This is a genomic window from Aeromicrobium alkaliterrae, assembly GCF_039529015.1.
GTDB classification, from domain to species: domain Bacteria; phylum Actinomycetota; class Actinomycetes; order Propionibacteriales; family Nocardioidaceae; genus Aeromicrobium; species Aeromicrobium alkaliterrae.
On the sequence record NZ_BAAAME010000004.1, the window covers coordinates 951,810 to 1,037,791 of the forward strand.

Genomic DNA, 85,982 nt, shown 5'->3' on the forward strand with positions numbered 1-85,982 from the left:
GGGCGCCCCAGGCCCCGCACGCGGCGTCGACGAGCTCGCGCGCACCGCCGACGTCGGCCGTGACGACCGGCGTGCCGCAGGCCAGCGCCTCGAGGACCGCCAGTCCGAAGGTCTCGCTGGGGCAGACCGACAGCGCGACGTCGGCGTCGGCCAGGCGCGCCGCGAGCTCGTCGCGTCCGGCGACGTGGCCGTGGAACACGACCGGCGCGGTCCCGGCCAGGACCTGCAGCTCGTCCAGGTGGGGCCCGGTGCCGTAGACGTCGAGGCGCAGGTCGACGCCCCGTCGGTGCAGCTCGACGGCCGTCGCGACGGCCAGGTGCGGCGACTTCTCGCGGGAGAGCCGGCCGGCCAGGACGAGACGCAGCGGTCCACCGGAGCGACGGCTGCGGGCCGGACGGAAGCGCTCGAGGTCGACCCCCAGGGGCACCGTGCGCACGGGACAGTCGACCGCAGCCGCCGCCGACGCCAGCTCGGCCCGGGCGAACTCCGACGTCACGACGACCCCGTCGAACGAGCGCACCAGCACCCGGTTCAGCAGCGCGATCGAGACCTTGGCACTGGTGTCGCGGCGGGTGCGCATCGCCATCATGTCGCTCATCCGCTCGTGCGAGAACAGCACCGCACCCACCTCACGGCGACGCGCCCAGCGCGCGACGGGCAGCAGCGTCGTCTTGTCGTGCACCTCGACCGACGTCGGCGCGAACGACTCCAGCACGTCCAGCACGCGCCACGGCTCGACGATGAGCCGGTAGTGGTCGCCGACCCGCGGCGCCCGGACCTGCACGACGTCGCCGTGCTCGGTCGACCACCGGTCGTCCCGTGGCCCGGGCAGGATCAGCAGCCGCTCGACCCCGCGATCGACGTAGCCCGACCCGATCGCCTCGACCGCCGTCTTCATGCCGCCCGACGTGGGGCCGACGAAGTTCGCGAGCTGCACGATGCGCACGTCCGACCACGTTTCCGTGCCGCGGTGAACCGACGGCGACCCACCAGTGGCCCGGCCCCGACGCTCAGGCGTCGGGCTGCACGCCCCGCACCCGGGAGCCGAGGACGCCCGCAGTCAGGCAGGCCACCGCGACGCACGCCATGAACGGCGCGAAGATCGCGTCGACGCCCCACTGCGTGGCAGCGGCTCCGGCGATGATCGTCGGCACGGCCAGGGCACTGTACGCCAGGACGTAGAACGCCGACATGACCTCGCCCCGGTGCGCTGGCGGCACGACCTGGCCGAGGTGGCGCAGGGAGCTGCCGAAGGCCAGGCCGAAGAAGAAGCCCAGCACGACGGAGACGGCGGCGAGCAGCCAGCCGTTGCCGACGTGCACCGCGAGCACGCAGCCACCGAGGCTCGCCGCGGTGCCGACGTCGCCGACCACGGCCGACCGACGGGCGTCCCACCCGCCCGAGAGCTGCTGGCTGACCGCGGCGGCGAGCGCCATGCCCCCGACCACGATCCCGCCGAAGACCAGGTTGTCGGTGTCGGCTGCCACCGTGGCGATCGTCGGGAAGAGCGAGAGGAAGACACCGAGCACCGACCACGAGGCCATCACCCCGAGCGCGGCGAACGCGAAGTCCCCGGAGATCTGCGCAGGGACCCGGGGCCGCGCGATGGCGAGCGGCACCGACCGGTCGACCGCATGGGTCTCCGGCATCAGCAGCACGGCGACGAACCCCACGGCGGCCAGCGCCGCGAGCACGGCGTACGGCACGACGAGCGGCGCCGGCCCGTACTCGGCGTCCGTCGCAGTCGCCAGGATCGTCAGGAAGATGCCGACGTTGAAGGCGATGCCGGTGCGCCGGCCCGTGGCCGCGCCGTCGCCCGGTCGCAGGTCGAGCAGCGCGGCGGTGGCGACCACGACGATCGCGCCGACCGACATGCCGTGCAGCACCCGCGCCACGATCAGGACCGGCACCGACCCCGCGACGGTGAACAGCAGCAGGCCCGCGACGAGACCGACCGACGCGACCAGCAGGATCGGGCGCCGCCCGTAGCGGTCAGAGATCGCGCCGGACACCAGCACGCTCAGGAGCGCGGCGAGCGCGTACGCGGCGAAGACGACGGTCGTCGTGATGGGCTCGAATCCCCACGTCTCGGCGTAGATCCCGTACAGCGGCGACGGCGCCGCCGAGATGCCGAGGGAGACCATCAGCAGACCGATCAGGGCCGGATAGGTCCAGCGCGACGACGCCTCGACCACCGTGACTCCTCGCCCGACTCCCACCGACCGGCTCAGCGTACGGCTCGCGCCGACGGCGGCCCCGGCGGCACCTGGTTCATGACATGCCCGTCAGGTTCGGTCGTAGGATCGGGCCATGTCCCAGCGACGCCTCCTGGTCCTGCCGACCCTCCTGATGGCCGCCCTGCTGGTCGGTTGCGGTTCGGACGACTCCGGCGGTGGCGGCTCCAGCTCGAACGAGCGCGGCAGCACCCGCACCGCCACTCCTGACGTCGAGGAGGACGAGGAGGACCGCGTCGGCACCGACGACTACACCTTCGTCCTGCCGGACGGCTGGGCCGAGACCTCCACGAGCGGCACCGCCGCCGACGTCGCCTTCGTCTCGGGCGAGGCGGTCGACGGCTTCCGGACCAACGTCAACATCATCCAGGACACCGGCCCGGAGATGTCGGTCCGCGAGTTCGAGACGCAGGCGATCGAGCGGCTCGAGTCGGAGGGCTTCACCGGCGTCGCGGCGGACGACCCGTACGAGGTCGACGGCGTCGAGTCGCCGGTCGTGCGCGCCGACGTCGTCAGCCAGGGCGTGACCTACCAGACGCGTCAGTACTACGCGCAGTACGACGGCTCGTACTACATCATCACGTTCTCGTTCGCGCCGAGCGCCTCGGAGTACGAGACCAAGGACGTCAGCCAGGACGTCATCGACACCTGGCGCTGGGAGTCCTGAGCCGCACCTGGTCGCCGTGACGCGCGTGCGGCCCGCCTAGGCTTCGCCGCATGACGTCGCGACGCCTGCTGCCCGTCCTCCTCGCGCTCGCCGCGGCCCTGCTGGTCGGCTGCGGCTCCGACGACGGCGGCGAGGAGCGGCCGGTCCCCAGCCAGAACCGCGGGTCCGACGAGCGCCCCGTCCCCGAGGGCGACCGCGTCGGCACCGACGACTTCACCTTCGCGCTGCCGGCCGGATGGGTCGAGACGAGCAGCCAGGTCCCGGAGGCCGAGCTCGCGTTCAGCGCCACGGAGCCGTCGGGCGACATCGCGAACAACATCAACGTCATGAAGAGCCGCGGCTCGGGTCTCGACGCCGAGGAAGCCACCGAGGCCGCCGTGGCCGAGCTCGAGGCGTCCTCGAGCTTCGAGGACGTCGAGGCGCTCGACCCGTACGACGTCGACGGCACCGAGGCCGGATCGATCACCTCGATCGCGACCGTCCAGGGCAAGACGTACGCCGCACGGCAGTACTTCCTCGAGCGCGGCGGCAACCGCTACGGCATCACGTTCTCCTTCGGCCTCGAGACCTCCGAGGCCGACATGGCCAAGGTCGCCGAACAGGTGCTCGACTCCTGGACCTGGGAGTGACGCTGGGCAGGCGGGCACCGCGCGCCTAGGCTCGGCGACATGGCCGAGCTGCACGAGCTGGACGCCCACGACCAGGCCGCGCTGCTGCGGACGCGGGAGGTGTCGGCCCGCGAGCTGGTCGACCACCACGCGGAGCGCATCGCGCGGCACGACGCGGACCTGCGGGCGTTCATGACCCGCACGGTCGAGTCGGCCCAGGCCGAGGCGGACCGCATCGACGTCGCGGGCACCGCGGGTGAGGGCTTCACGGGAGTCCCGACCGCGATCAAGGACCTGACCTCCACCGCGGGCGTGCGCACCACGATGGGCTCGGCGCTCATGGCCGACGCGGTGCCGGAGGTCGACGCCCACGTCGTGCGGCTCGTGCGCGACGCCGGGCTCGTCAGCCTCGGCAAGACCAACACCCCGGAGTTCGGCCTCTCCTCGTACACCGACAACGACGTGCTGGGTGCGACCTCGACGCCGTGGCGGCTCGGCCTCAACGCCGGCGGTTCCAGCGGCGGTGCCGCGGCTGCGGTCGCGGCCGGCCTCGTCCCGTGGGCCCTCGGCAGCGACGGCGGCGGGTCGATCCGCATCCCCGCCAGCTGCTGCGGCATCGTCGGCGTCAAGCCGACCCGGGGTCGGGTGAGTCCCGGGCCGCTCGGCAGCGACTGGAACGGGCTCGCGAGCGACGGGCCGCTCGCGCGCACCGTCCGCGACGCCGCAGCCCTGCTCGACGTGCTCGCCGTCCCCCAGGTCGGCGACTCGCGGTTCGTGGGCGACGTCGGGGGTTTCGCGGAGGCGGCTGGCCGCGATCCCGGTCGACTGCGGATCGCCGCGTGGGTCGACCCGTACCTGCCGGGCATCGACACCGAGCCCGAGGTCGCCGCGGTGTGGGAGGCCGGGGTGCGCCGGCTGGAGTCGCTCGGGCACGAGGTCGAGCGCATCGACAACCCGTTCCCGCCCGAGCTGGAGCCGCAGTTCAACATCGTCTGGAGCAGTGGCATGGCGGCGGCTCCCATCCCCGAGCAGGCCGTGCCGGTGCTGCGGCAGAACACGCGCTACTGGTTCGAGCGCGGCGGGCGCCATCGTGCCGCCGAGCTGGCCACGGCGATGCAGTTCCTGGAGGTCACGACCCGACAGGTCCTCACCCGGCTCGCGGGCTACGACGCCTTCCTGACACCCACGCTCGCGCGACGTCCGCAGCCGCACGCGTGGTTCACCGAGGCCGACCCGGTCGAGTCGCACCACCGCGAGCTGCTGTTCACGCCGTTCACGGCGGTCTACAACATGGCGGGCATCCCGGCCGTCAGCGTCCCGTTCGGCCAGGCCGACGGACTCCCCGTCGGCCTGATGCTCGGCGGGCACCAGGGCCACGACCGCACGCTGCTCTCGCTCGCGGCTCAGCTCGAGGCGGCCGAGGCCTGGCCCACCGCCCCCATCGACCCCAGGCCGTAGGCCCACTCCTCCAGATTTGCGCACTTGTTCGGCAGTGAGAGGCCTCCTGGGCCGAACAAGCGCGCAAATCTGGAGGGGTCAGCTGCGGGCGGTCATGATGATCGGGTCGCCGTCGGTGATGGCGATCGTGTGCTCGACGTGCGCCCCGCGCGAGCCGTCGGCGCTGCGGATCGTCCAGCCGTCGGGGTCCATCACGATCTCGTCGGTCGTGTGCAGGAACCACGGCTCGATCGCGATGACCAGGCCCGGCTTGAGCGGCACGCCGCGCCCCGGGCGACCGTCGTTGGCGATGTGGAGGTCGCCGTGCATCGTGCGGCCCACGCTGTGGCCGCCGAACTGCAGGTTGACCTTCAGCCCGTTGGCGCAGGCGACGTCGCCGATCGCGCGGCTGATGTCGCCGACCTTGTTGCCCGACCGGGCGACCGCGATGGCCGCGTCGAGCGCCTGCTGCGTGACCTCGATCAGGCGCAGGTCCTCCTCGCGCGGCTCGCCCACGACGACGCTGACCGCCGAGTCGCACACCCAGCCGTCGACGCTGACCGCGAAGTCGAAGCTCGCCAGGTCGCCGTCGCGCAGCACGTAGTCGTGCGGCAGGCCGTGGAGCACGGCGTCGTTGACCGACGTGCACAGCACCTTGCCGAACGGGCCGCGTCCGAACGAGGGCGCGTAGTCGATGTAGCAGGACTCGGCGCCGCGGTCCTTGATCATGCGGTGCGCGAGGGCGTCGAGGTCGAGCAGGTTGACGCCGACGTCCGCAGCCTCCTGGAGCGCGGTCAGCACCTCGCCGACGAAGCGACCCGCCGGCCGCATCTCGTCGACCTGGGTCGGGGTCAGGAGCTCGATCGCCATAGTGCGCCCAGCCTACGTCCGCAGACCCCGGGCCGGATCGGGTGGCGTCGGGTTGGATGGTGCCGTGACGTCGTTCGACTACTCCAACCTGAGCGGACGCCCGCCGGGGCTGTTCCTGCGCACGGCCGGTCTGGTGTCCCGCGGCGTGCGCGACGTGCAGGCCCAGGTCGCCCCGTACGCCGCCTGGTGGGAGCAGCAGAACCGCGCGGCCCTGACGACGGACGGTCCGCTGTGGGTCGTCCTGGGCGACTCGATGTCCCAGGGCATCGGGGCGTCGGCGCCGGATCGCGGCTGGGTGGGTGCCCTGCGCTCCCGACTGCCCCACCGGGTCGTCAACCTGTCGGTCTCCGGCGGGCTGATCCGCGACGTCGTCGATCGCCAGCTGCCCGCGCTGCGGTCACTGGAGGCCGTCCCTGACCTGGTGACCGTGATGATCGGGAGCAACGACCTGTTCAACCGTCGGCAGAGCCGCCTGCTCGAGGAGCACGCGGCCGAGCTCGTGCGTGTGCTGCCCGACGGTGCCGTCGTCGCCTCGCTGCCGCAGCCGCGTCGCGCCGCGCGCGCCTTCAACCTCGCGGTCGTCGACGCCGGGCGGTTCCGACTCGCCGAGTTCCGCGACCCGCGCCTGAGGTCGTGGTCCGGGCGCCTGGCCGCCGATCGGTTCCACCCCAACGACGCCGGCTACGCGGCGATGGCCGAGATCATGGCCGAGGCGGTCCAGGCCTGAGCCCTAGCGGCCGTTGGTCTCGCGAGCCTCGATGTTCAGCACGGTGGCACCGAACGCCAGGGCCACGAGCGACACGGCCCCGAGCAGGCCGGTGCCGACGATCGTGCCGTCCGGCGCCGACGTGACCGCGGAGGCCAGGCAGGCGCCGCCGATCAGCGAGGTGACCATGGCGACGATCGGGCGGGGCGACTTCGGGTCGCCGGTGCTCCACAGCTGGTACGCGATGCCGGCGATCAGGACGGCGGCGACGATCAGCAGGATGCGCAGCGGCCACACCGCTCCGCTCGGCCACTCGACCTCGAAGAGCCGGTCGGCCACGTAGACCGCTGCCACGACGACCAGCGCCGCCGTGATGATCCGAGTCCGCACGCCAGTTCCCATGCGCCGAACCCTAGCCGGGGCCGCGGGATCTTCACGTTTCCGCCACATCCACGGCGCACCCCTCCTACGATTTCCCCATGCGTCTGCTGTGTGCCGTGATCGCCGGCCTCCTGTTCCTGACCGGCTGCTCCGGTGACACGTCCGAGGCCGACCCGAAGCCGTCGAGCTCGGCGACGGACGAGCCCGTGGAGGCCACGCTCCTCTCGGCCGACGAGCTCGCCTCCGCACTCCTGACGACCGACGACCTGCCGCGCGGCTTCGAGGTCGACGACAGCGAGAGCGAGGACGGTGACGAGAGCACCGACGAGATCATCGAGGCTTCCTCCGACTCGTGCTCCGACCTCTGGGAGGAGACCGAGTCCCCGTTCGACGAGGGCGACTACCCCGAGGCCGAGGCCGCGTTCACCAACGGCGAGCTCGGACCGTTCGTCTACCAGTACCTGATCGCCGTGGACGAGGAGACCGTGGCCGACGAGTTCGCCGGCCTCCAGCTCGCGGTGGAGAGCTGCACCGACTTCGTCACGCGCGACGCCGACGGCTTCGAGACCACCTTCACGCTGACGCCGATCGAGGCGCCGGACCTCGGCGACAAGAACTTCGCCTTCCAGATGGCGCTCGTCTTCAGCGACGGCGACTTCGAGGTCGAGGGGACCATGACGGCCGTCATGACCTCGATCGGCGGCCACGTCATGATGCTGATGTCGGTGCAGTTCGACCTCGGAGAGACGATGGACGACGACGAGTTCACCGCGATCGCCGAGTCGGCCGTCGAGAAGCTGGCGGGGGCCGTCGAGGCCACCGGCGACGCTGCCTGAACCCGGCCCGGGGACCGGTCCCCACCGCACGATCGGAGGCTCGAACCTAGGCTCGAGCCATGCGCCTGCTGTGTGGAGCGATCGCCGCCGTCCTCGTCCTGCTGTCCGCCTGCTCGGAGGGTGGAGACCCTCCTCCCGAGTCCCGCAGCGAGGAGCGCGACCCCGACCGGACGCTCTCGGTGTCGGAGATCAAGGACGCGATGCTGCGACCGGCCAACCTGTCGGACGGTTTCGAGGGCGCGTTCACGAAGGGGGTCGAGACCTCGCCGGCCGGCACGTTCATCGTGGCGGCCTCCGACGCGTGCGAGGAGCTGTGGGGGCCCACCCAGGCCGAGCAGTACGGCGATCTCGAGAACGTCGAGGCACTGTTCTTCAAGTCCGACCTCGGACCGTTCCTCCACCAGCACGTGATCGCAGCGGACGAGGCCACGGTGACCGCGGAGCTCGACCGCATGGCGACGGCGATCGAGGCCTGCCCGTCGTACACGACCGAGGAGCCCGACGGCCACCGCACCGCCGTCGAGCTCCACCAGACCGTCTTCCCGGAGGTGGGCGACCGCTCGGTCACGATCGAGCGCGGGATCACCCGTTCCGACGGGACGAACCACCTCTACGGCGGCTCGACGACGGTGTTCGTCGCCATCGGTCCGCACCTGATGATCCTGACGGCGACCCACTACGTCGACCAGGAGCAGTTCGCGACCGGTGAGCTCGAGGAGATCGTGGAGACCGCCATCGACCTGCTCGAGGACGCCCGCGCCTGACCGCACCGAGATGTGGTGGCGGATCCGTCGAGTTCGCTGGTCGAAACGGCGGATTCGCCAGCACATCTGGGTGCGGCGGTCAGGACTCCAGGCTGGTGCGGAAGCGCTGCATGCCGCTGATCCAGCGGTCGCGATCGGCCGCCTTCTGCTGCTGCATGCGGTCGACCTCAGGGTGCGGCAGCGCGAGGAACCGGCCGGCCTCGTGCGCCTCGAGGGCCACCTCGGCGACCTCCCGGGCGTCGATCGGCTCACCCGCCGACACGACCGAGCGCATGCCGAGGCGGGCGTCGGGCTGCTCGCTCGTCTCCCCCTCCTCCAGCATCGCGGTCCGCACGCCCATGGGGCACACGGCCGTGACCTGCACGCCCTGGTCGCCGTACGTGGCGGCGAGCCACTCGGCGAACCCGAGGGCAGCGTGCTTGGTGGCCGAGTAGGTCGGTGACCCGAGCTGGGTCAGCAGGCCCGCCGCCGACGCGACGCTGACGAACGCGCCGCCCGGCCCTCCGGACGAGGACGCGTCGAGCCAGCCGGGCACCAGCGCCCTGGCCGCGGCGACGTGCGCGAGCACGTTGACCTGCCACGACAGCGCCCAGTCCTGGTCGGTCGCCTCCAGGCCGAAGCCGCGGAAGACCCCGGCGTTCGCGACGAACAGGTCGACCGGTCCGGGCGCGACCGCCAGCAGCTCGGCCACCCCCGCGTCGGTGCTGGAGTCGCCGGCCCAGAGGCGCACCCGGTCACCGAACTCGGCCCGCAGGCCCTCGGCGGTCGCGGCGAGCCGGTCGGCGTCGAGGTCGCCCAGCACGACGTGGGCACCGCGCTCGAGCAGCACCCGGGCGAAGGCCGCCCCGATGCCGCCCGCAGCGCCCGTGACGACGGCGTTCGCGCCGGCGACCTCGACCCTCTGGCCCGCCATGCGTCAGTGCTTCCCGAGCTCGGCCTTGGCCAGCGAGTTCTTGTGGACCTCGTCCGGACCGTCCGCGAGGCGCAGCGTGCGGATGCCGGCCCACATCTCGGCGAGCGGCGTGTCCTGGCTGACGCCCGCCGCGCCGTGCGCCTGGACGGCCTTGTCGATGATCCAGTTCACGGTGTCCGGCGTCGCGATCTTGATCGCCTGGATCTCGGTGTGAGCACCGCGGTTGCCGACCGTGTCCATGAGCCACGCGGTCTTGAGCACCAGCAGCCGGAGCTGCTCGATGCGCACGCGCGACTCCGCGATCCAGTCGCGGACGACGCCCTGGTTCGCCAGCGGCTTGCCGAAGGCGGTCCGCTCCTTGACCCGGACGCACATCAGCTCGAGCGCGCGCTCCGCGACGCCGATCGCCCGCATGCAGTGGTGGATGCGGCCGGGTCCGAGCCGCGCCTGCGCGACGGCGAAGCCCTGGCCCTCCTCGCCGATGAGGTTCGACGCGGGCACGCGGACGTCGCGGAAGACGACCTCCGCGTGGCCGCCGTGGTCGCGGTCCTGGTAGCCGTACACGTGCATGCCGCGGACGACGTCGACGCCGGGGGTGTCGCGGTCGACCAGGATCATCGACTGCTGGCGGTGGCGGTCGGCCTCGGGATCGGTCTTGCCCATCACGATGAAGACCTGGCAGTTCGGGTTCATCGCACCGGTGATGTAGAACTTGCGGCCGTTGATCACGTAGTCGCCGCCGTCGCGCACGATCGAGGTCTCGACGTTGGTGGCGTCCGAGGACGCGACGTCGGGCTCGGTCATCGCGAACGCCGAGCGGATCTCCCCCGCGAGCAGCGGTCCGAGGTACTTCTCCTTCTGCTCGGGCGTGCCGAACATGTGGAGGACCTCCATGTTGCCCGTGTCGGGCGCGGCGCAGTTGAACGCCTGGGGACCGAGCTGGATGCTGCGACCCGTCAGCTCCGCGATCGGCGCGTACTGCAGGTTCGTCAGGCCGGCGCCGTTGTACTCGGCGTGCTCACCGGGCAGGAAGAAGTTCCAGAGACCGGCGGCCTTGCCCTTCTGGCGGACGTCGGCGATCGAGGCGGGGATGTCCCACATGTCGTCGCGCGAGGCCTGCGCCAGCTCGGCGTGCAGCGCCGGCTCGGCCGGGTAGACGTGCTCGTCCATGAAGGCCGAGGCCTGGGCCAGCAGCGCGGTGGTCTTCTCGTCGTAGCCGAAGTGCATCTCAGGCTCCCGCGAAGACGTAGACGACCTCGGCGACGACGGCCGGCTTCTCGGCGCCCTCGCGCTCGACGACGAACGCGATCGTGGCCTGCGTGCCGATCGGGATGTCGGCGATCTCCTTGAGCGTCGCCGTCGCGCGCAGGCGGGAGTCGACCGGGACCGGGTTGGGGAAGCGCACCTTATTGGCGCCGTAGTTGACGCCGAACGCGAGGTTGTGGACCTCGTAGATCTGCTCCGAGAAGACCGGCAGCAGGCTCAGCGTCAGGTAGCCGTGGGCGATCGTGGTGCCGAAGGGGCCCTTGGCCGCAGCCTCCGGGTCGACGTGGATCCACTGGTGGTCGCCCGTGGCGTCGGCGAAGGTGTTGATCTGCTCCTGGGTGACGGTGACCCAGTCGCTCGTGCCGAGCTCGGTGCCGACGGCAGCCTTGAACTCGTCCAGGTTGGAGAAGACACGGGGCATAGGGGTTCCTCCCAGGGAGACGGTGGAGATTCGGTTCGATGAAGCCAGCGAGGTAAGCGCTTGCTTAGTTCGCACCCTAGTGGCCCGCGCCACTCCTGGCCACCCCCGCGGGGCCAACCTCAGGCCAAGGCCAGCGTGAGCGGAGCGACCGAGCCGAGGGCGATCGCCACCGCCAGGCCGACCGTGTCGGCCCGCGACCACGTCGCCGGCTCGGCCCACGAGCGGCGGGTCGCGGTAGCGAAACCACGGGCATCCATCGCGACCGACATCCGACTCCCCCCGCGGAGCGCGTCCGCCAGCATCGCGAACGTCATCGAGCCGACGTACCGCACGACGGTCAGCGGGTTGCGGCCCGGACCCAGTCCGCGAGCGCGCCGGGCCCTCGCCAGCTGCTGCCACGTGCCCGCGAGACCCGTGACCCGCTGCAGCGACGCGACGAACGCCGCGACGAAGCGGTCGGGGACCGGCAGGCGCTGGGCCACGTGGTCACCCAGGCGGGACGGGTCGACGAAGCCGACGACGACGGCGCCAGGCCACGCGAGCACCAGGATGCGCAGCGCCGCGACCGGCGCATGGTCGCCGTTGCCGAGTCGCCAGGCCGAGAACCCGATCAGGCCCGCGGACACACCGCACAGCGCCAGGCAGGCGAGCGGGTAGCGCCAGCTCGGCAGGAACAGGACGCCCGCGACGGCGTAGGCACTCGCAGCGACGACGGCGCTCGTCAGGTCGCGCACGGCGAACGAGCCCGCGAGCGAGGCGAAGCCGAACGACAGCAGCACCAGCGGGTTGAGCCGCTGCACCCAGCCCCTCATGCGTCCCTGCTCCGCTCGACCTGGCCGGCCGCGAGCGTCACGACGTCGTCCGCCTGCCCCACCAGGAGCGAGTCGTGCGTCGCCGTCACGGCCACGACTCCGGCGGCCGCAGCGGCCACGGCGATCCCGGCGACCGCGGCCCACGTCCGGCGGTCCTGGCCGACGGTCGGCTCGTCGAGCAGCAGCAGACCCGGGCGGTGGGCGACGGCGGTCAGAACCGACAAGCGCCGCTGCTCGCCGCCGGAGAGGCGGTAGGGGTGGGCACCGGCGAGCGGCGTGAGTCCGACGACGTCCAGCCAGGCCTCGACGTCCGCGACGGCACCGAGCCGCGCCGCGGTCAGGGCGACCTCCTCGGCCACCGTCGCCGCCAGGAAACCGTGCTCCGGCACTTGCGGCGACCAGCCCACGTGGGGCGCGAGCTCGCCGGAGCGGCGGCGACCGAACGGCGGATCGACGCCGTCGACCGAGCCGTCGTCGACCGGGACCAGGCCACCGAGCGCCGCCAACAGCGTCGACTTCCCGGCACCGCTCGGGCCGGTGAGCGCCGTCAGGCGCCCGGGCTCGACCGTCGCCCCGACCCCGGCGAGGGCTGTCGTGGTCGTGGCACCCCGCAGGGTCCGGGTGCGCAGCCGCACCGTCAGGTCGACCGCCGACAGGGCCAGCAGCGCCCGCCGTGGCCGCAGCAGCTCCGCGTCGACGCCGAGCGGCTCCGGCGACGGGAGCCCCGGCATCCACACGCCGAGGTCGCCGAGGCGGTCGCGGTGCTCCCGCACGAACCTCTCGGGGGTCGTGTCGGCCACGACCGCGCCGTCGGGTCCGAGCACCACGACCCGGTCGACCAGGTCGAGCCAGGGCTCGAGGTGGTGCTCGACGACCACGAGGGTCGAGCGCCCGGCGCCGACCGTGCGCGCCACGGCCTCGCGCACCGCGCGGGCGTGCAGCGGGTCCAGCATCGACGTCGGCTCGTCGAGCAGCACGACGTCGGGCTCGAGCGCCAGCACTCCGGCGAGGGCGAGCCGCTGGAGCTCACCGCCCGACAGCGCGGCGGTCGGGTGGTCGCGTCCCTGGGTGAGCCCCACGGCGGCGAGCGCCGCGTCGACCCGTCGCCACGTCGCGTCCCGGTCGAGCCCGATGTTCTCAGGGCCGAACGCCACGTCGCGACCGATCCGCTCGGCGACCACGGCGTCACCCGGCTGCTGCGGCACGAGACCGACCCGACCCTCGACCCGCACCGATCCGGTGAGGTCGCCGGCGAGCGTGCCGCCGAGGGCACCGACGAGCGCGTGCAGCAGCGTCGACTTCCCGGCACCGCTCGGGCCGGCGAGCAGCACGCGCTCGCCGGGCTCGAGGTGCAGGTCGAGGTCCTGGACCACCGCAGCACGGCGGCCCAGCGGACGCCAGGTCAGGCCCTCGACCCGGACCTCGCCCGGGCGGGTCACACCGCGGTGCGGTTGACCAGGTCGCGCCCCGGACCGAAGGAGTCGAGCACCCCCGCCCGGGCCAGCGCCTGGGTCAGGAACCAGCCACCCGCGCCGGCGATCACGGCGCCGGAGAGGGCGAAGAAGCCGAGGTGGGCGAGCCGGTCACCCGTGTCGAACACGCCCTCGTAGTACGCGAACCACTCGTAGACCGACTCGACCGCGCCGGCGACCGCGCCCATCAGGACCGCGACCGGCAGGCCGAAGCGGCGGTACAGCAGCACTGCGACGACGAGCTCGGCGCCGAGTCCCTGCCAGAAGCCCGAGACGAGCACGCTCATGCCCCACTCGGTGCCACCGGGCACGAGACCCGAGACCGCCGCGGCGGCGATCTCGGTCGCGAGCGCGGCACCGGGCTTGCGGATGATCAGCCCACCCAGCACGCCCGCGAGCAGCCAGGGGCCACTCAGCAGGCCGACGCTCGGCAGGTACGAGAACGCGGCCAGGGCGCTGAGGCCCGCGTACGCCTTCCCCCAGGCCCAGAACGTGACGCCGATCGCGACGGCCAGCGTCGCGATCGTGACGAGGTCGATCGTGCGGTAGCGCACGAGTCGGGTCAGTGCGGTGTCCTCCCGGACGGATGCAGAACTCACTGCGGACTCCCTTCGCCGGTGCTAACCGGGGCAGGTTCGGAGGGTCTGCGGCTGCGCCAGGTGTCTGGCCCGCACTCTCAGCGCCCCTGCCCGTAGGCCCGGCGCTCCCCTGTCTGGTGGCACCACCCTAGCCCGCCACGCGAGTCCCCCGAGGCGCACCACCACCACCGGTGGTTGAGGTGCGATGGCGCTCTGGCGCCTGAGCCTCGAAACCGTGGTCACCACGACCCGAACCGTCACCAGGGTTTCGAGGCTCGCGCCGCAGGCGGCACTCGCACCTCAACCGCCGGGGATGGCGGGGGCGCGGAGCACCGAGCTGGTCGGGACATGACAAGGCCCCGGGGGGTTTCGCTGACGCTCACGCCGCTACGCCGTGTGTCCCGGGGCTCTCTGTCTGCGCCTGAGTCTACGTTCACGGACTGACAACGCCAAGCGTGAAGAGAGGAACGTGTCTCGAGATCCCTGGAGCCTCCACCAGCTGCTGTCCCACGCTCGTATGGCTCCGTACCTCGCCCTCTCGACCGACAGCTGGGACCGAGCGGTCGAGCTCTACGACTGGAACACCTCCGTCAGTGCTGCCTTCTTCGAGTCACTTCACTACCTCGAGGTCGGGCTCCGCAATGCTCTCGATCAAGCAGCCACCGAGCACCTCACCCCTGACTGGCTCGAACGCGGACCAGGGCTTCTCTCACGACGGTCGCGCCACGTCGTCAGCCTCGCCAGGGGCCGGGCCGGTGGCCTCGGCGCATCGCACGGCAAGGTCATCGCCGAGCTGCCGTTCGGGTTCTGGTGGTCGCTTCTGGCCGACGAGTACAACCGTCGCCTGTGGGCTCCGGCCCTGCGCCACGCTTTCGCGGGTCCGGTGCGCCGGCGGACACTCCACGCCGAGCTCGACGAGCTCAGACGGCTACGCAACCGCATCGCCCATCACGAACCGGTGCATGAGCGTGACCTGGCTCGGGACGACGCCCGACTGCTGGACGTCGCTGAGCGGATCAGCCCAGAGCTCGGGCATCACATCACTCGGACCTCGCGTACGTCCCACCTGATTCGGACGCGCCCAGGCGCCCGCTGACACGACGACCTCAGGCGTCGGGGGCGCGCAGCACCGAGAACGTGCAGGAGATCGCGCCCTCGGGCACGTCCGCCTCGACCTCCACCTCGACGGTCCGGCCGCTGCCGACCCCGTCGACCTCCGCGACGCCCCGGGCCATCTCGGTCGCCGTGTCGTCGATCCAGCTCACGGACACGACGTAGCGGACCTCCTGGCCGGTCGAGTTCTTGAGCGTCGCCCGAACGCTCTGCGGACCGGCGTCGGCCTCGCAGTCCTCGAACGTCGCGTCGGTCACGGCGCCCTGGGCGCCCGGGAGGTCCGGCACGGCCGGCAGGGTGGTCGTGGCGCCATCGGGCTGGGCCACGACGTCCGGGGTCGCCGACCCCCCGTCGCTCTCCTGGGTGCAGCCGGCCTGGGTCACGGCCGACGCCACGGCGAACGTGACGAGCAGGACGGACTGACGGAGCACGGGGCGGACCTTTCCAGTCGACGAGGGCGATCCTCTTCACGGTAGCGACGCGACCCAGCCACCCCGCCTCGTCGCGGTCTCGTCCGACGCGACCGTGACGGGATCGACGTCATCTGCTCGACCCCGGTAGCCGCCCGTGAGCCAGAATGGCGGACATGAGCGTGCGCACCCCCGATCCCAATCCCGGCTGGCTCTCGGAGATCGCCCTGGACGAGACGCGATCCCGGGTCCCGATCCTCTACGTCGAGGCGGTCCCGGTGCGGGTCGACGCCCTCGGCTCGGTCGAGCACGTCGGCCTGCTGCTCGGCGGGTCGGTCACGACGGGCGTCATGACCCGCACGATCGTCTCGGGCCGCGTGATGCACGGCGAGTCGGTCCGGGACGCGCTGCTGCGCAACCTCGAGAAGGACCTGGGCCCGACCGCCTTCCCGCAGCTGCCGACGAGCGTCGCGCCGTTCACCGTCGCCGAGTACTTCCCGCTCCCGGGCGTGACCCCGCTGCACGACCCGCGCCAGCACGCGGTCTCGCTGGTCTACGTCGTGCCGGTCACGGGCGAGTGCAACCCGCGCCAGGACGCGCTGGAGCTCTCCTGGCTCACGCCCGAGGAGGTCCTGAGCCCCGCGGTGCTCGGCGACCTCGAGGGCGGGCGCGGTGCGCTCGTCAAGCAGGCGCTCGCGCACCTCGGCGCCCTCGGCTGAGGATCACCGCGTGACCGGGCTCCTCGTCCGCGAGGCGACCGCCGACGACCTGAGCGACATCCTGGCGCTGATGGTGCAGGACGCCCGCAACCCCACGACGCCGACGTCCGCCACGGCCAGCCCCCGTCAGCGTGACGCGCTCGACGAGCTGGTCGCGGACCCGTCGCACCTGGTCGTCGTCGGCGAGGTCGAGGGCGAGATCGTCGCCACTGCCCACGTCACGTGGCTGCGGATGCTGTCCGCCGACGGCGGCCTGTACTGCCAGGTCGAGAACGTGCGCACCGACGAGGCCCACCGCGGCCGCGGGCTGGGCGGCGAGCTCATGGCCTGGATCGAGTCGGCCGCGCGGGAGCGGGGCGTCGCCCGCATCCAGCTGACGACCCACCACACGCGGGTCGACGCGCACCGGTTCTACGAGCGGCTCGGGTTCACGGCGAGCCACGTCGGGATGAAGAAGTACCTGGATCACGCCGACCCCGGCCCCCCGTGACCGCGGCCACAGGCACAGACTGATCGGGTGACCACGAGCGCGACGACGCGGACGCCCAGTCCGTGGTTCATGCTCGTCGTCAGCATGGTCGCCCAGGTCGCGGGCACCGTCGCGAACAACGCCGCGCCGTTCCTGATCCCGTACCTGCACCTCGAGCAGGGCCTGAGCCTGACCCACGCGGGCCTGATCGCGGCCGCACCGCTGGCCGGCACGACGGTCTCGCTCGTCGCCTGGGGTGCCCTCGTCGACCGGCTCGGCGAGCGCCTCTCCCTGACGGTCGGCCTGGTCGGGATCACGGCCGGCGCCGTCGCCGCCGGACTCGTCGAGGGCTACGGCGCGCTCGCGGTCTGCTTCTTCTTCCTCGGCCTGTTCGCCGGGTCCAGCAACTCCGCGAGCGGACGGCTCGTGGTCGGCTGGTTCCCCGCGGAGCGCCGGGGCACCGCGATGGGCATCCGCCAGACCGGCCTGCCGATCGGCGTGGGCATCACCGCCCTGCTGGTGCCGACGCTCGCCACGGCGCAGGGCATCGGCACGACGATGCTGGTCATCGCCGCCCTGTGCGCCGCGACCACGGTGTTCACGGTGGTCTTCGTCGTCGACCCGCCCCGGCCGGACCGCGCGACCGCCCGCACGACGGGGCAGCTCGCGAGCCCGTACCGCGGCGACCGGCGCCTGGTCCGCATCCACCTGGCCTCGGCCCTGCTCGTGGTGCCCCAGTTCACGGTGTGGACGTTCATGCTCGTCTGGCTCATCGACACCAAGGACCTCGGCGCTGCCGCCGCCGGAGGCCTGGTCGCCGCGTCCCAGCTCGTCGGAGCGGCGGCGCGCATCGGCGTGGGCTGGTGGTCCGACCGGGTCGGCAGCCGCCTGCGTCCGCTGCGCCAGGTCGCGGTCGTGGCGGCGCTGACGATGCTGCTGCTCGGCGCGGTCGAGTCGACCTGGGTCGCGATCGTCGTGATCGTCGTCGCGACCGGCGTGACGGTCGCCGACAACGGCCTGGCCTTCACCGCCGTCGCCGAGATCGGCGGGCCGTACTGGGCCGGGAAGGCGATGGGCTGGCAGAACACCGGGCAGTACCTGATCGCGATGGTCGTGCCGCCCGTCGTCGGCGCGGCGGTCACGCAGCACGGGTACGCGTGGACGTTCGCCGCGGTCGGCGTCCTTCCGCTGCTGGCGATCCCCCTGGTGCCGCGCGAGCGCGTCGGCGACCCCGCCTGAGTCAGTCCTGACCGTGGTTCCACGGATCAACCACCTCGCGTGGACGGACGTGCCAGGGTGATGTGCGCGTGGCATCGCTCACGTCCCCTCGGGGTATGGCCTGCCTTAGTGCGCGGGGAACCTACTCACGAGTTAATGTCAGCGCAACTGTCAGTGTGGAGATAGGGGCCGTCATGCAGGTCATCGCCATCATCGTCTCGTTCGGTCTGACGGCCGTCGCCGTGCCGATGGTCACGCTCACGACCATGCGGATGCTCCGCGTGATCCGAGCGGGTCAACCGGCCATCGGACGCACCGATCGCCCGCTCCAGCGCGCCGTCGTGGTGCTCAAGGAGACCGCGCTCCACACCCGGATGCTCCAGTGGACCTGGGTCGGCATCCTGCACTGGTTCGCCTTCGCCGCGTTCATCCTGCTGAGCACCGCGGTCGCGCAGGCGTTCTTCCAGCTGTTCGACCCGGAGTTCGTCTGGCCGCTCATCGGCCACTTCTTCCTGTACGAGTGGGCCTCGGAGTTCATCGGCCTGTTCGGTGCGCTCGCGATCATCCCGCTGTTCGTCTACCGCCTGCGCAACCTGCCCTCCAAGAAGGGCCGCGAGAGCCGCTTCTTCGGCTCCACGATGTGGCAGGCCTTCTTCGTCGAGGCGATGGTGCTCCTGGAGAGCGCCGCGATCCTGTTCGTCCGCGGCGCCGAGTACAACCTGCTGAAGGCCCACGGCGGCGAGCACGCCGAGCACTACGCGAACGGCTTCCACTTCCCGATCGCACAGTTCTTCGGCAACCTCTACCCGACCGGCGCCGACTCGATCGGCACGCTCGAGAACATCATCTTCGGCATCGCGATGTTCAAGATCGGCTCGGCGATGATCTGGCTCATCGTCATCGCCCGCAACATCACGATGGGTGTCGCCTGGCACCGCTTCACCGCCTGGTTCAACATCTTCTTCAAGCGTGAGTCCGACGGCAGCACCGCCCTCGGCGGCCTGGTCCCGCTGTACGTCAACGGCGAGCCGTTGGACCTGGAGAAGATGGAGGACCTCGACGAGGACGACTTCAACAAGCTCGGCGTCGGCAAGGTCGAGGACTTCAGCTGGAAGGGCCTGCTCGACTTCACGACCTGCACCGAGTGCGGTCGCTGCCAGAGCCAGTGCCCCGCCTGGAACACCGAGAAGCCGCTCTCGCCCAAGCTGCTCATGATGGGCCTGCGCGAGCACGCCTACGCCAAGATCCCGCTGCTCGACATCCCCGAGGACCAGCGCACCGAGGCCCAGGTGGCTGAGCTCGAGCGTCCGCTGATCGGCGACGAGTCGATGTTCGGCGTCATCGACCCCGACGTCCTGTGGTCGTGCACCAACTGCGGCGCGTGCGTCCAGCAGTGCCCCGTCGACATCGAGCACGTCGACCACATCGACAACATGCGCCGCTACCAGGTGCTCGTGGAGTCGAACTTCCCGGCCGAGCTGAACAACATCTTCAAGGGCCTGGAGCGCAAGGGCAATCCGTGGAACATGAACCCGCGCGACCGCCTCAAGTGGACCGACGGTCTCGACTTCGAGGTCAAGCAGGTCGGCGTCGACATCGAGGACCTCGACGAGGTCGAGTGGCTGTTCTGGGTCGGCTGCGCCGGCGCCTACGAGGACCGCGCGAAGAAGACCACGCAGGCCGTGGCCGAGCTCCTGGACATGGCGGGCGTGTCGTTCGCGGTCCTGGGCGACGGCGAGACCTGCACGGGTGACTCCGCGCGCCGCTCGGGCAACGAGATCGTGTTCCAGCAGCTGGCGATGCAGAACGTCGAGACCTTCAAGGAGATGAAGGTCAAGAAGGTCGTCTCGACCTGCGCCCACTGCTTCAACACGCTGAAGAACGAGTACGCCGAGTTCGGCATCGAGCTCGAGGTCGTGCACCACACCCAGCTGCTCAACCGCCTCGTGCGCGAGAAGAAGCTGACCCCGGTCGCCGCGGCCGACGGCAACGTCGGCGGCAAGACCATCACGTACCACGACCCGTGCTTCCTGGGTCGTCACAACCAGGTCTACGAGGCGCCCCGCGAGCTGCTGAACGTCATCCCCGGCGCCACGTTCGCCGAGATGCCGCGCAACCAGGAGCGGTCCTTCTGCTGCGGCGCCGGCGGCGCGCGCATGTGGATGGAGGAGACCATCGGCTCGCGGATCAACGTGAACCGCACCGAGGAGGCCGTCGCCACGGGCGCCGACCAGATCGCGACCGGCTGCCCCTTCTGCCGGGTCATGCTGTCCGACGGCCTGACGCTCAAGCAGTCCGAGGGCGAGGCCCGCGAGGAGGTCGAGATCCTCGACGTCGCGCAGATGCTGCTGGCCTCGGTCAAGCGTGCACCGGAGCCGGAGGAGGAGGCCGAGGTCGTCGCCGAGGCCGAGGCGGCCACCGCCGCTGCCGCCACGGACACCGACACGGACACGGACACGGCTGAGGAGGCCACGGAGGCCGCGGCCGAGGTCGTCGAGGACGAGAAGCTCGACGAGCCGGCCGACGAGACGCCCGAGACCGACCAGGAGGTCGGCGCCAAGCACGACGTGCCGGTCGACGAGACGGGTGGCGGTCACGCCGACGAGTCGCCGCTGCCGGAGGAGCCGCGCAACGCCGACTCCCGCGCCGAGGACGACTCCGAGGGCGGCGAGACGCTCGCGCAGCCCGAGGGCGAGCCGGGTGACCGTGCCGGCGACAGCGGCGTGGTCGAGGACGAGGCCGACGCCGCGGAGGCCGAGGACGACTCGGCCGACGCCGTCGAGCCCGAGGTCGTCGAGGCTGCTGCCTCCGAGAAGGAGGAGGGTGCCTGGGCCAACGTCGGCGCGGTCAACACCGACCTGCTGCCGGGCGCGTCCGCGGCCAGCAGCGACGACGCGAAGCCCGCCGACGACGTCGAGGAGCCGGAGGTCAAGCCCGAGCCGGGCGACACCACCGACCCCGAGACCGAGGCCGAGCCCTCCGCCCAGCCCGACACCGACGAGCCGGCCGAGGGCGATCCCGCCCCCGCCGCCGACGAGCCGGTCGAGGAGGACGCCCGCGAGGAGGAGGCCGAGACCCTTCCCGAGGCGAAGGCCGAGGCTGACGAGGCGGAGGCCGACGACCGCGAGGCGTCCGAGAAGGAGAAGGCTGCGTGGGCGAACGTCGGCGCGGTCAACACCGACCTGCTGCCCGACGCTCCTGCAGCCGAGGCCAAGCCCGCCGACGACGTCGAGGAGCCGGAGGCCAAGCCCGAGCCGGGCGACACCACCGACCCCGAGACCGAGGCCGAGCCGTCCGCCCAGCCCGACACCGACGAGCCGGCCGAGGGCGACCCCGCCCCCGCCGCCGACGAGCCGGTCGAGGAGGACGCCCGCGAGGAGGAGGCCGAGACCCTTCCCGAGGCGAAGGCCGTCTCACCGGACGCCCCCGAGGGCATCGTCGCGGTCGAGGACGGCTCCGACCCCGAGGTCGAGTCCGACGACACCGCACCGCTGAGCGACGCCAACCCCAGTGGGGCCGACCTCTCGGCGGCAGCCACCGAGGCTGCGTCGGACGTCGACACCCAGCAGCCCGCCACCGACGGCGACCAGGTCGCCGAGTGGAAGGACGAGGGCGGCGCGCCCCCGGCCGACGGCGGCACCGAGAAGTCGGGCTAGCCACTCGCCCCAACACGCCGAACGGCGGTCACCCCACCCGGGGTGGCCGCCGTTCGCATCTGCAGGGGGTTTCGCCCTTCGAGGCTCGTTCCTCGCACCTCAGGACCCGGGGGGCGGAGGCTACCCGCCCCTTGAGGTGCGACGAGGAACGAGGAGCCTCGAAAGGGGTACCTCAACCACCGGGGGGGCGGAGGCTACCCGCCCCTTGAGGTGCGACGAGGAACGAGGAGCCTCGAAAGGGGCACCTCAACCACCGGTCGCGGTCCAGGCGCGGAGCTTGGCGGGGTTGGCCTGGATCCACACGTCCTGCACGACCTCGCGCACCACGTGGAGCGTGATGACGAACGGGTCGTCGCCGTCCTCGCGCAGCACGATCGCCGCCCGACCGTCGACGAGCTCGATGCTCGGCAGCACCTCGCGGCCCTGCCGCTCGGCCTTCTGCACGATGCCGAGCAGGAACCGGGCCACGCGCTCCGCCCCGCGCACCGGGCGCCGCGCCATCCCGGCCCGTCCGCCGCCGTCGGTCACGAGGGTCACGCTCGGGTCGAGCACGGCGACCAGGTCGTCGAGGCGTCCGGACCCGGCGGCCACGAGGAACGCCGTGACCACGCGCTCGTGCTCGGCTGGCTCCGCGTCGCGCACCTTCCGCTCGCGCAGGTCGCGGCGTGCGTCAGACGCGAGCTTGCGGCACGCCTGCGGCGAGCGACCGACGACCTCGGCGATCTCGACGAAGCTCAGCCCGAACAGGTCGTGCAGCACGAACGCCACCCGCTCGGCCGGCGTCAGCGCCTCGAGCACCACCATCAGCGCGGTCGTCACCTGGTCGCCCACGCTCGCCTGCTCGGCGGGATCGCTCGCCCGGGCCGACCCGGTCGCGACCACCCCGTCACCGGGACGCGGCTCGGGCAGCCACTCCCCCACGTACTGCTCGCGGCGAGCCCGGGCCGATCCGAGCACGTCGAGGCAGATCCGCCCGACGACGGTCGTGAACCAGGCGTCGACGTTGCGCACGGCGTCGCGCTCGGCGCGCTCCATCCGGAACCACCGGACGAAGGCCTCCTGCACGGCGTCCTCGGCGTCGGCCGTCGTGCCGAGCAGCCGGAACGCCGTGGCGACGAGGCGGCCGCGGTCGGCGTCCTCGGCCTCAGGCATCCGGGCGCCCCTGCGTGCTGAGCCACTCCTGGAAGGTCGTCGTGCCGTGGTCGGCACCGGGACCGGAGACGAGCGTGCCGTCGCGCATCGCGCGACCCAGCCGTCCGGGAAGGGGCACCGCGACGACGGGGCGCCGGTCGCCCGTGGCGCGCGCCCAGGCCCGGGAGAGGGAGCCCATCCAGTCCACTGCAGGCCCGCCCAGGTCGGCGACCCGGCCACCAGGTCCCGCCTCCACCAGCTCGACGATGCGCTCGGCAACGTCGCGAGCGGCCACGGTCTCGCTGCGCATCCGCGGCACCACGACGATCGGACCGACCGTGGTCCCCCCGTGCACCTGGGAGGCGAACTCGTGGAACTGCGTGGCCCGCAGCACGGTCCACGGGACCTGGCCCGCCGCGATCAGCTCCTCCTGGAGCACCTTGCCGGCGTAGTACCCGTGCGGCGCCTGGTCGATGCCGACGATCGAGAGCGCGAGGTGGTGCGTCACGCCCGCCTCGAGCTCTGCCTCGAGCAGGTGCCGGGTGACCGGGCCGAAGAAGTCGCGGGACTCGCCCGCGTCGAGGGTGAAGACGGACGTCACGTCGACCACGACCTCGACTCCCGCCAGCGCGGTGGCCAGCCCCTCGCCGGTCGTCAGGTCGGTGCCGGTCGACCGACTGAGGACGACGACCTCGTGCCCGGCCTCACGGGCGACCTCGACGACGTGGGAGCCGACGACTCCGGTGCCACCTGCGACGGCGATCTTCATGGGCTGATCCTCTCCGAAAGGGTGAGCCGGTGTCTCCGGCTCACCCTTTCGACGAGACAGCCCCCGCGAGTGTGAGGACGTCACCCCGCCCCTTGAGGTGCGAGCGAGGAACGAGCGAGCCTCGAAAGGGGTACCGCCACGCAGCGCTCTCAGGCGTCGCGGCGGCGCAGCGACCAGGCGGCCACCGCCGCGACGGCGGCGACCTCGGCCGCGAAGACCGCGAATCCGGTCCACGGCTCCATGAGGTTCGGGTTGAACGAGACGGCCGCCGCCATGCCCCCGCCGCTGTTGCTCGGCATGACCTTGTCGAGCCAGTCGCCGAACGCGCCCGGGACCAGCAGGACCATCGGGCCGACGACGAACAGCGTGCCCAGCAGGATCGACACGGCCGCTGCGGTGTGGCGCACGAGGAAGCCGACGGCGACGGCGAGCACGCCGAGACCGGCGAGGTAGAGGCCGCTGCCGTACATCGCCCGCAGCACGTCGCCCTCGAGCGGGAGGCCGATGCCCTGCGCGTCGAGGAACGGGTTGGCACCGGCGTAGCCGAGCAGCGCGGACGCGGTGCCGACGACGAACAGCAACGACGCGACGAGGATCGACTTCGCGAGCATGACCCGACCGCGCGACGGCACGGCGGCGAACGAGCTGCGGATCATGCCCGAGCCGTACTCCGAGGTGACGACCAGCGAGCCCAGGACGACGGCAGCGGCGGGCGCCAGCATCATCCCCCAGGTGATGAACGCGCGCGGGTCCTCGTCGGCCTCGGGGCTCGCGAGCCACTCGGCGTTCAGGCCGACGAGCAGCGTCGTGAGTCCGGCGCCCAGCAGCACGACGGCGAACAGCGTCCACCAGGTCGAGCGGACGGTCGTGAGCTTGATCCACTCCGCCCGCAGCGCCGGGGCGAGGCCGGGGCGAGACGCGGGCGCGGAGGTGGTCGGGTCGGGTGCGGGGGCGATGGCGGTCATGCCGCGACTCCTTCGGTGGCGTGGTACTCGACGGCGTCGGCCGTGAGGGTCATGAAGGCGTCCTCGAGCGAGGACCGCACGAGCGTCAGCTCGTGCAGGGTGAAGCCGGCGGCGCCGACGAGCTCGCCGACCGCAGCGGAGTCGCCGGCGTGGACGTGCAGGGAGTCTCCTGCTCGCGTCACCTCGACCCCGTGATCGGCCAGCAGGCGCACGACCTGGTCGGGCTGTGGCGTGCGGACGAGCACGTGGCTGGCGGCGTGGTGGGTCATGAAGTCGGCCATCGAGGTGTCCGCGAGGATCTGCCCGCGCCCGATCACGATCAGGTGGTCGGCCATGAGCGCCATCTCCGACATCAGGTGGCTCGAGACGAACACGGTGCGACCCTCGTCGGCCAGCTTGCGCGCCAGCACGCGGACCCACCGGATGCCCTCCGGGTCGAGGCCGTTGACGGGCTCGTCGAGCACGACGACGCCCGGGTCGCCGAGCAGAGCTGCGGCGATGCCGAGGCGCTGCCCCATGCCGAGCGAGAACTTGCCGACGCGACGGTCGGCCACCTCACCGAGGCCGACGAGGTCGAGCACCTCGTCGACGCGCGACGCGGGGATCTGGTTGCTGGCGGCCATCCAGCGCAGGTGGCCGCGGGCGGAGCGGCCGGGGTGGACGGCCCCGGCCTCGAGGAGGGCGCCGATCTCACGGAGCGGGGCGCCGGCGGTGCCGTAGGCGCGACCGTTGACGGTCACGCTCCCGGCCGTCGGGGCGTCCAGCCCGAGGATCATGCGCATGCTGGTCGACTTGCCGGCGCCGTTGGCCGAGGAACCCCGTGACGCGCCCCGGCTCGACCGTGAAGTCGATCGCGTCGACGGCGGTCTGGCCACCGAAGCGCTTCGTGAGCTGTTGTGCGTGGATCATGCGCCCAGCCTCGTGCGAGAGGCGCGCTCGCCACATCGGGGACGACCCCCGGATCGACCCTGACCCGACCCTGAGGGGCATCCGGTGGCTGAGGTGCCCCTTTCGAGGCTCGCTCGTTCCTCGCTCACACCTCAAGGGGCGGGAAGCGCGACCCCCGGTGGCTGAGGTACCCCTTTCGAGGCTCCTCGCCAGAGCTCGTCACACCTCACGGGGCGGGGACGCGACCTCGCCCACCCCCTGAGGTGCGAGGAACGAGCCTCGAAGGGGGTTCAGCAACCACCCGCGGCCTACGTGGCCGTGGCGTCGAGGACGTCGAGGAGCTGGTCGGCTGCGGCCGATCCGGGCTCGGTGGCGGAGAAGTGGCCGCCGGTGACCTCCGTCAGCGTCGCGTCGGCACCCGCCGCGGTGGCCCGGTCGACGTATCCCTCGGACTGCGAGATCGGCACGAGGTCGTCGTCGGGCGCGTGGACGCAGCGCACGGGGACGTCGAGCGGGATCCGCGCCGTGGGGTCGGCGAGGAGCCACCGATCGTCGGGCGGCCCGCCCATCAGCGAGTCGGCTGCACCGTTGCCGAGCAGCTCGTCGTGGGACGCCTGCAGGTCGAGCACGCCGGCGAGGCTGATCGCGGTCGCGACCGTCACCGCGGGCGAGGCCCAGTCGGTGCCGGTGAGCTGCGGTCGCCCGGCGGCCCACACCGCGAGGTGCCCACCGGCCGAGTGGCCCAGGGTCACGACGTCCGAGGTCCGCAGCCACGGGGCGAGGGCGTCGAGCCCGGCGGCGACGTCGTCGAACGTCTCGGGGTATCCCCCGCCACCGCCGACGCGGCGGTACTCCAGCGAGGCGACGTCCCACCCGCGTGCGGCCGCTGCCGCCGCGAACGGCTCGAGGTAGGTGAGGTCGTACTGCTCCTGCCAGAAGCCGCCGTGGATCAGCGCGACCGTCCCGCGGGGCTTGCCGGAACCCGTGCGGCGGCGCACGTCGACGAACTGCGAGGGGTGGTCGCCGTAGGTCAGGCGGTCCGCCTCGGCCGGGGGCGGGGCGGGGTCGGAGCCCCCGGGGGCGCAGGCGGCGAGGGCGAGGAGCCCCGCCGCAGCGAGCAGCTGTCGTCGGTCCACGGGCCCACCCCACCTCATGCGGGCGTGCCGCGCCACCCGAGTCTCAGGCGCACTCGACGGCGCCGAGCTGCTCCAACCCGGCGAGGTCGCCGCGTCCCCACCGTGCGGTGGTCTGGACCGGGTGCATCAGCTCGTGCTCGTCGTCGACGTGGTGCAGCCCGACCACGTGGGCCAGCTCGTGCTGGAGCACCGCGACGGTGACCTCGGTGCCCAGCTCGGCCAGGCGGGGCCCGTCCAGCGCCACGTCACCGGTGACGTACCAGTGCCGTCCGTCGATCTCGACGATCGCGCTGCCCCCGAGGCCGACGACCTCGCCGTCGAACTCCGACATCTCGTTCGCGTCGGTCCAGCCGATCAGCAGAGGCCGCCACCCGTCGGCGGTCTCCACGTCCGTTCCGGCGTACGGGACCTCGTCGCTGCCCCCGACGAGCTCGAACTGCAGACCCGTCGCGTCGGTGACGTTCGCGAGCGCGGTCGACAGGATCGCGTCGGCGTCGGCCGGAGCGGTCCGGGCGTTCACCATGACCTGGATCGGCGTGCACGGGTCGTAGGCCACGGGCTCGTCGCTGCCGTCCTGCGTCGCCATGAACCGGTAGGTCCCGCCTCCGGCGGCGTACTGCAGCTCGCCCTCGCCCACCTCGCCGGGCGACGTGTACCCCACGATGTTGGCGTTCGGGTCGTGCCAGAGGCGGAAGCCGAAGACGCTCAGCAGGACCACGACCAGGACGCCGGGCACGACCGTCTGCCACATCGTCGAGGACGGGATGCGGCGACGGGGTCGGCCGATCCGCTCCATCTCCCGCAGCATCCGGTCGACGCGCCGGCGTCGTCTCATGTCCTCGAAGGGGCCTCCCACGGGTGCCATGGTCCCAGCGGACCGGACCCGTGTCCCGGTCTGCGATGAACGTCTGGTGAACCCGGCCGCAGCCCGCTCGGGTCAGGCGCAGCGGCCCTGGCCGAGGGCCTCCAGGCCCACGAGGTCGCCTGGGCCCCACTCCGGTCCGCCGCTGCTGGGGTGCATCAGCTCGTCGGTGCTGTCGACGTGCGCGAGCCCCACGAGGTGGCCCAGCTCGTGCAGCAGGACCATCGTGGTGATCTGCGAGCCGAGCACCTCGAGGTCCTCGGCGTCGAGCACGACGTCGCCCGTGACGAACCGGCGGTGGCCGTCCTCCTCGATCCACGTGCTGCCTCCGAGTCCCGCGACGTCACCCTCGAGCTCGGGCACGGTGTCGACGTCGGTCCACGTGATCTGGACGGGGCGCCAGTCGTCGCCGTCGCGGATCTCGTCCGAGAGCGGGTCTTCGTCGGTGGTGCCGACGACGTCGAAGGCCAGGCCCGTGAGGTCGGTGACCTGCTCGAGGGCGTCGTCGAGGACGTCGTCGGCGTCGTCGGGCGCCCGGTCCTCGTTCACGACGACCCGGATCGTCTCGCACGGGTCGTAGGTGACCGGCACGTCCGTGGTGTCGGGCTGGGTGGCCATGAAGGCGTAGACGCCGCCGTCGTCCGTCGTGAGGGGCGGCGACTGGTACTCCGAGGCCGGGTCGGTCGAGAGCACCGTCTCGGTGATCTCGTCGGTCAGCAGCGAGTAGGCGCTGACACCGCCGACGAGGGTCGCGAAGACACCCACCGCCACGACAGCGCGGGTGCGGGGCGTCATGGCCGCGCGCCGCGGAGCTCGACGCAACGGCTCGCGGCGCCCACACCTCCGGCGAGCGCCTGCTGTGGATCGCGCGACTCGAGCCACGAGGCCAGGAAGCCGGCGGTGAACGCGTCGCCCGCGCCGGTCGTGTCGAGCACCGAGATGCGGGGCGCGACGACCTGCTCGCGGCGGCCCTCGCCGACGTAGGTGGCGCCGGTCGCGCCCATCGTGACGACGACGTGCGGGTAGTGCTCGGCGAGCTTGTCGTGGTCGACGAAGGGTCCCGTCGACTCGGTCAGGAACCGGGCCTCGTCGGCGTTGGGGACGACGAGGTCGACGCCCTCGGTCCAGCGCAGGAACGCCGTCGGGCCGACCTCGCGCAGGAAGGCGACCGAGCCGGGGTCGACGCTCGACGGCACGCCGCGACGGGCGGCCTCGGCGAGCAGGTCGCGGGCGACGCCCAGCGTCGCGGGGTCGAAGAAGGTGTAGCCGCTGAGGTGGAGCCAGGTCACGCCGTCCCACACCGACTCCGGCACGTCGTCGGTCGTGAGCGTCGCGTTGGCGCCGCGGTCGACGTACATCGTGCGGTCGGCCTCGGCGTCGAGGGTCAGCACGATCGTGGCGGTGGGGATGACGGGGTCGGCGGCGATGCGGGCGTCGACGCCGAAGTCGGCGAGCGCCATCGAGTGCCGCACCGCGCCGTCGGCGCCGGCGCGTCCGGTGAATCGCACGTCGGCGCCGAGGAAGCCGAGCCAGGCGGCGGTGTTGGCGGCCGAGCCGCCGGGCGACATGCGGATCTGGGCGCGGGTGTCGGTGCGGGGCGTGACGGGCTCGAGCGGGAGCACGCTGATGTCGTCGACCACGTCACCGACCACGAGCACCGTCATCGCAGGTCCTAGATCTGGTCGGCCGTCGACAGCTCGGACCAGGCCGTCGCGATGCGCAGGGCGACGCGGATGTTGTTGCGGGCGATGTCGAGGTTGACGCGCAGGCTCTCGCCGCCGGTGATCTCGACGATGCGCTGCAGCAGGAACGGCGTGACGTCCTTGCCGGAGAGGCCCTGCTGCTCGGCCTCGCCGAGCGCCTGCGTGAGCGCGGCGTCGTGCACGGTCGGGTCGAGCTGCTGCTCCAGCGGGAGCGGGTTGGCCACGACGATCCCGGCGGGCTGGCCGAGCGCGTCACGACTCGACATGACCGCGGCGACGGCGAACGCGTCCTCGACGCGCCAGTCGAGGCGGTGGCCGGAGCTCGTGAGCCAGAAGCTGGGGAACTCCTCGGTCTGGAAGCCCAGCACGATGACGCCGAGGGTCTCGAGGCGCTCCAGCGTCGCGCCGATGTCGAGGATCGACTTCACGCCCGCCGAGACCACGGTGATCGGGACGTCGCCCAGGACCGTCAGGTCGGCCGACTCGTCGAAGCTGGCCGACGCTCCGCGGTGCACGCCGCCGAGGCCGCCGGTGGCGAAGACGCGGATGCCGGCGCGGTTCGCGATCCACGAGGTCGCGGCGACCGTGGTGGCACCGCTGGCGCCCTGGGCCAGCACGACCGGCAGGTCGCGGACGCTGAGCTTGGGGACGTCCTCGGCGGCGATGCGCTCGAGCTCCGGCGCGGTCAGGCCGGCCTTGAGCTCGCCGTCGAGCACCGCGATCGTCGCGGGCACGGCGCCGCCGTCGCGCACGATCTGCTCGAACTCGCGGGCGGCCTCGAGGTTGTCGGGGCGCGGCAGGCCGTGGGAGATGATCGTCGATTCCAGCGCGACGACCGGGCGGCCGTCCGCGAGCGCCTCGGCGACCTCGGGGGACGTGCTGAGGGGAAGAGCCGGCATCAGATCTCGGTGCGGTGGAAGTTCGCGTGGGAGCGGCTGGCCGTGGGGCCGCGCTGGCCCTGGTAGCGCGATCCGTACTTCTCCGAGCCGTACGGGTTGTCGGCCGGCGACGTCAGGCGGAAGAAGCAGAGCTGGCCGATCTTCATGCCGGGGTAGAGCACGATCGGCAGCGTCGCGACGTTGGCGAGCTCGAGCGTGACGTGACCGCTGAAGCCGGGGTCGATGAAGCCTGCGGTGGAGTGGGTCAGCAGGCCGAGGCGACCGAGCGAGCTCTTGCCCTCCAGGCGGGCCGCGACGTCGTCGGGCAGCGTGACGAGCTCATAGGTCGAGCCCAGCACGAACTCACCGGGGTGCAGCACGAACGTCTCGTCCGAGGCGACCTCGACGGCGCGCGTCAGGTCGGTCTGATCGGCGGCCGGATCGATGTGCGGGTACTTATGGTTGTCGAAGACCCGGAAGAACCGGTCGAGGCGCACGTCGATGCTCGAGGGCTGGATCATGTCGCGGTCGAGGGGGTCGAGCTGGACCCGCTCGGCGTCGATCTCGGCGAGGATGTCGCGGTCGGAGAGAAGCACGTGCACAGGCTAGCCTGCGACGTGGCTAGACTCAGTCCCACATTCGCCGATGTAGCTCAGTGGTAGAGCGCTTGCTTCCCAAGCAAGATATGCGGGTTCGATTCCCGTCATCGGCTCCATCCCGCGACGAAGTCGCGCTCCTGAGCCGATGCGCCGAATCGAGTAGGCCCCTCACTCGCCGCGAAGCCGCGCACCAAGGGATCCCGTCATCGGCTCCATCCCGCGGGCGTCCATCACTGGCGGAACCTCCGCAGGACGACGGGCGGCAGGAGCAAGCGCTACGGCGCCGATGATCGCCGCGGCGGCCGGGCGCCGATGAGCGTATTGCTGCGGGCCGTGGATCGACGTCCTCCAAGCAACGAGGACCACGCCGATGAAGACCACGCCTGGTAGGTAGATCAGCATTCGTTGCTCCTCGGGATCTCTCCTGGCGATGCTGAACGACCGTGGTCGCGGACGTTACTCCCGGTTTCGCCTCCTCCCGCGCAGTCTCGATCCGAACCGTTTTGGCCAGCTCGGGGATACCGTCGTCGGCAATGCACTGACAGCGAGGACACCCCGTGAACCGACGATGGGCTGGTCTCGGCGGCGGGGCTCTCGTTGCTGCCGCCGTCGCCTTCGCGGCGCTCGCCCTCCCGTCACCTGGATCCAGCGGACCGCAGGCCCGGGACTCGCTCCTGCCGAACGATGGCAGCCACCTGACCGAGCTGGCCGTAGGCGACCCGCTCCCGACGCCGGGAAACTTCGACGGCGCGCCTAACGCTCCAACTGGGCTCCCCAGCCTGGAGCTGACCGAGGACCTGTCGAGAGGCGGCGACGATCGCGCCGCTGCCGAAGATTTCGCGGTGGCGTTCCTTCACCTCGTGGTCGACACCCGCGAGTCAATGAACGTCGACGAGATGGTGGAAGTGCTTGTCGCCGAGGACGCCGACACCACCACCGTCGACTACTTCGAGACCAGCCTCGCCATCAACAAGGGGTCCGAGGTGCGGCGAGTCTGGAGGACGGACCGCGAGTCCTACGTGAGGACACAGATCGATGACGATGCCGTGTCGGTCGAGGTTGCCTTCACGTTGGGCCTCGACGGCGACGACACCTTCCAGACATGGGTGACCCACCGGCTCGACCTTGAACGGGCTGATGATGCGTGGCTCGTCACCAGGCTCACATTCCGGACCTTGGACTACATGCCGGCCGCAGATGCGTCCATCTCCCAGGCGCTCGACGGCTCCGGTTGGCGGCTTCTCACGTCCGGCTAGCCGTGCGGTCCCTCATGGCATGACCGACCTTGCTCCCCCGGTTGGCTGAACGAACCACCAGCACTCCCCGTCACGGAGGCCCCGAAACGCCACCCGCGGATCGACAGGAGCAGATCAGTTCTCGAAGTCGAAAGATCATGGCCACGCCAGAGAGGACCTCGGGCCCAAGAATCGGATCGGGCTACTCTCCGAAGTTTCTGAAGGCGATAAGCGTGAAGAGCTTGACGCCGAGCATGTAGAGACCGAGCAGTGTGACCGGGGACGTCAGGATCAAGAAGACCTTGAACGTCCTGCGCCAGTCGATCTGCTGCGGCTCCCCGTGAGGACCCGATGCACCCTCGCCTGTCGGATCGCTCATCGAGCTTCACATCCTTTCGCCGCGTAGGCGAACGTCACTCTGCACTGGCGCTCAAGGCGCATGTGGGTCCTCGACGGCGCGCCAGCCTGCGTGGCTTGCGGCAAGCGAGGCGACGTCATGCAGGCCTGAAGAGGAAGCACGCATACACGACGTGAGCGGCAACGACGGCAACCGTTCCAACCGACCTTCCGACCACCGTGAAGCGCACGCTCTTCCCGTACCCACGGCAGATCAGGTAGCCGAACCACGTCACGACGATCAGCACTCCCAGCGTCCCCACGGAGCCGATGACAGTTGAGAAAACCTCTTCACCGTCATTGGCGTTCGAGTCACCGACCCACCACCCGCGAGCACGTCCGATCGCCTGGATTCCCGTAGCCAGGAACAGCGCGGGGAACGCCAGAGCAACGAACGCGCCGACGTAGAACATCACGAGGGCTGCGGGCGCGATCCCCGACGGCACCACCTCGTCGCGGCTCATCCGTACTCCCGTCACGCAGGTCGCGCACCCGCTTACGCCACATCCTGAAGCGGGCGGCGGGATACGGCAACGACCTGCGATCAGAGGCTGCGACGAAGTCCAGAGACTTGTCACGCACCTGACAAGTAGCGGGCAAAGGCCACCGCCAGCTCCACGTCCCGCTGGTACTAGACGCTTGGATGGATCCATGGAGCCGACCCCGATCGACCTGGACACCTGGAACCGCCGCGACCACTTCGAGCACTACCGCCGCGCGGTCGCGTGCACGTTCTCGCTCACGGCCGAGGTCGACGTCACCGCGTTCGTTGCGGCGATGGCCTCGTCACCGAGGAGCAGCTACGTGTCGCAGGTGTGGGCCCTGTCCACCGTCGTCAACCGTCACGACGAGCTCCGCATGTGCCTGCTGCCCGACGGCAGTCCGGCCGTGTGGCCGGTCGTGCATCCCGCCTTCACCGTGTTCAACGCGGAAGCCGAGACGTTCTCGGCGATCTGCGTCCCCCACAGCGAGGACTTCGACGCGTTCCACGCCAGCGCGGTCGACCTGATCGATCGGCACCGCGAGAGCACGCTCCTGTTCCCGATGGGGCCGCCGCCCGCCAACGCGTTCGACGTCTCGAGCCTGCCGTGGACGTCCTTCTCGGGCTTCAACCTGAACGTCCGGGACGGCTGGGACCACCTCGCCCCGATCGTGACCCTCGGCCGCTACCGCCGCTCCGGCGAGCGCGTCCACATGCCGGTGGCCGTGCAGATCCACCACGCGGCGGCCGACGGGTTCCACGTCGGCCGGCTGCTCGGCGAGCTCGGGGCCCTCTTCCTCGATCCCAGCTGGGCCGCCTGAAGACTCAAGACCTTCGACGCTCAGGCCGAGCCGAACGGCCGATGCCCTGGAGGCCGCGCCTTCCTAGGCTCGCAGGCATGGCATCCACCACCCGCTGGGCCCCGGTTGCGATCATCCTGGTCGCCGCGCCGTGGTTCGCGGAGATGTCGTGGGGTGGGTACCCGTTCACCGACATCCTGGTGATCCTGCTGTTCCTCGCGCCGATGTACGGCGGAGCAGCCCTGCTGATCCGCGAGGTCGCCCGCCGCACCGGCCGCGGCTGGCCGACGATCCTGCTGCTGGCCGCAGCGTTCGGGGTGTTCCAGGCGGGACTCGTCGACCAGTCCCTGTTCAACCCCGCCTACGACCGCTTCGACTTCCAGCACCCGGTGCACGTCGACGGGATCGACGTCAGCCTGTACTACCTGCTGGCCTTCGTCGCGGGGCACGTGGTGGCCAGCATCGCCGCGCCGATCATGGTGGCCGAGACCTGGTCGCGCCGGGGGTCGGAGCCGTGGTTGACCCGGCGCACGACCTGGCTCTTCGCCGGCCTCTACGCACTCGCGACCCTCGTCAACCACCTCGGCGTGAAGGCCGAGGCCGGCGACGGCTTCCAGGCCCGACCCCTGCAGTCGCTCACCGCGCTCGTCGTCGTCCTGGCGCTCGTGCTCGTCGCCATGCGCTGGCGCCGACGACCCGCGACCGACCGCCGGGTCCCACCCCCTGCGGCGCTCGCCACGCTCGGCTTCTTGGCGTACCTGCTCTACCTCCCGGGCGAGAACGCCGCTGCACTCGTCGTCGGGGCGGTGGTGGTCGCCACGGTGGTCGCGGCCGTCGGCACCTGGTCGCGCAGCAGCCGCTGGACCGGTCGACACTCCCTCGCGCTGGCACTGGGCACGATCCTGGTGGGGGTCGTGATGCCGTTCTGGACGGACCCCTACGACAACTCGGTCGGCGCGGGCGCCGAAAGACTGGCCGACGTCGTGGCGGCGTCGATCTGCCTCGCGATCGTCGTGACGACGGCCCTCCGCCACCGGACCCTCACGGCTGGCGTTCCAACCTCACGGGCTTCGGCCTGAGGCGCACTCAGGCGGAGAACAGCCCCGCTCGAGCGGCGGCGAGGGCAGCGTGGGCAGCCAGCTCGGCGTCCTTCCGCTCCGGCGCCTCGCCTCGGGTGAGCCGCCGGTAGTACAGCGGGGCCGAGACGGCGGCGACGACCGCGACCGGGTCGGTGCCCTCGGGCAGCTCCCCCCGGGCGACGGCGTCAGTGACGCAGGGCGCCCACTCGGCCAGACGCGCGTCGTAGAAGCTGCGGAGCAGGCTCGCGACGTGGTCGTCCGCGGCCGCGGCGCCGACGAACGCGGCGAACAGGGCACCCTGGCGGGGGTCCGCGAGCGTCTCGGCGACGAGGTTCGCGTTCTCGAGCAGGTCGCCCTCGATCGTGCCGGTGTCGGCCCGGGGACGGGAGGTCTCGATCATCTCGGCCACGACGTCGGCGACCAGGGCCTGCACCGAGCCCCAGCGCCGGTAGACCGTCGTCCTGCCGACCCCTGCCCGGCGCGCGACCTCGGCCAGGTCGACGCCAGCCAGACCGGCCTCGGCGAGGAGGTCGCCTGCGGCGCGCACGACCGCCTCCCGCGTGCGCGCTGTGCGCCCTCCCGGGCGGCTGGGTGACGTCATGAAACCACCTTAACGGGACGTGGGTTCCGCTAGAAAAGAATCCGGGTTACGCTATCGGGACAATTGTTCCTTTAGTGGAGGTGTGGTCATGGAGCTGCGGCGCGTGGGTCGAAGTGGGTTGGAGGTGCCGGTCCTGTCCTTCGGCGCCGGCACGTTCGGGGGCAGCGGCCCTCTCTTCGGCGCCTGGGGATCGGTGCAGGTCGACGAGGCGAGAGCCATGGTCGACCTGTGCCTGGAGGCCGGGGTCACCCTGTTCGACACGGCCGACGTCTACTCCGACGGACGCTCTGAGGAGGTCCTGGGGGCCGCACTCCGCGGCCGTCGCGACGAGGTGCTGATCTCGACCAAGGCCGGTCTGCCGACGAGCGACGCCCCAGGCTCGGGCGGGGCCTCGCGGAGCCACCTGGTCGACGCCGTGGACCGGTCTCTGCGCCGACTCGGCACCGACCACCTCGACCTGTTCCAGCTGCACGCGCACGACTCGCGCACCCCGGTGGAGGAGGTCGTGGACACGCTCGACGACCTCGTGCGCGCCGGGAAGGTCCGCTACGTCGGCGTCTCGAACTACGCGGGATGGCAGCTCGCCGACGCCCTGGCGGCCGCCGATGCCCGCAACCGCTCACGCTTCGTCGCACACCAGGTCTACTACTCGCTCCTGGGGCGCGACTACGAGTGGGACCTCATGCCGATGGCCCACGCGCACGGCGTCGGCGCCCTCGTCTGGAGCCCGCTCGCCTGGGGCCGCCTGACCGGACACATCCGTCGCGACGCGCCGATCCCCGCCTCGAGCCGACTCCACGAGACCGCGGCGGCCGGCCCGCCCGTCGACGACGAGCACCTGTACGACGTCGTCGACGCGCTGCTGCAGGTCTCGCGCGACACCGGGCACAGCGTCCCGCAGATCGCCCTGAACTGGCTGACCCGTCGTCCGACCGTGTCGTCGGTCATCATCGGCGCTCGCGACGCGGCGCAGCTCGCCGACAACCTCGGCGCCGTCGGGTGGACACTCGACCCGGAGCACGAGCGCCTGCTCGACGCCGTGAGCCACCGCCCTGCCCCCTACCCGCACTTCCCGTACGAGCGCCAGGAGGGCTTCGCGCGGGTGTCGCCGCCCCTGATCGCCTCCCGGGCACCGCAGAGCCCCTCGACGTGACAGACCGAGACCGATGTCTTGTCGCGGGAGCCAACCGCCGCCAGGATGGGAGGCCATCACCCGGAAGGGACTGGTCGCCATGGGTCACGCGTCAGCCGACGACGCCGAGTACGAGCGCCTCAGGCGACAGAACTCCGCAGCCGGCTACACCGGCTCGGGGTTCGGCCTGAACGACAACGAGGAGCTGGGCGGGATGCGCCTCCCCCAGGGTGCCGACGGCCCCTCGCCGCGGTGGTCGCGCCTGGTCGCGACCGCGCTGCTGGTCGTGGTGGGCACGGTCGTCGTCGTCCTGCTGTTCTGACGATGGAGGAGCGGTTCACCGGTACCGAGCTCGACCCGTCGCGATGGGTCGCGTCCTACCTGCCGGCGTGGAGCTCGCGTGCGGCGTCCGCCGCGACGTACGACCTCGGCAGCGACGGCCTGCGCCTCAGCATCCCGCCACAGCACCCGCTGTGGTGCCCCGACCTGCACGAGGAACCGCTGCGGGTCTCGGCCGTCCAGAGCGGCAGCTGGTCGGGGCCCGTCGGAAGCACCCACGGTCAGCAGCCCTTCCGCGACGGGCTGGTGGTCCGCGAGGCGCAGCCGACGCTCCACGGCATCGTGCCGCACCGCGGCCGCATCGAGGTCGAGTGCAGCGCGCGGGTGGGCGCGGGCTCGATGTTCTCGGCCTGGATGGTCGGGATGGAGGACGAGCCCGACCGGTGCGGCGAGATCTGCCTCGTCGAGGTGTTCGGCTCGACCGTCACCGACGGCACCGCCGAGGTGGGCCGGGGCGTCCACCCGTTCCGCGACCCTGCGCTGGTCGAGGAGTTCGCAGCTCCTCGCACGACGCTCGACGTCTCGAGCCCGCACGTCTACGCCGTCGACTGGCGGCCTGACGGCATCGACTGGACGATCGACGGCGAACTCGTCGCGTCGTCAACGCAGTCGCCCGACTACCCGATGATGCTGATCCTCGGCGTCTTCGACTTCCCCGAGGCCACGCCGCACGCCGGCGCGGACCTCGTGCCCGGGCTCGTCGTGCACCGGGTTGCGGTGACGGCGGCTGCCACTCCCTAGCTCCCGCCGACCGACATCCGACTGGCCACCGCGAACACCGCGGCCACCACGAGGATCAGCAGCACCAACCGCCAGACCCATCCCCGCACGGCGGGCCCGTCCTCGTCGTCCACGCGCCGCCCCCTGTCCGAGACCCGTCCGAGCAGGCCCGTCGCGCGCGGCCTCGAACCTCGCGGACCGAGACCGCGCGCGGGAGCCCGACTTCCAACAACAGCACGTCCGCCACCGCGGCGGGGACGTGAGCCCAGGATCCGCCGGCGCGGGCCCACTCGGCAACGCCGTGGCCCCGATCGGGAAGGTCCGGGGCGCTTCTTGTCATCCGCATGACAAGAAAAGGTCGGGTCAGTCGGTCGCGTAGCGGGTGAAGGCGATCCCGCCGGGGAACGACTTTGCATCGAGCAGTCGAAGCCTCGGCACCTCGAAGCCGTCGGGGAACAGGCGTCGGCCGCCGCCCTGCACGACCGGGTACGTGAACAGACGGACCTCGTCCACGAGCCCGGCCTCGAGCAGCGCGTGGCACAGCGTGATGCTGCCCGTCACGACGATGTCCTTCCCGGGCGCCTCCTTGAGCCGGAGCACCTCGTCGACCACGTCGCCGGACAGGACCGTGGTGCCCGCCCAGCCGGGGTCGGTGAGGGTCGACGAGACGACGTACTTCTGCACCTGGTTGAGGTAGTCGGTGATGCCTGTGGCGTCGTCGGTCTGCTGCGGCCAGTAGCCGCGCATGTCCTCGAACGTGCGGCGGCCCGTGAGGAAGGCATCGGACTCGCGGTCCTGGCGGTGCGACTCCGCCGTCAGCTCGGTGTTGTCGGCGCCGGCCGGGCCTTCCGGGTCGAACCAGTCCCCGAGCATCTCGATCGACCCGTCGAGGGTGATGTTCTGCGTGATCGCGAGCGTGCGCATGAGAGATCCCTTCGTCGCTGCTGGGTCCCTCCACCCTGCGTCAGATCGCCCCGTCGTGCAGCATCTAGCGGGTCAGCGGGCCCGGCCCTCGCCCCAGGCACCGGCGAGGGTGCGGAGCGCGACCTTCCAGGCCTCGACGACGCGATCGGTACCCAGGCGCGGCTCGAGCACGCCGGCCAGGTGCGAGCCGGTCAGCAGGTCGATCGTGAACTGCACGAGCATGGCCGCCTGCGGATGGTCGGCGCCGACGAGCAGCGTGACGCTGCGGTGCACCGCGGCGAAGATGCGCTGCTGCAGCGGCACGAGCGCCTCGCGCAGGTCGGGGTCGGTGCGGGCGGCGACCCAGAGCTCGAGCGCCGCGGTGTAGGCGGGACTGCGGAGGGCACGCCAGACGAGGTCGACCACCTCGTCCCAGGAGGCAGATTCCGACAGGTCGACGGGCAGCGAGTCGTCCAGCACCTCGAGCCGCCGCTCCACGATGTCCTCGACGACGCCAGCCATCAGCGCGCTGCGCGTCGGGAAGTGGTGCAGGAGCGTGCCGCGCGCGACACCGGCGCGGGCCTGCACGGAGCCCACGGTCGTGGCGGCGTACCCGTCCTCGAGGAGCCCCTCGAAGGTCGCCTCGAGCAGGCGCGCACGCGTCGTCAGCGCCCGCTGCTGCTGGGCGCGCTGTGTCGCCACCATGGCGGCACCCTAGTCGACCGGCGGGGCCGGGGTCGGGCTTGCGCTGGGCGACCGCCGTCCCGCATCATGGCTAAACAGTCCGATCAGACCGAACAGGTGAGTCGATGACCTCCTCCCCCGCCCGCCGCCTGGTCCGGCGCGCCCAGAGCGCCCGCGTCGTCGCGCGTGCCCTCACCCGCACCGCCGTCGACACGATCGGCGGAGCCGTCGCCGGGTCTCGCACCGAGGACGTCGGCGCCGTCGCCGTGGACCTTCCTGCCCCCGCAGGAGTGGACGGGTACGCACGCGCAGTCAGCGCCCAGCGGTTCGTCGAGGCACCGCCCGCCGCCGTCGCCGAGCTGGTGCGCGACCTGGGCCGCACCGCCGACTGGCTCTCGCTCCACGTCGCCTGGCGCGGCGAGCGTCCCGAGCGGATCGATCCCGACGTCGAGTTCGTGCAGCAGATCTCGCTGATGGACATCCCCGCGCAGGCTCGCTGGCACGCCGAGCGCGCCGACGAGTCCGGGTTCGCGCTGCGCGGGACCGGCCCCATGGGGATCACGGTCGGCCTGTGGTGCTCCCTCGCGCCGCACGCCGGCGGCACCGCCGTGCGGATGGACGGCGCGCTCGACGGGGCACCAGTGCGCGGGCCGATCGGCCTGACCGCGGTCCGCAGCGTCGAGGCGGCCCTGACCGAGTCGCTCGCGGAGCTCGCCTCCCTGCTCGAGGGCGGCGCGGCCGCCCTGCGCGTGCCCGACGAGCCGGTCGTGCACGAACGCACCGGGGCCGTGCTCGATCCGACGACCCCGGTCGTGATCGGCGTGGGCCAGGTCGTCCGCCGCAGCCCTGACCTCGACGCGCCGCAGGAGCCCGTCGCTCTGGCCGCCGAGGCGCTGCGCGCTGCCGCGGCCGACGCGGGCGCCGCGATCGACCTGCTGTCCGCGGCCGACACGGTCTACGCCGTGCCGAGTGCCTCGTGGGCCTACCCCGACCAGGCCGGGGCGGTCGCCGAGCTCGTCGGTGCGCTCGAGGCGACCACGGTGCAGACCTCGCAGTACGGCGGCGACGGCGCGCAGCTCGCGCTCAACGACGCCGCCCAGCAGGTCGTCGACGGCCGTGCGCACGTCGTGCTGGTCTCGGGTGCCGAGGCCGGGTCGACCGTCTCGGCCCTCCAGCGCCAGGGCCGCGACCCCGACTGGACCCGCCAGCCCGCGGGCACCGCGCCGGACCGGGAGATCGGCATCGACCGCCCGGCGAACACCGAGGTCGAGACCAGCGTCGGGCTCGGCGCGCCGATCTTCGTCTACGCGCTGATCGAGTCGGCGCTCCGCGGATCCGAGGGATCGGAGGCGGACGAGCACCTCGCCGCGATCGCCGACCTCTGGTCGCGCGGCAGCCAGGTCGCCGCCGAGAACCCGTACGCCTGGGACCCCACGGCGCGCACCGCCGCGGAGATCGCGACGGCGACCCCCGACAACCGGAGCATCAGCGACCCGTACACGAAGCTCATGTGCGCCAACCTGCAGGTCGACCTCACGGCCGGCGCGATCGTGACGAGCGTCGCCGCCGCCCAGGCCGCAGGGGTGCCGCAGGACCGGTGGGTCTTCCTGCACGCCGGCGCGTCCGCGACCGACGAGTGGTTCGTCAGCGAGCGCGCCGACCTCGCCGCGTCGCCCGCGATCGCCGCCGCTGCCTCGGCGGTCCTGGACCACGCCGGCATCACGGCCGACGACCTCGGGCCGGTCGACCTCTACTCGTGCTTCCCGGCTGCGGTGCAGCTGGGCGCCAAGGCGCTCGGCCTGCCGTGGTCGGACCCGGCGCGACCGCTCACCGTGACGGGCGGCCTGACCTCGGCGGGTGGGCCCGGCAACAACTACGGCCTGCACGCCGTCGCCACGATCGTCCCGGCGCTGCGTGCCCAGCCGGAGGCATTCGGCCTGTCGAGCTCGCTCGGCTGGTACGCCACGAAGCACGCGCTCGGCGTCTACTCCGCCACTCCGCCCACCACGCCGTTCGCCCATCTCAAGCCCGCGTTCGACCGCCCGCCGGCCCGGCGCGTGCTCACCGAGCTGGACGGCACGGCCGTGGTCGAGGCCGTCACGGTGCCGTTCGACCGCGACGGGGAGCCGGAGGCCGTCGTGCTCGCCGCCATCACCCCGGCGGGCGACCGCGTGCTGCTGCGGCGCGAGGACCCGGCGGACGTCGCGCTGCTGACCGGCTCGGACCCGCTGCGTCGCACGGTGCGACTCGACGGCGACCTCCTCGTCCTCGAGGGCGAGCGCGCGGCTCTGCCCGCACCGCCGCCGGCCACCGTCCGCACCGAGCGGCACGGCGACGACGGCGAGATCCTCGTCATCACGCTCGATCGACCGGCCGTGCGCAACGCCGTCGACCGGCCGATGGCCCTCGCTCTCGAGCGCGCGGTCGACGACGCCGAGGCCGACGCGTCCGTCCGTGTCATCGTGCTGACCGGCGCCGGCGGCACGTTCTGCGCCGGGATGGACCTCTCGGGCGCGCACCGCGGCGAGATCCCGGTGACCGACCGACGCGGTCCGCTGGGCCTCACGGCCGAGCCGCCGACCAAGCCGACCATCGCGGCCGTCGAGGGTCCCGCGCTCGCGGGCGGCTTCGAGCTGGTGCTGTGTGCCGATCTCGTGGTGGCAGCCGAGGACGCGACGTTCGGGCTTCCCGAGGCGAAGCGTGGGCTGCTCGCCGCGGCCGGAGGCCTGTGGCGCACGGCGGTGCGACTGCCGCGCCCGGTCGCGATGGAGCTCGCCCTCGTGGCCGACCCGCTGTCGGCCCGCCGGTTGGGCGAGCTGGGCCTGGTCAACGCCGTGGTCGAGCCGGGCACCGCGCTCGAGGCGGCCCTCGACCTCGCCCGGCGGATCGCCGCGAACGCCCCGCTGTCCGTCACGGTGGGCAAGCAGATCGTCGACGCGGCACCGACCTGGTCGCCCGAGGAGGGTTTCGAGCGGCAGAGCGAGATGGCGAGCCCGGTCATCCTGTCCGACGACTCGCGCGAGGGCGTCGCCGCGTTCGCCGAGAAGCGCACCCCGCGCTGGACCAACCGCTGACGGAAGGCTGACCAGGGTTTCGAGGCTCGCGCCGCAGGCGGCACTCGCACCTCAACCACCGGCGGTTGAGGTGCGAAGGCGCTCTAGCGCCTGAGCCTCGAAACCTTGGCTAGGGGCGGCGGGCGCGCTGCTCGTAGGCCTCGCGCTTCGCGGTGTCGGCGGCCTTGAACACCTGGTCGGCACCCATCGCCTTGGCCACCGCGTCCTGCACGCCCCGGGGAAGCGCACCCGTGACCTTCACGATCGCCTGGCTCCAGCGCGGCACCCACACCTCGGCCTTCGGCCTGCGCAGGACCTGCTCGATGACCTTCGCGACGTCGTCGGCCGTGACCGGCTTGACCCCCTTGGCCGCGGGCACGCCGACGGACAGCTCGGTCTGGACCACGGTCGGCAGCACGACGCTGACGTCGACCCCCTGCGGCCGCAGCTCGCTGCGCAACGCCTCGCTGAAGCCCACGACCGCGAACTTCGAGGCCGAGTAGGTCGCACCGTCCGCGACGGCCACGCGGCCGACGGCGGAAGCGACGTTCACGACGTGGCCGTGGCCGCGCTCGACCATGCCCGGCACGACGGCCTTCGTGCCGTGGATGACGCCGTGCAGGTTGACGTCGATGATCGTGCGCGTCACCTCGTCGGGCTCCTTGAGCAGCGAGCCGATCGGCATGACGCCGGCGTTGTTGACCAGCGCGTCGACCGGCCCGGCCGCAGCCGTGGCCTCGAGGAAGGTGCGCCAGGACTCGGCCGACGTCACGTCGAGCTCGGCCGAGAGCGCCCCGCGTCCGATCTGCTCGGCGACGGTCGCCGCGAGCGCCGCGTCGAGGTCGCCCAGGACGACCGTGCAGCCGGCGGCGGCGAGCCGCTCGGCGGTCGCGCGGCCGATCCCGCGCGCGCCTCCGGTGATGACGACGACGCGTCCGGTGAGGTGCTGGGTCATCGGTGGGCTCCTGTGGGGGTGAGGGGACGGAGGTCGACGGGCTGGCCGTCGTCCGGGAACGGCAGGGAGCCGTAGTTGAGCGGCGTCTCGTAGTCGGCGGGCACGGTCCAGCGGAACCGGCGCAGCAGCTGGTGCATGATCGTGCGCACCTCGGCCCCGGCGAAGTGCATGCCGAGACACTTGTGCACGCCGCCGCCGAACGGCTCCCACGCGTGGCGGTGCACCTTGTCCTCGCGACGGTCCTCGGCGAAGCGCCCAGGGTCGAACCGCTCGGGGTCCGGCCAGTACTCGCCCATGTGGTGCTGCAGGTGCACCATCACCGCGGTGAGCCGGCCGGCGGGGATCGGCACGCCCATGACCTCGGTGTCCTTGACGGTCCGGCGCGCGAGCACCGGCACCGGCGGCACGAGGCGCAGCGACTCCTTCATCACCAGGTCCAGCGAGGTCAGTGACGCCAGGGTGTCGAAGTCGGGGTGCTCGTCGAGCGCCATCGACTCCTCGCGGCAGCGCTCCTGCCACTCGGGGTGCTGGCCGAGGAACCGCATCATCGTCGAGACCGTGATGGTGCTCGTGTCGTGCGCGGCCATGAGCAGGAAGATCATGTGGTTGACGACGTCCTCGTCGGAGAACGAGGTGCCGTCGTCGTCGGTCAGGCGGGCGAGGACCGAGAACAGGTCGTCGCCGCCGGAGGCGCGCTTGGCCTCGACGTGCCTCCCGAGGAACTCGACCAGCAGCGCGCGACCCTTCGTCGCCCGGCCCCAGCGGGTGCCCGGCCACGGCGCGCGCACGTAGCCCGTGGCGGCCTGGACGCAGGCGATGAAGGCGCGGTTGAGGCGCTCGAGCTCCGCGTCGTCGGCGAGATCCGCGCCGCCCATGAAGATCTGCGTCGCGAGGTCGAGCGTGAGCTGCTTGAGCGCGGGGTAGACCTGGACCCCCGGGCCCGGCTGCCAGGCGTCGAGCCCGACCGAGACCGCGGGGCCGAGCCGGTCGAGATAGCCGTGGAGGCGGTCGCGGGTGAACGCCTCCTGCATCAACCGGCGGTGGCGGTGGTGCTCCTCGAAGTCCAGCAGCATCAGCCCGCGGTGGAAGAACGGGCCGACGAGGTAGTCCCACCCGAGCTCGTTGCTGAACGCCTTCTCCGGGTTGCGCAGCGCCTCGCCGCACGCGTCGGGCCCGGTCAGCACGGTCCACGTGCGGCCGAGGAACGGCATCTCCGAGACCGGGCCGAAGCGCTCGTACTGGTCGCGCATGAGGGCCAGCGGGTCGTGCACGTACGCGAGCGTCGGGCCGAGCACGGGCACGGCTCGACGGCGGGGAACACGGGGGTGGTCGAGCGGGGTCGCCGACATCGGGCCTCCATCTGACAGGACGTCCTGTCAGTTTGTGACCCGGGCCACTCGCTGTCAAGAGCGGCAGTGGCAGGATGCAGACGTGAGCACCTCCCCCGAGCCCTCGCGCCGCTACGGCGGACGCTCGGCGGACGACCGCCGCACCGAGCGGCGGGCCCGCCTCGTCGCGGCGACCGTGGACGTGCTCGGCGGGCGCGGCGAGGGTGGCACCACGATGTCGCTGATCTGCTCCGAGGCCGGGCTCACCGAGCGGTACTTCTACGAGAGCTTCCGCGGTCGCGAGGCTGCGCTGGTCGCGGCTCTCGACACCGTCTCCGACGAGATCGCCGACGTCGCGGTGCAGGCCATCGAGCGCACCGGTGGCACGGCGACGGCGCGGGTCACCGCGGCGCTGACGGCGCTCGTCACGTGGGTCGACGAGCACCCGGTCCGCGCCCGGGTCGCGCTCGTGGAGTCCAACGCGCACCCCACCCTGCGCGCGCGGCGCCGCGAGCTTCTGGGCATCTTCGCCGACCTCGTCGTCACCGAGGCGACCGAGCTCTACGGCCCGTCGGCCTGGGGTCGCGATCGCGCACGGGCGCAGGGCCTGCTCTACGTGGCGGGCCTCGCCGAGCTCGTCACGGCACGCCTGGCCGGCGAGCTCTCGCTGTCGACCGACGAGCTCGTGGAGATCGGCTCGGCCGCGTTCGAGCGGCTGGCGCGCAGCACCCTCGACGCCTAGCGCTCAGCCGCCGCCGCGTGGGCGGTGAGCCAGCAACCTGTCCGGGGTCTCGACAGGTTGCTGGCTCACCGCTCGGGGGTGGGGCGGTCGCGGAGGCCGGCGAAGGTCACGAGGAGGCCGGCGACGAGGCTGCAGGCCGCGAGCACGAGGAGCGCGAAGCCGTAGCCCGAGCCGAGGTCGACGCCGAGCCCGACGACGAGCGGACCCACCGCCATCCCGACCGTCACGAAGAGGTTCCCGACCGCGAGGATCCTGGGGAACTCGGCCGGGCCGAAGCGGTCGACGAGCAGCAGCGGCTGGATCACCTGCATGTTGCCGACGGTCAGGCCGAGCAGCACCGCGGTGACGAACAGCGCGTCGGACTCGCGCCACGACGCGATCCCGATCAGGGCGACCGCCTGCCCGGCGAGCAGCCCGACCGCCGAGCGGAGCAGACCGATGCGCCCCAGCGCCCAGCTGCCCGCGATGCGCCCCACGAGGCTCGCGAAGGTGACCGTCGAGACGGTCGCGGCAGCCAGGCCCGCGTCGCGCACGTCGGAGACCGCCGAGAAGAGGTGCGTGAGCACGCCGATCTGCGACACCATCCCGAGCGCCAGCCCGAGGGTGACCATCGCGAACCACGGCGTCCGCAGCGCCACGGCAGCCGGCACCGACACCTCCGCGTGCTGAGCCGCCTCGCCGACCTCGTCGGGCGGCACCGGAGCACCCGCGCCGGTCGTCGGCGACGGGGTCGCGCCGTGGTCTCGCGGCTCGCGCAGCAGCAGCCCCGTCGGCACCGCGACCCCCACCAGCACGACCGCGAGCCATACCGTCGCCTCGGCGAACCCCCGCGTCTCGACGAGGTGCGCGATGACCGGCGTCCCGATCACGCCGCCGATCGGCAGGCCCATGAACGCGACCGACATCGCCACGTTCCGCCGCGCGTCGGTGAACCACGCGGCGACGAGCCGCCCGGTCGGCACGACCGACATCGCGGCGAAGCCGATGCCCATCAGGGCGTAGACGACCAGGAGGGACGCCTCGTCGTCGACCCGTCCGAGCGCGGCGACCGCGCCGCCCATCACGAGCGTGCCACCGACCAGCACCGAGCGCGGACCGAAGCGCTCCATCGTGCGGGCGACGAGGATGCCGCCCAGGCCGCTGACCAGCATGAACCCGCCGGTCGCGATCGAGACCGTGACGACCGAGAACGACCGCGGCGCGTCCGTCAGGGCCGCGACGTAGATCGTCGAGCCGTAGAAACCGACGCCCGCCCCGACCGCCATGATCAGCGCGACTCCGCCGACGACGGACCACGCGGCGACGGACCCGCGGCGTGGACTCACCTGCCGACCATAGTTGACACCTGCGTCAAATGTCAGCAAGCGTGCCGATCGGACCCGCGCAGGGTTCAGACGTCGATGGCCGGGAGGCGGAACCAGGCCTCGGCGCCGCCGCCCTCGCGGGGCCGCAGGCCGATCGTGCCGCCGTGCGCCTGCACGATACGACGACACGTCGCGAGCCCGATGCCGTTGCCGGGCACCGCGTCGTCGACCCGCACCAGCGGCTCGAAGACCCGCCCGGCATCCGCCACGTCGATGCCGATCCCACGATCGGCGACGCGCACCTCCCACACGGCGCCCTCGCGGACGGCCGACAGCTCGACGCGGGGGTCCTCGCCGCCGAACTTGAGGGCGTTCGTCACCAGGTTCTGCACGACCGCGGCCAGCTGGGTCTCGTCGCCCTCCACGATCGGGAGCGGCTCGACCGACAGCCGCGGGTCGCCGGCGTCGATGCCGAGGTCGAGCCGCACCGCGGCGACGACCTGCTCCAGGTCGACCGGCTGGCGCTCGAGCGCGCCTCCCACCCGCGCGAAGGCCAGGATGTCGCGGATCATGGACTCCATCCGCTCGGTGCCGCGCTGCGCCGTCTCGACCCAGAAGTGGGTCGACTCCGGGGCGTCCTCGCCCTCGCCGAGGTGCTCCTCGAGCAGGTCGAGCGACATCGTGACGGTGCCCAGGACGCCAGAGAGGTCGTGGCTCACCTGACCCGCGAAGGCCGAGAGGTGCTCGTTCGACCGGCGCAGCTCGTCGCGCAGGCTCTCGGTGCGGCGCAGCGCGTCACGCAGCTCGACCGTGCGCCGGGCGAGCCCCAGGACGTCGACCAGCCGCGCCGCGAGCGTGTCGAGGAAGACCCGCTGGGCCTCGTCGAGCGTGCGGGGCTCCTCGTCGAACACGCAGAGGGTGCCGATGACGTCGCCGCTGGGCAGGGTGAGCGGGGTCGAGGCGTAGAACCGGACCGTCCCGAGGGCACCCGTCACGAACGGGTTGTCCGCGTAACGCGAGTCGAGGCGCGCGTCGGGCACCACGATCGCCTCGCCGGACTCGACCGTGGCGCGGCACATCGAGTCCTCGCGCCGACAGATCCCGGCGTCGAACCCGACGGCAGCGACCTGGTGCTGGGCGTCGCTGGTGAGGATGTTGATCGTGGCCATCGGCACACCGGCCATCGCTGCGGCCAGCTCCACCACCGACTGCCACTCGCTCGGCGCACCCTCCAGTAGGTGGTGCTCGGCGATCACCTGATCGATCGTCACGGGACGTGTTCCCCTCTCCCCCGCCAGGTCAAATGTACTGACCACCTGGGTCCGAAGTCCCGCGCATCCGCGTGGACCCCGCCGCACTAGCCTGATCCCGTGACGACCCGGCCCGCGCACTCCCCGCGGTCCTCGGCCGTCGGGCTCGCGCAGGTCTGCTCGGCCGGCCTGCTCTGGGGCACCGGAGGACTGGTCGTGACGGTGCTCCACGAGGAGGACGGCCTCGGCGCGATGACGACGAGCGCGTGGCGCATGCTGATCGCGGCCGCCGCCCTCGTGGCGTTCGCCGTGCTGACGCGTCGGTGGCGGACCGTGGTCGCGACGTTCCGGAAGCGCCCGGTCGTCGTGGTGCTGGCCGGCTGCCTCACGGCGATCTACCAGGGCCTGTACTTCCTGGCGGTCCTCGCCGCCGGCGTGAGCGTCGCGACCGTCGTGTCGCTCGGGCTCGCCCCCGTGCTCGCTGCGACGTGGGAGCACGCGCGCGCCAGGACCCGACCCTCGCCCCGCGAGCTCGCGGTGCTGGCCGCCGCGCTGGTCGGCCTGTTGCTCGTCTCGACGGCGTCGACCGGGCACGGCGGCGCCGGCGACCAGCCCGTGCTGGGACTGCTGCTCGCGGTCGCCTCGGGCGCGGTCTACGCCGCCACCACCGTGCTCGGGCACCACCTCGCCCGCGACGTCGACCCGGTCGCGCTCACGACCTGCGCCACCGGCGCGGGCACCGTGCTGCTCGCGCCGTTCCTGGTCGTCGCGGCCCTCGGCGACAGGCCCGTCGCGACCTCACGCCCGGAGGGTTGGCTGCTGCTGGTGTACCTCGGCGTCGCGACGATGGCCCTGTCCTACGGCCTCCTCTACGCCGGGCTCCGGACGACGTCCGGCTCGGCCGCGACCGTCGCGACGCTGGTGGAGCCGCTCAGCGCGGCCGCCCTGGCCGCCCTCCTGCTCGACGAGCGGCTGACGGCGACGGCCCTGGTCGGCGGCGCGCTCATCCTGGCCGCCGTGGTGGGCCTGAGACCTCGCGAGGTGCCGCCCACCGCGACCTGACCCGTCAGGCGATGCGGTACGCCGTCGTGCCCTGCGGCGTGGCGATCTCGACGACGTCGCCCTTGACGAGCTGGCGGCCACGCCGGGTCTCGACCTCGCCACCGACGCGGACGTCACCCGAGGCGACGATCGTCGCGGCGTCCGCGCCGGACTCGGCCACGTTCGTGTACTTGAGCAGCTGGCCGAGCCGAATCATGTCGCCCGTGATCGCGACGTCCTCGATGTCCATGCCCCCAGCCTGCCGCACGTAGGCTCGGCAGCGTGAGCGGAGCGACCCCCGACGCCGGACCGGCCAGCGTGCGACTGGACGCCTGGGTCTGGTCGGTGCGCCTGTTCGGCAGCCGCTCGGCGGCCACCACCGCCTGCAAGGGCGGGCACGTGCACCTCGGCGGCAAGCGGGCGAAGCCGTCGCAGGCCGTCCGGGTCGGCGACCGCATCGAGGCCACGACGCCCGGCGGGGTGCGGATCCTCGTCGTGAAGCGCCTGCTCACCAAGCGCGTCGGCGCGAGCGTCGCGGTCGAGTGCTACGAGGACCACTCCCCCGAGCCCGCCCCGCGCGAGGTGCGCCTCGCGATGCCCCGCCGCGAGCCCGGCGCGGGCCGCCCGACCAAGCGCGAGCGCCGTCAGATGGACCAGTTCAAGGGCCGGTAGGGCAGAGGGCGGTGGCGGGCGAACCCCCTTCGAGGCTCCTCGTTCCTCGTCGCACCTCAGGGGGCGGGTCGGCTGCCCGCCGCCCTGTCACGCCCCAGGGGGCGGGTCGGCTGCCCGCCGCCCTGTCACGCCTCAGGGGGCGGGTCGGCTGCCCGCCCCCTGAGGTGCGAGGAACGAGCCTCGAAGGGGGTTCGCCGACCACCGTGTCAGCGCACGACGTCGAGGACCTGCTTCTGGATGCCGTTGCCGTAGACCGCGTGGTCGACGACCCGCAGCTTCACCGCGTCCTGGTCGGCGTCGCTGAACAGCCGCCGGCCCGCGCCGAGCAGCAGCGGGAAGACGAGCAGGTGGTACCGGTCGACGAGCCCGGCGTCGGCCAGCGCCTTCCCGAGCGTCGCACTGCCGTGCACCGCGATGGGTCCACCCTCGGTCTCCTTCAGCGCGGCGACGTCGTCGACCGAGCGCAGGATCGTGGCGGGCCAGCGCTCGTCGTCGGACTCGAGCGTCGTGGAGACGACGTAGCGCGGCATCGCGTTGTACGCCGCGAACTCGTCCATCGTGGGCCACACCGGCGCGAACGCCTCGTAGGACGTGCGCCCCAGCAGGAGGGCCGTCGTCTCGCCCATCTCGGTGCCCTTGAGCTCGTACGCCTCCGGCACGAACTCGACGTCCTTGAACGTCCAGCCGGAGTTGCGGTAGCCCGGCTCGCCGCCCGGGGCCTCCATGACGCCGTCCAGCGAGACGAACGCGGTGACGATGATCTGGCGCACGGGGATCTCCTCCAGGGGACCCAGTGTCACCATCCTGGAGGCGGCGCTCCCCGCCTGTCGAGGGTCAGCGCTGGTCGGGAGGTGTCATCGGCGGCGCGAGGTTGACCAGGTCGGCCGCCCGGTGGCCGAAGCCGTGGCTGTTGCGCCACTTCTCACCCATCGCGGTGCGCTGCCCGTCGCCCCAGCCCATCGGCTTGCCGATCGCGAGGTTGTAGGTCGCACACGCGCCCATCAGCGCCGTCGCGATGGTGCGGCGGCGCCAGTCGGGGGCCACGTAGGCCCGGTCCATCTCGCCCGTGTCCGGGTACCAGCGGATCGAACCGATCTGCTGCTCCCCGGAGAGCCCCCTGACCGTCATCTGCGCCGTCAGGTCGAGCACCGAGCCCGGCTCGACGTCGAAGCCGGTGAACGCGATCAGGTTCAGCGCGCGCGGCGGCCCCGTCTCGGGGACCTCCGCGAACCACATCGGCGGGGCCTTCGGCGCGACGAGCGCGCTGACCTCGATCGCCGCCACCTCGCCGACCTCGCCCAGGCGGGCGCGGGTCAGCCAGGCGTCGCCGATGCGTTCGACGGCCTCGGCCTCCGGGAGCACGACGGGCGGTGGGTCCTGGCCGTCCTCCGAGAGGAGGACGGCCAGCCAGACCGGGAAGTCGTCCTCACCGAGGGCGACGACCTGGGTCAGACCCGCGGGGACGAGCCTCGGGTCAGCCGACGAGGTCACGGTCGCGGTCACCGGAGCAGGGCGTTCGTCGCGCCGACATCGACACCGAGCAGGGCGCGCGCGGGGCGCGGACGTTGACGCATGAGCCCTCCCAGGAACGACGGTGCGCGCGACTCGAGCACCGTCGCCATCATCGTCCGACGCACGGGGGGAGCACGAGCGCATCGGGCTCCCCCGCGCAGAATGATCCGAACCGACCACGAACACCTGGTCCTTTCGGACCAGGTCAGGCGTCAGGCGTCAGGCGTCAGGCGTCGAGCGTGGCGAGGAACTGCTCGAGGTGCTCGACCAGCACCTCGGGCTGCTCCTCGGGCACCCAGTGCCCGGCGTCGTCGACGACCTCCATCGACATCGTCGGGCGCACGAGGCCACCCTTGACGATGCGCGGGACGAGCACCCCGTCGCGCCGGCCGGGCAGGAACAGGATCGGGACGTGGTCGTACGGCGCCTGGTACGTGTGCTTCTGCATCGAGCGGAACTCGCGCGTCAGGAACGTCGCGTAGGTCGACCGGCCCGCGGCAGCGCGCGACGGCTCGCGGAAGCGTGCGAGGTACGGCTCGACGGCGCGGTCGGACCACGGCTTGCCGTCGCGTGAGCCGAGGGCGAAGACCCGGCGCAGGACGACCTGCCCGAGGCCGCGCTGCAGGAACGCGCCCCACGGCCCGCCGACGAGCGGCTGGTAGAGGAAGCGCCACAGGTCCTTGGCCTCGATCGTGGCCCACGGGGCGACGATCGCGGTCGCGACGACGCCGCGGGTGAGCTCGGGGTGGCGGCCGCCGATCAGCAGCGCGAGCCACGCGCCCCAGTCGTGCCCGACGACGACCGGACGGTCCAGGCCGAGCTCGCGGATGACCGCCGCGAGCTCGTCGGCGACGACCCGCTTGTCGTACGCCCGCAGGCCGCCCGCACCGCTGCCGGGCGCCGGGGCGTCGCTCCACCCCGCACCGCGGCTGTCGAGGGCCACGACGTGGTGCCGCTCGGCGAGCAGCGGGATGACCCGGTGCCAGCACCACCAGTGCTGCGGCCAGCCGTGGATCAGGACGATCGGCGGACCCCCGTTCGAGGTGCCGGCCTCCGCGACGTGGATGCGGACCCCTTCGACCTCGATCCAACGGTGCTCGACACCCTCGAGCTCGGGCATCCCGGCAGCGATCTCGGCGCTCATGGACCGAGACTAACCACCTACGCTGACTCCATGTCACTCGTCGACCTGACCGCCGACGGCGGCGTCCGCACGATCACCCTCACCGCGCCGGAGCGGCTGAACGCGCTCGACCGCCCGCTGCTGGACGAGCTGCGCTCCGCGATCGAGACCGTCGCCCGCGACCCCGAGGCGCGTGCGCTGGTCGTGACCGGCGAGGGCCGCGCGTTCTGCGCGGGTGCCGATCTCGACGGCCTGTTCGGCGACCGCACGCGCCCGACCGGCGTGCTGCGCCAGGTGCTGCTCGACGTGTACGCCTCGTTCCTGCCCCTGCGGGACCTCACGATCCCGACCGTCGCCGCGGTGCACGGACCCGCTGTCGGCGCGGGCCTCAACATCGCCCTGGCGTGCGACGTCATCGTGGCCGGCCCCGACGCGCGCTTCAACGCGACGTTCACCGCGATCGGCCTGCACCCCGGTGGCGGCTGCACGTGGATGCTGACGCAGCGCATCGGCGCCGGAAACGCGGCCTCGGTGCTCTACGCGGGGGCACCGGTCGAAGCCGACACGGCCCTGCGCCTGGGGCTCGCGCAGGAGCTCGTCGACGACCCGAAGGCGCGGGCCGCGGAGCTCGCCGCGCTCTACGCGAGCCGCAACCCGCGCCTGATGGCCGACGTCAAGGAGTCGGTCCGCGTCGCGTCGACGAGCGATCTCGCCACGACGCTCGACGTCGAGTCGTGGGCCCAGGCGTCGTCGCTCGCGAGCGAGGAGTTCGCCGCGTTCGCCGAGCGCTTCAAGCGGTAGGCGCCCCGGGCTGGGGTTTCCCCTTCGAGGCTCGCTCGTTCCTCGCTCGCACCTCAGGGGGCGGAGAGGTGTCCGCCCCCCCGGTGGTTGAGGTGCGAGGCCGCCCGCGGCCGAGCCTCGAAACCCTGGCCGGGGGCGGAGGGGTGTCCGCCCCCCGGTGGGGTCAGGCGGCGTCGGCGACGACGGACTCGAGGCGGTCGGCGGCGGCCTCGCTGATCGTCAGCATGACGTCGTCACCGAGCTGGATCTCCCCGGTCCCGTCGCCCACGACCGCGGCGCCGCTGATCGTCAGCACGTCGCCGACGCGGATCAGCGTGTAGCCCTGGCGCAGCACCTCGGCACCGTCGACCGTGAAGGTCATGTCGACCGCGAGGCCCTCGTCGCCCAGGTCGTAGCCGTCGAGCTCGCCGATGTCGATCGTCATGACGTCGACGGTCGCGGCCTGGCCGCCGACCTCGATCGTGAAGGTCGCGCACTCGGAGAACAGGTCGCGGGTCGCCTCGAGCTCCTCGGCGGCCTCGCCCTCGGCGTACAGCTCGACGGTGGAGTAGACGCTGATGCCCTCGGACTCCGACTCGAACTCGGTCGAGGCCTTCTCCTCCTCGTCGACGCCGTAGTCGTCGTCGAGGAAGGCGGCGCACGCCTCGTCGCCGTCGACGATGTCGTCGCCGGTGATCTCGCTGTCGACGACCTCGACCTCCTCGAGGTCGTCGGCCAGGTCGGCGACGTCGTCGTCGGTCAGGAGCGCGTCCTCCAGGTCGCTCTTCGAAAGGCCCTTCTCGTCGTCCTCGTCGCCCGTCGACTCGCTCGACGTGGGCTCGGGATCGGGCTCGGGGTCGTCGGAGCCACAGGCGCTGACGAGCAGCAGGGCGGACAGGACGGCGGCGGGGGCAGCGGTGCGAAGCTTCATCTCGGGGTCCTCACAGGTCGGGGTGGCGTCGATCCGATGCGCCGGGTGACGAAAAAGTTCCCGCAGGTGCTGAAACGGCTCAGCCGACCTCGTCGACGAGGTCCTGCAGCTTCTCCTCCGCCACGAGGACGAGGTCGAGGAAGGGCGCCGGGTCGCCGTCGGCCGCGACCTGGCCGCCCGCCTGCGCGACGAAGTCGCCGATCTGGATGAAGTGGTAGTACATCGTGCGGGTCGGGGCACCGTCGACCGACAGCGCGAAGGTCAGGCGCAGCCCGTCCTCGCCGATGTCCTCGAACCCGTCGAGGTCCGCGAAGTCGTCCAGCGTCGTCGTGACCTCGATCGGCTGGTCGGCGGGCGTGATCTCGAACCGGTCGCACACCGCGAAGATGTCGCGGATCGCCTCGAGCTCGTCGTCGACGTCACCGTCCTCGAAGCTGCGGATCGAGGTGTAGACGGCGGTGACGGCCACGTCGTCGCGGTACTCGTCGTCGAACCGGTCGGTCTCCTCGCCGCCGTACTCCGCCTCGAGGTACTCGCTGCACTCCTCCGGCCCGTCGGTGACGGAGTCGGCTCCCGTGACCTCGGCCTGGCGCGCGCTGGCGAAGTCGGTGCCCAGCCCGGCCGGGATGTCGTCGATGCGCAGCAGCGCGGACCGCAGGAGCTGGCCCGTGATCTCGCGCCCCTCCTGCTCCTTCGACGGCGAGGGGTCGGGGCTCGGCTCCGGGTCGGGGTCGCCCCCACCACAGGCCGCCAGGACTCCCAGCGCGAGCACCGCCGCCGCCGAGACCACCGCGTTCCGCCACGTCGTCACGAGGACTCCTCCACCTGATCGCCGACCATCACGCCTCTCATTCTCGCCTCTGCGCCCGATCGGGGCAGCCCAGGGCCCCGTGGACTTGCCAGCGGACCCCTGACCAGCGGATACTCAAGTTACTCGTAAGTAGTACGCTGGAGTAGCCGGGACGTTCGATCGCCCGGACCCATCACCAGCGAGATCCCGACAGACCCCCAGGAATGGAACGGCCATGAGCCACTACAAGAGCAACCTGCGCGACATCGAGTTCAACCTGTTCGAGCTGTTCGGCCGAGGCGACGTCTACGGCCAGGGCGAGTTCGAGGACTTCGACGTCGACACCGCCAAGAGCGTCCTCGCCGAGATCGAGCGCATCGCGCGCGAGGACCTCGCCGAGTCCTTCGACGCCTCCGACCGCACCCCGCCGGTCTACGACCCGGCGACCTACTCCGTCACGATGACCCCCGCCTTCGTCGAGAGCTACGACAAGTGGATGGCCGCCGAGTGGTGGCGCATGCAGGTCCCCGAGGAGATCGGCGGCCAGAAGGCCCCGAACTCGCTCGTCTGGTCGTCGGCGGAGTTCGTGCTCGGCGCGAACCCGCCCATCTGGATGTTCGCCTGCGGCCCGGCCTTCGCCCGCATCGTGTTCGAGAACGGCATCGAGCGCGACAAGAAGATCGCCCAGTTCATGGTCGACCGCCTCTGGGGCGCCACGATGGTGCTGACCGAGCCCGACGCGGGCTCCGACGTCGGCGCCGGCCGCACCAAGGCCTTCCCGAACGAGGACGGCACCTGGAACATCGAGGGCGTCAAGCGCTTCATCACCTCGGGCGAGCACGACATGTCCGAGAACATCATGCACCTCGTGCTGGCCCGCCCCCAGGGCGTCGAGGGCCAGGGCGGCCCCGGCACCAAGGGCCTGAGCCTGTTCCTCGTGCCGAAGCACCACTTCGACCTCGAGACCGGTGAGCTGACGGGCGAGCGCAACGGCGCCTACGTCACCAACGTCGAGAAGAAGATGGGCATCAAGGTCTCCACGACGTGCGAGGTCACCTTCGGCGACGCCTCGACCGGCGAGGGCCAGGCCGCGCGCGGGTGGCTGCTCGGCGAGGTGCACGACGGCATCAACCAGATGTTCCGCGTCATCGAGAACGCGCGCATGATGGTCGGCGCCAAGGCCATCGCGACGCTCTCGACCGGCTACCTCAACGCGCTCGAGTACGCCAAGGAGCGCGTCCAGGGTGCCGACCTGACGCAGGCGGCCGACAAGACCGCGCCGCGCGTCACGATCACGCACCACCCCGACGTGCGTCGCTCGCTGCTGACCCAGAAGGCGTTCGCCGAGGGCCTGCGCTCGCTGACGATCTACACCTCGACGTGGCAGGACGCGATCAGCCTCAAGCACGCCGCGGGCGAGGACGCCTCCGCCGAGGAGGGCATCAACGACCTGCTGCTGCCGCTCGTGAAGGGCTACGGCTCCGAGCGCTCGTGGGTGCTCCTGGGCACCGAGTCCCTGCAGACCTTCGGCGGCTCGGGCTTCCTGCAGGACTACCCGATCGAGCAGTACGTCCGCGACGCCAAGATCGACACCCTCTACGAGGGCACCACGGCGATCCAGGGCCAGGACCTGTTCTTCCGCAAGATCGTCAAGGACAAGGGCCGCGCGATCGGCTTCCTGTCCAACGAGATCAAGCAGTTCATCGCTGACGAGGCGGGCAACGGCCGCCTCAAGACCGAGCGCGACCTGCTGGCGCAGGGCATGGCCGACGTCGAGGCGATCCTCGGAGCGGTGTTCACCGACCTGATGGCGGCCAACCCGGCCGACGCCAACGGCGACATCCGCAACATCTACAAGGTCGGCCTCAACACGACGCGCCTCGTGTACGTCCTCGGCGACATCACGGTCGCGTGGCTGCTGCTGCGCGGCGCCGAGGTGGCGCTGGCCGCGCTCGACGCCGGCGCCACGGGTGCGGACAAGTCGTTCTACGAGGGCAAGATCGCCGCGGCGTCCTTCTTCGCCAAGAACACGCTGCCCAAGCTGGCCGCCGAGCGGGCGATCGCCGAGAACATCGACGACTCGGTCATGGAGCTCGACGAGGCCGCGTTCTGACGCACGCCTGACGCGACGCACGACAGCAGGGCCCGCCGGACACGTCCGGCGGGCCCTGCGGCGTCCCACCCCCGGGGAGCGGCGAGGGGTGCGAGAGTGGGGCCATGGACAGCCAGGAGATGTACGTCGGCGCGTGGAAGCAGTCAGCCGACGCGGTCGTGGAGCTCGTGCCGACGCTGAGCGCCGAGCAGCTCGCCGCACCGACCGACTGCCCCGGGTGGAGCGTGCACGACGTCGTCGCGCACCTGGCCCACCTCGAGGAGGTCTCGAACGGCGAGCCCGAGGCCCCGGCCGGGATCTCGGTCGTCGCCTCCGACTACACCGAGGCGGGGGTCGCCGCCCGCCGCGACGTCCCGACCGCCGACCTCCTCGCGGCGTTCCGCGAGCAGACCGCGACCCGGTACGCCTTCCTGTCCTCGACCCGGCTCGACCTCGCCGAGACGGCCCCGGTCACCCCCGCCGGCGTGCCCTGGTCGTGGGAGACCCTCCTGCGCAACCGCGCCGTCGACCTCTGGGTGCACGAGCAGGACATCCGACGCGCTGTGGACGTGCCGGGTGACCTCGACTCCCTCGGCGCGCAGGTCACGACCCACACGTTCGCCGCCGGGATGGGCTTCGTCCTCGGCAAGAAGGTCAAGGCACCAGCAGGCACGACCGTCCGGTGGCTCGTCACGGGCGGCGCGCCCGTAACGATCGAGCTGCAGGTCGGCGACGACGGCCGCGCCCGTCGCGCCGAGCCCGGCTCCGTCGCCGACGTGACTCTCGCGCTGACGGCCGAGGCCTTCACGGTGCTGGCGGCCGGACGCCGCGGCCCGGCCGACGTCCCGGTGGAGGTCGACGGCGACCGCGAGCTCGCCGACGCGGTGCTCGGCGCCATGACACTGACCTTCTGACCCGGCATCCGAGGCCCGATCTGAGACAGTGGGACCGTGCGCCTCACGAGTCCCCTCTGGTACCTCGCGGCCGTCGCGGTCGCGCTCGTCGGGTCGATGGCGGGCACCGCCGTCGCCGCCAGCGCCTGGGACGGGGTGCGCGAGGCGACGATCGCCCCGGCGACCGAGCCCGTCGACGCGGGCGGCAGCACGCTGGCGATCTTCACCGACCAGCCGCAGGACCGCGACATCACCTGCACGACCCGCCCCGCCGACAAGCCGGACGCCGAGGGCGACACGGTCTCCGGCGCGGCCCTCGACATCGTCGTGCCGCAGCAGGGCACCGACTGGCACCTGCTCGCCCTGCGCCCCACCGAGAAGGGCGCCGTCTCGATCTCGTGCGTGCCCGCGGACGGCGGCACGGACGCGGCCCTGTACGGCTACGCCGTGGTCGACGGGTTCGAGCGTGCGAACCGCGGCGCCACGATCGGCACGGTCTCGCTGGCGCTCGCGATCGCCTTCGCGGGCGTGGTCTTCTGGCAGCGGCGACGTTCCCGTCGCGAGCCCGAGTGACCCGCGCGACACGCCGCGGCATCGCATGACTTGGCTCACATCTGACAATTTGTCACTTCAAGTTGCAAACCTTTCAACTTCTTGGATCGTTGAGGGTTGGGAGCGTCGGCCCATGCAGAGCTGACGACAGGGCTGGGGGTTCGGATGCGTGGAGCAGGGGAGTGCCGCGCTGCCTGCCGGATGCCCCGCACCCCTCTCGCCAGCTGGCCAACCTCGACGTTGACTCGTGCGGGCCGTCGGGCTGACGATGGGTCCCAGCTCGACGTCCGGCCGACCGCCGTCCGTGCCGCTGGGAGCCTGGCACACGCGCGTTCGTTCGTCCGTGACGTCGACCTCGGACGCCGGTCCCCGACCGGCCACGTCCGTCCCCTGACCTCAATGAGCCCTGATGACGATCCACGCGTTGCCGTTACCCACCCAGACCCGACCTCGCCCTCCGGGAGCGTCGATGGGTGAAGTCGTGCCGCTTCGTCCCGCAGAGCCCGGTGGCTCGGGTCGAGGCCGCGGGATCCGTCGCGCCCTGGCCGCCCCGTCCGACACCGAGCTGCTGCAGCGCTGCCGCGCGTCCGACGCCGCGGCCTGGGACCTCCTGGTCGAGCGCTACGAACGCCTCGTGTTCTCCGTGGCCCTGCGCAACGGACTCAGCCGCGAGGACGCCGCCGACGTCACCCAGACCACCTTCGTCGCCCTCATCGACTCCCTGCACCGCCTCGAGGACGACCAGCGCCTCGCCTCCTGGCTCATGACGGTCGCCCGACGCCAGGCCTGGCGCGTCCGCTCCACCTCACGCCGCGACGTCCCCCTCGAGACGCTGGTCGAACCCGCCACCGAGGACCCCTACGAGCTCTGGGACACCCAGACCGTCGTCCACGACGCCCTCGCCACCCTCGGCGGCACCTGCCGCGAGCTCCTCCTCGCCCTCTACTTCGACCCCGCCGAGCCCAGCTACGCCGACATCGCCACCCGACTCGGCCGCTCCGTCGGCGGCATCGGACCCCTGCGCGGACGCTGCCTCGAACGCCTCCGCACCCTCATGACGGAGAACCTGGCATGACGACCCCTCCCACCTTCACGCGCCTGCTCGACTGGGTCGACGGACGCCTCGACGACGACGCGGCCGAGGCCGTGCGCGCCCACGTGGAGTCCTCCGAGACCGCGGCCGAGGCCGTCGAGTGGATCCGGTCCTTCCGCGAGGCCGGCACCGCGATGCCGCTCGAGACCCCGCCGCCGGAGGTGCGTCAGAACCTGCGCGACGCGTTCCGTCGCCACGCGAAGTTCCCCCCGGGCACCGGCCCGGTCAGCGAGCTCAGCGGCGACCCGCGCCCCCTGCGCGTCGCCGCCGGCGCTCGCTCCGCCGACGGCGAGGGCGTCGGTCACGTCGTCCTGGAGGGAAGCGGCGTCACCCTGACCCTGTCGGTCCTGCACCGCCGCGCCGACCTGGTCGACCTCCACGGACTGCTGACGTGGGACGGCAGCGACCCCCGCCCCGAGATCGTCCTCTCCTCGCCCGACCCCACGGCCCGCCGCGTCACCCGTCCCGAGGCCGACGGCGAGTTCCGGCTCACCGACGTCACCCGCGCCACCAACGAGGTCTGGGTCGTGAGCCCCAGCGCCTCACTGCACGCCCAGCTCGACCTCGGCACCGACGCCTGATGACCCGATGACCGAGACGCGACATCGCGTCGCAGGTGAGCCCGGCGTCGCTGGCCAGCGCCCTGACGACGGCACCCAGGGGTGGCTCGTGCTGCAGGAGGCCGAGCGACGACGCGAGAACGATCCCCGCTCGGCGCTGCGCCTGCTCGACAGCCTGCACTCGGCCGGCCTCCGCCACGCCGACCCGGCCACCAGTGGACGCGCGTCACTGCTGCGGGCCGAGGTGCTCGCCGACCTCGGCGAGTACGAGCGTGCAGGCGGTGCGGTCCAGGCCGCGCGGCACGACCTCCTCGCGGCCGGGCTCGTGCTCGACACGTACGCCACCGACGTCGTCCGCGCGACCCTGATCCGCGCCAACGGCGACGCCTCACGCGGGATCGACGTGCTGGAGGGGGTCCTGGAGGACCTCCCCGTCGCGACGACGCCGACGCTCGACCCCGAGAACGTCACCCGGCTCCGGGCGCACGTCCACCGCCAGCTGGGCCTGTCCCTGGCCGCCCGGGCCGAGCACGGGCGCGCCCTGCACCACTTCGACCTGGCCTGGAACCGCTTCCACTCGCTCGGCGACACGGTCCTCGCCGCTCGCACGACGTCCGAGCGCGCGGTCTCGTACCTGAGCCTCGACATGACGCACCGCGCCCTCGACGACCTCCTGCGGGCGCGTCAGGAGCTGACCCGCCTCGGCCAGACCGTCGCCGCCGCTCGCTGCGCCGTGCCGCTGTCACGGGCCTACGTCCGGCTCGACCGCGTCAGCGAGGCCGTCCACCTGCTCGACGACGTCCGCCCCCTGTTCGAGCAGCGCGGTCACCTGCCGCATCTGGCCGCGCTGGACCTGGCGATGAGCGAGGCCCTGCTCCAGGCGGGCCTGGCGCACGACGCACGGCTCGAGGCCCGCGCCGCCGGTGACCTGTTCACCCGGCTGCACCACATCGAGGGAACGGCGCAGGCCAACCTCGTGACGGGTCTTGCCGGCCACCTCATCGGCGACGACGAGTCGGCGGCCCGGGAGGTCGACCTGGCGGAGCGCCTGTCCACCTCGCTGCGACTCCAGCAGGAGATCGCGATCTTGCGGCTGAGCGAGATCCTGTCCGGACCCGACCGGGAGTCGATCGAACGGGCGCGTCGGCTCGCCGGGGTCATGCGCGCCGCCGCCCACGAGACGTCGGACGACACGCTGCTGACGATCGCCGACCTGGCCCTGGCGCTGTCGGTGCCGCAGGGTCCCGAGGCGCACCGGCACCTCGACGCGGCCCGACGCGCGATCATCACCCACGAGCTGCACGGGCTCGACGTCGCGCGGGCGGTCGTGACCGCACGGGTCCTTCAGCAGCAGCACGACCCGCGCGGCGCGGTCGACGAGATCGCCACGGCGCTCACGACGGCCAGCTCGCCCACGGCCCACGTGCAAGGCGCCTACCGGCCGCTCGCGCACCTGATGATGATCGGCGTGGCCGATCGCGCCCTGCTCGACCTGCTCCTCGAGATCGGCACCCCCGACGCCGTCACCGAGGCATGGCGGTGGGCCTCCGTCACCAAGGCGCGCAGCCTGACCGACCTCGCCTCGACCGCCAACCAGCAGCGGACCTCCGTGGACGCGCCGCTGCTCCCGGTCCACCGCGAGGCGGAGCTGGAGACCCTGTCCCACGCGCTCGACCGGCTCATCGACCCCGTCGAGCCGATCGACCTCGGCGCGATCCGCGCGACCCACGTCGCCGTGCGCCGCGACATCCGCCAGCAGATCCCCCATGCCCGCCTCCCCCTGACCCAGGACCACGCCGTCGCGCTCCCGCCGGTGCCGGAGGGTCCCGTCCTGCAGCTCCAGGAGCTGGGGCCGGACCTGGTCGCCTTCGTCATCCGGGAGGGACAGGTCTACGCCCGCCGGCTCGTGGGCGCGGCGTCCGAGGTGCAGACCGCGATCGCCGAGTGGCACGCCGAGTGCTCGCGCGTGCAGCACGTCGTGGAGCGCGGTGCCGGTTGGGCCACGCACCACAGCCTCGACACCCTCGCGACCCTGCTGCTCTGGCCGATCTCGGACCTGCTCGCCGACCTCGAGGAGATGCCGCTCGTCGTCGTCGCGCCCGGGTCACTGCAGCCCGTGCCGTTCGAGGCGCTGCCGTTCGGCGGGCGCGCCCTGGCGTCGGCCTTCTCGCTGCGCTTCGCCGCCGGGATGCACGACCTCACGTCGATGTGCGACGACGCCGACGACACCACCGCCTCGGGAGCCGAGGCACGCATGCTCGCCCTGATGGTCCCCGACGCGAACGCCCCGCGGATCTCCGACGAGACGAGCGCGCTCGCCGCGATCCACCCCGGCGCGACGATCCTGACCGGGCCGGGCGCCACGGTCGAGGCGCTCTGGCGACTCGCCCCCCAGCACGACGTCGTGCACCTGGCGTGCCACGGCCTGTACTGGCCCGAGCACCCGTCGAGCTCGGGCCTGCGCCTGGGCGACCGGTGGGTCACGGCGGGCGAGATCCTGCGGATGGACCTGAACGGCTGCCTGGTGATCCTCAACGCGTGCGCCACCGGCCGCGCGCACGACACGACGAGCGAGTCGGTCGGACTGACCTGGGCCCTGCTCGCAGCGGGCGCGCGGGGCGTCGTGGCCACCACCTGGCCCGTCGACGACTCGGTCGCGCTCGCGTTCGCCACGAGCTTCCACCAGCACCTGGTCGACGGCCTCGCTCCCGCCGAGGCCGTGCAGCAGTCGGGCATCGACGTCTCCGAGCAGTTCTCGGACCACCCGTGGGCGTGGGCCGCGCACCGCTACATCGCCGCCGGCGCCACCGTCATCCACGGGGGCTGACCGCCGCCACCGGACGCTCGGTGGTGGAGGTTCGCCCTTCGAGGCTCGTCGTTCCTCCTCGCGCCTCAGGGCCCGGAAAGGTGACCGCCCCCTGAGGTGCGAAGGCGCTCTGGCGCCTGAGCCTCGAAGGGGGCACCTCAACCACCGATGGTGGGGCGCGTCCGGTCAGTAGGCGCCGCGCGCGAGCAGGACGGCGGGCACGGTGCGGAGCAGGATCCACAGGTCGAGGCGCAGCGAGCGGTGCTCGACGTAGTGCAGGTCGAGGCCGACACCGTCGTCCCATCCCAGGGAGCTGCGACCGCTGACCTGCCACAGGCCCGTGATGCCCGGGCGCACGGCGAGCCGTTGCCGCTCCAGCTCGGTGTACGTCATGACCTCGCGGACGAGGGCGGGCCGGGGGCCTACCATCGACATCGAGCCCGCGACGACGTTCACCAGCTGCGGCAGCTCGTCGAGCGAGGTCCGGCGCAGGAACCGCCCGGCCCGGGTGACCCGCGGGTCGTCACGGACCTTGAACAGCGGACCGTCACCGGTCTCGTCGAGGTGGCGGACCGCGACGAGCGCGTCCTCGGCTCCGACCATCATCGTGCGGAACTTGAGCACCGTGATGGGCGCACCGTGCTGACCGATCCTGACCTGTCGGAACAGGACCGGTCCCCCGTCGGAGAGCCGGACCACGAGCGCGAGGACCAGCATCAGCGGTGCCAGCAGGAGCAGGAGGATCACCGCGAGCACGAGGTCGACCCCGCGCTTCACGGGGGCTTGCCGGCTCGCCGGATGTCGTTCCCGCGCGAGCCCCTGCTCGGCGCAGACTCCGGTCACGGCGTCCCGTCCTGGCCCGGCTCCCCGGACTCGTTCTCCGGCCGCGCGTCGTCGGTCAGGAACGACTCCGGGTCGTCGTCGAGCGGCGCGTCCGGCGGGAAGTGCCCACGCACGCCCTGCTCGACGAGGAAGGACCGTCGCATCGCCCGCACCAGGTGGTCGGCCTCGTCGAGCCGGTCGTCCAGCGCCTTCATCGCGCGGCGGCGGACGTCCTCGGCGTCGGCGTGGGCGCGCGTCATGATGTCGTGCGCCTCCTCCTCGGCGGCACCGAGGCGGGCCGCCGACAGCCGCACCACGGCGCTGCGCAGGCGCTGCGCCTCCCGCGTGACCGACAGCAGCAGCCGCTCGGCGTCGGCCCCGTCGCCCTCGCCGCTCTGGAGCCGGGCGACCAGCCGGTCGATGTCGGCGTGCGGGAACGACGGGGGCCAGAACGTGTGGGCGCCCGGCACACCGGTCTCGGCCGTCATCGGACGACCGCCTTGGCGCCGAGCAGGACCGCGCCGATGACCCGGATGCGCACGGCGCGCAGGTCGTCCAGCGCCCGCTCCAGCACGGGGCGCTTGACCCGGCCCGACGGCACCGTCAGCAGCAGGCCGCCGGCGATCGCCATGATGCGGGCGTCGTCGGACTCGGTCACGGCCGGGGCGTGGACCAGGATCACGTCGTGGTCGCCGTCGACCTGGTCGACGAGCTGGCGGAACCGCATCTCGAGCAGGCTCGGCGCGGCCAGGTCGATGTTGCCCAGCGGCACCACCGAGACCCCGTCGACGGGGCCGTCGCGCAGCACGTCCGGCAGCTCCGCCGTCCCGGCGAGCAGGTCGTAGAGGCCGGGCTCGCCCGCCGCGTCCAGCACCGGGTGGCGCTCGACGTCGGTGCGGTGCGCGTCGACCAGGAGGACCCGGTGACCGAGCTCGGCGAGCGAGGCGGCGAGGTTGACCTCGAGCCAGCCGCTCCACGGGTCGGTCACGACCGGGGCGACGACGAGCGAGCGCGTCGGCTCGTCGCTCGTCGCGAACTCCAGCGCCACGCGCAGGGCACGCAGGGAGGCGAACTCCCGGCTCTGGACGTCGGTCACGGCGACCCCGGCGGCGTCGTCGGGTCGGGTCACCACCCCGAGCACCCGCACGTCGGTCGCCTCGGCGACGTCCTCGGCCGTCTCGACGGTGCGCGCCACGCGGTCGTGCAGGACCGCGGCGATCACCGCGAGCACGCCGGCCAGGGCGGCACCGGCGAGCAGGGTCACGGCCACGTTGGGCGACGAGGGGGCCAGCGGGACCGAGGCGGGCTCGGTCACGGTGAACTCGACGCCACCGTTGCTCGGGTCGTTGTCCGGGAGCAGGGCGACCACGGCGTTCGCGACCTGCGCCGCGACCTCGGGGTCGGTGTCGCTGACCGAGACCTGGATCGTCAGCGTCCCGGCGACGACCGCGCTGCTGACGCTGTCCTGCAGCTGGCGGACCGAGCGGTCGCCGACCGCGTCGCTGACCTCGGCGAGGACCGGGCGGCTCTCGGCGACGCCGGCCATCGTGCTCAGCAGTGCCTCGTAGCTCGCCGGCGTCTGCTCGAGGGACGGCGACGGCGTCACGGTGACGCGGGTCGTGGCGGTGTAGGAGCGCTCGGCGAGGGCCAGGCCGATGCCGACCGTCGTGCCCACGAGCAGCACGACGAGCAGCATGATGGCGCGGCGGCGCCACAGCAGGGACCCGAGCTCACGCATCCCGGATCCGGGGTGGGGCTGGGTGGGGTGGGGGCTCGACGCCCGGTCGGGCGTCGCGGTGGTGAAAGACATGTCGGACCTTCCTGAAGTCACTGGCACGGGTGGGAGACGCCCGGGGGGACGCCGTCGGGGACGGGGTGGACGACCACGGCGCTGACGCGCGTGGTGCGGGGGGTGGGGCTGAGGAGCTGCATGTCGAGCCGGCGCTCGGTGCCCGGACCGACGCAGTAGAAGCGCCCGGAGATGACCCCGACGAGGCGGTCGTCCTCGTCGACCAGGAACGCCTGGCCCACGAGGTAGGGGCTCGGCGCTGCGACCACGTCGACGTCGACGCGCACGACCGTGTCGCCCGCAGGGTGGGTGATGGCGACGAGGCCGGTCGTGACCGGGGCCGGGTCGCCGGTCGCGGGCTCGGTCTCCGGCTCGAGGTAGGTGACGCGCACGTCGTCGACCTGCGTGACGGGGACGTCCAGGTCGGCGAACAGGCCGTACTCGCTGCCCGGCTGCAGGCCGATGACGCGACAGCACGTCGTGTTCTCGTCGCCCCTGACGCTGGCGAGCACGGCGCCGTCGGCTCCGACCGCCTCGATCAGGGTGCCCGCGTTGCGGACCACGAGGCCGGAGTCGTTCCGGATCACGACCGCGAGCTGCTGGTCGTGACCGCCCCACCTGACGACCTCCGGGCTCGCGGGGAGCTCGGTGTCGGACGTCGGCTGGGCCGACGGCGGGGGCGTCACGATCGGCGCGGGCACGATGCCCGAGTCGGGCGCGGAGCAGCCCGCCAGGACCAGGGCGAGCAGCACCAGAGCGGCAGCGGCTCGACCTGGCACCCGGCGGCACCGGCCACGAGGGTTGGGCGGGGTGGGGATCGACGGCGCTGTCATGCGCGCACCTCCTGGAAGGCGCCGGTCACGAGGTCGTGCTGGACGGCCTCGTGGCCGGCGACCATGCGGTCGGGATGGAATCGGTCGGCCACGAGCGCGGACGCGCGGGCAGCCAGGTCGTGGCGGGCGGCGGGATCGGCGAGCAGCTCGGTCAGCGCCGCACCCAGGGGGGCGACGGCGCCGGGCTCGACGAGCCGGACGGCGGAGCCGAGGGTCTCGACGACGCCACCGACGCGGGAGACCACGACGGGGACTCCGGCGCCCATGGCCTCGAGCAGGCTGATCGGCAACCCCTCCCAGTCCGTCGGCAGCACCAGGAGGTCGGCCGCCGCCAGCAGCACGTCGGCGTCGTCGCGGCTGCCGAGGAACTGGACCGAGCCGCTCGGACAGTCGCGCTCCGCGGCGGCCTGGACCGCCGCGCGGGTCGGGCCGTCGCCGGCCACGAGCAGCACGGGGGCCGGCTCGACGCCGCGATGGACGTCGGGCCAGGCGGCCACCAGCAGGTCGTGCCGCTTCTGGTCGACGAGTCGGGCCAGGCACAGCACCACGGGGGCGTCGTCCGGGACGCCGAGGGAGCGTCGCGCGTCCGCGCGGTCCGGCCGCGTCAGCGGCAGCACGGCGTTCTCCACGACCCGCACCCGCGCGGCGGGCACGCCGTGCGCGACCAGCTGCTCGGCCACGTGCGGCGAGACCGCGACGACCGCGTCGGCCACCCGCGTCAGCAGTCGTCCGGCCGTGCTCCAGGAGCCGTCGGGCACGCCGTGCACCGTGACGACGAGCGGGACCCGTCGGCCGACGGCGAGCCGCGCGACGACGGCGGCCTTGACGTTGTGCGCGTGCACGACGTCGGGGCGGGCAGCTCGCCGCTGGGCGCGCAGGGTCCGGACGGCCCGGAGGAGGTCGAGCGGTCGGCGCGAGGCCAGCGGCACCTCGAGGTGGGAGACCCCGTCGGCGACCAGACGATCGGCGCGGAAGCCACCGGCGCTGGCGAGCAGCACCTCGTGGCCGCGGGCGCGCTCGGCCTGCACGAGCGTCGCGGCGACGACCTCGGCCCCGCCGATGCCCATGACGGGCACGACGGTCCAGATCCGGCGGGTCGACGTCATGAGGCCACCCGCTCGTAGACCTCGACGAGCCGGTCGGCGCAGTGCCGCACGGTGAAGCCGTCGACCAGGCGAGCCCGGGCGCTGGCGCCCATCGTGAGGCGGGTCGCCGGATCGGCGTGCAGCGTGCTGAGGGCGTCCCGCAGCGCGTCGACGTCACCCGGCGCGACCAGGAGCCCGTCGGTCCCGTGGCGCACGACCTCCGGGATGCCGCCGACGCTGGACGCGACGACCGGGAGGCCGCTCGCCATCGCCTGGAGCACCGCGAGCGGGCACGCCTCGGCCCCCGAGGGCAGGGCCAGCACGTCGGCCCGCGCCAGCAGGGGTGCGGGGTCGTCGACGAAGCCCGCGAGCTCGACCCGGTCGGCGGTGCCGGCGCGTTCCACGGCCGCCTCGACGGCGGCGCGCTCGGGGCCGTCACCGATCAGCAGGAGACGGACGCCGGGCACCTGGGCCGCGGCGGCCACGAGGGCAGGCACCCGCTTGACGGGCTGCATGACGCCGAGCCACGCGACGGTCGTGACGTCGTCGGTCACGGCCCGGGTGGGGGTGCCGGCCGCGGCCCAGTCGGGAGCGACGCCGTTCGGGACCGCGACGACGCGGTCGGCGCGGATGCCGAGGTGGTCACGGGCGAACTCCGCGACGGCCTCGCAGGGCGTCACGACGAGGGAGCGCGGGGCGCGGGACAGCCAGCGCTCCCCGACCACGTTCGACACGTGCACGCGACGGTCGGCCGGGATCACGGCGTCGTTGCCACGGACCAGGTAGGCCATGGGGTCCGGCACGCCGTGCAGCGTGTAGACCGTGCCGGCGCCACGAGGCCGCGCGAGGGTGCGGCCGACGAGCCCAGCACGACGGTCCTGCGCGTGCAGCACGTCGGGAGCGATCGACCGGACGCGCGCAGCGACGTCGCGCGCACCCCGGAGGTCGCGCGTGCCGGCCATGTCGGCGACGTGGACCTGCACGCCGGCCGCCGCAGCGGCCGCGAGGTGCTGGCCGTCGGGCGACACGAGGTGGACGTCGTGGCCGAGCGCGGCCTGCTCGGCGGCGACGTCGACCGTGTGGTCGACGGGGCCGCCGCGGGTCTGGGTGACGAGGTGGGCGATGCGCATCGTCAGACCACCTGTCCGGACCGGCGGGCGGGCGCCTGCCAGCGGTCGAGCGACACGCCGAGCGCGATGAGCAGCCAGATCGGCAGGTAGTACTGCTCACTGAGGAACGTGGCGGCGACGAGGGTGCCGACCAGGGCGACGCACACCGCAGTGGCGAGGCCCGGGTCGGCGCCCCGCTCGGTGCTGGTGCGACCGCGCCAGGCGGCGACGGCACCCGTGCCGATGATCCCGAGGAACGCGGCCAGGCCCAGCAGGCCCAGCTCGCTCGAGACGTCGAGGTACATCTGGTGCACGACGTCCAGGTGCACGGGGTTCGAGCTGCGACCCAGGTCGTACGAGGCGAACTCGGTGCGGAACCCGCCCGGACCCGTGCCGAGGAACGGGTGGTCGACCGTCATCTCGGCGGCCAGGGTCCACGACGTGTAGCGGGACTCGACGTTGGCGTCGGCGACGAACTCCTTCTCGGCGACGCTGCGCTGCACGAGGTCGGGAGCCGAGACGACCACGACGCCCAGGGCGATCGCGACGGCGGCCACGCCGATGCCGACGTCCCGCCAGCGGACCAGGCCCAGCAGCAGCGCGACGACGAGCAGCGCGACGACGCCGAGGAGCGCTCCGCGCGAGAACGTCGCGACGATGCCGACCACGAGGACCACCACGGCGAGGGCGCCGAGCCAGCGCGGCCGGCCCCCCTCGCGCCACAGCAGGAGAGCGAACGGCAGGGCGCAGACGAGGTAGAACGCGAAGTCGTTCGCGTCGTCCATCGGGCCGTGCGCGCGTCCGCCGTCGATCAGGAAGATCACGAGACCCACGACGGCCGCCGCCGTGGAGGAGGCCAGGAAGACCATCGCGACGCGGCGAGCCGGCAGGGAGGTGCGCATCGTGTCGACCAGCACCACGAGCACCGCGAGGTAGGAGGCGTAGCGGCCCGCGACCTCGAAGCCCGCGGCGCCGTTGGGGTTCACGGTCGCCGAGGCGAGCACGACGGTCGCGAGGAGTCCGGCGCAGACCAGCGCGGGGTGGCGCAGCGCCACCGGCCGACGGTCGACCAGGATCCGCACGAGCCACGCCGCGAAGAGCAGGAGGCCGACCAGACGCACGCCGCCGGGCACGGCGGCACCGAGCAGGTCACCGAACGGCTCGACCGCGACGTAGCAGAGCACGGTCCACGGCAGGCGCACCATGAGCACGCCGACGACGAGCAGGCCGACGATGCCGGCCGCGGTCTGGGTCGGGGCAGCGACGAGGGCGATCGAGGCGACGGCCGTCACCACCGTGATGACGGTGATCGAGATCCGTCGGTGCAGGCGCGGACCCGTCAGCGGCTCGAGCCGCTGCGGCTCGAGCTCGGCCTCGGACTCGGCTCCGCGGTCGAGCATCGTGGTCTCGCGGAGCCACGGCGCCTCGAAGCGCTCGTCGGCGGAGGAGGTGCCGCTCGGGTCACGGGTCACCATCGCGGTGCCCGGTTCCGGCGGGTCCTCTCGACGAACCGCATCCAGGTGTACGCGCCGTCGAGCTGGCGCTGGAAGTCGTCAGCCCGGTCGAACGCGAACGAGCGCCGCAGGAGCAGCGGGTCCTGGGAGCGACCGTTGCGGCCACGCTCGGTCGTCACGGCGGCGAGGTAGCCGGCCCGCTCGACCTCGCCCCGGATCTGCGGCGTCACCCCGCCCATCGGGTAGGAGAACGACAGGACCGGCCGCTGGAGGAGGTCCTCCAGCTCGGCCTTGGAGCGGTGCACCTCGTCGGCGGCGTCCGCGGGGCGCAGGCCCGGCAGCCACCGGTGCGTCACGGTGTGCGCGCCGATGTCGAGCCCCTCGTCGGCCGCGTCGCGCAGGTCCGCCGCCGTCACGAGCCGGGTCAGCTCCGCGTCGGCCGCGTGGGCGTGGTCCCAGGGGAACCGGCTGACCTCGTCGAGGTATCCGCTGACCGCGTACAGGGTCGCCGGGAGGCCGCGTCGCTGCAGCTCGGGCCACGCCTGCTCGACGATGCTCGCGTAGCCGTCGTCGAAGGTCAGCACGACCGAGCGCGACGGCAGCGTGCCGTCGGCCTGGCGGCGCACGGCCTCCAGGAGCGGCAGCACCGTGGCGCCCCAGTCCTGGATCGCGTCGAGGTGACGGCGCAGGTCGTCGAACGACGTGGTCAGGCCGCCGTCGGGCACGTCGCCGATGCGGTGCCAGCCGAGCATCGTGAGCCCGCGGACGGGCGAGACGGCGCGGGCGGCGGGACTCACGATCTGTCCGGCGATCCGGGCGGTGGTCTTCATGGCTGACTCCTGAGTTCGGTGACGAGCGAGACGAAGCGGCGGCGCGAGGTCCACAGCGGGAGGGCGTAGGCGGCGACCATCAGGACGCCGACGAGGAGCAGGCCGGGCACCGAGACGACCGACCAGGGCAGCAGCGCGTGGGCGACCAGGGCCGTGGCGGTCATGGCGGCGGCGCCGAGCAGCACCGGTCGCAGGATCACGAGGATCCGGACGACGTCGATCCCGTCGATGCGGCGGCGCACGACGAACCCGGCGACGACCGCGGAGAGCAGGACCGCCACGAGCTGCGAGACCGCCACGAGCTCGACACCCCGACCGGTCAGGGTCACGAGCAGGCCCGTGAGGAGAGCGAGGTGCAGCAGGTTGAGCAGCAGGCCGTCGCGGGTGCGGGAGACGGCGTTGAGCGCCGTGATCAGCAGGTGCAGGCCCGTCAGGGCGAGGCCGTAGAGCGCGAGCCAGCGCAGGACCGGCACGCCGGGCGCCCACTGCTCGCCCAGCAGGGTCAGCTGGGGGGCGAGCAGCAGCATGCCGAGGTGGAGCGGGATCGCGATGACCGAGAGGGCCACGAGGACCTGTCCGACGGCGCGCCCGACCGCGGCGCCCTCCAGACGGCACAGGAACGCGAAGGCGGCCCCGGCGACGACCATGCCGACGACCAGGAACGGCATGTAGGCGAGGCGGAACGCCATCGAGTACACGCCGAGCGCGTCGGCACCCAGCTGGTGCGCGACGATCACGTAGTCGACGTTGAGCATCAGCAGCTGCACGATGTTGGCGCCCGCGAGGCTGCCGCCGTACGCGACGAGGCCGCTGACGTCGGACCGGCGCCAGCCGGGGACGACGGGGGGTCGCATCGCCCAGCACAGCAGCATCACCAGCACGGCCTGGACCAGCTGGCCGATCACCAGGGAGTGGACGCCGAGGCCCGAGGCGGCGAGCACGACCGACACCGTCGCGCCGACGATCGCCGAGATGATGTCGGGGAAGACGCGCCGCTTGAAGGCGAGGTCGCGGCGCAGGAGCTCCTGGCTCACGCCGGCCACGCTGAGGAACGGCAGGCAGAGCATCAGGCCACGGATCACCGACGCGCCGTCAGGGCCCGTGTTGAGCACGGAGGCCAGCGGGGGCGCGACGAACCAGACGGCGGTCGTCAGCACGAGCGAGGAGCCCAGCGCGACCGAGAGCGCGCTGCGAGCCGCACGGTCGACGTCGCCGCGCCAGTAGACGAGCGCGGTGCTGCTCCCGAGGTCGGTGATCGCGGACGTCACGTTCAGGACCAGGGCACCGATCGCGAGCACACCGAGCGCGCTCGGCGCCAGGATCGCGGCGAGGATCAGCAGGACCAGGGTCTGCGAGGCCTTGACGACGCCCGCGCCCAGGCCGAGCCAGCCGGCGCCCTTGGCCGCCTCGGCGAGCACGGGCTCGCNNNNCCGACGTCGGCACCCGCCGGCTGCACCGGGGTGTACTCCGACGTCGGCTCGGTCCGCGGGTCCTCCGCGGGACTCATCCGTCGCTCCCGGCACGGCGCAGGGCGCCGCCGTCGATCAGGCCGATGCCCGCCGACCGACCGGCCGTCACCAGCGAGACCGCCGGCGCACCGCCGAGCGCGCGGTCGTAGGCCCGCAGCAGGTGCTGGTTCTGCGCCTCGGCCGAGTGACGACCGGCCAGCGCCAGCGAGGCGTCGCGAGCCGCCGACCAGGCCGGCTCGTCGGCGAGGGCCTCGAGACGGGCGGCGAGGGCGGCGACGCCCCGCGACAGCCCGGGCAGCGCGAGGCTGTCGAGCGCCGGCTCCGAACGGATCGCGAGGGGCAGACCGAGGGTCGCCGCCTCCAGGATGCTGATGGGGGCAGCCTCCCAGGCGGCGGTGTGCACGTAGATCTGCGCGCCGGCGAGCCGGTCGAGCACCTCGGACCGGTCGATCCAGCCCGACACGTCGATCCCGATGTCGTCGAGCTCGCGCTCGCCCTCGGGGTCGCCGTCGCCGAGCCACTCCCACGTCGCGTCGAGGCCGATCTGGTCGTCCACGAAGCGCTTGAGATGGACCATGTAGCGCCAGTCCTTCTGCGCGGCGACGCGACCGACGGTCACGATCCGCAGGGGCGTCCGGAACTCCGCGCGGACCGACGGCACGAGGGTCGCCCGGTTCGGCACGTATGCGAGCGACTGGTGACCGAGGTCGGCCGCCAGGTCCATCTCGTACGGTGCCACCGCGAGGAACAGGTCCGTGCGCGAGGCCAGCGCCCGCTCGACCGTGCGGAACGCACGCCGGGCGAGCCCACTGACGTCACGGCGCTCGAAGGCGAAGCAGTGCGGGCTGTAGACGACGCCCGGACGATCGAGTCCCGCCATCCGCACGACGACGCCGGCGACGGACGAGTGCGCGTGGACCACGTCGGGAAAGGTCTCCCGCACCAGGGCGCGCAGCTCGGCGACCGCCACCAGCGGGTTGCCCGACATCGGGTGGACGCTGGCGAAGTGCCGGGCCGTGTCGATGCCCACGTCGTGCTGCTCACGGGGGCGTGCGAACAGGTGGTGGTCGATCTCAGGGGTGGCCTCGACCATCGCGGTCACGGCGGAGGTCACTCCTCCCCCGAGCGCTTCGGAGACGTGCAGGACGCGCATGGGACGTCCTGCTCCTCAGGGGTATCCCGGGTCGCGGAAGAGCGACCCGAGGGGGCGTCCGGCGGGCGGCGGGGGCAGGGTGCCCGCGCGCGGGGTCTGCGGCTCGTCGTCGTCGGTGTCGGTGTCGTCCGTGGCGGGCTCCTCGGCCGGGGCGGCAGCCTCGGTCTCGGCCTCGACGGCGACCTCGTCGGCGACCGGCTCGTCGTCGGGCTTCTCGTCGGCGGCGTCCTGGGCGGGGGCCCGGACGGGGACGGGGAGACCGATCAGCTCGAGGTCGTCGTCGACGAGACCCGAGCGGGACCAGCTCTCCGGGTCGACCGCGATGGGCGCCTGCTGCGCCGCGGCGGCGCGACCTGCCTCGGCCTGGTCGACGACCTCCTGCAGCGCCTGCAGGTGACCGTTCATGGACTCGACGAACGAGGCCATCGTGGTCGCGAACTCCTGCATCGTGCCGTGCGCGGCGTTGACGACGTCGGTCGTGCGGTTCAGCGCCTCGGCGGCATCCGCACGGTGGCGCTCCGCGTCACGGGTGCCGAGCGCGGCGGCGCGGGCGACGTAGGTCTCGGCCGAGACCCGGGCCTCCTCCATCGCGGTCGCGTGGGCGGCCTCGCGGATCTCCTCGGCCTCGCGGTGCGCGGCGTCGGCGAGGTCGGACACGACGGTCGCGATCGACTCGCGCTGGCCCGTGGCCCAGCGCTGGATCTCGGCCATCGCCTCGGCGGCGTGCGACTGCGCCTCACCCGTCAGACGAGCCGCGATCTGGCGCGCCTCGTCGATGATCGCCGCACCGGCGGTCGAGGCGCGCTCGCGCTCCTCGGTCGCCAGCGACAGCAGGCGCTGGGCCTCCTGGCGGGCGCTGCTCGTCGCGGTGAGGGCGTCGGAGTGCTGCTGCACCTCGTCGGTCACGCGGCGCAGGGCGCCTCCGCCGGACTCGCTCGCGGACCGAGCGACCTCGTCCAGGCGGCGCAGGAGGGTGTCGATGTCGACGTCCTCGCTCGACTGGCGGGCTCGCGATCGAGCCGCGCGGGGGGCGACGGGTGCCGGCTCCTCGGCCTCGGTGGCCGCGGGCTGCTCGGACCCGGTCGTGACGACCTGGTCCTCGGCGGTCTCGGCGTCCGCGGGGGGCTCGGTGGTCGAGCCCTCCGCCGGCGTCTCGTCGGTGGGGGTGTCGTGACCGGAGTCGTCGACGGGTCCGGCCGTCAGGCCGTCAGCGTGGGTGGCTCGCGACTCGTCATCGTCGGCGAGGTCGTTCTTGTCGCGCTTGAACATGCCCCTCTAGTGCAGGCAGCACGCGATCTGATCCACTCCGGTCGAAAGTTTCTCGAACTTTTTCCGCCGACTCGCGTCATCGGCCCGTTTCTCCCTGGAATGGCAGGGATCGGCGGACTCGATCGGAGATCGGTCAGGCGTCCGGCGCGGCGCGGCGCGACGCCATCGCGCCGCGCAGGCCGCGGTACGCGGCGCCCGCACGGCGCCGCAGCAGCCCGACCAGGAGGCCCGCAGCCAGCAGCGCACGGGCCGGCAGGCCGTGGGCGACCCGCAGCCGGAGCAGCTGGCGCTCGTCGGCCACGAAGGACCGCTTGTACGCCTCGTCGCCCCGGAGGAAGTCGATCTCGCCGAAGCCGTCAGCGGCCGCGTCCATGATCGCCTCGACGTCGAGCACCGTGCCGATGTGGTTGTACGCGACGTCGTCGACGACCCGGGCGGTCTGGTAGACGCACAGGCGGCCGCCGACCGCGAACAGCACCAGCACGGCGCCGGTGACGCCGTCCTTCTCGCCGACGTAGACGCGCACCTCGCCCGCGGCGGTGCCGAGCTCGACGGCGCGCAGGATGCGCGGCAGCTCGCGGGCCAGCTCGACCCGGTCGTCGCGCACCCGGTGGAGCGCGGCGAACGCCTCCATCGCGGCCGGGATCTCGGCGTCGGGGAGACGGCGGTGGACGACCTGTCCGTTGTCGAGGCGGCGCCGGTACTTGCGGCTGCTCTTCGCGAAGCTCTTGGACCGAGCGGCGAGGTAGGCCTCCGGGTCGGCCGTGAGCTTCTCGTAGGGGGCGACGTCGACCACGTCGACGCGGCCCTCGGGCGCGACCGCGATGATCGCCAGGGCGTCCTCGCGCAGCCCGTCGAGGTCGAGCACCCGGGTGCCGGGGCGACGCCACCAGCCGCGCAGCGCGGCGGTGACCTCGGCGATGCGGTCGGGGTGGGCGACGACGTCGAGGTGGTCGGGGCAGAGCTTCCCGCCGCCCTGCACGGTGTAGCGGTCGACGCCGAGCACGCGCTGGCGCCGCAGCGCCCAGCCGCCGACGAGGGCCTCGCCGTCGAGCACCAGGACGAAGTGGTCCTCGGGCGTCGCGACGCCCTCGATCCACCACGAGGTCAGGAACGGGGTCGTGAGGGGCATGGTGGCGGCCAGGGCGTCCCAGGCCGCGGCCCGGTCGCCGAGGGTCGGGACCTCGAGGAGGCGCAGGGGGCTCGTCATCGGCCCAGCACCTCGTGGCGGCGCGCGGCCCAGCGCAGCGCGGCGTCGATCCCGTCGGCCAGGCCCAGCTGGGCCTTCCAGCCCAGCAGGTCGGTGGCCCGGTCGACGTTGGCGAAGGCACCGATCGCGTCACCCGGTCGAGGCGCCGCCTCGCGCACCGGGACGCGCGACCCGTGCACGGACTCGAATGTCGAGACGAGCTCGCGCACCGTCACGCCGGCGCCGGTGCCGAGGTTGATCACGACACTGGGCTGCTCGTCGGTGACGACGTCGTCGAACCGCTCCACGGCGCGGACGTGCGCCTCGGCGAGGTCCCACACGTGCACGAAGTCGCGCACCCCGGTGCCGTCGCGCGTGGGCAGGTCGGTGCCGGTGATCGTGAAGGCGTCCAGCTCACCGCGGGCCGCCATCACGAGGCGGCCCATGACGTGCGTCGGAGCCGGCAGGTAGACGCCCGACTCGAGCTCGGGGTCGGCGCCGATCGGGTTGAAGTAGCGCAGGACCACGGCGCGCAACCCGCTCGCGGCGGCGAGGTCGGCGAGGACCTCCTCCATCATCCGCTTGCTGCGGGCGTACGGCGACGTCGGTGCGAGCGGGCTCTGCTCGTCGACCTCGAAGGTCGCGGTGGGCGCGTAGACCGACGCCGAGGACGAGAACACGACGCGGTTCAGGCCCAGCGCGGCGAGCTCGTCGAACAGCTCGAGCGAGGCCGAGACGTTGGCGCGGTAGTACGCGGCCGGCTCGGCGATCGACTCCGGGACGACGATGCGCGCGGCCATGTGGATCACGGCACCCAGGTCGGGGTGCTCGGCGACGATGCGCCGCAGGAGGGCCCGGTCGGCGACGTCGCCCTCGTAGAACGCTCGCCCGCGGACGAACGCCCGGGGCCCGCTGCGCAGCGAGTCGAGCACGACGGGGACGTGCCCGGCGCGCTCGAGTGCCTTCGCGGTGGTCGAGCCGATGTAGCCCGCACCCCCCGTGACCAGAACCTTCATGCCGGGAAACCTGGCACGCCGAACAGCCGCGCACATCGTCCGGAATCTCACGTGCTCCCGACGGATCAAACCGCCCCCGGACCGACACCGCGCGCGGAGGTGGAGGTCGCTCGCAGCGCCTCCCAGGAGCAGCGGTCCCGCTCCGCGAGACGCCAGAATCCCACGCCTCGGGACGACGGAGCTCGGGGGCTTACGGCTGCTGGAGCGACCGCGGTCCCCCGACCTTCGTCGACGCACGACAAAGGTCACGGGGTCGAGGTTGCCCGGACGACCACTAGTCCCTGACCTCCGTCGTCCGCGCGCGCTAGCGTGACGGCATGACCTGGACGACCGACGACATCGGTGACCTCTCCGGCACGCGCGCGCTGATCACGGGCGTGACCGGCGGCCTGGGCGGCGAGATCGCCCGTGAGCTCGCCCGGCACGGCGCCTCGCTCGTCGTGACGGCGCGCGACGCCGCGAAGGCCGAGACCACCGTGGCCGCCCTCCGCAGCGAGGTGCCCGGCGTGCAGGTCGACGTCGTCGAGCTCGACCTGGCCGACCTCGGCTCGGTCGCGCGAGCCGCCGACGACGTGCTCGCCCGCTGGGACCGCATCGACCTCGCGATCAACAACGCCGGCATCATGATCCCGCCGTTCCGCGAGACGGTCGACGGCTTCGAGCTGCAGATCGCGACCAACCACCTCGGCCACTTCGCGTGGAACGCCCGCCTCTGGCCCGTGCTCCGCGACTCCTCGGCACGCGTGGTCGCGGTGTCCTCGGTCGCCCACACGACGGTGCACGGCATCGACCTGCGCTCGCTGACGCCCGAGGGCTCGCCGCGCCGCTACAAGCGGTGGCAGTCGTACGGCGAGTCCAAGCTCGCGAACCTCGTGTTCTCCCAGGAGCTGCACCGGCGCGTCACCGCGGCCGGGCTCGACGTCACGAGCGTCGCCGCTCACCCCGGCGTCGCCTCGACCGAGCTGACCAAGACGGGATTCAGCGTCGGCGGCGGAGGCCCGATCGGCTTCCTGATGCACCAGGGCACCCACCTCGTCGCCCAGTCGGCCCGCGCCGGCTCGCTGCCGGTCCTGCAGGCCGCGACCGACCCCGGCCTCACCGGCGGCGAGTACCTGGGACCGCGCGGATTCCGTGGGATGCGCGGCAAGCCCGGACCCGCGTCCATGACCCGGTCGGCGCGCGATCCGGAGCTCGCGCGACTCCTGTGGGAGACCTCCGAACGCGCCGCCGGGGCCGACTTCACGATCGCGTGATCCCGCTCGCCCCGGGCCGGCTCGAGATGCGCCGAGGGCCGAGTTGACATAACGTGGAGTGCAATGAGCCAGAATCTCAGCACGAACACCACGTCCACCCCGACCCTGGAGCCGACGCTGCCCGACACGAGCGGCCCCTACGTCCGCCCCCTCGAGGCCGCCGACTTCGACGCCGTGATCGAGATCAACCAGGGCGCCCTGGAGGGCGTCGGCCCGCTCGACCGCGAGTCGCTGGCCGCCCTCGTGGCTGAGGCCGACGACGCGCTGGTCCTGGACGACGACGGCGCGATCGCCGGCTTCGTCATCACGCTGCCCCCGGGCGCCGACTACGACTCCAGCCGCTACCGCTGGTTCGAGGACCGACTGAAGGACTACGTCTACCTCGACCGCATCGTGACGGCCTCCACGCACCGCCGCCAGGGCGTCGCCTCCCGTCTGTACGACGCGATCGAGGGCGACCTGCCGATCGGCCTGGAGATCTACGAGACCAACGACGGATCGATCGCGTTCCACACGGGCCGCGGTTACCGGGAGGTGGGCCGCCTCGAGCACGAGGGCAAGGTCAACCTCATGATGCTGCGCACTCGCTGACGCAGCAGCCCCCCTACGTCGCCGCGGTACCCGTCTCCGGGACCGCGGCGACGTGTCTGCGGGTGCGGCGCCGGGCGCGCCAGATGTTCGCCAGGCCCAGCGCCCACAGCACGTACTGGGCCGACATCGCCCAGCGGAAGGCCTCCGCCGTGTAGTCGGACCCGGTCGGCGTCCGCCAGTCGAGCACCAGGCCGATCGCCACGACCAGGATCAGGCTCGCGTAGAAGCCGCCCTGGTTGATGATGCCGATCGCCGCGCCGAGGCGCGCGTCGGGATTGAACTCGCGCCCGTACTCGAAGCCGATGACCGAGGCCGGTCCCCCGATGCCGACGACCACGACGAGCATCACGAGCAGCCAGGTCGGGGCGTCGCCGGGCCAGACCAGCACGGCGGTCCACGCGGCGGCGATCGTCAGCACGATGCCCATGACGAGGTCCGAGCGGTGGTACGGCCGCCAGCTCGTGACCATCGCCAGCAGGGGTCCCGCGATCACGAGCGAGATCGTCAGCAGCGTCAGCAGGACGCCGGCCTCGTGCGGGCTGCGTCCCTCGCCCCGCACGAAGAACGGGAAGCCCCACAGCAGGGCCAGCGTCGTGGCGCTGAACTGCGTCGTGAAGTGGGTCCAGAAGCCGAGCCGCGTGCCGGGGTGGCTCCACGAGTCGCCCAGGTCGCGCCGGACCGACGCGAGCGAGATCGCGGGCCCGCGCCGACGCCAGGCCCCGGGCTCGTCGCGGATCACGACGGCGGCCATCACGGTCACGACGAGGCCCAGGCCAGCGGCGGCGAGGTAGGTCGTGGTCCAGCCGAGGTTCATGAACGCCCACGTCATCGGCAGCGCCGCCAGCACGGTGCCGACCTGGCCCGTCGCTCCGGTCAGCTGGGTGACGAGCGGGACCCGCCGCGCCGGGAACCAGGTCGCGATGAGGCGCAGGACGCACGTGAACGTCATCGCGTCGCCCGCGCCGACGAGGACCCGGGCACCGAGAGCTCCGGCGTACGAGTCGATGAACGCGAAGCTGAGCTGCCCGACGGTCATGACGACGGCGCCGATCAGCAGGAGCCGGCGCGGGCCGAAGCGGTCGAGCGCGAGGCCCACCGGGATCTGCATCCCGGCGTACACGATGAGCTGCACCGTCGTGAACGTCGCGAGCTGGGCCGCCGAGATGCCGAAGCGGTCGGCTGCCTCGAGTCCCGCGACCGCGAGCGACGACCGGTGGAAGACCGCCAGCAGGTAGGCGCTGAGCGCGACGCCCCAGATGACCAGGGCCGACCCCTGTCGATCCCGCGTCAGCCTCACCCACCCATCCTAGGTCCCCCAGATGTGCGCACTTCTTCGGCCGCCCGGCCACGAAACAGCCGAGGAAGTGCGCAGATCTGGTGGGGTCAGACGGTCAGGGCGAGGGCCGGGTCGTGGAGGAGGTCGGCGACGTCGCGCAGGAAGCGTGAGCCCTGCTCGCCGTCGACGGCGCGGTGGTCGAAGCTCAGCGCCAGCGTCGTGACCCAGCGCGGGACGACCTGGTCGTGCTCGTCGACCCAGGGCTTGCGGGTGATCGCCCCGACGGCCAGGATCCCGGTCTGTCCCGGGGGCAGGATCGGTGTGCCCGCGTCGATGCCGAACACCCCGATGTTGGTCACCGTGAACGTGCCGCCCGCCATCTGCGCGGGCTGCAGCCGGCCGCTGCGAGCGATCGCGACGAGCTCGGCGACCTGCTCCACGAGGCCGCGCAGGTCGAGGGTCTCGGCCTGCGGCACGACCGGCACGACGAGGCCACGGTCGGTCGCCGCGGCGACGCCCAGGCCGACGTGCTCGGGGATCGTGAGCGCGTCGTCGCCCCAGGAGGCGTGCAGCTCCGGGGTGCGACGCAGCGCGAGGCACACCGAGCGCAGCACGAGGTGCAGCGACGAGACGGGCACGTCGCGCCAGGCTCGGTCCGACCGCAGCCGGTCGACCAGCTCGACGGTGCGGGAGACGTCGACCTCGACCCACTCGGTCACGTGCGGCGCGGTGAACGCCGAGCTGACCATCGCGGCGGCGGTGACACGCCGGACCGCGGAGTGCGGCACCGTGCGACCACCCGCAGCGGGAGCCGCGGCCACCGGGTCCGGGGCCGCCTCGTGCGCGCGGACGAACGACTCCAGGTCGCGGCGCGTCACGACGCCGTCGCACGGGACGCGGGCCAGGTCGACCCCGAGGCGACGCGCGAGCAGACGCACCGGCGGGGCGGCGCGCGGACGATCGGGCACGAGCGCGGGGGCCGGCTCGTCCAGCACGGCCGTCGCTCCAGCCGGTGCCGCAGCCGCGGCGACGGGGCGCCGCCGACGACGTCCGCCGGAGGTCTCGTCCTTCGGGCCGTACCCGACCAGCATCTCGGGCGCGGCGTCGCCCGCCGGGGCGTCGGCCGGGGCGTCCGTCACCGACGCGTCGACGATCGTCACGATCGGCGTGCCGACCGGCACCGTGAGTCCCGGCTCGACGAGCAGCTCGGTGACGGTGCCCGCGAACGGGCTCGGCAGCTCGACGACCGACTTGGCCGTCTCGATGTCGACCAGCACGTCGTTGACGGCGACGACGTCACCGACCGCGACGTGCCAGGTCACGATCTCGGCCTCGGTCAGGCCCTCGCCCACGTCCGGGAGCTTGAAGTGCGCCATCAGAGCGTCCCCTCCTCGTCGCCCGCGGTGAAGGTCGCGTCGACGGCGTCGAGGATGCGGTCGACGTCCGGCAGGAACTCCTCCTCCACCCGGCTCGGCGGGTACGGCATGTCGTAGCCCGTGACCCGTCCGACGGGCGCCTCGAGGTGGAAGAAGCAGCGCTCGCCGATGCGCGCCGCCACCTCGGCGCCGATGCCGAGCGTCCGCTGGGCCTCGTGCACCACGACGACCCGACCCGTGCGGCGCACCGACGCGACCACCGGGTCCAGGTCGAGCGGCGAGAGCGTGCGGAGGTCGACGACCTCGATCTCGCGCCCCTCGGCCGCCGCGGTCTCGGCCGCCGCCAGGCACGTCGCGACCATCGGACCGTACGTCACGAGGGTCGCGTCCGCGCCCTCACGGCGCACGACCGACGACCACGCCGGGGTGGCGACGTCGCCGACCTCGCTGGACTCCCAGTACCGGCGCTTCGGCTCCATCAGGACGACCGGGTCGTCGGAGGCGACGGCCTGCTGCACCATCCAGAAGGCGTCGTGCGCCGTGGCCGGGGTCAGCACCTTGAGCCCGGGCGTCATGACGAACTGCGCCTCGGGGCTCTCCGAGTGGTGCTCGATCGCCCCGATGCCACCGCCGTAGGGGATGCGGATGACGATCGGCATCGACAGGGCGCCTCCGGAGCGGAAGTGCAGCCGGGCGACCTGGTTCACGATCTGGTCATAGGCCGGGTAGACGAAGCCGTCGAACTGGATCTCGACGACGGGACGGTAGCCGCGCATCGCGAGCCCCACCGCGGTGCCCATGATCGCCGACTCCGCGAGGGGGGTGTCGATCACGCGGGCCGGACCGAAGTCCTTCTGCAGGCCGTCGGTGACGCGGAAGACGCCGCCGAGCCGACCGATGTCCTCGCCCATCAGCACGACCTGTGGGTCGGACTCCAGGGCTGCGCGCAGGCCGGCGTTGAGCGCCGACGCAATGTTCATCCGGGCCATCAGACGACCTCCTCGGCGCCGAGAGCGCGCCAGGCGACCGCGGCGTCCCGCTGCTCCACCAGCTCGGGGGTGGTCTCGGCGTGCACGAGGTCGAACAGCGCCGCGAGGTCCGGCTCCGGCAGGGTGCGGCAGGCGGCGCGCAGCCGCTCGCCGAGCGCGTCGGCCTCCGCGTCGAGCTCGGCGAGCTCGCGCTCGAACGTGCCGATCGAGTCCAGCAGCGCGCGGACCCGGCTGATCGGGTCGCGCTTCTCCCAGTACTCGGTCTCCTCGCCGGCGCGGTAGCGCGACGGGTCGTCGGAGGTCGTGTGCGCGCCTCGGCGGTAGGTGACGGCCTCGATCACGGTGGGCCCGCGGCCGTCACGGGCGCGCTGCATCGCCGCCTCCATGACGGCCTGGCAGGCCAGCACGTCGTTGCCGTCGACCCGCACGCCGGGGATGCCGAAGCCGTCCGCACGGCGCACGAGCGGCACGTTCGACAACCGGCTCGTGACGGTCGAGATCGCGTACTGGTTGTTCTCGATGACGAACACGACGGGCAGCGAGAACGCCGCCGCCCACGAGAGCGCCTCGAGCGTGTCGCCCTGGGCCGTCGCACCGTCGCCGAGGTAGACAGCGACGGCTGCGTCGCGGGAGGGGTCGCCGTGGCCGACGGCGTCGTCCATCACGATCCCCATCGCGTAGCCCGACGCGTGCAGGCACTGGGCGCCGATGATGATCGACGGCAGCGCGGTGCGGTGCTCGTGCGGGTCCCAGCCGCCCAGGTCGGTGCCGCGGTACAGGCCCAGCAGCTTCTCCGGCGGCACGCCCCGCACCCACGCGACGCCGTGGTCGCGGTACGTCGGGAAGGCCATGTCCTGGGAGCGCACGGCGTGCGCGGTGCCGACCTGCGCAGCCTCCTGGCCCAGGCACGGCGGCCACAGGCCGAGCTCGCCGTGGCGCTGCAGCGCGTAGCCCTCGGTGTCGATGCGCCGCGTCAGGACCATGTCGCGGTGCAGCGCGAGCAGGTCGGCGTCGGTGCCGGACCAGCTGGCCTCGGGATGGTGGACCCGCTCGCCCTGGGGCGTCAGCAGGCGGACGAGGTCGGACTCATCGGGTGCGGTGGGCAGGGACGGGTGCATGGGATCCCCCAACGTCGGCCGCCCCCGGGGTTGCCGGTCACGGTGTCGGTGGTTCGCCGCCGTGACCGGGTGAGGTCGGGCGACGTGACCTAAGTCCCACTCACGCTAAGGGAGGAAGCCGACTTCCGGAAGGGGTGAAACCAGCTTGCAACACGAAGGTCATCCACCGGGCGCGGTCCGGCCGCCTCGCGGCCAGGCGCGGCTCAGGCGGGGTCGCGCAGCGCCTCGATCACGAGGTCGTTGGCCGAGGGGTCGCCGATCGTGACGCGCACGCCCTCGCCGGCGAAGGGTCGCACCGACACGGGCTCGCAGCGCGCCGCGACCGCCAGCGCCTGCTCGCCGACGGGCAGCCAGACGAAGTTGGCCTCGGAGACCGGGACCTGCCAGCCCGCGGCCCGCAGTGCGGCGGCGACCCGGTCGCGCTCGGCCACCACGGTCTCGACCCGGCGGCGCATCGCGTCGGTCTCGCCCAGCGACGCGATCGCGGCGACCTGGGCGACGTCGGTGACGCCGAAGGGCACCGCGACGCGCACCGACTCGACGACGTCGCGGTTCCCGATGCCGTAGCCGACCCGCAGGCCGGCGAGCCCGTGCGCCTTCGAGAACGTGCGAAGCACCAGCACGTTGGGGTGCGTGCGCAGCGCGGCCAGGCCGGAGGCCGCCAGCGGATCGCGCACGAACTCGACGTAGGCCTCGTCGACCACCACGAGCACGTGCGACGGCACGCCCGCCAGGATCCGGTCGAGCTCGGCACTCGTGAGGACCGGGCCGGTCGGGTTGTTCGGGGTGCAGACCAGCACGACCTTGGTGCGCTCGGTGACGGCCGCGAGCATCGCGTCGACGTCGTGCGTCGCGTCGGCCCGCAGCGGGACGGGCACCGCGGTGGCGCCGCTGACCGCGATCGCGAGCGGGTACGCCTCGAACGAGCGCCACGGCAGGACGACCTCGTCGCCAGGGCCGGCGAACGCCGCGATCGCGCGGTAGAGCACGTCGACCGAACCGGTGCCCGCTGCGAGCTGGTCCGTCTCGACCTCGAACGTCTCGGCCAGCGCCTCGTAGAGCGCCGTGCACCCGGCGTCGGGGTAGCGGTTCATGCGCCCGAGCAGCTGGGTGGCCGCAGCCAGGACGCCCGGCAGCGGCGCGAACGGCAGCTCGTTGCTCGACAGCTTGAGCTCGTCACTCACCGCCGGCCGGCCGGGCCGGTACGCAGGGACGGCGGCGATCGCGGGCCGGGGCACGGGAGTCGTCATGGGCTCGAGCCTAGGCCGGGGGCCCGATCGGGCCTTGCGGCCGGGCCAACTGCTCACTAGCGTCCGATCCCATGACGACCTCGCTCACGACCACCCCCTCGACGGCGCAGAAGCTCGGCGCCGAGGCGCTCGGCACGTTCTGGCTCGTGCTCGGCGGGTGCGGCACGGCGATCTTCGCCGGCGACCAGGTCGGGTACCTCGGTGTCGCGCTGGCGTTCGGGCTCACGGTCGTCACGGGCGCCTACGCGTTCGGCCCGGTCTCGGGCGGCCACTTCAACCCGGCCGTCACGGTGGGCCTGGCGGTCGCCCGTCGCTTCGCGTGGAAGGACGTCCCGGGGTACGCGGCGATCCAGGTCGTCGGCGCGAGCGCGGCAGGCGGCGTGCTCTACCTCATCGCGCGCGGCGCCGACGGCTTCTCCGCCGAGGGGGCCTTCGCGACCAACGGCTACGGCGACCGGTCGCCCGGCGGCTACGACCTCGCCTCGGTGCTGATCGCCGAGACCCTGCTGACGGCGGTCTTCCTGTTCATCATCCTCGGCGCGTCGGCCAAGCGTGCCGCCGTCGGCTTCAGCGGCCTGACGATTGGTCTCGGCCTGACCCTGATCCACCTCGTGAGCATCCCGATCAGCAACACCTCGGTGAACCCGGCCCGCTCGCTCGGCGTCGCGTGGTTCGCCGGCGGCGACGTCCTGGCCCAGCAGTGGGCCTTCGTCGTGGCTCCCCTGGTGGGGGCGGCGATCGCCGGAGCGGTGCACCACCTGATCCTCGGCCGCGACTGACGGTCACGATAGGGGGCGTGAGCACCTCCACCCGACCCCTCCTCGGGTACGCCTTCGTCCTGTCCGCGGCCGTCCTCTTCGCGGTCAACGCCGGGGTCTCCCGCATCCCGCTGCGCTCGGGCACGGACATCGAGACGTTCACCGCGGTCCGGGTCACCGGCGCGCTGCTCGTGATCGTGCTGATCGCGGCTCTCACCGAGCGCACCGCCTTCCGGCTGCCGCGCGGCCGTCAGGTGCCCCTCGTGATCGGGCTCGGTCTCGTCGGCGTCGCGGGGCTGCAGGGCTTCTACAACGTCGCGATCGACCGGCTCCCGCTCAGCATCGCGCTGCTCGTGGAGTACCTCGGCCCCGTGTGGGTCGTGCTGTGGGTCCGTTTCGCCCGCCGCGAACCGGTGCAGCCGCGCATGTGGCCCGCGCTCGGGCTGGCGCTGGTCGGCCTCGCGCTCGTCGGGCAGATCTGGTCGGGCGTCACGGTCGACGGGATCGGGCTGCTCGCCGCGTTCGCGGCCGGCCTGTGCTTCGCGGCGTACTTCCTGCTCGGCGAGCGGGACACCGGCGGCATGACGCCCCTCGCGGTGATCCTGTGGGCGTTCCTCGTGGCGACGCTCGTGCTCAACGTGGTCCAGCCGTTCTGGACCGCCGACCAGCTCGGCGCCTCGGCCTCGGTGCTCGGTCGCCTGGACCACCTCAGCGTGCCCGCCTGGGTCGCGATGACGTCAGTCGTGGTGCTCGGCACGACCGCGCCGTTCTTCCTCCTGCTGCTGGCGCTGCGCCACCTGCCAGCGATGACCGTCAGCGTCGTCGCGATGCTGGAGCCGGCCGGCGCGGTCGTCGTCGGCTGGCTGTGGTTCGCCGAGAGCCTCACCCCCGTGCAGGTCGGAGGCGTGCTGCTGGTCCTGGTCGGGATCGTCCTGGCCCAGACCTCCCGCCGCGTCCCGGCCGACTCCCTCCCCCCGACCCCGGTCTAGCCCGAAGCACCCCGGCCGGGAGGATTCCCGGTGCTG

At 72.7% G+C, this 85,982-nt stretch carries 87 protein-coding genes and 1 tRNA gene; 33 read left to right on the forward strand and 55 right to left on the reverse strand.

What is annotated here, in order from left to right; all coding sequences use genetic code 11:
• Both ABD127_RS12685 and ABD127_RS12690 read right to left on the reverse strand, forming a co-directional pair.
• Positions 1–946 (reverse strand): glycosyltransferase (locus ABD127_RS12685; RefSeq protein ID WP_344202079.1); only part of this gene is annotated, 946 nt, incomplete at its 3' end.
• A 64-nt stretch (positions 947–1,010) separates the two neighbouring features.
• Positions 1,011–2,195 (reverse strand): MFS transporter, encoded by a 1,185-nt coding sequence (locus ABD127_RS12690; RefSeq protein WP_344202081.1) that lies wholly within the window; start codon positions 2,193–2,195, stop codon positions 1,011–1,013.
• 115 nt (positions 2,196–2,310) lie between these two features.
• Between ABD127_RS12690 and ABD127_RS12695 the strand changes: the two genes are divergently transcribed.
• Genes ABD127_RS12695 through ABD127_RS12705 form a run of 3 tightly spaced genes read left to right on the forward strand, consistent with a single transcriptional unit; the run spans position 2,311 to position 4,967 of the window.
• Positions 2,311–2,901, forward strand: coding sequence for a hypothetical protein (locus ABD127_RS12695; RefSeq protein ID WP_344202083.1), 591 nt, complete (start codon positions 2,311–2,313; stop codon positions 2,899–2,901).
• Positions 2,902–2,951: 50 nt separating this feature from the next.
• Positions 2,952–3,530 carry a PsbP-related protein gene (locus ABD127_RS12700; RefSeq protein ID WP_344202085.1) on the forward strand — a complete coding sequence of 193 codons (579 nt, stop codon included), beginning with the start codon at positions 2,952–2,954 and terminating at the stop codon, positions 3,528–3,530.
• Positions 3,531–3,569: 39 nt separating this feature from the next.
• Positions 3,570–4,967 (forward strand): amidase, encoded by a 1,398-nt coding sequence (locus ABD127_RS12705; RefSeq protein WP_344202088.1) that lies wholly within the window; start codon positions 3,570–3,572, stop codon positions 4,965–4,967.
• Positions 4,968–5,045: 78 nt separating this feature from the next.
• Here the strand turns inward: ABD127_RS12705 and map are convergent, their stop codons facing one another.
• On the reverse strand, positions 5,046–5,816 hold the full coding sequence (map, locus tag ABD127_RS12710) for a type I methionyl aminopeptidase (protein ID WP_344202091.1): 771 nt from the start codon (positions 5,814–5,816) through the stop codon (positions 5,046–5,048).
• Positions 5,817–5,880: 64 nt separating this feature from the next.
• Here map and ABD127_RS12715 point away from each other — a divergent pair, with 64 nt between their 5' ends.
• Positions 5,881–6,543, forward strand: a complete 663-nt coding sequence (locus ABD127_RS12715) for an SGNH/GDSL hydrolase family protein (protein ID WP_344202093.1) — start codon at positions 5,881–5,883, stop codon at positions 6,541–6,543.
• Between the two features lie 3 nt (positions 6,544–6,546).
• Here the strand turns inward: ABD127_RS12715 and ABD127_RS12720 are convergent, their stop codons facing one another.
• Positions 6,547–6,924 (reverse strand): hypothetical protein, encoded by a 378-nt coding sequence (locus tag ABD127_RS12720; protein ID WP_344202096.1) that lies wholly within the window; start codon positions 6,922–6,924, stop codon positions 6,547–6,549.
• Positions 6,925–7,001: 77 nt separating this feature from the next.
• On the opposite strand from ABD127_RS12720, the gene ABD127_RS12725 reads away from it, so the two are divergent.
• Both ABD127_RS12725 and ABD127_RS12730 read left to right on the forward strand, forming a co-directional pair.
• Entirely contained in the window at positions 7,002–7,739 is a 738-nt protein-coding gene (locus ABD127_RS12725; RefSeq protein WP_344202098.1) for a hypothetical protein, read from the forward strand.
• 59 nt (positions 7,740–7,798) lie between these two features.
• A complete protein-coding gene (locus ABD127_RS12730) occupies positions 7,799–8,503 on the forward strand; it encodes a hypothetical protein (protein WP_344202100.1) in 705 nt (234 codons plus the stop codon).
• Between the two features lie 79 nt (positions 8,504–8,582).
• On the opposite strand, the gene ABD127_RS12735 is transcribed toward ABD127_RS12730, so the two are convergent.
• The 6 genes from ABD127_RS12735 to ABD127_RS12760 form a co-directional block, all read right to left on the reverse strand.
• A complete protein-coding gene (locus tag ABD127_RS12735; protein ID WP_344202102.1) occupies positions 8,583–9,416 on the reverse strand; it encodes an SDR family oxidoreductase in 834 nt (277 codons plus the stop codon).
• A 3-nt stretch (positions 9,417–9,419) separates the two neighbouring features.
• Positions 9,420–10,643 (reverse strand): acyl-CoA dehydrogenase family protein, encoded by a 1,224-nt coding sequence (locus tag ABD127_RS12740; protein ID WP_344202104.1) that lies wholly within the window; start codon positions 10,641–10,643, stop codon positions 9,420–9,422.
• A gap of 1 nt (position 10,644) precedes the next feature.
• Complete coding sequence (locus tag ABD127_RS12745) at positions 10,645–11,103, reverse strand: MaoC family dehydratase (protein ID WP_344202106.1); 459 nt, start codon at positions 11,101–11,103, stop codon at positions 10,645–10,647.
• A 119-nt stretch (positions 11,104–11,222) separates the two neighbouring features.
• Positions 11,223–11,915, reverse strand: coding sequence for an energy-coupling factor transporter transmembrane component T family protein (locus ABD127_RS12750; RefSeq protein WP_344202109.1), 693 nt, complete (start codon positions 11,913–11,915; stop codon positions 11,223–11,225).
• A complete protein-coding gene (locus ABD127_RS12755; protein WP_344202111.1) occupies positions 11,912–13,354 on the reverse strand; it encodes an ABC transporter ATP-binding protein in 1,443 nt (480 codons plus the stop codon). Before ABD127_RS12755 ends, ABD127_RS12750 begins: the two co-directional genes overlap by 4 nt.
• Positions 13,351–13,986 carry an ECF transporter S component gene (locus ABD127_RS12760; protein ID WP_344202114.1) on the reverse strand — a complete coding sequence of 212 codons (636 nt, stop codon included), beginning with the start codon at positions 13,984–13,986 and terminating at the stop codon, positions 13,351–13,353. Before ABD127_RS12760 ends, ABD127_RS12755 begins: the two co-directional genes overlap by 4 nt.
• A 496-nt stretch (positions 13,987–14,482) precedes the next feature.
• Here ABD127_RS12760 and ABD127_RS12765 point away from each other — a divergent pair, with 496 nt between their 5' ends.
• Complete coding sequence (locus tag ABD127_RS12765) at positions 14,483–15,061, forward strand: hypothetical protein (RefSeq protein ID WP_344202116.1); 579 nt, start codon at positions 14,483–14,485, stop codon at positions 15,059–15,061.
• Between the two features lie 10 nt (positions 15,062–15,071).
• Here the strand turns inward: ABD127_RS12765 and ABD127_RS12770 are convergent, their stop codons facing one another.
• Positions 15,072–15,509 carry a hypothetical protein gene (locus tag ABD127_RS12770; protein ID WP_344202119.1) on the reverse strand — a complete coding sequence of 146 codons (438 nt, stop codon included), beginning with the start codon at positions 15,507–15,509 and terminating at the stop codon, positions 15,072–15,074.
• 155 nt (positions 15,510–15,664) lie between these two features.
• Between ABD127_RS12770 and ABD127_RS12775 the strand changes: the two genes are divergently transcribed.
• The 4 genes from ABD127_RS12775 (at position 15,665) to ABD127_RS12790 (ending at position 21,550) form a co-directional block, all read left to right on the forward strand.
• Complete coding sequence (locus tag ABD127_RS12775) at positions 15,665–16,207, forward strand: NUDIX hydrolase family protein (protein ID WP_344202121.1); 543 nt, start codon at positions 15,665–15,667, stop codon at positions 16,205–16,207.
• A gap of 10 nt (positions 16,208–16,217) precedes the next feature.
• Positions 16,218–16,697 (forward strand): GNAT family N-acetyltransferase, encoded by a 480-nt coding sequence (locus ABD127_RS12780; protein ID WP_344202124.1) that lies wholly within the window; start codon positions 16,218–16,220, stop codon positions 16,695–16,697.
• 27 nt (positions 16,698–16,724) lie between these two features.
• The gene (locus ABD127_RS12785; RefSeq protein ID WP_344202127.1) at positions 16,725–17,915 is read left to right on the forward strand and encodes an MFS transporter; all 1,191 of its coding nucleotides are present in this window, start codon (positions 16,725–16,727) and stop codon (positions 17,913–17,915) included.
• A gap of 173 nt (positions 17,916–18,088) precedes the next feature.
• Positions 18,089–21,550 carry a heterodisulfide reductase-related iron-sulfur binding cluster gene (locus ABD127_RS12790; protein WP_344202129.1) on the forward strand — a complete coding sequence of 1,154 codons (3,462 nt, stop codon included), beginning with the start codon at positions 18,089–18,091 and terminating at the stop codon, positions 21,548–21,550.
• Positions 21,551–21,796: 246 nt separating this feature from the next.
• On the opposite strand, the gene sigJ is transcribed toward ABD127_RS12790, so the two are convergent.
• From sigJ to dcd, 10 genes are all read right to left on the reverse strand, one after another.
• Positions 21,797–22,702: an RNA polymerase sigma factor SigJ gene (gene sigJ, locus ABD127_RS12795; protein ID WP_344202132.1), complete on the reverse strand. Its 906-nt coding sequence runs from the start codon at positions 22,700–22,702 to the stop codon at positions 21,797–21,799.
• Positions 22,695–23,450 carry an SDR family oxidoreductase gene (locus tag ABD127_RS12800; RefSeq protein ID WP_344202134.1) on the reverse strand — a complete coding sequence of 252 codons (756 nt, stop codon included), beginning with the start codon at positions 23,448–23,450 and terminating at the stop codon, positions 22,695–22,697. The genes sigJ and ABD127_RS12800 overlap by 8 nt, the downstream gene beginning before the upstream one ends.
• Before the next feature lie 149 nt (positions 23,451–23,599).
• Positions 23,600–24,415: an ABC transporter permease gene (locus tag ABD127_RS12805; RefSeq protein ID WP_344202137.1), complete on the reverse strand. Its 816-nt coding sequence runs from the start codon at positions 24,413–24,415 to the stop codon at positions 23,600–23,602.
• Positions 24,412–25,197 carry an ATP-binding cassette domain-containing protein gene (locus ABD127_RS12810; protein ID WP_344202140.1) on the reverse strand — a complete coding sequence of 262 codons (786 nt, stop codon included), beginning with the start codon at positions 25,195–25,197 and terminating at the stop codon, positions 24,412–24,414. Before ABD127_RS12810 ends, ABD127_RS12805 begins: the two co-directional genes overlap by 4 nt.
• 414 nt (positions 25,198–25,611) lie before the next feature.
• Positions 25,612–26,439 carry an alpha/beta hydrolase gene (locus ABD127_RS12815; RefSeq protein ID WP_344202142.1) on the reverse strand — a complete coding sequence of 276 codons (828 nt, stop codon included), beginning with the start codon at positions 26,437–26,439 and terminating at the stop codon, positions 25,612–25,614.
• 43 nt (positions 26,440–26,482) lie between these two features.
• Positions 26,483–27,295, reverse strand: coding sequence for a M10 family metallopeptidase domain-containing protein (locus ABD127_RS12820; protein ID WP_344202144.1), 813 nt, complete (start codon positions 27,293–27,295; stop codon positions 26,483–26,485).
• 81 nt (positions 27,296–27,376) lie between these two features.
• A complete protein-coding gene (locus tag ABD127_RS12825; protein WP_344202147.1) occupies positions 27,377–28,096 on the reverse strand; it encodes a matrixin family metalloprotease in 720 nt (239 codons plus the stop codon).
• Positions 28,093–28,965: a carbohydrate kinase family protein gene (locus tag ABD127_RS12830; RefSeq protein ID WP_344202149.1), complete on the reverse strand. Its 873-nt coding sequence runs from the start codon at positions 28,963–28,965 to the stop codon at positions 28,093–28,095. The genes ABD127_RS12825 and ABD127_RS12830 overlap by 4 nt, the downstream gene beginning before the upstream one ends.
• Before the next feature lie 8 nt (positions 28,966–28,973).
• A complete protein-coding gene (locus ABD127_RS12835; RefSeq protein ID WP_344202152.1) occupies positions 28,974–29,903 on the reverse strand; it encodes a pseudouridine-5'-phosphate glycosidase in 930 nt (309 codons plus the stop codon).
• Positions 29,903–30,478, reverse strand: a complete 576-nt coding sequence (gene dcd, locus ABD127_RS12840; protein ID WP_344202155.1) for a dCTP deaminase — start codon at positions 30,476–30,478, stop codon at positions 29,903–29,905. The genes ABD127_RS12835 and dcd overlap by 1 nt, the downstream gene beginning before the upstream one ends.
• Positions 30,479–30,523: 45 nt before the next feature.
• On the opposite strand from dcd, the gene ABD127_RS12845 reads away from it, so the two are divergent.
• Positions 30,524–30,597 (forward strand) — tRNA-Gly (locus ABD127_RS12845).
• A 52-nt stretch (positions 30,598–30,649) separates the two neighbouring features.
• Here the strand turns inward: ABD127_RS12845 and ABD127_RS12850 are convergent.
• The gene (locus tag ABD127_RS12850) at positions 30,650–30,883 is read right to left on the reverse strand and encodes a hypothetical protein (RefSeq protein ID WP_344202158.1); all 234 of its coding nucleotides are present in this window, start codon (positions 30,881–30,883) and stop codon (positions 30,650–30,652) included.
• A gap of 155 nt (positions 30,884–31,038) precedes the next feature.
• Between ABD127_RS12850 and ABD127_RS12855 the strand changes: the two genes are divergently transcribed.
• On the forward strand, positions 31,039–31,737 hold the full coding sequence (locus ABD127_RS12855) for a hypothetical protein (protein ID WP_344202161.1): 699 nt from the start codon (positions 31,039–31,041) through the stop codon (positions 31,735–31,737).
• A 181-nt stretch (positions 31,738–31,918) separates the two neighbouring features.
• Here the strand turns inward: ABD127_RS12855 and ABD127_RS12860 are convergent, their stop codons facing one another.
• Together ABD127_RS12860 and ABD127_RS12865 are read right to left on the reverse strand one after the other, a co-directional pair.
• A complete protein-coding gene (locus tag ABD127_RS12860; protein WP_344202163.1) occupies positions 31,919–32,095 on the reverse strand; it encodes a hypothetical protein in 177 nt (58 codons plus the stop codon).
• A gap of 115 nt (positions 32,096–32,210) precedes the next feature.
• The gene (locus ABD127_RS12865) at positions 32,211–32,576 is read right to left on the reverse strand and encodes a hypothetical protein (protein WP_344202166.1); all 366 of its coding nucleotides are present in this window, start codon (positions 32,574–32,576) and stop codon (positions 32,211–32,213) included.
• Positions 32,577–32,763: 187 nt separating this feature from the next.
• Between ABD127_RS12865 and ABD127_RS12870 the strand changes: the two genes are divergently transcribed.
• On the forward strand, positions 32,764–33,414 hold the full coding sequence (locus ABD127_RS12870; protein WP_344202169.1) for a CatA-like O-acetyltransferase: 651 nt from the start codon (positions 32,764–32,766) through the stop codon (positions 33,412–33,414).
• Positions 33,415–33,491: 77 nt separating this feature from the next.
• Positions 33,492–34,472 carry a hypothetical protein gene (locus ABD127_RS12875; RefSeq protein ID WP_344202172.1) on the forward strand — a complete coding sequence of 327 codons (981 nt, stop codon included), beginning with the start codon at positions 33,492–33,494 and terminating at the stop codon, positions 34,470–34,472.
• A 7-nt stretch (positions 34,473–34,479) separates the two neighbouring features.
• Here the strand turns inward: ABD127_RS12875 and ABD127_RS12880 are convergent, their stop codons facing one another.
• A complete protein-coding gene (locus ABD127_RS12880) occupies positions 34,480–35,073 on the reverse strand; it encodes a TetR/AcrR family transcriptional regulator (protein ID WP_344202175.1) in 594 nt (197 codons plus the stop codon).
• A gap of 88 nt (positions 35,074–35,161) precedes the next feature.
• On the opposite strand from ABD127_RS12880, the gene ABD127_RS12885 reads away from it, so the two are divergent.
• The 3 genes from ABD127_RS12885 to ABD127_RS12895 all read left to right on the forward strand — a co-directional run bounded on the left by ABD127_RS12885 (position 35,162) and on the right by ABD127_RS12895 (position 37,285).
• A complete protein-coding gene (locus tag ABD127_RS12885) occupies positions 35,162–36,226 on the forward strand; it encodes an aldo/keto reductase (protein ID WP_344202178.1) in 1,065 nt (354 codons plus the stop codon).
• Between the two features lie 79 nt (positions 36,227–36,305).
• A complete protein-coding gene (locus tag ABD127_RS12890) occupies positions 36,306–36,527 on the forward strand; it encodes a hypothetical protein (protein WP_344202181.1) in 222 nt (73 codons plus the stop codon).
• 2 nt (positions 36,528–36,529) lie between these two features.
• Positions 36,530–37,285, forward strand: coding sequence for a glycoside hydrolase family 16 protein (locus tag ABD127_RS12895; protein WP_344202184.1), 756 nt, complete (start codon positions 36,530–36,532; stop codon positions 37,283–37,285).
• Between the two features lie 342 nt (positions 37,286–37,627).
• On the opposite strand, the gene ABD127_RS12900 is transcribed toward ABD127_RS12895, so the two are convergent.
• Together ABD127_RS12900 and ABD127_RS12905 are read right to left on the reverse strand one after the other, a co-directional pair.
• Positions 37,628–38,188, reverse strand: a complete 561-nt coding sequence (locus ABD127_RS12900) for a dihydrofolate reductase family protein (protein ID WP_344202186.1) — start codon at positions 38,186–38,188, stop codon at positions 37,628–37,630.
• 72 nt (positions 38,189–38,260) lie between these two features.
• Entirely contained in the window at positions 38,261–38,872 is a 612-nt protein-coding gene (locus ABD127_RS12905; RefSeq protein WP_344202188.1) for a TetR/AcrR family transcriptional regulator, read from the reverse strand.
• A gap of 104 nt (positions 38,873–38,976) precedes the next feature.
• Between ABD127_RS12905 and ABD127_RS12910 the strand changes: the two genes are divergently transcribed.
• Complete coding sequence (locus ABD127_RS12910; RefSeq protein ID WP_344202191.1) at positions 38,977–41,925, forward strand: crotonase/enoyl-CoA hydratase family protein; 2,949 nt, start codon at positions 38,977–38,979, stop codon at positions 41,923–41,925.
• A gap of 109 nt (positions 41,926–42,034) precedes the next feature.
• On the opposite strand, the gene ABD127_RS12915 is transcribed toward ABD127_RS12910, so the two are convergent.
• Entirely contained in the window at positions 42,035–42,859 is an 825-nt protein-coding gene (locus ABD127_RS12915; protein ID WP_344202194.1) for an SDR family oxidoreductase, read from the reverse strand.
• On the reverse strand, positions 42,856–44,208 hold the full coding sequence (locus ABD127_RS12920; RefSeq protein ID WP_344202197.1) for a cytochrome P450: 1,353 nt from the start codon (positions 44,206–44,208) through the stop codon (positions 42,856–42,858). Before ABD127_RS12920 ends, ABD127_RS12915 begins: the two co-directional genes overlap by 4 nt.
• 82 nt (positions 44,209–44,290) lie before the next feature.
• Between ABD127_RS12920 and ABD127_RS12925 the strand changes: the two genes are divergently transcribed.
• Positions 44,291–44,929, forward strand: coding sequence for a TetR/AcrR family transcriptional regulator (locus ABD127_RS12925; RefSeq protein WP_344202199.1), 639 nt, complete (start codon positions 44,291–44,293; stop codon positions 44,927–44,929).
• 65 nt (positions 44,930–44,994) lie between these two features.
• Here the strand turns inward: ABD127_RS12925 and ABD127_RS12930 are convergent, their stop codons facing one another.
• Positions 44,995–46,254, reverse strand: a complete 1,260-nt coding sequence (locus ABD127_RS12930; protein ID WP_344202201.1) for an MFS transporter — start codon at positions 46,252–46,254, stop codon at positions 44,995–44,997.
• 65 nt (positions 46,255–46,319) lie between these two features.
• On the reverse strand, positions 46,320–47,504 hold the full coding sequence (locus ABD127_RS12935; RefSeq protein WP_344202202.1) for a GAF domain-containing sensor histidine kinase: 1,185 nt from the start codon (positions 47,502–47,504) through the stop codon (positions 46,320–46,322).
• Positions 47,505–47,603: 99 nt separating this feature from the next.
• Between ABD127_RS12935 and ABD127_RS12940 the strand changes: the two genes are divergently transcribed.
• A complete protein-coding gene (locus tag ABD127_RS12940) occupies positions 47,604–48,545 on the forward strand; it encodes a DMT family transporter (RefSeq protein WP_344202205.1) in 942 nt (313 codons plus the stop codon).
• 4 nt (positions 48,546–48,549) lie between these two features.
• On the opposite strand, the gene ABD127_RS12945 is transcribed toward ABD127_RS12940, so the two are convergent.
• Positions 48,550–48,774 (reverse strand): RNA-binding S4 domain-containing protein, encoded by a 225-nt coding sequence (locus ABD127_RS12945; RefSeq protein ID WP_344202207.1) that lies wholly within the window; start codon positions 48,772–48,774, stop codon positions 48,550–48,552.
• Between the two features lie 32 nt (positions 48,775–48,806).
• Between ABD127_RS12945 and ABD127_RS12950 the strand changes: the two genes are divergently transcribed.
• A complete protein-coding gene (locus ABD127_RS12950; protein WP_344202210.1) occupies positions 48,807–49,196 on the forward strand; it encodes an RNA-binding S4 domain-containing protein in 390 nt (129 codons plus the stop codon).
• 206 nt (positions 49,197–49,402) lie between these two features.
• Here the strand turns inward: ABD127_RS12950 and ABD127_RS12955 are convergent, their stop codons facing one another.
• The 3 genes from ABD127_RS12955 to ABD127_RS12965 all read right to left on the reverse strand — a co-directional run bounded on the left by ABD127_RS12955 (position 49,403) and on the right by ABD127_RS12965 (position 51,852).
• Positions 49,403–49,966: a dihydrofolate reductase family protein gene (locus tag ABD127_RS12955; RefSeq protein ID WP_344202214.1), complete on the reverse strand. Its 564-nt coding sequence runs from the start codon at positions 49,964–49,966 to the stop codon at positions 49,403–49,405.
• 64 nt (positions 49,967–50,030) lie between these two features.
• Positions 50,031–50,699, reverse strand: coding sequence for a GNAT family N-acetyltransferase (locus ABD127_RS12960; protein WP_344202216.1), 669 nt, complete (start codon positions 50,697–50,699; stop codon positions 50,031–50,033).
• Between the two features lie 235 nt (positions 50,700–50,934).
• Positions 50,935–51,852 carry an alpha/beta fold hydrolase gene (locus ABD127_RS12965; RefSeq protein WP_344202219.1) on the reverse strand — a complete coding sequence of 306 codons (918 nt, stop codon included), beginning with the start codon at positions 51,850–51,852 and terminating at the stop codon, positions 50,935–50,937.
• Positions 51,853–51,882: 30 nt separating this feature from the next.
• Here ABD127_RS12965 and ABD127_RS12970 point away from each other — a divergent pair, with 30 nt between their 5' ends.
• Entirely contained in the window at positions 51,883–52,632 is a 750-nt protein-coding gene (locus tag ABD127_RS12970) for an enoyl-CoA hydratase (protein ID WP_344202222.1), read from the forward strand.
• Positions 52,633–52,795: 163 nt separating this feature from the next.
• Here ABD127_RS12970 and ABD127_RS12975 read toward each other — a convergent pair whose 3' ends face one another.
• Positions 52,796–53,542, reverse strand: a complete 747-nt coding sequence (locus tag ABD127_RS12975; RefSeq protein ID WP_344202224.1) for a hypothetical protein — start codon at positions 53,540–53,542, stop codon at positions 52,796–52,798.
• Positions 53,543–53,621: 79 nt separating this feature from the next.
• Positions 53,622–54,353: a hypothetical protein gene (locus ABD127_RS12980; protein WP_344202226.1), complete on the reverse strand. Its 732-nt coding sequence runs from the start codon at positions 54,351–54,353 to the stop codon at positions 53,622–53,624.
• Between the two features lie 214 nt (positions 54,354–54,567).
• On the opposite strand from ABD127_RS12980, the gene ABD127_RS12985 reads away from it, so the two are divergent.
• From ABD127_RS12985 to ABD127_RS13010, 6 genes are all read left to right on the forward strand, one after another.
• The gene (locus ABD127_RS12985) at positions 54,568–56,445 is read left to right on the forward strand and encodes an acyl-CoA dehydrogenase (RefSeq protein WP_344202228.1); all 1,878 of its coding nucleotides are present in this window, start codon (positions 54,568–54,570) and stop codon (positions 56,443–56,445) included.
• A 104-nt stretch (positions 56,446–56,549) separates the two neighbouring features.
• The gene (locus tag ABD127_RS12990; RefSeq protein WP_344202231.1) at positions 56,550–57,338 is read left to right on the forward strand and encodes a maleylpyruvate isomerase family mycothiol-dependent enzyme; all 789 of its coding nucleotides are present in this window, start codon (positions 56,550–56,552) and stop codon (positions 57,336–57,338) included.
• A 36-nt stretch (positions 57,339–57,374) separates the two neighbouring features.
• Positions 57,375–57,890 carry a hypothetical protein gene (locus ABD127_RS12995; RefSeq protein ID WP_344202234.1) on the forward strand — a complete coding sequence of 172 codons (516 nt, stop codon included), beginning with the start codon at positions 57,375–57,377 and terminating at the stop codon, positions 57,888–57,890.
• Between the two features lie 460 nt (positions 57,891–58,350).
• Positions 58,351–58,944 (forward strand): RNA polymerase sigma factor, encoded by a 594-nt coding sequence (locus tag ABD127_RS13000; protein ID WP_344202236.1) that lies wholly within the window; start codon positions 58,351–58,353, stop codon positions 58,942–58,944.
• A complete protein-coding gene (locus ABD127_RS13005) occupies positions 58,941–59,543 on the forward strand; it encodes an anti-sigma factor family protein (protein ID WP_344202239.1) in 603 nt (200 codons plus the stop codon). Before ABD127_RS13000 ends, ABD127_RS13005 begins: the two co-directional genes overlap by 4 nt.
• 7 nt (positions 59,544–59,550) lie before the next feature.
• The gene (locus ABD127_RS13010) at positions 59,551–62,349 is read left to right on the forward strand and encodes a CHAT domain-containing protein (RefSeq protein WP_344202243.1); all 2,799 of its coding nucleotides are present in this window, start codon (positions 59,551–59,553) and stop codon (positions 62,347–62,349) included.
• Between the two features lie 165 nt (positions 62,350–62,514).
• Here the strand turns inward: ABD127_RS13010 and ABD127_RS13015 are convergent, their stop codons facing one another.
• From ABD127_RS13015 to galE, 13 genes are all read right to left on the reverse strand, one after another.
• The gene (locus ABD127_RS13015; protein ID WP_344202247.1) at positions 62,515–63,105 is read right to left on the reverse strand and encodes a sugar transferase; all 591 of its coding nucleotides are present in this window, start codon (positions 63,103–63,105) and stop codon (positions 62,515–62,517) included.
• A gap of 62 nt (positions 63,106–63,167) precedes the next feature.
• Positions 63,168–63,638 (reverse strand): hypothetical protein, encoded by a 471-nt coding sequence (locus ABD127_RS13020; protein WP_344202249.1) that lies wholly within the window; start codon positions 63,636–63,638, stop codon positions 63,168–63,170.
• On the reverse strand, positions 63,635–64,960 hold the full coding sequence (locus ABD127_RS13025) for a tyrosine-protein kinase domain-containing protein (RefSeq protein WP_344202251.1): 1,326 nt from the start codon (positions 64,958–64,960) through the stop codon (positions 63,635–63,637). The genes ABD127_RS13020 and ABD127_RS13025 overlap by 4 nt, the downstream gene beginning before the upstream one ends.
• Positions 64,961–64,977: 17 nt before the next feature.
• Entirely contained in the window at positions 64,978–65,772 is a 795-nt protein-coding gene (locus ABD127_RS13030) for a hypothetical protein (protein ID WP_344202254.1), read from the reverse strand.
• Entirely contained in the window at positions 65,769–66,878 is a 1,110-nt protein-coding gene (locus ABD127_RS13035; protein ID WP_344202256.1) for a glycosyltransferase, read from the reverse strand. The genes ABD127_RS13030 and ABD127_RS13035 overlap by 4 nt, the downstream gene beginning before the upstream one ends.
• Positions 66,875–67,987 carry a glycosyltransferase family 4 protein gene (locus ABD127_RS13040; protein ID WP_344202258.1) on the reverse strand — a complete coding sequence of 371 codons (1,113 nt, stop codon included), beginning with the start codon at positions 67,985–67,987 and terminating at the stop codon, positions 66,875–66,877. The genes ABD127_RS13035 and ABD127_RS13040 overlap by 4 nt, the downstream gene beginning before the upstream one ends.
• Positions 67,988–67,989: 2 nt before the next feature.
• Positions 67,990–69,441: an O-antigen ligase family protein gene (locus ABD127_RS13045; protein WP_344202261.1), complete on the reverse strand. Its 1,452-nt coding sequence runs from the start codon at positions 69,439–69,441 to the stop codon at positions 67,990–67,992.
• The gene (locus tag ABD127_RS13050; protein ID WP_344202263.1) at positions 69,435–70,250 is read right to left on the reverse strand and encodes a polysaccharide deacetylase family protein; all 816 of its coding nucleotides are present in this window, start codon (positions 70,248–70,250) and stop codon (positions 69,435–69,437) included. The genes ABD127_RS13045 and ABD127_RS13050 overlap by 7 nt, the downstream gene beginning before the upstream one ends.
• Positions 70,247–71,668 (reverse strand): oligosaccharide flippase family protein, encoded by a 1,422-nt coding sequence (locus tag ABD127_RS13055; RefSeq protein WP_344202266.1) that lies wholly within the window; start codon positions 71,666–71,668, stop codon positions 70,247–70,249. Before ABD127_RS13055 ends, ABD127_RS13050 begins: the two co-directional genes overlap by 4 nt.
• Positions 71,669–71,753: 85 nt before the next feature.
• A complete protein-coding gene (locus ABD127_RS13060; RefSeq protein WP_344202268.1) occupies positions 71,754–72,872 on the reverse strand; it encodes a glycosyltransferase in 1,119 nt (372 codons plus the stop codon).
• 15 nt (positions 72,873–72,887) lie between these two features.
• Positions 72,888–74,141: a hypothetical protein gene (locus tag ABD127_RS13065; protein WP_344202271.1), complete on the reverse strand. Its 1,254-nt coding sequence runs from the start codon at positions 74,139–74,141 to the stop codon at positions 72,888–72,890.
• A gap of 133 nt (positions 74,142–74,274) precedes the next feature.
• Positions 74,275–75,351, reverse strand: coding sequence for a GNAT family N-acetyltransferase (locus ABD127_RS13070; RefSeq protein WP_344202273.1), 1,077 nt, complete (start codon positions 75,349–75,351; stop codon positions 74,275–74,277).
• The gene (galE, locus tag ABD127_RS13075; protein ID WP_344202276.1) at positions 75,348–76,346 is read right to left on the reverse strand and encodes a UDP-glucose 4-epimerase GalE; all 999 of its coding nucleotides are present in this window, start codon (positions 76,344–76,346) and stop codon (positions 75,348–75,350) included. Before galE ends, ABD127_RS13070 begins: the two co-directional genes overlap by 4 nt.
• Before the next feature lie 317 nt (positions 76,347–76,663).
• Between galE and ABD127_RS13080 the strand changes: the two genes are divergently transcribed.
• Positions 76,664–77,599, forward strand: coding sequence for an oxidoreductase (locus ABD127_RS13080; RefSeq protein ID WP_344202279.1), 936 nt, complete (start codon positions 76,664–76,666; stop codon positions 77,597–77,599).
• 63 nt (positions 77,600–77,662) lie between these two features.
• Entirely contained in the window at positions 77,663–78,190 is a 528-nt protein-coding gene (locus ABD127_RS13085; protein ID WP_344202282.1) for a GNAT family N-acetyltransferase, read from the forward strand.
• A gap of 13 nt (positions 78,191–78,203) precedes the next feature.
• On the opposite strand, the gene ABD127_RS13090 is transcribed toward ABD127_RS13085, so the two are convergent.
• The 5 genes from ABD127_RS13090 to ABD127_RS13110 form a co-directional block, all read right to left on the reverse strand.
• Complete coding sequence (locus ABD127_RS13090; protein ID WP_344202285.1) at positions 78,204–79,487, reverse strand: MFS transporter; 1,284 nt, start codon at positions 79,485–79,487, stop codon at positions 78,204–78,206.
• An 86-nt stretch (positions 79,488–79,573) separates the two neighbouring features.
• A complete protein-coding gene (locus ABD127_RS13095; protein ID WP_344202288.1) occupies positions 79,574–80,842 on the reverse strand; it encodes a dihydrolipoamide acetyltransferase family protein in 1,269 nt (422 codons plus the stop codon).
• A complete protein-coding gene (locus ABD127_RS13100) occupies positions 80,842–81,831 on the reverse strand; it encodes an alpha-ketoacid dehydrogenase subunit beta (protein ID WP_344202290.1) in 990 nt (329 codons plus the stop codon). Before ABD127_RS13100 ends, ABD127_RS13095 begins: the two co-directional genes overlap by 1 nt.
• Positions 81,831–82,949 (reverse strand): thiamine pyrophosphate-dependent dehydrogenase E1 component subunit alpha, encoded by a 1,119-nt coding sequence (locus tag ABD127_RS13105; RefSeq protein ID WP_344202293.1) that lies wholly within the window; start codon positions 82,947–82,949, stop codon positions 81,831–81,833. The genes ABD127_RS13100 and ABD127_RS13105 overlap by 1 nt, the downstream gene beginning before the upstream one ends.
• 203 nt (positions 82,950–83,152) lie before the next feature.
• A complete protein-coding gene (locus tag ABD127_RS13110; RefSeq protein ID WP_344202296.1) occupies positions 83,153–84,199 on the reverse strand; it encodes a histidinol-phosphate transaminase in 1,047 nt (348 codons plus the stop codon).
• A 71-nt stretch (positions 84,200–84,270) separates the two neighbouring features.
• Between ABD127_RS13110 and aqpZ the strand changes: the two genes are divergently transcribed.
• Positions 84,271–84,978, forward strand: coding sequence for an aquaporin Z (gene aqpZ, locus ABD127_RS13115; protein ID WP_344202298.1), 708 nt, complete (start codon positions 84,271–84,273; stop codon positions 84,976–84,978).
• A gap of 17 nt (positions 84,979–84,995) precedes the next feature.
• Positions 84,996–85,946, forward strand: coding sequence for an EamA family transporter (locus ABD127_RS13120; RefSeq protein WP_344202301.1), 951 nt, complete (start codon positions 84,996–84,998; stop codon positions 85,944–85,946).
• Positions 85,947–85,982: the final 36 nt, after the last annotated feature.

Excerpts from the sequence above, each read along its gene's own strand:
- ABD127_RS12695 (WP_344202083.1), top strand. The coding sequence starts at position 2,311 with ATGTCCCAGCGACGCCTCCTGGTCCTGCCGACCCTCCTGATGGCCGCC.
- ABD127_RS12700 (WP_344202085.1), top strand. The coding sequence starts at position 2,952 with ATGACGTCGCGACGCCTGCTGCCCGTCCTCCTCGCGCTCGCCGCGGCC.
- ABD127_RS12705 (WP_344202088.1), top strand. The coding sequence starts at position 3,570 with ATGGCCGAGCTGCACGAGCTGGACGCCCACGACCAGGCCGCGCTGCTG.
- map (WP_344202091.1), bottom strand. The coding sequence starts at position 5,816 with ATGGCGATCGAGCTCCTGACCCCGACCCAGGTCGACGAGATGCGGCCG.
- ABD127_RS12720 (WP_344202096.1), bottom strand. The coding sequence starts at position 6,924 with ATGGGAACTGGCGTGCGGACTCGGATCATCACGGCGGCGCTGGTCGTC.
- ABD127_RS12725 (WP_344202098.1), top strand. The coding sequence starts at position 7,002 with ATGCGTCTGCTGTGTGCCGTGATCGCCGGCCTCCTGTTCCTGACCGGC.
- ABD127_RS12730 (WP_344202100.1), top strand. The coding sequence starts at position 7,799 with ATGCGCCTGCTGTGTGGAGCGATCGCCGCCGTCCTCGTCCTGCTGTCC.
- ABD127_RS12735 (WP_344202102.1), bottom strand. The coding sequence starts at position 9,416 with ATGGCGGGCCAGAGGGTCGAGGTCGCCGGCGCGAACGCCGTCGTCACG.
- ABD127_RS12740 (WP_344202104.1), bottom strand. The coding sequence starts at position 10,643 with ATGCACTTCGGCTACGACGAGAAGACCACCGCGCTGCTGGCCCAGGCC.
- ABD127_RS12745 (WP_344202106.1), bottom strand. The coding sequence starts at position 11,103 with ATGCCCCGTGTCTTCTCCAACCTGGACGAGTTCAAGGCTGCCGTCGGC.
- ABD127_RS12750 (WP_344202109.1), bottom strand. The coding sequence starts at position 11,915 with ATGAGGGGCTGGGTGCAGCGGCTCAACCCGCTGGTGCTGCTGTCGTTC.
- ABD127_RS12765 (WP_344202116.1), top strand. The coding sequence starts at position 14,483 with ATGGCTCCGTACCTCGCCCTCTCGACCGACAGCTGGGACCGAGCGGTC.
- ABD127_RS12775 (WP_344202121.1), top strand. The coding sequence starts at position 15,665 with ATGAGCGTGCGCACCCCCGATCCCAATCCCGGCTGGCTCTCGGAGATC.
- ABD127_RS12790 (WP_344202129.1), top strand. The coding sequence starts at position 18,089 with ATGCAGGTCATCGCCATCATCGTCTCGTTCGGTCTGACGGCCGTCGCC.
- sigJ (WP_344202132.1), bottom strand. The coding sequence starts at position 22,702 with ATGCCTGAGGCCGAGGACGCCGACCGCGGCCGCCTCGTCGCCACGGCG.
- ABD127_RS12800 (WP_344202134.1), bottom strand. The coding sequence starts at position 23,450 with ATGAAGATCGCCGTCGCAGGTGGCACCGGAGTCGTCGGCTCCCACGTC.
- ABD127_RS12805 (WP_344202137.1), bottom strand. The coding sequence starts at position 24,415 with ATGACCGCCATCGCCCCCGCACCCGACCCGACCACCTCCGCGCCCGCG.
- ABD127_RS12810 (WP_344202140.1), bottom strand. The coding sequence starts at position 25,197 with ATGCGCATGATCCTCGGGCTGGACGCCCCGACGGCCGGGAGCGTGACC.
- ABD127_RS12825 (WP_344202147.1), bottom strand. The coding sequence starts at position 28,096 with ATGACGCCCCGCACCCGCGCTGTCGTGGCGGTGGGTGTCTTCGCGACC.
- ABD127_RS12830 (WP_344202149.1), bottom strand. The coding sequence starts at position 28,965 with ATGACGGTGCTCGTGGTCGGTGACGTGGTCGACGACATCAGCGTGCTC.
- ABD127_RS12835 (WP_344202152.1), bottom strand. The coding sequence starts at position 29,903 with ATGCCGGCTCTTCCCCTCAGCACGTCCCCCGAGGTCGCCGAGGCGCTC.
- ABD127_RS12850 (WP_344202158.1), bottom strand. The coding sequence starts at position 30,883 with ATGCTGATCTACCTACCAGGCGTGGTCTTCATCGGCGTGGTCCTCGTT.
- ABD127_RS12860 (WP_344202163.1), bottom strand. The coding sequence starts at position 32,095 with ATGAGCGATCCGACAGGCGAGGGTGCATCGGGTCCTCACGGGGAGCCG.
- ABD127_RS12865 (WP_344202166.1), bottom strand. The coding sequence starts at position 32,576 with ATGAGCCGCGACGAGGTGGTGCCGTCGGGGATCGCGCCCGCAGCCCTC.
- ABD127_RS12870 (WP_344202169.1), top strand. The coding sequence starts at position 32,764 with ATGGAGCCGACCCCGATCGACCTGGACACCTGGAACCGCCGCGACCAC.
- ABD127_RS12875 (WP_344202172.1), top strand. The coding sequence starts at position 33,492 with ATGGCATCCACCACCCGCTGGGCCCCGGTTGCGATCATCCTGGTCGCC.
- ABD127_RS12880 (WP_344202175.1), bottom strand. The coding sequence starts at position 35,073 with ATGACGTCACCCAGCCGCCCGGGAGGGCGCACAGCGCGCACGCGGGAG.
- ABD127_RS12885 (WP_344202178.1), top strand. The coding sequence starts at position 35,162 with ATGGAGCTGCGGCGCGTGGGTCGAAGTGGGTTGGAGGTGCCGGTCCTG.
- ABD127_RS12890 (WP_344202181.1), top strand. The coding sequence starts at position 36,306 with ATGGGTCACGCGTCAGCCGACGACGCCGAGTACGAGCGCCTCAGGCGA.
- ABD127_RS12895 (WP_344202184.1), top strand. The coding sequence starts at position 36,530 with ATGGAGGAGCGGTTCACCGGTACCGAGCTCGACCCGTCGCGATGGGTC.
- ABD127_RS12900 (WP_344202186.1), bottom strand. The coding sequence starts at position 38,188 with ATGCGCACGCTCGCGATCACGCAGAACATCACCCTCGACGGGTCGATC.
- ABD127_RS12905 (WP_344202188.1), bottom strand. The coding sequence starts at position 38,872 with ATGGTGGCGACACAGCGCGCCCAGCAGCAGCGGGCGCTGACGACGCGT.
- ABD127_RS12910 (WP_344202191.1), top strand. The coding sequence starts at position 38,977 with ATGACCTCCTCCCCCGCCCGCCGCCTGGTCCGGCGCGCCCAGAGCGCC.
- ABD127_RS12915 (WP_344202194.1), bottom strand. The coding sequence starts at position 42,859 with ATGACCCAGCACCTCACCGGACGCGTCGTCGTCATCACCGGAGGCGCG.
- ABD127_RS12920 (WP_344202197.1), bottom strand. The coding sequence starts at position 44,208 with ATGTCGGCGACCCCGCTCGACCACCCCCGTGTTCCCCGCCGTCGAGCC.
- ABD127_RS12945 (WP_344202207.1), bottom strand. The coding sequence starts at position 48,774 with ATGGACATCGAGGACGTCGCGATCACGGGCGACATGATTCGGCTCGGC.
- ABD127_RS12965 (WP_344202219.1), bottom strand. The coding sequence starts at position 51,852 with ATGAGCGCCGAGATCGCTGCCGGGATGCCCGAGCTCGAGGGTGTCGAG.
- ABD127_RS12970 (WP_344202222.1), top strand. The coding sequence starts at position 51,883 with ATGTCACTCGTCGACCTGACCGCCGACGGCGGCGTCCGCACGATCACC.
- ABD127_RS12975 (WP_344202224.1), bottom strand. The coding sequence starts at position 53,542 with ATGAAGCTTCGCACCGCTGCCCCCGCCGCCGTCCTGTCCGCCCTGCTG.
- ABD127_RS12985 (WP_344202228.1), top strand. The coding sequence starts at position 54,568 with ATGAGCCACTACAAGAGCAACCTGCGCGACATCGAGTTCAACCTGTTC.
- ABD127_RS12990 (WP_344202231.1), top strand. The coding sequence starts at position 56,550 with ATGGACAGCCAGGAGATGTACGTCGGCGCGTGGAAGCAGTCAGCCGAC.
- ABD127_RS13005 (WP_344202239.1), top strand. The coding sequence starts at position 58,941 with ATGACGACCCCTCCCACCTTCACGCGCCTGCTCGACTGGGTCGACGGA.
- ABD127_RS13010 (WP_344202243.1), top strand. The coding sequence starts at position 59,551 with ATGACCGAGACGCGACATCGCGTCGCAGGTGAGCCCGGCGTCGCTGGC.
- ABD127_RS13020 (WP_344202249.1), bottom strand. The coding sequence starts at position 63,638 with ATGACGGCCGAGACCGGTGTGCCGGGCGCCCACACGTTCTGGCCCCCG.
- ABD127_RS13025 (WP_344202251.1), bottom strand. The coding sequence starts at position 64,960 with ATGTCTTTCACCACCGCGACGCCCGACCGGGCGTCGAGCCCCCACCCC.
- ABD127_RS13030 (WP_344202254.1), bottom strand. The coding sequence starts at position 65,772 with ATGACAGCGCCGTCGATCCCCACCCCGCCCAACCCTCGTGGCCGGTGC.
- ABD127_RS13035 (WP_344202256.1), bottom strand. The coding sequence starts at position 66,878 with ATGACGTCGACCCGCCGGATCTGGACCGTCGTGCCCGTCATGGGCATC.
- ABD127_RS13040 (WP_344202258.1), bottom strand. The coding sequence starts at position 67,987 with ATGCGCATCGCCCACCTCGTCACCCAGACCCGCGGCGGCCCCGTCGAC.
- ABD127_RS13045 (WP_344202261.1), bottom strand. The coding sequence starts at position 69,441 with ATGGTGACCCGTGACCCGAGCGGCACCTCCTCCGCCGACGAGCGCTTC.
- ABD127_RS13050 (WP_344202263.1), bottom strand. The coding sequence starts at position 70,250 with ATGAAGACCACCGCCCGGATCGCCGGACAGATCGTGAGTCCCGCCGCC.
- ABD127_RS13060 (WP_344202268.1), bottom strand. The coding sequence starts at position 72,872 with ATGCGCGTCCTGCACGTCTCCGAAGCGCTCGGGGGAGGAGTGACCTCC.
- ABD127_RS13065 (WP_344202271.1), bottom strand. The coding sequence starts at position 74,141 with ATGTTCAAGCGCGACAAGAACGACCTCGCCGACGATGACGAGTCGCGA.
- ABD127_RS13070 (WP_344202273.1), bottom strand. The coding sequence starts at position 75,351 with ATGACGAGCCCCCTGCGCCTCCTCGAGGTCCCGACCCTCGGCGACCGG.
- galE (WP_344202276.1), bottom strand. The coding sequence starts at position 76,346 with ATGAAGGTTCTGGTCACGGGGGGTGCGGGCTACATCGGCTCGACCACC.
- ABD127_RS13080 (WP_344202279.1), top strand. The coding sequence starts at position 76,664 with ATGACCTGGACGACCGACGACATCGGTGACCTCTCCGGCACGCGCGCG.
- ABD127_RS13085 (WP_344202282.1), top strand. The coding sequence starts at position 77,663 with ATGAGCCAGAATCTCAGCACGAACACCACGTCCACCCCGACCCTGGAG.
- ABD127_RS13095 (WP_344202288.1), bottom strand. The coding sequence starts at position 80,842 with ATGGCGCACTTCAAGCTCCCGGACGTGGGCGAGGGCCTGACCGAGGCC.
- ABD127_RS13100 (WP_344202290.1), bottom strand. The coding sequence starts at position 81,831 with ATGGCCCGGATGAACATTGCGTCGGCGCTCAACGCCGGCCTGCGCGCA.
- ABD127_RS13105 (WP_344202293.1), bottom strand. The coding sequence starts at position 82,949 with ATGCACCCGTCCCTGCCCACCGCACCCGATGAGTCCGACCTCGTCCGC.
- ABD127_RS13110 (WP_344202296.1), bottom strand. The coding sequence starts at position 84,199 with ATGACGACTCCCGTGCCCCGGCCCGCGATCGCCGCCGTCCCTGCGTAC.
- aqpZ (WP_344202298.1), top strand. The coding sequence starts at position 84,271 with ATGACGACCTCGCTCACGACCACCCCCTCGACGGCGCAGAAGCTCGGC.